Origin of the sequence: Kitasatospora sp. NPDC052868 (assembly GCF_044547105.1) — a bacterium.
Lineage (GTDB): Bacteria > Actinomycetota > Actinomycetes > Streptomycetales > Streptomycetaceae > Kitasatospora.
This window is the reverse complement of record NZ_JBITZW010000013.1, coordinates 3,026-115,584: the sequence shown is the minus strand read 5'-3', so window position 1 is coordinate 115,584 and position 112,559 is coordinate 3,026. Positions and strand designations below refer to the sequence as shown.

The window sequence follows — 112,559 nt, the reverse complement described above, 5'->3', positions numbered from 1 at the left end:
CGGTAGCGCTCGGCGTACCGCCGTACCGCCTCGGCCACCGCCCCGGGCGCGTCCCGGACGACGGCCACCCCCTCCAGCGTCGACCAGCGCGCACCCTCCACCTGGCAGACCGCCACCCGCATCCCCTCGGGCCCGGCGGCCAGCACGTTGCGAACCTTCCGGCTGGTCCGGCTGCTGATCACCCGCGCGATCCCGGCCTCCGCCTGGAACGTCACCCCCACCGGCACCACGTGCGGCGAACCGTCCGGGCGCAGCGTGGTCAGCGTGGAGATGTGCCGCTCCCGCCAGAAGGCGAGGAAGGCGTCGTCGAGTGCGCGCGGATCATGGGCCATGCCCGCGATCGTACGACGCCCGGCCCGGTGCTGCGGGCACCGGGCCGGGCGGTGGGTACGGACGGCGTCAGTGCCCGCGGGCGATCCACTCCGGCAGGGCCGGGGCCTCGGCGGCGATGGTGGTCGGGTCGCCGTGGCCGGTGCGGACCGCAGTCTCCGGGGGGAGCGAGAGCAGGCGGTCGCGGATCGAGTCGATGATGGTCGGGAAGTGCGAGAACGACCGGCCGGTGGCACCCGGGCCCCCGTGGAAGAGGGTGTCGCCGGTGAAGACCGTGCCGAGCTCCGGCGCGTACAGGCAGACCGCGCCCGGCGCGTGGCCGGGCGTGTGCAGCACGGTCAGCGCGGTGCCGGCCACCTCGATCCGCTGCCCGTCGGCGAGTTCGCCGTCCGGCAGGCGGTCGGGGTGAGTGAGCTTCCACAGCGGCAGGTCGTCCGGGTGCAGCAGGATCGGCGCACCGGTGCGCTCGGCGAGCGCGGGGGCGGCGTCGATGTGGTCGTTGTGCGCGTGGGTGGAGACGATCGCCAGCAGTCGGCGCCCGCCGAGCGCGGCCTCGATCGCGTCGGCGTCGTGCGCCGCGTCGATCACCACGGCCTCGGCGTCGTCGCCGACGATCCAGACGTTGTTCTCCACCTCCCAGCTGCCGCCGTCGAGTTCGAAGGTGCCGGCGGTGACGAGCCGGTCGATCCGTGCGGTGCTCACAGGACGACCACCGAACGGAGCACGTCGCCCTGGTGCATGCGCTCGAACGCCTGCTCCACCGCGTCGAGTTCGATGGTCTCGGTGACGAACGCGCCGAGGTCCAGGCGGCCCTGGAGGTAGAGGTCGATCAGCATCGGGAAGTCCCGCGAGGGCAGGCAGTCGCCGTACCAGGAGGACTTCAGCGCACCACCGCGGCCGAACACGTCCAGCAGCGGCAGCTCCAGCGTCATCTCCGGGGTCGGCACGCCGACCAGCACGACCGTACCGGCCAGGTCCCGCGCGTAGAACGCCTGCTTGTACGTCTCCGGGCGGCCGACCGCCTCGACCACCACGTCCGCGCCGTGGCCGCCGGTCAGCTCGCGGATCGCCTCGACCGGGTCGGTGGTACGGGAGTTGACGGTGTGGGTGGCGCCCAGCGTGCGGGCGGTCTCCAGCTTGCGGTCGTCGATGTCCACCGCGATGATCGTCCCCGCGCCGGCCAGCCGCGAGCCCATCACGGCCGCGCCGCCGACTCCGCCGCAGCCGATCACCGCGACCGAGTCGCCCCGGCCGACGTTGCCGGTGTTGATCGCGGCGCCGATGCCCGCCATCACTCCGCAGCCCAGCAGTCCGGCCACGGCCGGCGCGGCGGCCGGGTCCACCTTGGTGCACTGCCCGGCCGCGACCAGGGTCTTCTCGGCGAACGCGCCGATGCCCAGGGCCGGCGACAGCTCGGTGCCGTCCAGCAGCGTCATCTTCTGCTTGGCGTTGTGGGTGTTGAAGCAGTACTGCGCCCGGCCGCGCCGACAGGCCCGGCACTGGCCGCACACCGCACGCCAGTTGAGGATGACGAAGTCCCCCGGCTCGACCTCGGTGACACCCTCGCCGACCGACTCCACGATGCCCGAGGCCTCATGGCCCAGCAGGAAGGGGAACTCGTCGTTGATGCCGCCCTCGCGATAGTGCAGGTCGGTGTGGCAGACGCCGCAGGCCTGGATCCGCACCACCGTCTCGCCGGGCCCCGGGTCGGGCACGACGATCGTCGCCACCTCCACGGGCGCGCCCTTGGCGCGCGCGATGACTGCCTTGACCTGCTGGGACATCCGAAATCCACCTCCGTCGGCCGGTGCGACCAAAAGCACCGGCGTGACCTGCTCGACCTGCTCCACGGCTTACCCGGGCAGCCTAGCGCCCGGGGTGCCCCGTGCCCGGCGAACGGCCCGGGTGATCCGGCTCACCGGCCCTCCGATGACCGCCGACCGGGGGGCGCGCGCCCGGCACTGAGCGCCTGTCATCGTGCCCCGACCGCATCGCCGATGGCTCAAAGTGCCGCTGACTGCACGCCCGTCGCCCACGTACGGTCGTATCGGGCCCCACCCCGTCCCCCGAGCATCCACGCCCGCGCACCTCCCCCGGATCCACCCCCCGCCGGGCCGCCCAGAGCGGCCCACCGCCTGGAGTCTGGAGTACGGATGTCCGCCGAGAACAGTGCCACCGGTGCCGGTCCTGGCACCACCGACGCGCCCCTGATCCCGCTGCACTGCCTGCGCCACCTCGAACCCGGCCCGCCGCGGCTGGCCGCGCTCCCCACCGGGACCCCGGTCTGGCTGGTCAGCCGGCACACCGACGTCCGGCAGGTGCTCACCGACCCGCGTCTGGGCCGGGCCGCGCTGTACGCCCCGGACGCGCCGCCGCTCGCGCTCACCCCCAACATCCTGGACGACCCGCAGAGCCTGCTGAACCTCGACGGCACCGACCACCAGCGGCTGCGCCGCACCGTGCAGCGGGCGTTCACCCCGCGCGCGATCGCCCGCTGGCGCCCGTGGGTGGCCTCGGTGATCGAGGGCCTGCTGGACGAGCTGATCGACCACGGCTCCGCCGTCGACATCGTCTCCGCCTACACCCGCCCGCTGCCGGTCGCCGTGATCAGCCGGCTGATGGGCCTGGACGGGCTCGACGGCAAGCGGCTCGCGCACTGGAGCGACCACGCGCTCTCCGCCACCGCGTACTCCGCCGAGGCGATCCGGACGGCGATGGGCGAGTTCGCCGCCTTCGGTGCCGAGGTGATCGCCGAGCGCCGCGCCGCCCCCGGCGAGGACCTGGTCAGCAGTCTGCTCACGGCCGCCGAGGAGAGCGGCGACATCACCGAACCCCAGCTGGTCTCGCTGGTCATCGGCCTGGTGGTGGCCGGGCACGAGACCACCATGACCACCCTCGGCAACGCCCTGGTCTACCTGCTCGGCGACGGCCGCGAGGCCTGGCACCGCCTCGCGGCGGACGAGCAGAGCGCGGCCGCCGCCACCGAGCAGCTGCTGCGCGCCGTCCCGCTCGGGGACTCCGACGTCCTCCCCGGTCTGCTGCGGCGCACCGTCGAGGACGTGGAGATCGGCGGTGTGGTCATCCCGAAGGGCGGTGTGGTCGCCGCCGACACCGGCACCGCCAACCACGACCCCGAGCTGTTCACCGGCGACCTGATCACCGAGCTGTTCTCGCCGCTCGCCGCGCCGATGTACACCTTCGGGGCGGGGCCGCACCACTGCCTGGGTGCCTGGCTGGCCCGGATGGAGCTCGAACTCGGCCTCCACCGGCTGGCCCGGCGGCTGCCCTCGCTGCGGCTCACCGAGCCGCCCGAGGGGATCGACTGGCGGCGCGGACTGCTCACCCGCAGCCCGAACACCCTTCAGGTCGCCTGGTGACGGCCACGGAGCACCCGGTGCCCCCGGGGGCTCCGGCGTCCGGACCGCTGGTGGTGGTCCGGGTGGACCGGGACCGCTGCGTCGGCTCCGGGATGTGCGTGCTGACCGCGCCCCGCTCCCTGGAGCTCGGTGCCGACGGCCTCGCCCACCCGCTGCGCGGCGGCGCCGGGGAGGAACCGACGGAGGAGCTGGCCGAGGCCGTCGACTTCTGCCCGGCCGAGGCGCTCGCCGTGCTCCCCGCGCGCGACGGCCGGCCGGCCGCACCCTCGGCCTGAGAACGGGTCGGGCCCTCCCGCATGGTGTGGGAGGGCCCGGCCCGGGCAGGAACCGCTGTACCGGGATGAGCCGCCGAACCGACAAGGGGGCACGCGATGGACCTGGTACTGCACTGCCGGTGGCGTGACGACGCCGACGGCGAATGGGTCTTCGGCGTCGGCCGGGAACCGGACGGGTCCGGCTCCGGCTGGCAGTTCCTGGCCGGGGCGCCCGGCTGGTCCGAGACCCTCCCCTTCGAGGACACCGAGCAGGTCGGCGCGTTCGCCCGGGCGCTCCTGGAGCTCGCGCACGACGAGGCCCCGCATGAACAACTCCCGCGCGAAGAGCTCCCGCCCGACGAACTCCTCCACGAGCCCGAGCCCTTCGAGCAGGAGTGGCAGCTCGCCCGGACGGAGAACGGCCGGACCCACTTCGCCACCCTCGCCGTCGGCCTGGACCCGCTCGACGACCACCGCCCCTACCTCGCCTACCAGTCGTACTACGCGGTCAGCCGGGCGACCGCCCTCGGCCTGGAACTGATCTACGAGGGCCTCCCCGTCGACCACCTCCGCGAGCAGGCCCGCACCCTCCTGACCACTCTCACCGGGCCGGACGACCGGGACGGCTAGGGTCGCCCCCGCCGGCTCGCCTGGCTACCCGGCGCACGGCGGGCGCGGTCCCCCGGACCGCACCCGCCGTGGTCCGCCGTGGTCCGCCGTTCAGGGCAGCGGCACCGGTCGGAGCAGCGCCGGGCCGACCGGCCCCCGGCCGGGCGCCGGCGGCTGCGTCTGCGTCTGCGTCTGCGGCGCGGCCGCCCGGGCGTCGACGGGGTCGGGCTCGCAGGTCAGGTCACGGGCGGGCAGCACCCCGGTGACCAGGAACCGGTTGGCCGCGGTGACGGCGCAGGACGGGGTGAACGGGTCGTAGGCGCCGTGGTTGCCGGTGTTGACGGTGACCAGCTGGGCCCGCTTGCCGAACGAGCCGCGCTGGCCGAGCGCGCCCGCGAGCGGGGTGGCCGGGTCCCGGGCGGTCTGCAGGAGCAGGACGTTGCGCGGCCCGCGGTCGGTGATCCTCACCGGCGGCTCGACCGGGTCCGGCCAGAACGCGCAGGGCAGGATGTTGGTGCCCATCCCGGCCAGCAGCGGGTACCGGGCCCGGTCGGCCGTCACCTCCCGCTGGTAGTGGCCGATGTCGCGCGGCGCACGGGCGTCCCCGCAGGCCACCGCGAACAGCGAGGCCGTCCCGTTGTCCTCGGGTATCCCGGGGACCACCGGGAAGCTCAGCCACTCGGGGGCCGGGCCGCCCTGGTCGAGAAAGCGCCACCAGGCGGCGATCTCGGGGAAGTAGAACGTGTGGTACGAGTACCCGTGGTAGACCGCGCGGAAAAGGTTGCCGTTGACCGGGCCCGCCTGCGGGTGGGTGACGGGGGTCCGGTCGAGGCGGGCGGCCAGGGCGAGGAAGTTCGCCCGGACCTCCGCGGGGGTGGCGCCGAGGTGCAGCTCGGACTCCCGCTCGACCGCCCAGTTCGCGAAGTCCCCGAAGCGCAGCTCGGTCGCCTGGTCCCAGAGCGCGAACTGCCCGTGCCAGACGGCCTTCGGGTCCACGTTGGAGTCGAGGATGATCCGGTCGCTGCGGTCCGGGAAGAGCTCGGTGTACACGGCGCCCAGGTAACTGCCGTAGGAGGCCGCGTTGTAGGAGAGCTTGCGTTCGCCGAGCGCGGCGCGGATCCGGTCCATGTCCCGCGCGGTGTTGGCGGTGGTGATGTGGCGCAGCACGTCGCCGCCGTGGGCCAGGCAGTCCCGGGCCAGGTCGCGGGCGAAGGTGACGTTCGCACCGATCGACCCGTCCGCGGCCGGGTAGGGCAGGACGCGCTCGTTGGGGAGGCTGGCCGCGGTGCGGCCGCAGGTGACGGGCGTGCTGTAGCCGACGCCGCGCGGGTCGAAGCTGACCAGGTCGTAGCGGTCCAGGACGTCCTGCGGGTAGTTGTGCACCCAGGCGCTCGGCAGGTTGAGGCTGAACCCGCCGGGGCCGCCGCCGTTGTGCAGCAGGATGCCGCGGCGCACCCCGGCCTTGGCGGTGGCCAGCCGGGAGACGGCGATCTCGATGGTCGGACCGGACGGCGCCCGGTAGTCCAGCGGCACGCGCAGCGTGGTGCAGCGCAGCCGCGGGTCGACGGGGCTTCCGTAGGGGTCGGGCGGGCACTCCCGCCAGGTCGGCGCGGGAGGCGGCGGTGCGGCCTGGGCCTGGGCCACCGAGGCGAGGGTGGCCGTGAGGGCCAACACCACCGTCCCGCAGAGGGCTTTGAGTGATCGGCTCAACATGGCCTAGACCATAGGAAGAAGGTAAAGGAAGAGTCATCCTCCCTGGGGGGTGGGGTAAAGCCCGGCCGACTCATCCGCTGGGGGTACGGACCGTCAGATCACCTAGGGGATAGCCGAGTTGTCGCCGGTCACCGGATCGGCTGACCCGAACTCCGAGGCCTGGCGGGGAGGTTGCCCGGCCAGGCCTCGACGGCGGTCGGCCGGAGGCCGACCGCCGGTTCACCGGGCCAGCGCCGCCCGGATCTCGCTCACCGGGTCGCCCTCGTGGTACGGGCGCTCGCTGGTCTCGACATGGTCCAGGAACTCCTGGTACCGCACGGCGTAGGACAGGTGGTAGAGCGGCTCCACCAGCTCCAGTGCGCGCTCCGGGTCCGAGCCGGGCGCGTGCCTGCGCCAGGCCTGCGCCCACACCTCGGCGATCTGCGCCCAGCGCTCCTCCGAGACGTACTGGCGCGGGCGCAGCCCGTCCAGGGCCGGGTGGCCGAAGCAGGAGTCGGCGTAGTCGACGACCACCGTGTTGCGGCCGTCGGAGCGCCAGTTGCCGGGGTGGAAGTCGCCGTGCACCAAGGTCTCGGGCAGGCCGCAGGCGGCGAGCTCCTCGACGAGCGCGGGCAGGCGGTCGGCGAGGGCCCTGGCGGCGGCGAGCTCCTCGGCGGTCAGCTCGGCGGTGGCCTCCGGCCGGTCGAGCAGGGTGCGTACCCGGCCGACCAGGGCGGCCGGGGTCCGGTCGGGCAGCCCGGCGGCCGCGGCCCGGCCGTCGGCGGCGAGCGCCGCCTGGGCGGCGACCAGCCGCGGCAGCACGTCGGCGACGGCCTCGGCGGACGGGCCCCAGCAGTCCTCGCCGGGGACGTGGTCTAGCAGCAGCCGGCCGCGCTCCGGGTCGGCGGCGAGGACCGCCGGGACGAGGGTGGGGTCGACCGTGCGGAGCAGGGCGATGACCTCGGACTCGCGGGCGTTGAACGCCGGGTTGATCGCCTTCAACCAGGCGTCGCCGCCGGGGGTGGTGAAGCGGAACAGCCCGGACAGGTTCCAGGTGCGGACCTGTTCGGCACGGCCGGCCGCCGGGCGGCCCGCCAGCCGCAGTGCCTGCTCCGCCCAGTCGAGTGCCTCGCGCAGTCCGGACGGCGTGGCCCAGCCGGCCCGCCGCTCGGCGGGGCCGAGCAGGGCGGCGGTCTCGGCCTGCGGCGGGCGCGGCTCCAACCCGGTGGGCCGCTCCAACGCCTCGGCGTGGTAGACCACGTGCCCTCCGTGGCCGCCCCCGCCCTCCGCCACCTCGGCCAGCCGGACCACCACCACCGGGACCCCGACCAGTGCCGTGACCTGTTCCACCACCGGCGCGGCGGACGACCACCAGCCCCCGGCCACCTCGAAGGGCCCGAGCGGCCCCAGATAGTCACCGCCGTGGGTGAGATGGACGCTGACCATCCGTTCGCTCGCTCGTTGCATGCGGGCAGGGTCCCTCATCCCACGGCGCGTGCGCGAATGGTTTTCCCCGACGGGGGCCGACCCGCCGCTCGGCACTCCGCAGCACGCTCAAGGTTCTGCTGACAGCGGCCGGAGCAGGCCGGATGCCGTCGGGGCGACCCACCCCGGCGGCGTCCACCGCGCCCGGCCCGCCCCTCAGCAGCCTCTGAAGCGCGTCGGCCAAGCCCTGTCCGGCGCCCTACGGAATGGCCACCCCCGCACCCGACACCCGGACCCGGGTGTCCTCCTCCCGCAGCTCGACCCGCAGCAGGCCGGGCCGGCCCAGGTCCTCCCCCTGGTGCAGGGTGAGCACCGCCGGCGCGACCACGGCGCCCCGCTCGCGCAGGTAGGCACCGAAGGCGGCGGCCGCCGCCCCCGTCGCCGGGTCCTCCACCACCCCGCCGACCGGGAACGGGTTCCGGACGTGGAACACGTGCTCGCTCTCGCGCCAGACCAGCTGGAGCGTGACCAGGTCGCGCGCCGTCATATAGGCGGCGAGACCGTCGAAGTCGTAGGCGAGCCGGGCCAGCCGGTCGCGGGTGGCGGCGGCCAGCACGAGGTGGCGGGCGCCCGCGTAGGCGATCCTCGGCGGCAGCGCGGCGTCCAGCTCCTGCGGCGACCAGTCGAGCAGGGCCAGCACCTCCGCGATGTCCGCCTCGGTCACCTCCTCGACGTGCGGCTCGACGCTGGTGAGGGTGGCGCGCAGCACGCCGTCCGAGCCCTTGTCCACCTCGATCGGCACCTCGCCCGCGCGGGTGGCGAAGCGGAACCGGCCGGGGCCGAGGCGCTCACCGAGCGCGACGGCGGAGGCCACGGTGGCGTGGCCGCAGAACGGAACCTCCGTCAGCGGGCTGAAGTACCGGACCGCGTAGGCGCCCTCGGCCGCCTCCGGTATCAGGAAGGCCGTCTCCGAGTAGCCGAGCTCGGCGGCGATGGCGAGCATCCGCTCGGCGGACAGCCCGGAGGCGTCCAGCACCACGCCTGCCGGGTTCCCGCCGGCGGGATCGGTGGCGAACGCGGCGTAGCGCAGGATGTCGGGGGAGGCGGTCACGGATACATCGTCACTGGTCATGCCCGGTCGAACGCAGGCCGTCCGCCTGTTGTTCCCTCGGCCCGCACACCCGTTGCGGCCCCACCCGTCGCACGCCCCCCACACGGTCCACACGCCCCCGCAAAGCCCCCCAGCGCCCCAGCGCCCCAGCCCGTCAAGCCCCCCTCAGCCCGTCGGGGCGAGCCCTGGCCGTGGCCACCAACCGGCACCGGCACCGGCACCGGCACCGGCAGCAGCCTCGGACTCCGGACCCGCCCCGACCCGCCCCGACCCGCCCCGCGGAGCCGGCGTCAGCCCGAGAACCCGGGGACCACCACGACCCCGTCCGCCCCCACCGACTGGTCCAGCACCAGCCGCGCGACCGCGATGTCCAGCGAACCGAGCCCGAACGGCGAGTAGACCGCCAGCCGCTCCCGGTCTGGCTTCACCCGGCCCTGGAGGTAGTCGCCGACGTTGCGGACCTCCTCGCGCCGCACCAGGCCGCCGGCCACCGCCAGTGCCAGCGAGGTCCGCTCGCGCAGCGCGTGCCCGACCTCGTCCACCACGTGCACGGCCCCGGCCATCGCGTCGGCGGTGAGGTCGCGCAGCGACATGTGGAGCACCACCGCGCCCGGCTTGAACCAGGAGGCGTCCGCCAGGTGCGGCAGCACCGCCGTGGTGGCGAGCAGCACCAGGTCGGCGTCCGCGACCGCCTCCCGGGTGGATTCGGCCGCCACCGCGCGGGCGGTGTGTCCGGCGATCCGCTCCGCGAAGCCCTCGGCCCTGGCCGGGTCGAGGTCGTGGACGGCGACCGAGTCGAACTCCCAGCCGTCGGCGGCCATGGTGCGGACCGTCGTCTCGGCGATGAAGCCCGTCCCGATCACGGCGAGCCGGCCGACCCGCCGCTCGCCGCCGTAGAGCGCCTGGGCGCCGACCGCCGCCGAGAGGGCCGTCCGGTGGGCGCTGATCAGGGCGCCCTCGATGACCGCGGTCGGAAAACCGGTGAGCAGGTCGTTGAGGACGATCAGGGCCGAGGCCCGGGGCAGGCCGAGGTCGAGGTTCCCGGGGAAGCTGGAGATCCACTTGATGCCCATGGCCGAACTCTCGCCGGGCACGTACGCGGGCAGGGCGATGATCCGCTCGCGGTGGGCCGGGTCGGGGTCGGGCCGCAGGAAGAGGCTGTCGGGGTTGACCAGCCGCCCCTCCGCGGCCTCGATGTAGACGTGTTCGACCACGGCCTTGGACTGCGGGAGCAGCCGGTCGAGCGCGGCCGCCACGACGGCCTGGGGTATCACGGTGAGCTGGTACGGGGAGGCCGTGCGGTCGGGCGTCGCGGTCACGTTGGGCTCCTTCAACTCAGCAGGAAAGCAGCAGGTAGGCAGCGGTAGGGACATCGGCGGAACAGCGGATACAAGGACGTCGTCAAGGCTCCGGTACAGGCCCACCCTCAGCGCAGCAGCGAGAACTTCCTGGTCAGCGGATCGACCTGCTCGCGCGGACCGAACAGCGCGATGCCGTAGTAGTCGAGGGCCTCCTCCGCGGTGGACTTCATCCGGTCCAGCTGGTCGGCGTAGTCCCCGCCGGTCATCTCGCCGGTGAAGTCGGTGCAGAGCAGCCCGGCGGCGTGCGCCTCCTCGCGCAGCCGGCGCAGCCAGGCGGGCCGGCCCTCCAGGACCACCAGCGAGAGCCCGGAGATCGGCGTGTGCTGTCCGCCGTCCCCGTCGGTGAAGGTCAGGAAGGACATGTCGGCGACCAGTTCGGGCCGCTCGGCTGCGGCCTTGGCGACCAGGCCGAGGCACAGGTGGGAGGCGGCGTTGGTGGCGACGCCCGGCGCCAGCTTGGCCTTGAGGGCGACGACGAACTTGTGGTCGGTGGCGACGGCGTCGGGCTCGACCACACCGCTCGGCAGCTCGGTCATGGTGGCACCTTTCTCAGGGGGTTGACGATGGATCGGTCGGAACGGAAGGGGTCAGCGGTCGGCCGGGAAGCGGTGGAAGCTCTCGACGCTCACCGGGTTGATGCGGTAGCCGGGCCGCCCCTGGATGACGGTGTCCGGGTCGAGGGTGAACTCGGTGGCCGCGCCGAAGCGTTCCTGTGCGGCTCCGCGGAAGCGGCGCACGCTCTGGGCGAGCGCGGCCGTGGTCCGCCCGGTACGGCTGGACAGTTCGGCGGCGGACAGCAACGGCACCTCCCGCCCCTCGGCGACGGACCCGGCGAACTCCTCGCCGAGCACCTGCAGGATATCGACCAGCGGCTCCGGGGTCTGCTCGTACACGGTGATCCCCTCGATGGACAACAGCCTTCCGTAGAGGGCGACTTCCACCTGGACGGAGTTCTCCCGGCGGCGGGCCGCCCGCTCGGCCACCAGAGCCGGCACGGTGTGCAGCTCCCGCAGGCCCGCGTAGTGGGCGAGCAGTCGCTGGGCGCCCTCGGAGCTGGTGTCGGGGGTCTCGCCGTTGAGCTGGAGGTAGGTGACGGCGGTGCGCAGCAGCTCGGGGATCTCCGGTCGCAGCTCCCGGGTGTAGCGGCTGATCCACTCCACCGTGGCGGTGGTGCCGTGGAGTTCGGCGTGGATGATGGCCGCGTCGAGCAGCGCGATGTCGGCCTGCTTGGTGAGGCCGGCCCGGGTGAGCCGGTCGTGCAGGTCGACGGCGGTGTCGATCAGGGTGGGCGAGGTGGGCCGCACCCGGCCGGAGCGCAGCATCCGGTGCCAGCGGGCGTAGCCGGTGAGTTGGGCGCCCCAGCGGCCGGGCGCGCCGGCCAGCCGGTCGGCGAGGTGCTGGAAGATGTGCGGGTACGGGGAGTCGGGGAAGCTGGTCCAGCCGAAGGAGAAGAGGTCCAGGGCCGCCTCGAAGTCCCGCTGGGAGCGGTAGCGGGCGGCGGAGAGCAGCAGTTCGCTGACCCTCGCGTATCGGCGCAGTATCGCCCGGTCGGCCTCGGTGAGGGCGGTGGGCTGCAGGGTGACGGATTCGACGAAGGTGCTGTAGTCGCCGCTCTGGACGTCGCCGAGCTGGAACACCGGCGGGCCGTCCCCGGTGACGGGGTAGTCGGCGAGCACCTCCTCGACGTACCGGCCCTGCTCCTGGAACACCCCTGCCGCGTCGCCCTCCTGACCCTGCATCAGGTGGACGATGACCAGGTCGGTGAAGAGCCAGGCCGCGTCGGCGTGGTAGAGGTACGCGCGGTAGCGGGCGAGCGAGTCGTCGAACAGGGGCGCGGCGAGGTCGGCCCGGCCGTCCGCCGCCGTCTCCAGCCCCCGTCTCCAGCGGGTGAAGGAGGTGGTGGCGAACGGCTCGGCGCCGTCCGTGAAGCCGAGCTCGGCCGCGAGTCGGGCGAGCGCGGCCGGGAAGACCGAGGAGGGGAAGGCGGGCCACCCCTGGCTGAGGTGGTCCGCCAGCTCGACGAGCGTACGGGGGCAGCGCTCGTCCACCGCCCGGTCCAACAGGACGATCATCTCGGTGAACCGCGGGATGATCCGCCCGGTGTACAGGAACGACCCCTCCTCGTAGCTGCGGGCCACCGCGACCAGCCCGGCGGCGTCCGATGCACCGCCGTCGAGCCGGGCGCAGAGGGCGGCCAGCAGCAGGGTTCGCGCCACGGCGTGCTCGCCGGACTGGAGGAGCTGTGCGCCGGTCATACGGCGCATCCCCTCCGGGTCCGGGCGCGGTCCACCGTCGACGTAGCACTCCAGCGCTCGTTGGATATCGGACAGTTCGGGCATTCGTGCTTCCTCATCGGCTGGTCCGGCGTCCTCCCACGGGGAGGTCACAGACCATGTCTACCGCACGGTGGCGGCCGTTCGTGTCCGGTGGACGCCCGGCAGGTCGGCCGGTTGACCGATGGATTCGAGCCACTCGTCGTTGTAGATGGTGCTCTGGTACTTCTCCCCGCCGTCCGCGCAGACGCACAGCGGTTCGGCCGTCTCCGGGTGGTCCGCCAGGTAGCGCACGCAGGCGGCGAGCACCGCTCCGGACGAGCCGCCGAGGTGGATGCCGGACTCCTGCAGGACGAGCCGGCAGTAGTAGGCGGCCTCGGCGATACTCGCGTACGCGACCTGGTCGATCATGTCCGGCTCCAGGAACGAGGACCGGCGGCTGGCGCCGATCCCGGACAGGTGCCGGGTGCCGGGCGGTCCACCGACCGCGACCGATCCGTTGATGTCCACGGCCACCAGGCGGGTGCGCGGACTGTGCTCCCGGAAGTGCTGCGCGAGCCCGGCGAAGGTGCCGCCGGTGGAGATCGCCGCGAACAGCGCGTCGGGCGGCTCGGGCAGTTGGCCGAGGATCTCGGGGCCGGTCATGGTGCGGTGGATCTCCGGGTTGCGCGGGTTCTCGTACTGGTTGGCCCACACGTACCGGTCGTCGGTGGCGACCAGTTCGCGGACGGCCGCCAGCCGGGAGAGCAGGTAGCCGCCCGCCGGGTCGGGCCGGTCGACCGTGATGACGGTCGCGCCCAACTCGGCGAGCCGTTGGCGGCACTCGGCCGTGATCATCGGATCGACCACGGCCGAGAACCCCACGCCCAGGTAGCGGGCCATGCTCGCGAGCGCCACCCCGAGGTTGCCGGAGGTGGACTCCAGCAGCTCCACCCCCGGGCGCAGCAGCCCGTCCTCGGCGAGGCCGCGCACCAGGCCGTACGCGGTGCGCCCCTTGACCGAGCCGGTCAGGTTCTGCCCCTCCAGCTTGAGGTGGATCCTGCGGGGCCGGCCGAGGACGTCGATGGTGACCGTCCGGATCGGTGTGAGGCCCAGCAGGGTCTCGAAGCGTTCGAGGTGTTGCCGGAAGAACATGGCGGGTGTGCTCCCATCGCGTTCCATCAGCAGGTTCCGCGTTCCATCAGCGGGTTCCGCGTTTCATCAGCAGGTCCGCGGGGGGCCGGTCAGTCGCGCGGGGTGGCGTAGACGACCCAGTTGTCGTGCGTGTGCGGGTAGGGACGGAAGTCGCCGTGCGGCGGGTCGTCCCAGGAGATCCGGTCGAGGTCGATGATCTCCCACTTCTCGAAGAGCCCGCGGATGTCCTCCTCCTCGTAGTAGCGGAAGAGGGTGTCCTTGTAGGCGAAGGTGTGCCGGGCTATCTCCTCGCCCTCGCCGTAGGTGCCGTCCTGGGTGGTGAAGGCGTTGGTGACGAAGAGCCCGCCCGGGGTGACGATGCGGCGGGCCTCGGTGACGAGGTCGGTCGGGTCCTGGACCTGGCCGAACACGTCGAAGCAGGTGACGGCGTCGACGGAGCCGTCGATCAGCGGGAGCCCGGTGGCGTCGGCGCGCAGCAGGAAGGAACGCTGCTTGATGACGCGCCGGGCGTGGGCGAGGCCGGTCGGGGCGATGTCGACGCCGAGGGCGGTGAACCCGGCGTCGGCGAGGGCGGCGAGGTTGCGGCCGTCCCCGCAGCCGAGGTCGACCACCGTCTTGACCTCTCGCGCCTTGAGGGCGGCGACCGCGGCCGGGATGACCGGGATCGGATCCTCCTGCCAGAGGGGGCCTTCGCTCTGCTCCTGGTAGGCCTTCTCCCAGCCGTACTGGAGCTCGCCGTAGGTCACTGAAGTTGTCATCTTGACTCCTTGAGTTGACATCTGTGTAGCATCTTATGCACTCGACTTGACATGTAAACCTCCGTCTCAACATCTGAGCCGGAGCAGCCGAGCGCGGAAACGGGGTACGGCCATGGCGACGGGGACCGAACAGCACAACGACACTGGTCCGGCCCGGGACAGACCGGCGATCCTGCGGGCCGCCGCCGGAATCGCGCTGGCGGTCGGCGCGTACGGACTCTCCTACGGAGCGCTCGCCGTGGCGGCGGGCCTGACGGTCTGGCAGGCCCAGGCGCTCTCACTCCTGCTGTACGGCGGCTCCTCCCAGCTGGCGCTGGTCGGGGTGCTCGCCTCGGGCGGCACGGGCGCCTCGGCGACCGCGACCGCCGCACTGCTGGGCGTCCGGAACCTGTTCTACGGGGTCGGCCTGGCCCGGCAGTTGCGCCCCAGCCGCAGCGAACTGCTGCCGATGGCACACCTGTTGAGCGACGAGAGCGCGGCGATGGCGGCCGGACAGCCGGAGCGCGGCCGGGCCCGACTGGCCTACTGGGCCACCGGGGCCGCGGTGTTCGCCTGCTGGAACCTCGCCACGCTGATCGGCGCGCTGGCCGGATCACTGCTGGACGACCCGAAGACGCTGGGCCTGGACGCGGCGTCCTCGGCCGCGTTCCTGGCCCTGGTCGCACCGCGGCTGCGGACCGCCGCGGACCGCACGCTGTTCCTCACCGCCGGCGCGGTGGCGGTCGGCTGCTCACTGGTCGCGGGCTCCGGTCTGCCCGTCGTGGTGGCCGGCCTGACCTCGTTCGGCGCCCTGCTCATCCGCACCGCTCCTCCGTCCGCACCCGAACCCGAAGCCCAACCCGAAGCCCAACCCTCTGCCGCACCCCCGCCGGACACCGGCTCCGACGAGCGGGCCGACCGCGGCGACGAGCACCGCTCCGACCCCACCCACACACCCGGCGCACGCACGGCCGGTCCTGCCCACGCGCCCGGCGCACACACGCCCGACCCCGCCCGCACACCCGACCCCGTGCCCGAAGGCCGAGGAGAACACCGATGAGCTGGATCTGGATCGCCGTCGCCGCCGGGGCCTGCCTGGTCCTGAAAGTCACCGGCCTGCTCGTACCGGCCCGCGTCCTGGAGAACCCGGCGGTGGCCAGGGTCTCGCAGGCGATGCCGATCGCCCTGCTGGCGGCGCTGATCGCGGTGCAGACCTTCGTCAGCGGCCACCGGGTCGACGTGGACGCCCGGGTCGCGGGACTCCTGACGGCCGGGGTCGCCCTGCGTCTGCGCGCCCCCTTCCTGGTCGTCGTCCTCTCCGCGGCCGCCACCACGGCGGCCCTGCGCTGGTTCGACCTGGCCGGATGACCGGGTGCCGGGCCCCTCCGGCGGCTCCATCGTGGGTCAGGTGCTGACGCCGTGTCAATCATGCCTGGATGTCCGGCATATGAGACACGGGCGAGGGGGTCTGGCGCCCGCCGCTCCCGGCGACGCAAGATGCGAAAGGGACTCCGGTCCCCCTGTGCGGCGCTTGTCCCGAGTGCCCGCCGGCCCGGCCGAACGGCCGGAACACGACCCTCCCACCCGCCGCCGCCGATGGGATCCGGTCTGCCCGGAAACGCCCGCACCCCGCGATTCCGGGTAATCCCCGAATATCCGGAGGGCCTTGCGCCCGGGGCCGTTCGGCAGACATTCTGAAAACGGCGGCGAGAGCAATTCCCCAGCCGGTGAACCGGGCTGGGCCGAACCGTACCGAGCTCGTCCGCACTGATCCGCACCATCCGGAAGAAATCGACCGGGAGCAGCCGTGCGCGAAATCGACATGTTCACCCCTGGGCCGGCGCGAATCCCGATCGGCGTCCGCCTGGCCTCCGTCTCCACCGTCCTGCACCACCGCTCGCCGGAGTTCCGCGAACTCTACGGGCGCATCCACGAGGGCCTGCGGGGCCTCTTCCGCACCTCCGGCGACGTGCTGATGCTGCCCTCCTCGGGCAGCGGCGCCCTGGAGGCGGTGGTGGTCAACACCGTCTCCCCCGGCGACCGGGTGCTGGTCCTGGCGGCCGGCAAGTACGGGCGCCGGTGGGCCGAGCTGTGCCGGACCCACCAGGCCGAGGTCCGGCTGCACGAGGTGCCCGACGGCGCGACCTTCGACCCGGAGGCCGTCCGCCGCGAACTGGCCGCCCACCGGCCGCGGCACCTCTTCCTCACCCACTGCGAAACCTCCACCGGTGTCGCCCACGACGTGGCCGGGCTCGCCGAGCTCGGCCGCCGGGCCGGGGCGACGGTCGTGGTCGACTCGATGACCACGATCGGCGTGGAGCCGTTCCTCCAGGACGCCTGGGGGGTCGACTTCGCGGTGACGGCCTCGCACAAGGGCCTGATGAGTCCGCCGGGCGCGGCCTTCGTCTCGGTCGGCAAGCAGGCCTGGCACCGGGTGCGGCCCACCCTGGGCTACTCGTACTGGAACTTCCGGCACCTGCGGGAGAGCGCGCTCGACCGCACGGTGCCCAACACCCCGCCGGTCGCGGCACTGCTCGCGGTCGCCGCCGGCCTCGACCTGATCGAGGCCGAGGGGCTCGAGAACGTCTGGGAGCGGCACGCCCGGTGCGCCGCGGTCTGCCGGACCGGGCTCGCCGCGCTCGGCCTCGAACCCTTCCCCCGGGCCCCGCAGGCGGCCGCGCTCTCGGTGGCCCTGCTGCCCGAGGACCGGCGGGCCGAGCGACTGGTCGAGCAGCTGCCGGAGCGCTTCGGCCTGCGGATCGCGGCCGGTCAGGGCGGGCTCAAGGGCCGCATCCTGCGGGTCGGCCACATCGGCGCCGTCGCCCCGCTGGACCTGCTGCCGGTCCTCACCGCCCTCGAACTCCTGATGCTGGAACGCGGACTCGCCGAGGAGCCCGGCCGCGCGGCCGCCGCGATGGCCGCCGAGCTCTGGCAGCGGACGGCCCCCGCCGGCGCCGACCGCCGGGCCGTCGCCACCGCCGGCTGACCCTCCGCCCTCCCCTCCCCCTTTCACTCCCTCACCCCTGGAGCAGTCGCATGCTGAGCGAGAGCACGCGCCGTTTCACCGGCGCGTTCACCACCCTGCTGACCCCCTTCACCTCCGACGGCGAGCTGGACGAGCCGACCCTGCGCAGGCTGGTCGACTTCCAGATCGACAACGGCGTCACCCGGCTCGCCCCGAACGGCGTGACCGGCGAGGCCGCCGCGCTCACCGACCGCGAGAAGGTCCGGATCACCGAGATCGTGGTCGAGCAGTCCGCCGGCCGGGCCCTGGTCGTCCCCGACATGGGAACCGAGAGCCTGGCCCGCACGCTGGAGCTGGCCAAGGAGGCCGAGCGGATCGGCGCCGACGCGGTGCTGGCCTTCACCCCCTACCTCGACCCGCCCACCGAGCGCGGCCTGGTCGCCTACTACGGGATCGTCGCCGACGCCCTCTCCGTGCCGCTGCTGATGCACAACCTGCCGGGCCGCACCACCGTCGACATCGCCCCCGAGTCGGTCAGCGAGCTGGCCCGGCACCCCAACATCGTCGGCATCAAGGAGGGCAACCAGGACCTCGTCCGGCTGCGCCGGGTGCTTCACCTCGTCCGGGACGCCGACTTCGCCGTGCTGTCCGGCAACGACTTCACCGCGCTGCCCACGCTGCTGCTCGGCGGCCACGGCCATGTCTCGGTGGCCGCGAACGTGATGCCCCGGCAGAGCCGGTCGATCGTGGAGGCGGCGCTCGCCGGCGATTTCCTGACCGCCCGCGACCTCTACCTGAAGTTCGCCGAGTTCTACCGCGCCGTCTATTTCGCGACGAATCCGATCGCCCTGAAGAAGGCGTTCTCGATCGCCCATTTCGAGGTCGGCGACCCGCGCATTCCGCTGACCCCGCTGTCGGCCGACCGGATTCCCGAGCTGGAGTCGATCATGAAGGACTGCGAGCTGCTCTGATCCACCGCCCCGACCGGTGGTCCCGAACAATTCACCAGGGAAAGGAACCAGCCGATGGAACCGATGATCGACGTGGCCGCGATCACCGAAGCCGTCTACGGCGGAGACGTGGTGCGCTCGCTGCTGTTCGCGGCGGCGGAGCAGCCCGAGAACCGGGTCGTGCGGGTCGCGATGGCCAGCGCCGAGCCCGGCAAGGGCGGTCAGCTGCACCACCACCCGGAGACCGACGAGATCTACTTCATCATCGCGGGCCGGGCCCGGCTCCACCTCAACGGCGAGCAGTTCGACCTCGTCCCGGACAACTGCGTCCGGATCCCGCGCGGTTCCACCCACCGGATCGCCTCGGTGGGCACCGAGCGGCTGCGCTACCTCGCCTTCCACGTCGGCGCGGCGGACAACGACCGCCCGGTCGCCCACGTCCAGGCCCCCGCCGCCGTGGCCACCACGGCCGCCACGGCCACCGGGTCGGCCGACCGGGCACCCGCCGACGCCGCGGCCCCGAAGGCCCGGTAGCGCCCGTGGACATCGTCATCGTCGGTGCGGGCAAGGCCGGTTCACTGCACTACCGGGCCTACTCCCGACTGGCCCGCGCGGGCCGCCTGGACCTGCGCCGGATCCACTTCATCGACCACACCGGCCGACCCGGCGCCGAGCTGGAGCGGCTGCTGCGCGCGGACGGCCTGAACCCGCCGATCGCCACCGACCGGACCGGCGCGGCACTGCCCGCACCGGAGCACACCGTGGTGGACCTCTGCCTGCCCAGCCGCAGCCTGGCCCCCGCGCTGATCGAGTGGTGGCACGCCGGATACCGCCGCTTCCTGCTGGAGAAGCCCTTCCTGGTCACGCCCGAACTGCGGGCCGAGGTAGCCGAGGTGTTCGCCGACTCGCACATCGTGCTGGTCCGCAACTACCTGCACTCCCGGGTGCACGGAGCCGTCCGCGAGCTGATCGACCGCTACGACCTGGACCCGGTGCTCTGCGTCACCGACTTCTCCAAGGACCGCCGGGCCGACAACCACCGCGGCCGCGGCGCCTCCGGCCTCTCCTCCCCGACCGTCTACGAGGTGGAGCTGCCGCACCAGTTGTACATCGGAGCCGACCTGATCGGCGCACCCCAGGCGATCGAGCACGTCGAGGACCTCGACCAGGACGCGGTGGGCGGGGCCGGGCCGCTGCGGCTCGGCGAGGGCGTGATCGTCGGACGGGCCGAGCGCGGCGCCGCCTTCATCCACTACTCCAACCTCCAGCACCCGACCATCGTCCGCAGCCTGGACCTGCTCTGCCGCGAACGGCTCTCCGTGCACGCCACCTACGCACCGATCTGCGAGGAGCTCACCGCCATCAAGGCCGGGGTGTTCCTCTGCAAGGGCGACACGGTGCTGGCGAAGAGCCTGTTCACCGAGGACGACAACATGCTGGCGATGATCTCGGACGCGCACACCGCGCTGACCGCCCCGCGGCCGACCGCGCGGGCGGACCTCGCCGAGGTGCTGCGCAACTCCGAGCTGATCCACGCCGCGATCGCCGACCCGGCGCGCGCGGCCACCCCGGGCGTCCGGCCCGCCCGCGGGGACGTGCTCCAGGAGTGGGTGGTCGACTCCTTCCGGCTGGGCCTGCCCTCCGGCGCCGGCCGGGCGTTCCTGGGCTTCCTCGACCAGCGCCGCCGGGCCCGGATGGCCGGGCAACTACCGGCGCTGGACCCTGCGTTCGAGACCGGCCCGGGCCCGCGCGGCCTGGCCAGAGCGGTGGCGTGATGGCGATCCAGACCGAGGCCCTACTCCATGTCGCCCTGGTCACCGACCAGTTGGAACGGATGGAGGCGTTCTACCAGGACGTCTTCGGCGCCCGGACACTCAAGCGGCTGGACCTCGACTCCGAGCGGTTCGCCGCCGGGGTCGGCGTCCCCGGCGCCACCGCGGTCACCGTGCACCTGCTGGTGCCGGGCGCGGAGGTGGTGCTGGAGCTGACCCGGTACCGGGCGGTCCAGCCGGCCGCACCCGGCGCACCCGCGAACGCCGCCGGCTGGCGGCACATCGCCTTCCGGGTGCCCGACCTGGCCGCCGCCGCCAAGGAGCTGGCCGACCGCGGGGTGCCCGTGGTCGGCGAGGGCCCGGTGGTGGTCGACCGGCCCGCCGCCGCGGCCGGCACCGGCTTCCTGTACCTGCGCGACCCCGACGGCAACATCGTCGAACTCATCCAGCCGCCCGCACCGGCCCCCACCCCCGAAGGAGACCAGGCATGAGGATCGGACCGATCGAACGCACCACCGCCGACGGGTTCCTGGAGCTCTCCGCCCAGGTGACCGGCGCGGACGGCGGCGCCGCGGACCGGCTCTGGTACCGCATACCCGAGCAGTTCGCCGACCGGCTGGCCGACACCGCGGACACCTTCCTGCTCGCGGCGCTGTTCGCGGCGATCCGCCGGGGCGAGAGCCTGCACTCCGAAGGCCCGGTCTCGGCAAGCCTGTTGGAGAACCTGGAGGAGTTCCAGGCCGCCTGGGCCCAGTGGCGACCCGACCGGTACACCCCGATCGCGCTCTCCGCCGACCAGGAGGTCGCCGACCCGGACACCCCGGACGACCGCTCGGCGATCCAGACCTTCTCCGGCGGGGTGGACAGCGCCTTCACCACCGTGCGCCACACCAAGAAGAGCGCCGGGCGCGCCTCCCTCGAGCTCGCCGCCGCCGTGATGGTGCACGGCTTCGACATCCCGCTCACCGACGGCGAGGCGTACTGGTCGCTGCACCGGCGCAGCGTGCCGCTGCTGGCCTCGGTCGGCGTCGACCTGATCCCGGTCGCCACCAACTTCCGCTCCCTGTGGCACAGCGACCTCAACGACTGGGAGGACGCCTTCGGCACCGGCATGGTCTCGGTGCTCAGCCTGTTCGCCGGCCGCTACCGGCACGGGCTGATCGCCAGCTCGGAGCCGTACGGCTCGCTGGTGCTGCCCTGGGGTTCCAACCCGATGACCGACTGGATGCTCTCCAGCGGCCGGCTGCGGATCCACCACGACGCGGGAGGCGTTGACCGCAGCGACAAGGTCGAAGGCCTGTCGCGGCTCTGGCCGCAGGGCGCGGACAACCTGCGGGTCTGCTGGCAGGGCGAGCGCAAGGACGCCAACTGCGGCCGCTGCGAGAAGTGCATCCGCACCATCCTCAACTTCAAGGTGGCCGGCCGTCCGCTGCCCGCCGCCTTCCAGCGGGATGTGACGCCGGATCAGATCGGCAGCCTGCGCGGCCTGTCCGAGGCTCACATCAACCCGCTGCGGCAGATCCTCGCCACCGCCCGGCGAAACGGCCTCAAGGAGGACTGGACGGTGGCGCTGGAGGCCTGCATCGCCAGCAACGAGGACGAGTTGGCCCGCGGCGTGCGCTACGAGGGCGGCTTCCCGCAGCTGGCCTCCGCCGGCACGGCCGGCTGAGGGGCGCGGCGATGTACGCGGTGGTGGCCCGCTTCGACGTCCGGCCCGGGCACGAGGCGCAGTTCGACGCGCTGGCGGCCTGGCGGATCGGCGAGGCCGCGCACGAGCCCGGCCTGGTCGGCTACGCCGTGCACCGGATCGACGGCGAGCCGCAGGCCCGGGTGTTCTACGAGGTCTACCGCGACCACGCGGCGTTCCTGGAGCACCGGGCGACCGTCGAGACCAAGCGGTTCGGCGCCGAGCACGTCCCGTACGTGACCGGGCCGCCGCGGATCGAGCTCCTGGAGGTGCTGCACTCCGCCGCCGGACTCGCCCGCTGACCCCCGGGCCCGTTCCCCCCCCTCCACCCCCTCTGGCCGTCAACCCCCTTGTACGGAAGGCACACCCATGACCGATCCCGCCCCGGCCGGCACCTTCCGGCCGCACCACACCGCGATCACCGTCGGCGACCTGGAGGCCTCCAAGGCCTTCTACGGCTACTTCGGCTTCCGGCTGATCGCCGAGTGGGTCAAGCACGACAAGTCGCTGACCATCACCCACCTCCAGCTCGACGAGGGCTGGGTGCTGGAGCTGTTCCACTACCGCAACGACGACGGCGCCGAGCCGCCGGTCTTCACCGTCGGCAACAACCTGCCGGAGACCGGGGTCAAGCACTTCGGCTTCACCGTGGACGACCTGGCCGCCACCCGTGCGGCGGTGGTCGCGGCCGGCATCGGCGAGGTCACCGAGATCGCCCGGGGCCGCACCCTGGTCGACTACTTCTTCGTCCGCGACCCGGACGGGATGTACGTCGAGGTGGTGAACGACTCCCGCGACACCGACTGGCGCCGACCGCTGCTGCTGACCGACGGCGGCTGACCGACCGCGGCCGCCGAGGTCCTGTCCGGCCGGACAGGGCCCCGCCGCCGCCACGACGCGGGCGGGCGCGCTTCCCCCGGCGCGCCCGCCCGCTCCTCCCCCTGTCACCGAGCCCTGTCACCGAGCCCTGCCACCGAGCCCTGCCACCTCGCCCGTTCAGCACGAGAGGCCCCGCGATGCCCGTCTCCTCCCAGATGGTGCCCATCGGCACGCCCGCGCCCGACTTCGCCCTGCCCGCCGTCACCGGCGGCACCGTCCGGCGCGACGACCTGGTACCCGCCGACGCCCTGCTGGTCGCCTTCCTCTCCAACCACTGCCCGTTCGTCCGGCACATCGAGCCCGCGCTCACCGCGCTCGCCGAGGAGTTCCCGCAACTCGCCGTGGTCGCCGTGTGCAGCAACGACACCGACATCGCCCCGGACGACGACGCCGTCGGCCTGAAGGCCCAACTCGGCCGCACCGGCTGGACGTTCCCGTACCTGATCGACACCGCTCAGGATGTCGCCCGGGCCTACGGGGCGGCCTGCACCCCGGACTTCTTCCTCTACGACGCCGAACTCCGGCTCGCCTACCGGGGAGCCGTGGACGACTCCCGCCCCGGCAACGGCGAGCCCGTGGACGGCGCCCGGATGCGGGCCGCCGTGACCGCCGTGCTGGCCGGCCGCGCCGTCCCCGAGCCGCACCGCGCCTCGATCGGCTGCTCGATCAAGTGGACCGAGCCCGAGGACGACTGACCCTCCCCCCTGCCCGACCGCGCCACCCTGTCCACCCCGGCAGCCCGCGCGTGCGGGCCCAAATGGAGGAGTGAGCCATGGCCGTCAACGCGCCCGCCGTGAACGGGCCCGCCCTGATCGCGATGCGGATGAACCGCCTGCCGCTGACCCGTACGCACCGCCGGCTGGTCCTGACCGTGGGCCTCGCCATGTTCTTCGACATGTACGAGATCTTCATGTCCGGCGTCCTCGGCGCCGTGATGAAGCAGCGGTACCACCTGGACCGCACCGAGGTCTCGGCGGTGCTGGCCTCCGTGTTCGTCGGCATGTTCATCGGGGTGCTGGCCGTCGGCCGGCTCTCCGACCGGCTCGGGCGGCGGCGGGCGCTGCTGCTGGGGGTGTGTGTCTACACGGTGTTCTCCGCCGTGGGGGCGCTCACCGACGGCGTGCCCCAGCTGATCGCCGCCCGGCTGCTGGCGGGCCTGGGCATCGGGCCGGTGCTGCCGCTGGCCGACGCCTATCTGAGCGACCTGCTCCCGGCACGGGCCCGCGGCCGCTGGACGGCCTGGGCGTACACCGTCGCCTTCTTCGGCGTGCCCGCCGTCGGCCTCACCGCCCGCTGGCTGGTGCCGCTGAAGCCGCTCGGGGTGGACGGCTGGCGCTGGCTGTTCCTGATCGGCTCGGTCGGCGGACTGATCGTGCTGGCCCTGCGCCGCCATCTGGTGGAGTCCCCGCGCTGGCTCGCCTCGGTCGGCCGCACCGCCGAGGCGGACGAGGTGCTGCGCCGCCTGGAGGGCGAGGCGGGCGTCACCGGGGCCGACTCCGCCGCCGAGGTACTGGACCGCCTCAGGGCGGAGGCCGGTACCGCCGACTCCGGCGCACGCGTCCCGGCCCCCGCGAAGGGCGGCGCACCAACGACGAACGGCGGACCGGCAACGATCGGCGGACTCGCCAAGGGCGGCGAGCCCGTCCAGGCCGAGGCCCGCAGACGCCTGGAACCGGTCCACCGCAAGCGGGTCGCGATGATGGCGGTGTTCCACCTGCTCCAGGCCTTCGGCGGCTACGGCTTCGGCACCATCGCGCCACTGGTGCTCGCCACCAAGGGCTACTCGATCGTCAGTTCGCTGCTCTTCAGCGCGCTGACCTTCGCCGGCTACCCGCTCGGCTCGCTGATCTCGATCCCGCTGATCGAGCGCGTCGAGCGCAAGTTCCTGATCGTCGGTGCCGCCCTCGGCATGGCCGTCTCCGGCCTCGCCTTCGGCCATGCCTCCGGCGCACCGGCGATCATCGCGGCCGGGGTCTGCTACACCGCCGTGAGCAACGTCTTCTCCAACGGCTACCACGTCTACCAGGCGGAGATCTTCCCGACCACCCACCGGGTCGCGGCCGTCGCCGCCACCTACTCGCTCTCCCGGATCGCCACCGCCGCGATGCCCTTCCTGATGGTGCCGCTGCTGGAGCGCTCCGGTGCCGACGTGCTGTTCGCGGTGGTGGCCGCGACCCTGGTGGCGATCGCGCTGGACATCGGCCTGCTCGGGCCGCGGGTCAACGGGCAGACCCTGGAGGACGTCAACGAGGCGCTGGCCGCACGGTCCGGGCCGACCCCGCCCTCCCCGCCCGCACCGGCGGCCGGCGCGGGCGGGGAGGCGGAGGAGGAGTCCGGGCCTCGGCACCCGGACCGTTCGGTCGGACCGGTCAGTCCCGGAAGCCCCGGTTCACAGCCGACACCAGGGCCTTCAACGAGGCGGTGACGATGCTGGAGTCGATCCCGACGCCCCAGAACGCCCGGCCGTCCACCGCGCACTCCACATAGGCGGCCGCCCGCGCGTCACCGCCGGCGGACAGCGCGTGCTCGGCGTAGTCGTGCACCCGGACGTCGATGCCGAGGTCGGCGAGCCCGGCGACGAAGGCGTCGATCGGGCCGTTGCCCGCGGCCTCCAGCCGCCGTTCGGCGCCGTCCAGCCGCAGGTCCACCACGAGGGCGTCCTTCTCGTCCACCACGGCCGAGGTCCGGTGGGCGAGCAGCGCCATCCGGCCCCACTCCTTGGCCCCGGCCGCCAGCGGTCCCGCCTCCGGCGAGCCGGCCGGCAGGTACTCCTCGACGAAGATCGCCCAGAGCTCGGCCGGGGTGACCTCGCCGCCGGACTCGTCGGTGCGCGCCTGCACCGCCCGGGAGAACTCGATCTGCAGCCCGCGCGGCAGGTCCAACTGGTGCTCGGTGCGCATCAGGTGGGCCACCCCGCCCTTGCCGGACTGCGAGTTGACCCGGATCACCGCCTCGTAGGAGCGGCCGACGTCCTTCGGGTCGATCGGCAGGTACGGCACCGCCCAGGCCGCCTGGTCGACCTCGACGCCGGCCGCGGCGGCGTCCTGGCCGAGGTGGTGGAAGCCCTTCTTGATGGCGTCCTGGTGCGAACCGGAGAAGGCGGTGTAGACCAGCGAGCCGCCGTAGGGGTGGCGCTGGTGGACCGGCAGCTGGTTGCAGAACTCGACGGTGTCGCGGATCCGGTCGATGTCCGAGAAGTCGATCATCGGGTCGACGCCCTGGCTGAACAGGTTCAGCCCGAGCGTCACCAGGCAGACGTTGCCGGTCCGCTCACCGTTGCCGAACAGACAGCCCTCGATCCGGTCCGCGCCCGCCAGGTAGCCGAGTTCGGCGGCCGCGACGGCCGTGCCCCGGTCGTTGTGCGGGTGGACGGAGAGCACCACCGCGTCGCGGAAGGCCAGGTTGCGGTGCATCCACTCGATGGAGTCCGCGTACACGTTGGGCGTGGCCATCTCCACCGTGGCCGGCAGGTTGACGATGGTCCGACGGTCCGGGGTCGGCTGCCAGACCTCGTTCACGGCGTTGCAGATCTCCACCGCGAACTCCAGCTCGGTGCCGCTGTAGGACTCCGGCGAGTACTGCAGCCGCACCCCGGTGTCGGTCATCCGCTCGGCCAGGTCGGCGCAGACCCGGGCGCCGTGCAGGGCGATGCCGGCGATCTGCGGACGGTCCATGCCGAAGACGACCCGGCGCTGGAGCGTGGAGGTCGAGTTGTAGAGGTGCACGATCGCCCGGCCGGCGCCGCGGACGGCCTCGAAGGTCCGCTCGATCAGCTCGGTCCGGCAGGGGGTGAGCACCTGGATCGCCACGTCGTCCGGGATCAGGTCCTGCTCGATCAGCTGGCGGCAGAAGTCGAAGTCGGTCTGGCTGGCGGACGGGAAGCCCACCTCGATCTCCTTGTAGCCCATGGCGACCAGCAGTTCGAACATCCGCAGCTTGCGGCCCGGTCCCATCGGGTCGATCAGTGCCTGGTTGCCGTCCCGCAGATCCACCGCGCACCACTGCGGGGCCCGGGTGATGGACCTGCCGGGCCACGTGCGGTCCGGCAGGTCGATCACCTGGAAGGGGCGGTAGCGCTGGAACGGCATGCCCGAGGGCAGTTGGAGCGGGAAGTCGGGCCGGGCGTACTGCTGCGCGTCGGTGTTCATCGGGTTCGTCCTCCTGGGCTGTTCAGGTCTTGCGGCCGGCCGCACGGGCCTCTGCACACCGCGACGAGCCGGCCGACCGTTACGGGTGCTCGTCGCGGCGGCTAAGAAGGAGGGTGGGACGCGTGGAGGGACGCGTGGCGGGATCGCGCATGGCGCCTCACCATACCGGCGACGATCCCGTCGTGCGCGCGCCATCCAGCATGAGGACAAACCGAACGGTTGTTTGACGATCAGTCAGTCTGACGCGACGTCATCTCGGCTTTGCGGATCGCCCGCCCGTCCGGCCCTCCCGCCGCGCGGCCAGCCCGAAACCGACCAGCAGCGCGATCAGCAGCACCACGCCCGCGTCCACCAGCGCGCCCAGCCGCACCCCGCTCAGCAGCGAGAGCTCGAACGACTCCCCGGCGTCCTGCCGTTGGGACAGCCGGTACGAACAGACCGCACTCAGCACCGGCGTGCCGATCGTGATCCCGATCTGCTGCGCGCTGGTGATCAGCCCGCCCGCCAGCCCCTGCATGTCGTCCGGCAGCCCGGCGGTCGCGTTCACCCCGTACGAGACCACCGCCGACATGTGGCCCACCGAGGCCAGCAGCAGCGCCGCCAGCGGCACCCAGGCCGAGGCGTCCGCCCGGACCAGGGCGAGCAGGGCGAACGTCCCCACCGCCTGCACCGCGAGGCCGCCGGTCAGCACCGTCCTCGCCCCGAGCCGACCGATCAGCCGCGAGGCGCCCATGCCGGTGGCCACCAGGACGATGCCCTGCGCACCGAAGAACAGCCCGGTGGAGAGCGCCGACAGGTGGAGCACCTGCTGGAGGTAGAGGGTGAGCAGGAAGATCAGCGAGCTCATCATCGCGAAGGTGGTCAGCCCGCCCAGGTTGCCGAACGCCACCCCGCGCAGCCGCAGCATGGCCAGCGAGACCAGCGGCTGCGGTGCCCGCCGCTCCACCAGGACGAACGCGGCCAGCAGCAGCACGCCGACCAGCAGCGCACCCGCCACCACCACCTTGTTCGGGTGCTCCCCGGAGGCGGTGGAGGCGCCGTAGATCAGCGCGAGCAGCCCGCCGGTGACGGTCATCGCGCCGGGCAGGTCCAGCCGGGCGGTCCGCTCCGACCGGCCCGGCTCGGCGATCAGCCGCATCGCCGCGACCGCCACCAGGGCGCCGGCGACGGCCAGCAGACCCATCGTCGAACGCCAGCCGAGCCCCTCGGTCATGCTGCCGCCGAGCACCATGCCGACGGTGTACCCCAGCGACAGCAGCGCGCCGTTGACGGCCAGCGCACGGTTGCGCAGCGGGCCCTCGGGGAAGATCGTGGTGAGCAGCGACATCCCGACCGGCACCACCACGGCCGCGCCGAGCCCCTGCAGGGCGCGGGCGGCGAGGAAGGAGCCGGGGTTCCAGCCGAGCGTGGCCAGCACCGAGGCGGCGGTGAACAGCGCCACGCCGCCGAGGAACAGCCGGCGCCGGCCGTAGATGTCGGCGGCCCGGCCGAAGAACAGCAGGAAGCCGCCGGAGGGCAGGGCGAAGGCCGTCACCGCCCACTGGAGGTCGCTCGGCGCCATGCCGAGGTCCTTGCCGAGCTTGGGCAGGGCGACGTTCAGGATCGAGAAGTCCAGCGCGATGATGAACTGGGCGCCGCAGAGCACCGCGAGGGTGAGCGCGGCGCGGGCGCCCAGCCGCCCGTCGTCCGCCGCGTGCGCCGCCCGCGGGCCGGCGGACTGTTCACTGGTTGTGGTCATGGCGACCAGCCTGGCCGGACGTACCCGCCCGTGGGGAGCCCCTGTCTATCCTGGTGGTCGCACCACCAGGCGGTGAGGAGAGCAGTCGTGGATGTCCAGCAGCCCGGCCGGCGGCCGGAGTTACGTGAGTTCCTGATCAGCCGCCGGGCCCGGGTCAGCCCGGCCGGGGCCGGGCTTCCGGCCGGCACCGACCGCCGCCGCACCCCCGGGCTGCGCCGCGAGGAGGTCGCGGTGCTGGCCGGGGTCAGCCCGTCCTGGTACCAGTGGCTGGAGCAGGGGCGGGACATCACCGTCTCGGGCGGGGTCCTCGACGCGGTCTCCCGGGTGCTGCGGCTGGACGACACCGAGCGGCGCCACCTGTACGGCCTGGCCGGCCTCAACCCGCCGCCGAGCAGCGCCCCGGTCGACACCGCGTACTGCGAGGAGCTGCAGCGGCTGATCGACTCCTGGGCCCCGAACCCGGCCGCCATCCTCGACCGGTCCTGGAACTACGTGGCGCACAACGCCACCGCCCGGCTCGCGCTCAACATCGGCCAGGCGGACCGCAACTGCCTGGTGGCCTTCTTCCGCGACCGCGCCTACCGGGCCGGCAGCGGGCCGTGGGAGCGGGTGGCCCCGTCCGTGGTCGCCGCGTTCCGGGCCGCCGCCTCGGAGCACCCGGACAACCCGGGGTTCCGCGAGGTGGTCGACGAACTCTCCGCCACCAGCCCCGAGTTCAGAGCCCTCTGGGCCCGCCAGGACGTGGCGGCGGGCGGCGTCCTGGTGAAGGAGGTCGACCACCCGACGATCGGCCGGCTGAGCTTCGAGAGCAGCCAGCTCAAGCTGCCGGCCCGACCGGACCTCACCGTGGTGCTGTACAACCCGCTGCCGGGCACCGACACCGCCGAGAAGCTGGCCCACCTGGCGGCCGCGGTCTGAGGCCCGCGGCCCGAGCCCCCGCGGCCCGAGCCCCCGCGGCCGAAGGGGCGCTCCGGCGGCGCTGCGGCGGGGCGGGTCCCCCTGTCGGGCCAACCCGGGGTGCGGGCGGTGCCGGGGGCGCCGATGCTGGGCGGCGACGCGTGCCCGGCCCACGGCCGCCGGGCCGGCCTTAGGGAAGGACCCCCATGAGCTCCCTCGACTTCCAGGTCATCGACAGTCCCGACAGCTCGCTCAACAAGACCTCCGTGCTGGTGACCGGCCCGAACGAGGCCCTGCTGGTGGACGCCGGGTTCACCCGCTCCGACGGGCGGCGGCTGGCCGAGGCGGTCCGGGCCTCCGGCCGACGGCTGACCACCGTGTTCGTCAGCCACGGCGACCCGGACTTCTACTTCGGGGCGGAGGAGGTCCAGGACGCCTTCCCGCAGGCCCGCTTCGTCGCCACCCCCAGCACCGTCGAGCACATCCAGGAGTCCTACGAGGGCAAGCTGAAGGCCTGGGCGCACCTCGGCCCCGAACTGCCCACCCGGCTGGTCCTCCCCGAGGCCCTGCACGGCGACGAGATCGTCTTCGAGGGCCACCGCTTCGAGCTGCGCGGCGCGGACTTCCACCTCCCGGACCGGCACTACCTCTGGCAGCACCACCACGGGGCGATGCTCGGCGGCGTACTGCTCTTCGAGGGCCTGCACGTGTGGACGGCCGACACCGGCACCCAGCAGCAGCGCGCCGCCTGGATCGACCTGCTGGACGGCATGGAGGCGCTGGAGCCGCAGTTCGTGGTGGCCGGCCACCGCATCGCGGGCGCGCCGACCGACACCACCGCGATCACCCACACCCGCGACTACCTGCGGGCCTTCGAGACGGAGATCGGCAAGTCCGAGGACGCCGCCGGGGCGAAGGCCGCACTGGAGCGCCGCTACCCGGACCTCGGACTGAAGCTGGCGGTCGACCTCGGGACGAAGGTCGCCAAGGGCGAGCTGGTCTGGGGCTGAGCCGCGATGATCGAGATCCCGAGGTCCACCGCGTCGTTCGCCGAGTCCTCCGCCCCCGCCGACGTGGTCCGCCGCCAGTACCTGGCCTCGGCGCGCGGCGACCTGGCCGCGCTGCGGGCCACCCTGGCCGACGACGTCGAGTGGACCGAGATGGCCGGCTTCCCGCTGGCCGGCACCTACCGCACCCCCAAGGGCGTCACCGGCGGGGTGATGGAGCGGCTGGCCGCCGACTGGGACGGCTGGACTGCGCACGACGACCACTACGTGGTGGACGGCGAGAACGTGGTCGTGCTGGCCCGCTACACCGCCGTCCACAAGGCCACCGGCCGCCCGCTGGCCGTCCGGGTCGCCCACCACTTCACCGTGCGCGGCGCGCGGATCGTCCGCTTCGAGCAGTTCGTCGACACCGCGCTGGTCCGCGACGCGATGACGCCGTAGCGCACGGGGCAGAGTGGGGGCGCGGCCGGCACAGCGGGCTTGGCGCAAACCTGGCGCCCGCCCGCTTCACCCGTTCGGGGGAGCCTGCCGCGGCGCGCCTGGCGTGGTCTCGACAGGCCCGCCGGGCGGCGGCAGGCTGTCGGTGATTCCGGCCGGAGAGCGAGGAGTTCACCATGAGCACGGGCACATCCACGGACACCCCCGAAGGCGCCGACGGCCCCGGGGAGGAACGCCCGATCGTCATCGTCGGCGCCTCCCTCGGCGGTGCGAAGGCGGCCGAGGCCCTGCGCGAGGCCGGGTACCGGGGCGGCATCGTGCTGATCGGCGACGAGCACGAGCGCCCGTACGAGCGGCCGCCGCTCTCCAAGGGCTACCTGCTCGGCAAGACCCCGCGCGAGAAGATCTACGTCCACCCGCCGCAGTGGTACGGCGAGCAGGACGTCACCCTGCGGCTCGGCACCGCTGTCGCCTCCGTCGACCCGGCCGCGCACACCGTCACGCTCGCCGACGACGGGCGGATCGCGTACGCGAAGCTGCTGCTCACCACCGGCTCGGTACCGCGCCGGCTCCCGGTGCCCGGGGCGGACCAGGAAGGCGTGCTCTACCTGCGCCGGGTCGGGGACAGCGACCGGATCAAGGCCGCGGTGGAACGGCCCGGCGCCCGGATCGCGGTCATCGGCGCGGGCTGGATCGGCCTGGAGACGGCCGCGGCCGCCCGTACCGCGGGCGCCGAGGTCACCGTGCTGGAGGCGGCCGAGCTGCCGCTGCTGCGGGTCCTCGGCCGGGAGGTCGCCCAGGTCTTCGCCGACCTGCACCGGGAGCACGGCGTAGGCCTGCGGTTCGGCGCCAAGGTCGAGGAACTGGTCGGCGAGGGCGGCCGGGTGACCGGTGTCCGGCTCGCCGACGGCACGACGGTGGCGGCCGACGCGGTGGTCGTCGGCATCGGGATCGCCCCCGACACCGTGCTCGCCGAGACCGCCGGACTGGACGTCGAGAACGGCGTCCGGACGGACGAGCACCTGCGCACCTCCGACCCGGACATCTTCGCGGCGGGCGACGTCGCCAACGCCTTCCACCCGCTGTTCGACCGCCACATCCGGGTTGAGCACTGGGCCAACGCGCTCAACCAGCCGCAGACCGCCGCCCGCGCGATGCTCGGCCAGGACGCCGTGTACGACCGGGTTCCCTACTTCTTCACGGATCAGTTCGACCTGGGCATGGAGTACACCGGCTACGTGGAACCCGGCGGCTACGACCGGGTGGTCTTCCGGGGCGATCCGGCCACCCGGGAGTTCATCGCCTTCTGGCTCGCCGACGGCCGGGTGCTGGCCGGGATGAACGTCAACGTCTGGGACGTCACCGACCCGATCCGCGAACTGGTGCGCTCCGGCCGGGCGGTGGACCCGGACGCCCTCGCCGACCCGGCCGTCCCGCTGTCCGACCTCTGAGCCCGCGACACCCCGGCCGCGCCCGCACCATGGTCAACCGGCCGTCCTCCCGGGCATGGTGGTGCACACCATGCCCGGGGGACGGCCCCGGGGGCGGCCCGCCCGGCCGTCACCGGCGACAGGACGGCGGCCCGCGATGACCCGGCAGTTCGGCGACTACCAGAACGAGATCTACTTCGACGGGCTGTTCGGCGTCCTGCCGAAGTACCCGCTGGAGTTCGCCGGGTTGGAGGCCGCGGCGCTGGCGGCGCTCCCGCCGTCGATCCGCTCGTACGTGGCGGGCGGTGCGGGCGACGAACACACCCAGCGGGCCAACGTCACCGCGTTCCGGCGCTGGGGCCTGGTACCCCGGATGCTGGTCGGCGCCGCCCGACGGGACCTCTCGGTCCGGCTGTTCGGACTGGAGCTGCCCTCCCCGCTGTTCCTGGCACCGATCGGGGTGATCGGGCTCTGCGCGCAGGACGGCCACGGGGACCTCGCCACCGCCCGGGCCGCCGCCCGGACCGGCGTGCCGATGATCGCCTCCACCCTCACGGTCGACCCGATGGAGCAGGTGGCCGCCGAACTCGGGGACGTCCCGGGCCTGTTCCAGCTCTACACGCCCACCGACCGGGCGCTCGCCGAGAGTCTGGTGCACCGCGCCGAGGCGGCCGGCTTCCGCGGGATCGTGGTCACGCTGGACACCTGGGTCACCGGCTGGCGCCCGCGCGACCTGGCCGCCGGCAACTTCCCCCAGCTGCGCGGCCAGGCGCTGGCCAACTACACCTCCGACCCGGTGTTTCGCGCCCGGCTGGCCAAGGCCCCCGAGGAGGACCTCCAGGCCGCCGTGGCCGAGTGGGTCGGCCTCTTCGGCAACCCGCTGACCTGGGACGACCTCGCCTGGCTGCGCTCGATCACCCGGCTGCCGCTGATCCTCAAGGGCATCTGCCACCCCGAGGACGTCCGGCGCGCCCGGGACGGCGGCGTGGACGGCGTCTACTGCTCCAACCACGGCGGCCGCCAGGCCGATGGCGGACTCCCCGCCCTGGACGCACTGCCGGCCGTCGTCGAGGCCGCCGCCGGCCTGCCGGTGCTCTTCGACTCCGGCGTGCGGACCGGCGCCGACGTGGTCAAGGCCCTCGCGCTGGGCGCCGCCGCCGTCGGCATCGGCCGCCCGTACGCGTACGGCCTCGCCCTCGGCGGCGCCGACGGCGTCGTCCACGTCCTGCGCTCGCTGCTCGCCGAGGCCGACCTGATCATGGCGGTGGACGGCTACCCGACCCTGGCCGACCTGCGCGCCGAGGGCGCCCTGCGGCGGGTCTGAACACCCGCCGCGGGCCGGGCTCAGGCCGTGACGAGTGCGAGCACGAAGCCGTCGTAGCCCTTCTCCCCCACCGTCTGCACCGCAGTGGCCGTCAACCGCGGGTGGGCGGCGACGAGTTCGGTGAACCGGCGGACGCCCTGGACCCGCGGGTCGTCGCTGGCCGGGTCGGTGACGGCGCCGTCCCGGACGACGTTGTCACCGATGATCAGGCTGCCCGGCCTGGTCAGCCGCAGCGCCCAGTCCAGGTAGTCCGGGTTGGCGGGCTTGTCGGCGTCGATGAAGACCAGGTCGAACGGCCCGGCCTGCTCCTGCTCCAGCAGCGGCAGGGTGTCCAGCGCGCGGCCGGCCCGGACCTCCGCGACGTCCGTCAGGCCGGCCCGGGCGAGGTTGGCACCGGCGACGGCCGCGCAGCGCTCGTCGGCCTCCAGGGTGATCAGCCGCCCGCCCTCGGGCAGCGCGCGGGCGAGCCAGATGGTGCTGTAGCCGCCGAGGGTGCCGATCTCCAGGATCCGGCGGGCGCCGTGGACGCGGGCGAGCAGGTTGAGCAGCTTGCCCTGGTTGGGCGCCACCTGGTGCGGCGGGAGGCCGGCCGCCGCGCTGTCCTCGACAGCGGCCAGCAGGGCGGCGTCCTGCTCGACCAGCAGGTCGTTGAAGTAGTCGTCGACGGCGGTCCAGGTCTGCTGCGACATTGTGAGTTCCCTTTCGAGACCAAGTCAGTTCCGAAGAGAAACCTACTATGCCGTTCCGCGGGCGCGCCCACCACCCCCCGGTCACCCGCGACCCGGGCGCGGCGGGAGAACGCCGGGCCGCCCCAACGTCCCTGACGCCGGGGCGGTCCGCGCGTGCGCCGTCGGCCGGTCGCCAGGGCGTCACGTCAGCTGGCCGCGGGGGCGTCCCGCCGGTCGGGGGCGGGCAGTACCGCCGCCGGGCTGGGCTCGGACGCGATCGGACGCCAGGTGCAGGCCGCCAGTACGCCGGCGGCGAGCGCGAGTGCGCCGAGGACGGCCGTCGCCGCGGTGAGCCCGGCCGCGGCGCCGAGTCGGCCGGCCAGCGGGTAGGTGAGCAGCCAGCAGCCGTGCGAGAGGGAGAACTGGGCGGCGAAGACGGCGGGCAGGTCCGGCGCGGCCACCGAGTCCCGCAGGACCCGCCCGGTGGGGGTCAGGATGAGCGAGCCGGCCGCGCCGAAGGCCGCCCAGACCGCCAGCAGGGCGGGCCAGCGCCAAGCGGCCGGGCCCGCCCGGGTGATGGCGGCGAGGAGCGCGAACAGGGCGGCGACGGCGAACGCCGCCGGGAGCATCACCGCCCGGTCGGCCACCCGGTCCAGCACCCTCGGCAGCAGCAGGGCGACGGCCATGGAGCCCGCGCCGTAGGTGCCGAGCGCCAGCGCCACATCGCCGGCCGGGCGGTCCAGCCGGTCGCGGACGTACACCACGGTGTTGACGATCACCATGGCACCGGCGGCGGCGACCGCGAGGTCGAGGGCGAGCATGGCCCGCAGTCGCGGCACCGCCAGGAAGAGCCGGGTGCCGCGGGCGGCGCGGGTGAACACGCCGTCGGCGGCGAGGTGTTCGGCCGGTACCGCCCCGGGCAGGACGGCCGTGGCGACCAGCGCGGCGGAGCCGAGGAAGCCCGCGGCGGTGCCCCAGAACAGCCAGTGGTAGCCGACCAGGGTGAGCAGCGCGGCCGCGAGCAGCGGGCTGACCAGGCTCTCCGTGTCGTACGCCAGCCGGGAGAGGGACAGCGCCCGGGTGTAGTCGCGCTCCTTCGGCAGCACCTCGGGGATCACCGACTGGAACGCCGGAGTGAAGGCCGCCGAGGCGCACTGCAGGACGAACACCAGGCCGTAGACCTGCCAGATCTGGGTGACGAAGGGCAGGGCGAGCGCGGCGGCGAGCCGGGTGAGGTCCGAACCGACCATCAGACGGCGGCGCGGGATCCGGTGCGCCAGCGCGGTGACGATCGGGGCGATCCCGACATAAGCGGTCATTTTGATCGCCAGCGCGGTGCCCAGCACCGCTCCGGCGTCCGCGCCGGCGAGGTCGTAGGCGAGCAGTCCGAGGGCGACCGTCGCCAGTCCGGTGCCCACCAGGGCGAGGAGGTGCGCGGTGAACAGGTGCAGATAGGCGCGGTCGCGCAGGACGGACAGCATCGGGGGACCCCGCTCGGGCTCGACGCGGCAGGACGACGGATCCAGCATAGGACAACATGTACGTACGTGTGCACCTATTGCATGGACCGCCGCCCGGGAGCGAACGGTGGGCGGCGGATGAGGCGTCGGATGAAGCGGCAGCCGAGCAGGGCGGGTCAGTCGTGCGGGGGCAGCCCGCTGATCTGGTGGTCGGCGACGTTCAGCGCCTCGTTGACCAGGCGTCGGAGGTGGCCGTGGCGCAGCGCGTAGACGACATGGCGGCCGTCCTTGCGGGCGGTGACCAGCCCCGCCAGCCGGAGCTTGCCGAGGTGCTGGCTGACCGACGGCCGGGCGGCGCCGCACGCCTCGGTGAGCGTGGTCACATCGGCCTCGCCCTCGCCCAGCCGCTGCAACAGCGCCAACCGGGTGCGGTCGGCGAGCAGTGCGAGGATGCCGGCGGCGGTGTCCAGCCGCTCGGCGGCGTCGCGCTGTTGCACCTGATGTGCACCTGATAGCTGAAGGCTGCCGCTCATGGCCTCATCGTAGTGGGGCGGCACCGGCCCGGACCCCTCGCGGAGCGGCGGCCTCCCCCTACGAGGACGGGACGAGACGCCGCGGCGAGGGGCCCGGGCCGGGACGGTCAGCCGCGGGTCAGCACCAGGGACTGGACGGCGGGGAGCCTGCGCCAGTCGCTGGAGACGATGCTGGCGTGCGCGCGGGCCAGCTGCTCGGTGCGGCTGCGGGCCTGGTCGGCGGTCGGGTCGGTGGCGCTGATCGCCGGCGCGACGTTGTGGGCGTCGGTCAGCACCAGCAGGTAGTGCCGACTGTCGTACCAGGCCGTGTCGATCCCACCGCCGGTGTAGGTGGCGGCGTCGCCGTCGAAGAGCACGAACCACGGGCGGATCGCGGCCTCGCCGTACTTGCCGCGCGGGTCCCCGGCGGCGGCGCCGTGGACGGCGGGGAAGACCTCGGCGTCGCCGATCCGGCCGGCGGCGGCCAGGTCGCGCAGGTGCCGCCCGTACTCGACGTCGGTGTGCAGGGTGTCGAAGGGGTTGCCCTCCTCGACCGTGCCGGGGATCACATACAGCAGCACCCGCCCGGCCAGCGCCGCCCGGGACGGCCAGTTGCCGGCCTTGGCCGCCTCGTCGGCGGTCGGGTAGGAGCCGCCGCCGGGCTTGGCGAGCAGGTCGGCGGGGCGGAAGACGGCGGAGCCGAGGTGCCCGGCGATCAGCGAGTCGAGCTGGGCCGGGCCCATGCCGCGGTTGGCGGCGAAGCCGCCCTTGAGCTCCAGCTTGACCACCAGCGGGCCGGCGTCGGGGTGGGCGCCGAGCCAGACCCGGACGTCGTCCAGGCAGGTCTCCAGGTTCTTGTTGGCGCCGCCGGTGTAGAGCTGGGCGGGGGTGCTCGCGGTGACGCAGTTGTTGGCGTTGCCGAGCGGGTTGGAGTGGCTGACCTTCCACTCCTTGGTGATGGTGTCCGTCCAGGCGTCCAGCTCGATCATGCCGGTGCCGGTGTCGAGGCCCTGGGCGAGGTAGCCGAAGGCCGCCGGGTCGTAGGCGTTGTGCAGGCCGACGGTGGTGGCCGAGCCGAACGGCAGCTCGCCGGGTGCGGTCGCGGCGTCGGCCGACTGCACCGAGGTCAGGGCGGCGGCGGCGAGCAGACCGGCGGCGAGGGAGCCGGCGAAGGTGCGGCGTGCGTTCACGGGTGGCTGTCCCCTTGTCGGAGGTTCGATGGGCGGTCGTCCCGCCCGGGCAGAAGGATGGTGCGCCTGAGCATCCTTCAGGTGAAGGGGACACAACAAGAACGCGACGCATCATCGTAGACCGTCCGCGGACCCGCTCCGGGCCGGGGTACCGGCGGGCCGTTCGGGGGCGGCCTACTCCCCCGACAGCCGGGCTGCGGGGGCGGCCTGCTCCCCCGGCAGTCCGGCTGCGGCGGCGGCCTGTTCCCCCAGCAGCCGGGCCAGCGCCTCGGCGTAGGGCTGCGGGCGGCCGCGCCGGGCCAGCGCGATCCCGAAGTGGCGGGCCGGGCTCGGCGGCCGCACCGGCACCGCCCGCGTCCCGGCCAGTGCCGGCGCGAGCGCCACGTGCGGCACCAGCGAGACGCCGACGCCGGCCGCGACCAGCGAGCGGGCGAAGAAGTAGTCGGTGGTGGAGCCCGCCACCCGGAGTTCGAAGCCCGCCAGGGCCGCGTGCCGGTGCAGGAAGGCCTCGGTCTTCAGGCAGCCCAGCACCCAGCGCTCGTCGGCGAGTTCGGCCAGCTCAACGTCCTCCCGGCCGGCCAGCCGGTGCCCGTCCGGCAGCACCACCGAGAGCGGGTCGTCCATCAGCGGCGTCCAGTCCAGCCCGGAGCGGTCCCCCGGGAGCACCGGCAGCGGACCGTCGAAGTGGTAGGCGAGGGCGAGGTCGGCGGTGCCCTCGCGGACCATCGGCAGGCTGTCCTCGGGCTCCCGCTCCACGATCCGCAGCTCGACCTCCGGGTACTCGGCCGCGAACCGGGCCAGCGCCACCGGCAGCAGGTGCCGCCCACCGCTGGTGAAGGTGGCGAGGGTGAGCCGGGGCCGGGCCGCGCCGAGCCGGCCGATCCGCTCCTGGGCGTTCCGCAGTTCGGCCGAGATCGCGGTGGACGCCTCCACCAGCAGCCGCCCGGCCTCGGTCAGCCGCACCCCGCGGGTCGAGCGCTCCACCACCGTCGTGCCCAGACCCCGTTCCAGCGCCGCGACCTGCTGCGACACCGCGGAGGGGGTGAGCAGCAGGGCCGCCGCCGCCCGGTTGAAGCTCCCGTGCTCGGCGACCGCCTGGAGCACCCCGAGCCGTCGGACGTCGATCATCGCGCTCCCCCGGTCAACAGTTTCGCTGATGACCCGTTCAGTAAGTCGTTAGTTCCGGTGATGACCATACGACGACAGGGTGGGGGTCATGCAAAACGTCTGCGTCATCGGCGGAAGCCGCTACTTCGGCCTGCACCTGGTCACCCTGCTCCGCGACTCCGGTACCCGCGTCACCCTGGTCAACCGCGGCTCCGGGCCGCCCCCGCCCGGCGTCGACCACGTCCTGGCCGACCGGTCCGACGAGGCCGCGCTGACCGCCGCGCTCGGCGGCCGCACCTTCGACGCGGTCATCGACCAGGTGCTCTACACGCCCGCCCAGGCCGCCGTGGCCCGCCGGGTGTTCGCCCACCGCACCGACCGCTATGTGATGACCTCGACGATGGAGGTGTACGACCCGGCGACCTCACCGCTGGTGCGCACCGTCCCGGGCGTGCCGGTGGCCGAGCAGACCGTCGACCCGGCCCGCTGGCCGGTCGCCGCCGGCCTGCCCTGGCACGACCCGGACGCGCTCGGCCGGCACTTCGACGAGGCGACAACGTACGCGGAGGGCAAGCGGCAGGCCGAGGCGGTGCTCGCCCAGGACCCGCCGTTCTCCTGGGCGAGCGTGCGCAGCGCCCACGTCCTCGGCGGCGGCGAGCGGGACTTCACCGGCCGGCTGGCGCACTACACCGGGCTGATCGCGGCCGGCCGACCGGTCGCGGTGCACGAGCACCCGCAGCCGACCTCCTTCGTCCACCACGAGGAGATCGCCGCCGCCCTGGCCCTGGTCGCCGCCTCCGACGCCGTCGGACCGGTGAACGCCTGCTCCGCGGACCCGCTCGACGCGGTCGCGCTCGGCGGGCTGGTCGCCGAGCGACTCGGCACCACCGCGCGGTTCAGGCCGGCCGTCGGCGCGGACGCCTCGCCGTTCTCCTTCGACCGCTGGTACCCGATGGACGACCGGCGCGCCGTCGCCCTCGGCCTGCGGTTCTCCCGGACGGCCGACTGGCTCCCCGCGGCCGTCGACGAGGCCGCCGCCGCGGCCCGACGGGCGGCCTGAGATGACCTCCCCCCTCCCCAACCGGCCTCGAAAGGCGCTCTGAGATGACCCTCCCCCTCCCCACCCGGCTGCCGCAGCGGGCCGTCGGCGGTACCCCGGTCGGAGCGATCGGCCTCGGCGCGATGCCGCTCTCGGTCGAGGGCCGCCCCGACGAGGAGGCCGCGCTCGGCACCCTCCACGCCGCGCTCGACGCCGGTGTCACGCTGCTCGACACCGCCGACTCCTACCACTGGCACGCCGACGAGCACGGCCACAACGAACGCCTGGTGGCCCGCGCGCTGGCCGCCCGGCCGGCCGCCGACCGCGCGGCCGTGCTGGTCGCCACCAAGGGCGGCCGCGGCCGGCCCGGCGACGGCTCCTGGACGGTCGACGGCCGGCCCGAGCACCTCCGGCAGGCCTGCGAGGGATCGCTGCGCAGGCTCGGCGTCGAGCAGATCGACCTCTACCAGCTGCACAAGCCGGACCCGAAGGTGCCGTGGGCCGATTCGGTGGGCGCCCTGCGCGAGCTGCTGGACGCCGGGAAGATCCGCGCCGCGGGCGTCTCCAACGTCGACGAGGCGCAGATCCTGACCGCCCGGGAGATCCTCGGCGCCGGCCTGGTCGCGGTGCAGAACCGCTTCTCCCCGGCCGTCCGCACCGCCGAGCCGGAGCTGCGGCTCTGCGAACGCCTCGGCCTGGCCTTCCTGCCCTGGAGCCCGCTCGGCGGCCTGTCGCGCAGCGCCCTGGACGACCCCTCGGACACCGCCGCCGCCGGAACCGCCTTCCACCGGATCGCCGCCGAGCGCGGCGTGTCGCCCCAACAGGTCGGCCTGGCCTGGCTGCTGGCCCTGTCACCGGTCGTCGTACCGATCCCCGGCGCACGCCGCCCGGCCAGCATCCGGGACTCCGCCGCGGCCGCCGCGCTCACCCTCGACCCGACCGAACTCGCGGCGCTCTCCGTACCGTTCGCCTGACCGGCCTCGGGCCGCGCCGAGGCCGCCGCGGCTGCCCGGGCGATCGGGGCGGTCCTCGGGCCCGTTACCGCCGGCTCTGACACCCGCCACCGACCGCCGCACCGCTCAGCCGAGGCGGGCTCCGGCGATGGAGATCTCGTCGAGTCGCGCGATCGCATTGGAGGGAAGGTCGAGGGCGAAGCCTGCCAGGTTTCCGGCGAGTTGGCCGAGTGTCCGAGGGCCGATGACCACCGAGGTGACGCCCGGCCGCTGCCGCACCCAGGCGAGCGCCACGGCGGTCGGGGTGGAGTCCAGGGCTGCCGCGATCCCGGCGACCTCGTCGGCGACGTCCAGGTTGTGCCCGGTGAGCAGCTCCCCGGCCCAGGCCCGGGCCAGCGGCGAGGGGGAATTCAGCAGTCGGCCGATTCGCGACGTCCGGTCGGGCGCGGTGTCCCGCGTGTAGCGGCCGGTCAGGACGCCACCGCCCAGCGGGGACCAGACCAGGGCCCCGAGCCCGTGCCGTTCACAGGTCGGGAGGATCTCCGGTTCGATGCTCCGCTCCAACAGCGAGTACTGGCGCTGGAGGCTGACGAACCGTGTGCCGCTGCCGCGTTCGGCGGCCCACTGGGACTCCACGACCTGTGCGGCGGTGAAGTTGGAGCAGCCGACGTAGCGCACCTTGCCGGAGCGGACGAAGTCGTCGAGGGCGGCCATGGTCTCGTCGATCGGTGTGTCCGGATCCCACTGGTGACACTGGTAGAGGTCGATGTAGTCCGTGCCGAGCCGGCGCAGGCTGGCATCGAGGGCACGGATCAGGTGCACGCGGGACAGCCCCCTGTCATTGGCACCCGGCCCCTGCGGGAGGCACGCCTTGGTGGCGAGGACGACGGCGTCGCGTCGTCGTCTGACAGCCCGGCCGACGATCCGCTCGGACTCTCCGCCGGTGTAGGCGTCGGCGGTGTCGATGACGTTGTGCCCCGCGTCCAGGAAGGCATCGACGATGCGTCGGGCCTCCGCCTCGTCGCAGCTGCCGACACCCACCCCTCCGGACGGGCCGAAGTTCATGGTTCCCAGGCTTGCGCGGGAGACCTTCAGGCCCGAGTTGCCCAGTCGTGCGTATTCCATCTGCGGTGGCCCCCTGCTCGTCGGACGTGCCGGATGAACTCGATAGAATCGGATCACGCGTTCCGGTTGGAAGATACGGAACGACTGTTCCGAATGTCAACGAGTCAGATGTCAACGAGTCAGGGGAAGGCATGTCCGAGGAAGCCAAGCCGCTGCGCGCGGATGCCCGGCGCAACCGGGTGCGCGTTCTGGAGGCGGCCGAGGCCGTCCTGGCCCGCGACGGGGACGCCGCGTCGATGAGAGCCGTCGCGCAGGAGGCGGGCGTCGGCCTCGGCACGATCTACCGGCACTTCCCCACCCGGGAGGCGCTCTACGAAGCGATTCTCCTCGACCGGATGGAGCGCCTGACCGAACGCGCGGCGGCCTTGCGCCAGGCGGAGGACGCCGGTGCCGCGTTCTTCGGCTTCTTCACCGAGATCGTCGACAACGCAAGCCGGATGAAGGCCATGGCCGACGCCCTCGCCGACGCCGGGATCGACGTCAAGGCAGGCCTGTCGGAGTCCGGCGGCGCCGTGCGCTCCGCCGTCGAGGCGCTTCTGATCCGAGCCCAGCAGGCGGGCGCGGTGCGCAAGGACCTGCACATCCCCGAGGTGCTGGCCCTGCTCGGAGCCTCGTGCATGGCGGCGGAGCGCAACCGGTGGGAACCCGAGCTGCGGGACCGGGCTCTCGGAGTCGTGTTCGACGGCTGCCGTCCGCGCCGCTGACTCGGCCCGGTGTCGTCGGCGGGCCGGCGTCCCCGCCTACCGGCCCGAGTCCGTACGGCCGCCTCAAGGGCGCGGCACGCCCTTCGGATCGACTATGGGACAGCCCTCAGCAGCGCCCGCAGCCTGCCCGGCGGCAGGCCGGCCACCCGGCGGACCACATGGGTCATGTGCGCCTGGTCGGCGAAGCCCATCTCGTGGGCGAGCAGGCCGAGTTCGGCCTCGCCCTCGGTCAGCCGCTCCAGTACCCGGGTGACCCGCAGGCGGGCGGCGGACCGGGCCCGGCGTGGCGGCGGTCAGGCCCGGCAGCTGCCGGTGGCCCAGTCGACGGTGGCCGTGGCCTGGGAGTACTGCCACTCGGGGGCCAGCAGGTCGCGGTCCAGCTGGGCCGCGGCCGCCCGGTCCTCGACGATGTAGCCGAAGTCCTGGAGCCAGGCCGGGTAGAGGTTCTTCGAACCGATGTAGAAGGCCGAGCCGTCCACCGCGACCAGCTTGTGGTGCAGCGCGTAGGGGTGGCCGTCCGCCCAGGTCGCGGTCGGGGCCGCGCGGAAGGTGGCGAGCTGGAGGTTGCCGCACAGCGCCGCCGAGGCCTTCGCCGGGTCGCCGGTGAGGGCGGTCAGCCGGGCCCGCAGGACGTCGCTCACCTCGGAGAGGGACTTGATCTGCGAGTAGCCGCCGCTGCCGACGGCGCCGCGGTTGGCCGGGTCGCTGACCACGATGCGCACCTTGACGCCGGCCGCGAGCTTGGCGGCCAGCGCGTCGTACAGCCGGGCGTCGTAGCGGGGCAGCGGCGGGCAGGTGCCGTTCATGTCCTGCTGGGAGATCTCGATGTGGCTGCGGGCGCTCTGGACCAGGGCCCGCAGCGCGTTCTCCTCGGGGTTGACCGTCTCGTAGTTCCGGTCGGCGTTGGTGTTGTCGTGCAGGGTGAGCGGGCCGCAGCGGGTCTCGGAGGCGGCGGCGACCGGGCTCGGGCGGTAGGGCGAGGTGGGGTCCTCGGCCTTGATGCCGACGCCGAGGCCGCCGACGGCGAGGACCGGGACGGTGCCGGTGGCGGGCGGGGCGGCCGGGTTGAGCTCGCGTTCGATCGAGGGACGGCAGGCGCCGCCGTCGGAGGAGGCGAACCAGGCGTTGTCGAACAGGCCGGTGTTCTGGCAGGTCCAGGCCCACAGGGTGTCCAGGTAGCGGCCGGCCGAGCCGGCGGCCGGGCCGGTCAGTGCGAGGTCGACGTCCGAGACGGGGTGCGCGGTGTCGAGGTAGTCGTCCTTCCACCCGTTGATGCCGCCGGCGATGACGCTGCGGCCGTCGACCACCACCAGCTTGGAGTGGTTCCAGGAGAACGCGGTGCGCGAGGTGGTCATCGAGGCGACGTTGAGGGTGACCGAGCCCGCGGCGGGGCCGAGCCTGGCGAGCAGCTCGTCGCGGTAGCGGGACGGCAGGATGTTGGCGTTGTAGATCGGCGCGGCGCCGACCAGGATGCGCACCTGGAGCCGGTGGCCTGCGGCGGCCGAGGCCTTCAGCCCGGCCACCAGCGCGTCCTCGAAGCCGCCGTTGGGGAAGGGCGCGAGGGTGGAGACGTCGACGGTCCGGGTGGCGCCGGCGATGTCCGCCGTCATCCGGTCGAGCAGCGCGCGGGTGCCGGGCCGGTCGGTGCAGGCGGCGTCGCCCCAGCAGCCCGGGGTCTGCAGCAGCCAGCCGGCCCGGTCGCCGGCGGGGGTGTCGAGGCTGTTGCCCTCGGTGCGCTGCCAGACCGTGCCCTCCAGGCCCGGCGACACCTGGCGCAGGACGCTCTCGACCGCGTCGAGGTGCGGGGTCCCGTCGGTGCTCGCGCCGCCGGGACCGGTGGCCGGCGCGGGGTCCGCCTGTGCCGGGACGGCCGGGACGACGGCGAGCAGGGCGGAGGCGGCGGCGGTGGCCAGGGCGGACCGCAGGAGGCGGCCGGTACGGCGGGACCGGTGGAGGTGCACGTGATGTTCCTTCAGGAAGCGGCGGGTGGTTCACCCGTGGGACCCCCTGAGATTACCCAAAAGTAACATGACGTCTAATCGGGACATGACAACAGGCCAGCTGTCCGGATTCGCACCCGCCGTTCGACCCCCGCCTCCCGGCGGGGACGCCACCGCACGCGGCAGCGGCGGAGGGGGAGCGACCGCGGGCCGCTCCCCCTCCGCCGTGGCATCACGCCGACCGGGCCGGTGTCAGGCGACCGACGGGAAGATCTCGGCGTCGGGCCGCAGGAGCTGGCCGGACGCGGGCACCTTTCCGTCCACCAGGTACGAGGTGACCAGCGTGTTCAGCGCCTTGCTGCGGCCGATCGCGCAGTGCTCGATCGCGTCGACGCTGACCAGCACGGCGCTGCCCAGCTGCTGCTGCATGCGCTGGGCGAACTTGTACTGGGTGGCCGGGTCGTACAGGTTGCCGATCACCAGGACGGGGTTCGCCGTCGGGCGGTTCCACGGGCCGGAGTACCGCTCGGCGTCACGCGCCGGGGCCGGCCAGCTCGCGCACGCGGGCGCGTCGAAGGCCTGGTACCGGCCGAAGGTCGGCGACTCCCGCTCCCAGGCCTTCGCCACGTTCGCGAACACCCGGGTGTTCGACGGGTACGGCTTGTCCTGGCAGTTGACCCCGTAGTAGGAGTCGTCGGTGGTGTACGGGGTGTCGGCCGGGGCCTCCCGCAGCGCCGCCGGGACGGTCTGCGTCAGCACCTTCGCCGCGTCCACGGACGGCGCGGCCGCCAGCGAGGCGGTCCGCGGCTGGATCGCCTGGTCCAGCGCCTGGATCGACTTGGCGAGCGGCGCCAGCCGGCTCTGCGCGTAGAGGGCGTTGGCGACCTGGCTGGTGAAGCTGCTCAGGGTGACCTGCGAGCCGTCCGGCAGGGTGACCGGGCTGGTGCGCAGGTGGTCGCGGATCGCGTCGAACCTGGCCCGGGTGTCGCCCTCGCCGAAGGCGCAGCGCGGGGCGCCGGCCGCCTGGCAGCGCTTCAGGAACTCGTCCAGGGCGATCTCGAACCCGTCCGCACGCTGCCGGTCGTACTCCAGGCCGTTGTGCAGCCGCAGTTGCGGGTCGACGTTGCCGTCGATGATCAGCGCGCGCACCTTGTCGGGGTACATGCCCGCGTAGGTGGCGCCGATCAGCGTGCCGTAGGAGAACCCGGCGAAGTTGAGCTTGGCGTCACCGACGGCCCGGCGCATCCGGTCGAGGTCGCGGACGACGTTGATGGTCGACATGTGCTCGATCAGCGGGCCGGCGTTGCGGCTGCAGGCGTCGGTGTAGTCCTCGGTGGCGTCCAGCGTCTCGTCGACCTCCGCCCGGGTGACGGGCACGCCGGTCATCCGGCCGGTGATCGCGTCGGACTCCTCGGCGGTCTTGAAGCACTGGAGCGGGTTGCTCCGGGCGACCCCGCGCGGGTCGAAGCCGATCAGGTCGAAGCGGTCCTGCACCTGGGGGTCGAACCGGGCGGTGGTCGCCCACAGGTAGCCGCTGCCGCCCGGGCCACCGGGGTTGAGGAACAGCGAGCCGATCCGCTTGGCCGGGTCGCCTGCCCGGCGGCGCATCATGGCGATGCCGATCTTCTCGCCCTTGGGGTGGTCGTAGTCGAGCGGCACCGGGTAGACGGCGCAGTCGTAGATCTTCGGGTCCGGCTTGGAGGGGTCGGGGTTGCAGGGCGTCCAGTTGACCGGGTCGACCTTCTCCGCGGCGGCCGCGGCGGCCACCCCGGGCGCCTGGTCCGTCGGCGCAGCCGACACCGCGCCGGCGGTGCCGGCGACGAGTGCGAGGGCACAGGCGGCCGCTGCTGCAAGTGTGGATATGCGGGACAAGGAATCTCCTCCGTTTCTACAGAATCGGGCCCAGCCTGGCAGTCCACGATCAGCAGGGGAAGACCTGGTACGCACCGAAGATCCTTTGGCTGAATCCCGCGCCGGAAGCAGGATTTGGCGCGAATGGACCGAACCTGACGATAAATCGCCGCACGACTGGGGGTCCGGCTCTGCGCAGCACCGCAGGCGGCCCGGGCGACCGCCCGCGGTACGGCTGGCCGCCGGGCGCCAGTGAGCTGTCCGGTCCACCGAGGCGGGACACCTGGAAGCGACACAGCTGACGCTTGATCACCCGATGCAGCCTGCCTTGGGGCGCGGGCCCGCGGGACTTCGTTTCCGGGAAGCGATCTTCAGCCGGTATTGAGCACTCCTGACCAGCCGTACTCGTCGACACCCTCGTCCAAGCCGCCCCTCACCGGCGGAGTGTCGGGCCGCCCCGCTTCGGAGTTCAAGAGCCGGTGATGTGCTGGTCCCGCCCGGCCAAGTACACGCGGGAGTTGTCGCGGGCCTCCGCCTTCATGATGATCTGATGATTCCGGGTCTGCTCGCTGTCGGACAACACCGGAGCCAAGCGCTCGTCCAGCAGCAGCCGCAGTTCGCCAACGAGAGCGGGGTCCTCGCTGAGCAACTGCTGCAACCGCAGGCGCCAGGCACCCGCTAGAGCCTGCTCGGTGTCCTCTTCTCCCTGGTCCCGTGCAGCCAGTACCTGTGCGCGCACTGCCTCCAGGTCGGATCCGACCTCGTCGGCCTGCTCCGGGCGTCGGCTCCGCCACCACTCCACCACCGCGGCCCGGGCCTGCTGCCAGCCGTCGGTTGCCATCGCGCTCACCAGCGCGCTTCCTGCTGCCAGGACGACCGGATCCATCCCACCCCCACATCGACAAGACACTGCCGTAGGAACCGTAACCGGAACCGTCTCGAACTCGCTTCCCTTTGAACAAAGTTGCTGCGCTTCGCCACCACCAGATGATCGACGGTGCCGCTCAACGGACAGACCCTCGCGCCCCGTGGCGGGGCCATCCCTACGATGGCATCATGGGCGGCGTCGGATCCGGTGGGGGGAGCTGAGGTGGGCGCAATCGCCTTACGGGCGCACCAGGCTGTGCGGGACGAGCACGTCCTGGAACGGTGAGCGGCGCAGGGCGGCAGGAGCCTGAGGACGCCGCGGAGCGGCCGATTCTGATGAGCGCTGCGGCCGACAAGGACGCCAGGATCTTCCAATCCGGCCGTGACATGGTTGTGGCGGAGGCTGGCGACGTGCATCTGCACTACCTTGATGGCGTCCGCGAGAACCGGCGGGCCGCCGTGGACGCCGCCGTGGACTGTCCGTACCCGGGGCTGAAGCCGTTCGAGACGGGCGATGCCCGGTGGTTCTTCGGCAGGGACGACCTCGTCGCGCAGGTGCTGGCCGAGCTCGATTGCGATGCCGAGGGTCCACTCGTCATCGTCGCTCCCTCCGGGGCGGGGAAGTCCTCGCTGCTGCGGGCAGGGGTGCTGTCGGCGTTGGCGGCAGGCCGCCTGCCCGGTTCGGCCGGCTGGAGCCGGCTGCTGCTGACCCCCACCGAGCGGCCGGTCGACGAACTGACCGCCCGGCTGGAGCAGATCGTCGGAGTCGGTGCCGCAGAGGTCCGTCGTGCGAGCGGGGCGGGCCCGGACGCGGTTGCCTCCGCGCTGCGCGCATCGCTCGGCACCTCCCGCCTCCTGCTGGTCGTGGACCAGCTCGAAGAACTGTTCACCCTGTGTACCGACGAGCCGCAGCGGCACGCCTTCCTCGATCTTCTGGCCGCTCTGGCCGCCGGCCCGGAGCCGGTCGCCACTGTCGTCTGCGCGCTGCGGTCCGACTTCTACTCCCGGTGCGTGGCCTACTCCCCATTGCGGTCCGCGTTGCAGCACCGCCAGATCGTCCTCGGGCCGCTGACGCAGGAGAACCTCCGGGAGGCCGTCCTCTTCCCTGCCCGGGAGGTCGGACTCGTCCTGGAGCCCGGACTGGTAGAGCTGATGCTGGCCGACCTCGGGGAGGCGGGGCGGGAGGCCGGCCGGCTGCCGCTGCTGGCCCACGCCTTGCGGGCCGTCTGGCACCAGCGACAGGGCAACACCCTGACCGTCGGCGGGTACCGCACCACCGGCGGGATCGGCCAGGCCGTGGCAACCAGCGCCGAGCGGATCTACTCCGGCCTCGACCCGGCAGGGCAGGCGGCGGCCCAGGCCATGTTCCTGCGGCTGGTCCGAATCGGGGAGAGCACCGACGGAACGGAGGACACCCGTCGCAGGGTCGCCCGGTCCGACCTGCCTGCCGGCCTCGTCGGGGTCTTCACCACCGGCCGGCTGCTCACCGTGGAGCACGACGTCGTCACCATTGCACACGAGGCCCTCGTCCGTGCCTGGCCCCGGATGCGGACGTGGATCGAGTCCGATCGTGCCGACCGGCTCGTGCGCCAGGGCCTCGAAGAGGCCGCGGCGGCCTGGGAGCGCGACGGCCGGGATCCGGGCGTGCTCTACCGGGGAGAACGCCTGGCCGCGGCCCGGCGGGTGGCCCACGAGGCCGGTCCGATCGCCACTGCCTTCCTGACCGCCTCCGTGCACCGGGCCCGCCGAGCCGCCTCCCGCCGTAACCGGGTGATCGCGGTGCTGAGCGCTCTGGTCCTCGTCGCGGCCGCCGCCGCAGCGACCGCCGTACGGCAGAGCCTTACGGCCCGGTCGGAGCGCGACACCGCCGTGTTCCACCAGATCCTGGCCAAGGCGGACCACCTGAGGGGGACCGATCCGTCGCTGGCCGCCCAACTGGACCTGGCCGCCTACCGCATGCGCCAGGCGGACCCGGAGGCATACACCCGACTTGTCAACGATGCCTCGTCGACGTTGTCGACCCCCTTGGCCCACCGGAACCCGGTCGGCGAGGTGGTGCTCAGCCCGGACGGCCGGCTCCTGGCCGGTGTGGGGCTGCACGGTCTCCTGGAGCTGTGGGACACGACCGAACCGCGGCACCCCGCCTCCCGAACCGGGCTGCTGCCAGGGCTCGACACCGGCGTCCTGTCGGCCGCGTTCAGCCCGGACAGCAGGCTGCTGGCAGTGGGCAGCGACGGACACGTCCGGCTGTGGGACGTCACCGACCCCGCCCGCCCGAAGGCCGGGGCCACCCTGAGGACGAACGGAGGCGTCGACGCGATCGCCTTCAGCCCCGACGGCGGACGTCTGGCCGTGGGCGACGACAAGCAGGTCCGGGTCTGGGACCTGGCCGTCCCCTCGTCACCGGCCCCGCTCGGCGAGCCGCTCGGCCAGAGCGGCTTCGTCACCCGCCTGCGCTTCGGCCGGGACGGCAACGTCCTGGTCGTGGGCGTCCTGGCCACGAACCCGACGGACACCGCGGTCCGGGTGTGGGACCTGACCGGATTGGCCGCGTCCACCCCGCACCGCACGGCCTTGACGGTGGAGGGCCGGCCGACCGTGAGCTGGTTCGGCATGAGCCCCGACGGCAGGGAGGTCGCCGTGGCGGCCGGAGGCGGCACCGTCCACCGGTGGGACATCGGCAACCCAGCGGCTCCCGCACCCCTGGGGGAGCCGCTGCCCGGTCACGGCAACCTGCCGGCGTCCCTTGCCTACAGCCCTGACGGCCGCATTCTCGCCGTCGCAGGCGACGACGGCACCATCCGGCTGTGGGACGTCACCGAACGCGCGCGCCCCAAGCCCCTCGGCACACCTCTGCCGGGATCCTCCCCGACGTCCGGCCCCCTGCCCTCGGACCTGCTCGGCAACGGCTGTGAAATCGTCTTCAGCCCCGACAGCACCACACTTGCCGCGGCAGGCGGCGACGGAACGGTGCGCCTGTGGAACGTGGCCCTGCCCGAGCACATCACCCCCCTCGGCAACCCGCTCATCGGCCACGGTGACGCGGTCCACTCCCTGGCGTTCGGTCCGGACGGCACGACTCTGGCGACGGCAGGGATGGACAGCACGGTCCGGCTGTGGAGCCTGCCGGGGTCACGGCTGGTACAGCAGGGCGATCCCACGGGAGGCCTCTCGATCAGCTCCGACGGCGGACTCCTCGCCGTGCCCAGTGACGACGGCCCCTCGGGCATCCGGATACTGCGGACCACCCCGGCGGGCACCTTGGCCGGGACCGGGACCGACCACCGGTTCAAGGACGTGTGGCCAGCGGCGTTCAGCCCGGCCGGGCGGACGCTCGCGACCGCCACGACCGACCAGACCCTACGGCTGTGGGACCTACACGACCCGGCCTCGCCACAGGCAGTCGGAAGCACGACGACCGGACACCAGGACACAATCAATCAGATGATCTTCACCCCGGATGGGGGTGCACTCGTCACCAACGACCAGACGTCGGTACGACTGTGGAACGTCAAGGACCAGGCCCGTCCGACGGCACTGGGCACCCTCGTCGATCTCGCAGACCAGGCGGCACACGACTACGGCGTAGGCATCGGCCATCTGGCCCTCAGCGCCGACGGAGCCGTGCTCGCCGTCGAGACCCGCGAAGGCGCGGGGCAGACGAGCGTGCGCTTGTGGGACGTCCGCGATCCGGCCCGGCCACGTCCGGCCGGCACCCTGTCCGCCCCGCTGGGCACCATCGAATCGGGACCGCCCGTCTCCGTCACCTCCCTGGTCGTCGTCGGAACGACCGTCATCCTCGGTGACCAGGACGGGAGGCTTCACCTGTGGGACATCGGCGACCCGGCACGACCCCGGTCACGCGGCCCGGCCGTCAGCGCACACGCCGTCAAGGTGACCTCCCTGGCACTCGATCCGCAGGGCAGGACCCTGGCCACGAGCAGCGAGGACCACACCGTGCGCCTCTGGGACATCCGCGACCCCTCCCGCCTCCGGCCCCTTGGCACACCCCTGACGGGCCACGCGGGACCGGTGACCGCCCTGGCCTACAGCCCGGACGGCAGACACCTGGTGACCACGAGCCGTGACGGCACCGTCCAGCTCCGCGCGCTGAGCTCGGACGACCTGTCCCGCACCGTCTGTGCCACCACCTGGCAGGCCCTCACCCGCACCTCATGGGAGCGCCATCTGCCAGGTATCCCCTACAAACCTCCCTGCTGATCTTCGCCCCGACAGACGAGTGGGAGGCGGCCGTGCGTCTGCTCACCGTTTCCCGACATATCGCCAGGCCCTGCTCTCATGCCGGGCTCCACCGGCCCGGACCGAAACCGCGGCGACTCGCCGACGCCCTCATCCACGGCCTGCTGCAGCTGCGATCGGATCACGCTGACCGTCTCGCCCAGCTCCGCCCACGCTTGCGCCACATCGTCCTCCGAACCGTTCACGGTGTCGGGACTTCACCGTAGGACAACCGAGGCACCGTCAGGCGAACCCCCAAAGCCGCCCACCATGCCGACAGAAAGTCGGCCGAGTACATCCAGGCCCGGAGTCGCGGCAGCCTGCTCCTTCGCTCACATCCCGAGCATGGCATGCGGCCGGACCAATGCGGCCCGGTTCAGTGGTCCACCGGATGACCGGCCGGGCAGGGCCTAACCCGCCGGCCAGCCGTCCACCATCGTGAGGCTGCGGTGGTAGGGGCCGTCGGGGCCGGTGCTGCGGTAGTCCTCGACCGACCGTCCGGTGCGGACGGTGGTGTCGCCGTCGTGGCGGTGGGCGGACGGGCTCAACGTGTGGTCCACGGTGGAGCGTTCGACGATCCGGGCGCCGACGGCGGTGGTGGCCTCGCGGTGGTAGCCGAGGTCCATGGCCGTCCACTGGTCGCCGGCGCCCGCCGTGTCGCGGGCGACCCGGTAGTCCACGTCCAGCGGTGCGCCCTCGTGGACGGTGGCGGTGCGGCGCGGGCCGGCACCCGAGGTGACGGTGGTGCGGGTGAGGTCGGTGCGATTGTGCAGCGTCAGGTCGTTGCCCCCGTCCCGCAGTTGTTGCTCCGAACGGAACGTGAGGTCGTCGCGGACCTCGGTGGTGATCCGCCCGTGCGAGGTCTGCACCCAGCCGCGGGCCAGGTCGTGCCGGCCGGCGGTGACGCACCAGTCCGCGCTGCCGGCGCCCCGGTCGGTGAGGGCGGTACCGACCGCGGCCTCCGGGGCGACCCGGTGCTCGGTGAGCTGCCCGGTGGTGCGGGCGGCGCCGTGGTCGACCTCGGCGAAGAGGTTGACCTGGCCGGTCCAGACGTCGTTGCCCTGCGCCTCGGCGGCGTTGACGGTGATCCCCAGGGAGTGCGGGCGGCCGTCCAGCAGCAGCCCGACGTAGGGCGTGAGGTCCACCTGGTAGGCGGGCAGGTCGAAGGCGAAGATCCCCGGGGTGGGCCGCCAGAGCAGCGGGTCCCAGCCGCCGGTGTAGATCACCGGGTACGGCCACACCGCACCGGCCGTCCGCCCGTCGACGGTGAGCCGCAGCTCGCGGAACGGGCCCTTGCCGCAGGCCCCGAGGCCGGGGTTGGCGCGGACGAACTCGTCGGGCGCGGAGGCGTAGGCGAACTCCTCGCAGGCGCCGCCGCCGCGGGCGTACACCTCGGCGGTCAGCCGCTCCAGGTTCTGCGGGAGGGTGAGCTCCCGGGCGGCCGCGGGGGCGGCCTGGGTGAGCCCGAACGGACCGGTGGTGAGCAGCCGGTCGGCGGTGTGCGCGGCGGGCCACCGCGCGGACGCGGTGTAGAAGGTCAGGCTCGCGGAGATCCGGAAGACGCCGGTGTAGGTGGCGTCGGTGACGTTCGCCAGGTCGAAGGAGAACGGCTGCGGGCCGCCGGTGAGCAGCGGGGCGTAGCGGGTGACGTCCCGTTCGACGGCCCACTCGATGCCGTCCGCGGAGGGTTCGGGGGTGGAGGAGAGCATCACCTGCACGCCCCCGATCCGGACGGAGAACAGCCGGTCGAACTGGCGCCCCGCCACCTGCCCGTGCAGGTCCAGTACGACCGCGGACCACGGCCCGGCGCACTCGGCGGGCGGGGTGACGGTGGCGGTGTACGGAGTGTCGGGCGGGTTGCCGTAGCCGTCGCGGAACGGCTGGTCGTGCATCACCTCGGTCCGGCAGGAACGGGTGTCCGGCCGGTGGAGCGGCTTCACGGCCGTGACGGGGTCGTGGTAGTCGGTGCCGAAGTCGGCGTACGCGGGGCCGCCCACGGCCAGCCCGCCGGCGAGGGCGAGGACGAGGGCGGTCAGTACGGCGGCGGCCCGGCGGAGCCGGCCCGGGCCGTGCGGGCGGATAGAAGCTCGGCGGACCGAAGCTCGGCGGACCGGAGTTCGGCGGACCGGAGTTCGATGCATCGGAGCTCGGTGGATCGGCAGGTGAACGGCCAACGGGGTCTCCTCGGACCGGACGGGCGACCCGGGCATCCTCCCGGTCCTGGCATGACACCGTCAAGCATCGGGCCCGCCCCGCCCTGAACCGTCGACCCCTTACCGTCGATCCTTTACCGGCGACCCTTTACCGGCGACCTTGCCGGCGGCCTCAGACCGCCGACGGCACCGCGTGCGCCTCGGCGGCCTCCGGTGCGAACCGGGCGCGGTCCCGCTCCGCCCACCGGACCGCCGGACCCATCGCGCAGCCGGCCGCCAGGAAGAGCCCGCCGAGCAGCAGCCAGCCGGGCGCCCCCCAGTCCAGCAGCAGCGTCGTGAGCAGCAGCGGCCCCAGGGTGCGCGCCACCGCCACACCCGTACCGAAGAAGCCCTGGTACTGGCCGGTCTGGTGGGCCGGGGCCAGGTCGAAGGCGACCTGCCAGGAGCCCGCGGACTGCTTCATCTCGCCGGCCACCTGGAGCGTCGCGGCCACCACCAGGAGCGCCGCCATGCCCCACAGCGGGAGGTCCGCGGCCGACAGCGCGAACACCGCACAGGAGGCGAGCAGCAGCACACCGGCGTCGCGCACCGCCCGGGAGGCGGAGCGCAGTCCGCTGACACCGCGGGCCGCCCTGACCTGGAAGGCCATCACGGCACCGGTGTTGAGTACGAACAGCGCCGAGCCCAGCCAGCCGAGCTCGCTCGACCGGGCCGCGATCCACAACGGGATCACCAGGCTGAGGAGCGGCATCCGCAGCAGCAGCACCGTGTTGACCAGCGCCACGACGGCATACCGCCGGTCCGACAGGACCGCGAGCCTCGGCCCGCCGCCGCTCTGCCCGGCGGCCGGCGCGACCTCGGGCAGCCGAAGCAGGATCAGGCCGCAGGCCAGGAACCCCAGCGCGTCGACCGCGAAGACGACCAGGAACCCGCCCCTCGTCCCGATGCTCAGCGCGATGCCGCCGAGGGCCGCGCCGAGCGCCAGGCCCGCGTTGAGGGTCGACTGCAGCCGGGCCAGCACCTCCGTACGCTCCGACGGCGCGACGAGTCCGCCGATCAGCGCCTGACGGGCGGCCGTGAGCCCCGACTGCGCGGTGGCGTACAGGCAGACGGCGATCAGGAACGGCCCGAAGGAGCGGACCACCAGGAAGGTGGCGACGGCCGCGGCGGTCGCGAACGCCAGCAGCACCGCCGTGCCGCGCGGCCCGCGCCGGTCGGCGAGATGGCCGAGCGGCACCCCCGCCAGCGAACCCACGGCCCAGGCCACCGCGAGCGCGACACCGAGCCGCGTCGCCGACATGCCCACGATGTGGGTGAAGTACAGCGCCGAGCAGGTGTAGTAGGCACCGTCACCGACGGCGCTGATCAACTGGGCGACGACCAGGGTCCGCTGTGGTCCGGCAGGCGGGACAAGGCGCATGGGCACGGCACTCCTGGCTGAGGCGGCCCCCCGGGCCGCTCGTTCACTCGACTCCGCCCAGACTAGGCGTCAAGTGGACCAGCGGACAGGGCCAGTCACAACTCCTGACAGTGGGCCACTTCACTCCCCCGGACATACGGATCCGGCGGCGACGCCCAGGTCCGACGGGGCCTCAGCAGAGGAACCTGTGGGACGCGTTCTGGTTCTTCAACCGCGGCTTGAGATTGGCCCAAGTTCCCCGAGTGATTATCTGGTACGCATAGCTTCCGTCGTAGTTCGAGTTGTAGTAGATCGCGACATCGCAACCGCTCTCGTTGAGCACGGATGCCGCATTGTTCCATACGCGATCCCCGGCACCACTGCAAAGCGGCCCATCCCCGTGCGCCTGCGCACTGCAGACGAATTCCGCGCCACCAGGCTGACCCTCGACCGGGAATCCATAATGCGGGACATCGAAGTTCACGTCGAACACCGCTCCCGCGACATTCGAGTTGTAATAGAGGCAGATCTCGCCCTGGTCGCACCAGCCGTCCAGGTTCTCCTGATAAAGCGGCTGCGCCTGCGCCGCACTCGAAACGGCCACATTCGCACCGGTCAACAAAAGCGTCACAACCCCGACGGTTGCCATTCGCCTCAACATGCTCGTCCCCTCGCATTCACAAAACCGCCGACCCGCGGACCGGGGCACACCGACGACAAGCAGGCACGGCTACACCGCCGCCCCACTCCAAGGCCCCGGATCCACCGCCGCATGAGCCTACAAGAAATTGCCGCACCATAGCAGGCCCAGGTCCCAAGCCGGTCGGCGAGATGACCGAGCGGCACACCCCCCGGCGAACTCACGGCCCGGACCACGGCGAGCGCGACACCGAGCCGCGTCGCCGACATGCCCACGATGTGGGTGAAGTACCGCGCCGGTCAGGTGCAGTAGGCACCGTTACCGACGACACCGATCAACTGGGCGACGACCGGGGTCCGCCATGGTCCGGCGGGCGGGACAACACTCCTGGACACGGCAGTCCCGGCCGAGGCGGCCCCTGGCCGCTCGTTCACTCGACTCCGCCCGGACCAGGCGTCAAGTGGACCAGCGGACAGGGCCAGTCACAGCTCGCGGCAGTGGGCTACTTCAGCCACTTCACTCCCCGGGACCTACGGATCCGGCGGCCGCACCCAGGTCCGACGGGCCTCAGCACATGAACTTGTGAGACGCGTTCTGGTTCTTCAACGTGGAGTTGAGGTTGGCCCAGCTCCCCCTCTTGATCACCTGGTACGCGTAGCTCGCGTTGTAGTTCGAGTTGTAGAAGATCGCGACATCGCAATTGCTCTCGTTGAGCACGGCCGCCGCATTGTTCCAGACGGTCTGCCCGGCACCGCTGCAGAGCGAGCCGTCCCCGTGCGCCTGCTTGCTGCAGACGAATTGCGCCCCACCGGGCTGACCGGGGACCGGGAACCCGTAGTTCGAGACGTTGAAGTTCACATCGAACACCGCACCCGCGATGTTCGAGTTGTAATAGAGGCAGATCTCGCCCTGGTCGCACCAGCCGTCCAGGTTCGCCTGGTAAGGCGGCTGCGCCTGCGCCGCACTCGAAACGGCCACATTCGCACCGGTCAACAAAAGCGTTGCAGCCCCGACGGTTGCCATTCGCCTCAACATGTTCGTCCTCTCGCATTCACAAAATCTGCCGATCCTCGGACCGGGGCGCACCGACGGCAAGCGGGCACGGCTATAGCGCCGCCCCGCTCCAAGGCCCATGATCCACTGCCGCATGAGCCTACAAGAAATTGCCGCACCATTGCGGGCCCAGGTCCCGCCCCCACCCGAAACTGCCCAAAAGACCATGAAATGCCGCATAGGACCGGCATCCTCCGGCCCGCTGCGGCAGCCTTTTCGGCGACAATTTCCCCGCGGCGCGGCCCTCGCTACTCCTCCGGGTCGGCGGGCGGGGGCGGCCACCGAAATTCGCCCGTACCCAGAGCAACCGTCAACCGCAACCGCATCGGGCCCTCGCCGCGGCGGGACAGCACGACCAGCTCGTCGATCGGCGCCGAGGTGGAACCCAGCCGCGCGGCGCACTCGGCGGCGAGCCCTCGCGGGTCACGCGTCCGCCCCAGCGAAAGGTGCGGGGTGAAACCGCCGGCCCGGCCCCGGCAGCGGGGGAAGCGCTCGACCAGTGCGTCGTACAGCGCCGCCCAGGGCGCCGGGCCGTCGGCCGCGGGATCGAGCCAGACGGTGGCGTCGTGCCGGTGCCGGAAGCTGCGCACGCCCCGCAGGCGGGCGGTGAACGGCGCTCGCGAGGCCGCCGCGGCGGCCAGCAGCGGCGCGGCCGGGCCGAGCTCGGACTCGGGGACGAAGCCGAACAGCAGGTTCACGTGCGGGGGCCAGCGGCGGATCTGCGGGTCGTACTCCTGCCGGATCCCCTGGATCACCGGCCACAGCCCGGCCGGCGGGAGCCAGGCCACCGCCGTCCGGGGCGTCGGGGCGGCGTCCAGCACGCCCGGGAGGTCGCAGGGGCCTGGGAGGTCGCAGGGGCCCGGGGGGCCGTCGTTCGGATGGGCGTCCACCCCTCCATGGTCCCGCTCCATGGTCTCGCTCCATGGTCCCGCGCGTCGGCCTCCCCCGCGTCGGCCGCCTCCGTCAGCCGGCGTCGCGGGACCGGGCCCGCTGCCAGGGCGCGGGGTGCGTGAAGTGCACGTCGTAGCGCTCCTGTTCGGCGAGCAGGCCGTCGAGGGTGTCCCGCCCGGCCGCGATCCGCCCGAGGTGGCGGAAGTAGCCGAAGCGCTCGACCGCGGGCGACATCACCACCAGCAGGTCGGCCGTACTGCCCCGCGCCGCACCGAACGCGTGCGGCAGTCCGGGCGGCACGACCAGCAGATCGCCCGTGGTGGCGGTGGTCAGGCGGTCGCCGAGCAGGAACTCCGCCACCCCGCCCAGCACGTAGAACAGCTCGGAGGAGAGCGCGTGGTAGTGCGGCCTGGCGCCGTCGGCGCCCTCCGTCAGGGTCAGGCGGTTCGCACCGAACGCGCTGCCGTCGCCCTCGCCGCCACCACCGTCGACGAGCAGGTGGAAGGCGCTGCCCGCGGCCAGCGCGACGAGCTCGGCGCCCGCCGCGCGGACGACTGCGGCCTCCCCGGGGCCGGGGTCGGGGCGGATCGAGGGGGCGGTGTCAGGGGCGGAGTGGGACGGCATCGGTAGTTCCTCAGGTGGTAGATGGCCAGGCGGGTCGGCAGGTAGCCGGGCCGGCGATCACACCGCCCGGCGGCCGGGACCCATTCGACCGCGGGAATACCGCCCGAACCAGCACCGGTTGGCGATGGCACCGATCACCGATCGCGATGGATCGGCACGGCAGCGCACCCGCCCCACCCGGCGGGTCCCGCGCATCGGCGGCGAAGGGGGTGCGGTGGAGCTGCGGCAGCTGGCCTACCTGGTGGCGGTGGCCGAGGAGGGCGGGTTCGGCCGCGCCGCCGAGCGGCTGAGCATCGTCCAGTCCGCGGTCAGCCAGCAGGTCCAGCGGCTGGAGCGCGAGCTCGGGCTGGTCCTCTTCGACCGCTCGTCCCGGCAGGTCCGGCTGACGGCCGCCGGGGAGCGCCTGCTGCCCGAGGCCCGCGCCGTCCTCGCCGCGGCGGAGCAGACCCGCCGGGTGGCCGCCGAGATCACCGCCGGCGCGGAGGGCGTGCTGCGGCTGGGCGCCGTCCACGGCCCCGGGGACCGGCTCTACCGCGTACTGGCCGAGCTGGCCGGACTCGCCCCGCGGCTGCGGGTCCGGCTCACCCGGGCCGCCCCGACGCAGCGCCTGGCGCAGGTCCGCTCCGGCGCGCTCGACGCCGCCTTCGTCCGCGGCCCGGCCGCCGTCCCCGGCCTGGACCTGCTCCCGCTGTGGAGCGACCCGCTGTACGCCGCGCTGCCCACCGCCCACCCGCTCGCCGGACCAGACGACGGCGCCCCGCTGCGCCTGGCCCAACTCGCCGATCTCCCGTTGCGGTTGGCTCCCCACGCCGACAACCCGCCGTTCCACGGGCTGGTCACCGCGGCCTGGCACGCGGCGGGCCTGGCCCCGCCACCGCCCGGGCCCCCGTTCACCACCCTGCGCGAGACCCTCACCGAGATCGCGGACGACCCCCCGTCGTGGACGGTGTTCTACCAGGTCTCCGATCTGCCCCCGGTCCCCCGCGTCGCCTACCGTCCCCTCGCCGACCTCGCCGTCACCACCTCCCTCGCCGTCCGCAGCGGCCCGCCGCCGCCCGCCGTGCGCCGACTCCTCCAGGCCCTGCACCTCGTGAACTCCCCGACACCGGGAAGGACTTGACCACACCGAAAGTCACCACGCGGGCACACGGTGCAACCTTCCGCACGCACGGCAGCGCAACGGCAACGCGGCGGGGGCGGGCCGCCTCGTCGCGCGCCCCCCACCGTCCGTACCCGCCCCATCCGCGCCTCGTCCGGCGCCCCGACGGCGCACGCACCATGTTTCGAGCACCTGCCCGATCGCGCGCGAACGGGCCATGTTGACCCGTCAGTAGAGCCCTCCTATGCTCAACCGCGTTCGCGATCCGGCACCGGGGCCGGGGGCCGCCCAGGCCCGCCCGGCCGGAGCCGCCATCGGGTCGAAGGGCTTCTCCCATCAGCACCTCCATCGCACCCGGCGCCGACGCGCCGGAAACCGCCGCACGGGACACCGCCGCCCGGGACACCAGCGCGCCGGCACCCGCCGCGCGGGACTCCGCCGATCCCGCCGCGGCCGGCGCACCCACCGGCCGCCGCCGCTTCCTCACCTACCTGCTCGCCGCCCCGACCCTCACCGTCGGCGCCCGGCTCGGCCTCGACGCCGTCGCACCCGCCACCGCCGCCGCCCAGCCGACCGCCGTACGCGCCGAAGCAGCCGCCGCCGCACCGCAGTTGCTCGGCCTGCCCGGCATTCCCGACATCGTCGACCTCGGCGACGCGCTGATCCTCGCCGGGCTGCCCACCGCACACCTGCTGGTCCTGGAGATCACCACCGCCGGCCGGGCCGCGCTGTACCTCCCGCGCCTGGAGGTCGGCCAGGGCCTCACCACCACCATCGCGATGCTGGTCGCCGACGAACTCGACGCCCGCCTCACCGACGTCGACGTCCCGCTCTCCGACGGCCGCCCGGACCTGCTGTTCAACCAGCTCACCGGCGCCTCCAACTCGGTGCGCTCGCTGTACGACCCGGTCCGTGCCGCGGCCGCCGCCGCCCGCGCCCGGCTGGTCACCGCCGCAGCCCGCCGCTGGGGGCTGCCCGCCGACACCCTGCGCACCGCCGACTCGGCCGTCCTCGCCCCGGACGGCCGGCGGGCCGGCTACGGCGAACTCGCCGAGGCGGCCGCCGCCATCGCCGTCCCGGCCGTGCCGAGCACCCCCAAGACCCCTGACCAGCTGCGGCTGGTGGGCCGCCCGACCGGTCGGATCGACGCCCGCGACATCGTCACCGGCCGCGCCAAGTACGCCGGCGATCTGGCCGTCCCGGGCGCCGTCCCGACCGTGGTCGCCCGCCCGACCACCATCAACGGCACCCTCAAGTCGCTGGACGCCTCCGCCGCCCGCGCCATGCCCGGCGTGCTCGGCGTGGTCCGGATCCCCAGCGGTGTCGCGGTTCTCGCCGAGACCTTCGACCAGGCGTTGAAGGCCCGCGACGCACTGCAGACCTCGTGGAACCCCGGCCCGGTGGCCGCCCTCTCCGACGCCGACATCCGCCGCCAACTGCGCGCCAGCCACCTGCCGTTCCTGGTACCGCCGCTGCTCACCCAGTACGTGGACGGCGAGTTCGACTTCGCCTTCGTCAACCACGCGCCGATGGAGGTGCTGACGGCCGTCGCCGACGTCCGGCCGAACCGCGCCGAGATCTGGTTCGCCTCGCAGACCCCGATCGTCGCCCAGCAGGCCATCGCCGCCGAACTGGGCCTGCCCCAGGGCGCCGTGACCGTCCACGTGGTGCGCGGCGGCGGCTCGTTCGGACGCCGGCTGTTCTTCGACGCGGCGCTGGAGGCCGCGCAGATCTCCCGGGCGGCGGGCCGACCGGTCAAGCTGATGTGGACGCGCAACGACGACATGCGCCACGGCCGGATGCGCCCCGCCAGCCACCACCGGGTCCGCGCCACCTTCGCGCTCGGCCAGGTGCTCAGCTACGAGCACCGGGCCGCCACCGTGCAGACCGACTTCCGGCACGGGCTCGGCGAGGCGCTCACCGCCGCCGGATTCAGCCTGTCGGTGGCCGGGATCAGCCTCGCCCAAGCCTTCTTCCTGCTCAGCGAGAAGAACCCGTACAACGTCGGCATCGTCACCCAGTTGCTCTCCGAGCTGCCGCTGGAGATGCACACCGGCAGCTGGCGCTCGGTGTACTCGGGCACCGTCCGGGTCGCCGACGAGATCATGATGGACGAGATCGCCCGCCGCCTCGGCCAGGACCCGGTCGCCTTCCGCCGGGCCCGGATCCGCGACACCGGGGGCCGGGCCGTCCTGGACAAGGTCGCCCAGGCCGGCCGGTGGGGCCGACCGATGCCCGCCGGACAGGCCCAGGGCATCGGGTACCACGACGAGAACGGGGGCCGCACCGCCTACCTGGTCGAACTCGACGCCAGCGACCCCGCGCAGCCGCGCGTCACCAAGGCCGTGATCGCCGCCGACCTGGGCCGGGTGATCAACCCGCGCGGTCTGGAGGCCCAGCTGACCGGCGCGCTGATCGACGGCATCTCGGTGATCCTCCAGGCCGGCAACCACATCGACCACGGCGCCGTCCGCGAGGGCAGTTTCGCCGACTTCCGGTACGCCCACCAGCGCCACAGCCCTCCCTCGGTCGAGATCCACCTCATGCCGCCGAGCGGACCTCCCGGCGGCGCGGGGGAGTTGGGCGTCCCGGCGGCCTCGGCCGCGGTCGCCAACGCCTATGCACGGGCGACCGGCACCAGCCCCCGCTCCTTCCCGATCGACTTCTGACGTCGAACCCCCGGACCCGGCACCCGGGCCCCGCACCCCAACCGACACCCCCGAAGGGCCCCGCCTCACCATGCCCAGCCACACCTTCGTCCTCAACGGGCAACCGGTCACCGTCGAGGCCCCGGACGACATGCCGCTGCTCTGGGTCCTGCGCGACAAGCTAGGCGTCACCGGCCCCAAGTACGGCTGCGGGGTAGGCGTCTGCCGCGCCTGCACCAGCCATCTGGACGGCGAGGAGTTCCAGCCCTGTACCCGGGCCGTCAAGGACTGCGCCGACCGCCGGGTCACCACCATCGAGGGCCTGGCCGACGGCGAGACGCTGCACCCCGTCCAGGAGGCCTGGCTGGAGTGCGACGTCGCCCAGTGCGGCTTCTGCCAGCCCGGCCAGATCATGACGGCGGTCGCCCTGCTGCGCCGCACCCCGGCCCCCACCGACGCGGACATCGACCAGATCCAGAACATCTGCCGCTGCGGCACCTACCCCCGGATCCGCGAGGCGATCAAGAAGGCGGCCGCCCGGGGGGCCGTCCCGGGCGCGCCCGCGTAGCGCCCCGCCGGGAGCCCGGACACCGGCTGCCGGCGTCGGGCCCCGGTGGGGCGCGGCTCGCGGCGGCTCAGACCGCGGCGGTCACGAGGATCTCGACGAGCACCTCGGGTCGGTAGAGCCGGGCCTCCACGGTCGCGCGGGCGGGCGTGGCCCCGGCGGGCACCCAGGCGTCCCAGGCGAGGTTCATCTCCGCGAAGTCGCCGATGTCCGCGAGGAAGATCTCCGCACGGAGCACCTTGCTCTTGTCGCTGCCGACCTCCGCCAGCAGCCGGTCGACGGCGGCCAGCACCTGCCGGGTCTGCCCCTCGACGTCCAGGTCGATGTCCGTGGCCACCTGGCCCGCCAGGTAAACGGTGCCGTTGTGCACCACGGCCTCGCTCATGCGCTCGCCCGAACCGAACCGCTGGATCATGGGGGTCCTCCTGTAGATCGTCAAGGAGCGCCGATGGTAGCGGCGGCGCCGCACCGCCGTCGGCCGCGTCCACAGGATGGCCTCCGGCCCTGCACCCCTACCGGCAGGCCGCAGCAGGCCTGCCGTCCGATCCGGACCCGGGCAGCCGGTACCCGCCCTGGTCAGATTGGTCCAGTCCACCTAAAGGTTGTCCCGTAACTGGTCTTCGACAGCACGGGAGTGGCTGGCCGGGTTCCCTTTGGGGAGACGGTGGCCTCGGTTCACCCCTGTGACCGGACGACACGACAGCGGGTAGCAGCCCTCCTCCCGACCACCTGCAGACCCCCTGACCTGCGGAGATGAGCAGGGACCCTGTTATTGTGCGCCAATGTCAACGATCAAACAGTTCCAAGTGGCCTTCGACTGCGCGGAGCCTGTGCGCCTCGCCGCCTTCTGGTGCGAGGTGCTGGGGTACGTCATGCCGGCGGTCCCGGAGGGCTTCGCCACGTGGGAGGAGTGCTTCCGCTCGCTGCCGCCCGAGGATGCGATCTACTTCGCGTGCACTGATCCCTCGGGTGTGGCTCCGCGCCTGCTCTTCCAGCGGGTTCCCGAAGGCAAGGTCGTCAAGAACCGGGTGCATCTCGATGTGCGGGCCGGTGTCGGGCTCGTGGGCGAGGAGCGCCTGGCCACACTCGAGGCCGAATGCGCACGGTTGATGGCGCTCGGCGCGAAGCACGTGCTGACGCAGCGTGCGGATGGCGTCAATGAGTCGTGCATCACGATGCAGGACATCGAGGGCAACGAGTTCTGCCTCGCCTGATTTCTCCTGCGAGACCGCGAGGTGGGGAGCGTCTCCCGGGAACCTTTCAGGTCCCGCATACGGCGGGAGTCATCCCGTGAGGGCGAGGTTGTGCAGGCGGGCAACGCCGTGCATCGCGTGGCGCACACCGTCGCCTCTCAGGCGGCAGTCGCGCAGGATCTTCCAAGTCTTCATCCGGGCGAAGGCGTGCTCGACGCGGGCGCGAACCCGTTTGTGGTCGTGGTTGTGTTCGGCCTGCCAGTCAGTCAGTTCGCCGCCTCTGGGGCGGCGGTGCGGGATGACGAGGCCGGTTCCGGGGTAGCCGCCGTCGGCGATCGTGGTTGTTCGGCCGACGGCGGCCTTGGCCCCGGATTCCTCCCATGCCCTGCAGTCGTTGCGGTTGCCGGGCAGGGGTCGGCCCACCACCACGACCAGGCGGGTGTCGGCGTCGATGACCACCCGGTGGTTCGTCGAGTAGCGATAGTTCTTCGACTGCTCGGCGACCTGGTGGTCGCGGGTGGGTACCAGCGTCCCGTCCACGATCAGCACCGCGTCCTTGGCGAATCGCCTACGCGGGGCAAGCGCGAGTCTGGGGCCGAGATGGTCGATGACGCGATCGGCGGTGGACTTCGACACTCCGAAGAGCGGCGCGAGTTGGCGCAAAGTCAAGTTGGTGTGCCAGTAAGCGGCCACCAATAGCACCCGGTCTTCCAGGGACAGCTTCCAGGGTCGGCCTCGGCCCGGCGCGTCTCCGCCTTCGCGGCGCAGCTGCCTCATCAACTTGCCGAAGGCGCGCGGGCTTAGCCCGGCGAACGGGGCTATCCAGGACGGCTCAGACGCCGTGATCACACCAGCCACGGCCGTGATCATCCCACGGCCAGATCACTTACGGGACGGCCCTTAGGGTGACGATCCGCCAGGAAAGCCGACCCCAGGAGTGGATGACGATGATCACGCGCCGGTCACTGCTGGCACTCGCGGGGCTGGGCGGCGCCGCGCTCACCCTGCCCGCCGCACCCGCCTGGGCCTCCCCCGCCGCACCCGCCTGGGCCACCGCCGCAGCCTCCCCCGCCCGGCCACGCGTGATCGACATGCCGGCGCCCACCCTCCAGCGCCCGGTCGGCACGGTCTCGCTGCATTTGGTCGACCGCGCCCGCCAGGACCCGTTCGCCCCCGCACCCGGCCCGCGCGAGCTCATGGTCCAGCTCTGGTACCCGGCCCTCGGTACCGCCGGCCGCGCCCGCGCGCCCTACACCACCCCGCGGGTGGCCGCCGCCATCGACGCCACCCTGCCGCTGGACCCGGGCACGATCGCCGCCGTCCGCCCGACCGCCCGCACCGGTGCGCCCGCCGCACCCGGCGCCCTGCCGCTCCTACTGCTGGGGCACGGCCGCAAGGGCGGCCGCAGCAACTGCACCGCGCTGGCCGAGGAGCTGGCCGCCCACGGCTACCTGGTCGCGGCGATCGACCACACCTACGACGCGGCCGCCGTGGAGTTCCCCGACGGCCGCCTGGTGCACAGCGCACTGCTCGACGACCCGGCGGACTGGGACGCCGCCGACCGCAAGGAGGTCGCCGCGCGAGTCGACGATATCCGCTTCGTGGCAACGGAGTTGACCGAACACCGGGCCGACGCTCACTCCGGCCTGCCCACCGCCGACCCCCGGCGGATCGGCGTCCTGGGCCACTCGATGGGCGGCGCGGCCGCCGCCGAGGCCGTCCGCCAGGACGACCGGTTCGCGGCCGGACTCGACCTGGACGGGGGCCTGTTCGGCTCGCCGGTACCCGAACTCGGTCTGGACCGGCCCTTCCTGCTGCTCACCGCACTCCCCGACCACGAAACCTGGCGGCACTGGCGCGACCACCAGCACGCCTGGGGAAGGCAGTTGAGGATGCGCGACGCCGGCCACCTCAGCTTCACCGACCTCCCGCACACCGCGGCCCCCGGCAACCTGGCCGGCCACATCCCGGCCGACGCGTACACCGCCCTGCTCGGCACGATCACCCCGACCCGGGCCACCGAGCTGACCCGCGCCTACACCCGTAGCTACTTCGACCACGTCCTGCGCGGCCGCCCGGCCCCGCTGCTGAACAGCCCCTCGCCCCGCTTCCCCGAAATCGAGCTCCACTGGAGCCGTGACCGCTAGAAGTAGCCACCACCCTTGTGGCGCAAAGGCAGGAGCAGGAAGTCGGCGGGGCCGACTTCCTGCTCCTTGCCCGGCGACGGGGTTCGCCGCCGGGCCCCACTCACCTCACGGGCGGGTCTGCTGCCCGGCGGCCTGCCGGTCAGTGCCACGCCGGGTCACGGCCGAAGAAGGCCGCCAGCCGGTCATAGGGCGAGGCGCCCTCCGGGACGGACACCTCGGGGCCGAAGGCGTGGTTCTCCTCCTCCGCCCCCCGGTACTCGGGGCTGAGCGCGCCACGGCCCCAGGCGAGCGAGGCGAGCGCCGCCTCGTGGTCGAGTCCACCGGTGGACTGGCCGGTGGCCCGCGCCAAGTCCCAGCCGTGGACGGCGAATTCGGCGATCTGCTGGTCCACGGGGAAGCGGGCGGGCAGCGTGCCGCCGCCGGGGAGCTCGATGACCCCGCCCAGGTCGCCGGCCGCCCGCCAGGCGGCGACCAGCTCCTCGGCACCGGCCTCGAAGCGGTGCAGCCAGTCGTCCTCCACGTCCTCGAAGGGCTGCGTCCAGTCGGGGTTGCCGCCGGTCGCCCGGAGGGTGAACTGCTTCAGGTCGAACAGCAGATGGCTGATCAGCCGGCCCACGTCCCAGGACCGGCAGGGCGTCGGGTGGGTGGCCAGCTCGACGCCCGTGCCGTCGATCAGCCCGGCGGTCTGGGCGAGCACCCGGGCGAGCAGCTCGATCGGGTCTTCTGCGGCGGTCATGGTGCACCTCTCGGGTTCCGGGGCACGGCATCGGACCGGCCGATCGTAAGCACGGCCACCGGCGACCGGCCCGGCGCAACACCGCCGGGCCGGTCCGAGCGTCACCTCCGGGCCGTCCGAGGGTGCCTCCGGAAGCACCCTAGGACGGCCCGGGAACCCTCAGACGGCCAGGGAACCCGCGGTCGGCCCGGGAGCCCACAGACGGAGCACCCGCGCCCGCAAGCCCCGGCCGCCGCCGGGTCAGGCCGCGAGCCCGCCGTCCACCGCGATCACCGCCCCCGAGATGTAGCGGCCGTCCTCGCCCGCGAGGTGGGCGACGGTGGCGGCGACGTCCGCACCCCGGCCGAAGTCGCCGAGGGCGGTCAGGCTGCGCTGGAAGTCCGCCCCCGGACCGTCCGCCGGGTTGGTGTCGGTGTCGATCGGGCCGGGGTTGACCACGTTGGCGGTGATCCCGCGCGGGCCCAGCTCGCGGGCCAGCGCCTTGGTGAGCCCGACCATCGCGGCCTTGCTGGTCCCGTAGAGCGTGACTCCCGGGAAGGCCACGCGCGTGGCGACACAGCTGCCGATGGTGATGATCCGCCCGCCCTCGGTCAGATGCCCGGAGGCCGCCTGCGCGTAGAGGAACGGCGCCCGGACATTGACCTCCAGCACGCGGTCCACATCCTCCAGGCCGAGCTCCCCGATCGGGCCGAGCACCCCGATCCCCGCGTTGTTCACCAGGATGTCGAGCCGCCCGAAGCGCTCGGCCACCGCCTCCACCACGGCCCGGACCTCCTGCGGGTCGGCACTGTCCGCCCGCACCGCCCAGCCGCGCCGGCCCATCGCCGTGATCTTGGCGGCAACCGCCTCGGCCCGCTCCGTGCTCCCCTGGTAGGTCAGCGCCACATCGGCGCCCTCCTCGGCCAGCCGCAGCGCCACCGCCTCCCCGATGCCCCGGCTGCCACCGGTCACCAGCGCCACCCTGCCGTCGAGCCGCGCCATCGTCGAGATCGCCATAGCAGAACTCCCCGTCCTGATCGTCGTGTTCGTCATTCCCGTCGCGCCTGTCGCGCTCTCGGGCATGACTCGATCCTCGGCCTTCGCGGCTTCCCGGTCCGGCGGTATTCGGACGTCGCGTTCAATCTTCAACAACCGTCGGCCGGCCGCCGACGGGCAGGCACCCCGACGCGCCGAGCGGCCACCCCCGGACAGGGGTGGCCGCTCGGGCACAGGAGCCGGCTTGGCGTCAGACACTCAGGGTCTGACCCGGGAAGATGAGGTCCGGGTTGCCGCCGATCTGCTTGGCGTTCTTGGCGTGCAGGCTCGCGGTGTCGGTACCGAACTTCGCCGCGATGTCGCTCAGGGTGTCGCCGCTCTTGACGGTGTAGCCGCCGCCGGCCGTGTTCGTACCGGTGGCGGCGGGCTTGGACGGCTTCGCGGCGGACTTCGCGGCGGGCTTCGCGACGTCCTGCGACTTCACGGACTGCGACTTCGCGGACTGCGACTTCGACGGCTGCGAGTTCCGCTCCTTCGCCTTCGGAGCCGCGGTCTTGGTCTGCTGCGGGGCCTTGGGCGCGACGGCCTTGGCCGACGGGCCCTCGTCCGAGGTGTCGACGGCCGCCGGGGCGCCACCCTTGGTCAGACCGGCCTTGACGGAGCAGACCGGCCAGGCGCCGGGGCCCTGCGAGGCGAGGACCTTCTCGGCGACGGAGATCTGCTGCGCCTTGGTCGCCTGGTTGGCCTGCGACGCGTACGCGGTCCCGCCGTACGCGGCCCAGGTGGACGGGGTGAACTGCAGTCCGCCGTAGAACCCGTTGCCGGTGTTGATGGCCCAGTTGCCACCGCTCTCGCACTGGGCGACGGCGTCCCAGGTGGAGACGGACGCGGCGGAGGCCGAGGTGGCCGTGACGAGGCCGGCCACCGGCAGGGCCGCGACAGCGGCGCCCGCCACAACAGCCATCCGAACGCGGTTGCGCTTGGTGACGGTGGAGGTGGTGGCAGCGGCGGTCTCGTTACGGAAGGTCATGAGGTTCCTCTCGACAGCCCCGGGCGGGCATGCGGAACCAGACCCTCGAAGGGTCCTCGCGCTCACCTCACTCGACGGGCGGCCGAGCACGTGTCGGACGTGCCGTGCCGCCGCGGTCACCCTCGCTCGCCAACGGCCTGTTCGAGCCGGTCGCGTCGGCGGGCACGGCCCTCGCGCCGGGGGTCAGTCGGCGGGCTGTGCGTCGGGGGTGAACCCGGGTGGTGCTCGTTGCACCGCCAATGAAGCTACGGGCCCTCCCCGGCGGCTTCAAGCAATTCTTGGACGCCGCTGGTCAGTTGACTGTTACCGGCGGTATCGATCAAGAAATCCTGTCCAGAATGACCACTTTTGACCACATTTACATGATCAAAGAGCACCTCTTCGTGCTTGCGCTCACATCTGTCCACCTGTGAAGCCGCCCACACCATCCACGTACAGCGACCATCAACCCACCCACCGTCACCGCCGAGTCCGGAGTTCCCGGTTCCGCGCGGCCGCCGGGTGGCACTCACCACAGTCGTCACTCACCGTGGCCACGCCATCCGCACGGCGTAGTACACGACCAGTCCGTATCCGGCGCAGTAGGTCAGCCTGCGCGCCCGGGGCGAGAGCCGTGCGCCCACCGACACCCCCACCACCGCCAACAGTTGCTGCCACGTCAGCGAGGCCGCCAGGACACCGAGGACGAACGCCGCGCCGCCCGCCCAGCCGGCCGGCCCGCCACCGCCCGTGACCAGGGCCGCGAAGTACAGCACCGTCGCCGGGTTCACCAGGGTCAGCCCGGCGAACCGCAGAAAGGTCCCCGCGGCCCCGCCCTCCTCCGCACGCCCACCGCCACCCCCGCGCCCGGCACTCCCGTCGCCCGCACTCCCGTCGCCCGCTCGCCCACCGTCCGCCACAGCCACGGGCACCGGCACCGGCACCGGCACCGGCACCGGCACCGACACCACCGGCCGCCGCAGCCCCGCCAGCCCCCGGACCGCCACCACCCCCAGCACCACCGCGGAACCCGCCCGCGCCCACGCCTCCCACCCCTCCAGCGCCTGTGCCAACCGGGCCCCGAACGCCGTCGCCAGCCCCGCGTACACCATGTCGACCAGTGCCACGGCGGACGCCGCGCTCACCGCCGACCGCCACCCGCGCTGCCCCTCCTCCAACAGCAGCACCCCGACCGCACCCAGCGGCACGGCCACCCCCAACCCCGCCAACACACCCGACGCCGTCGCCCCGACCAGAGAATCCATGTCCGCCACCGTGGCCGACCGGCCCGAAAACCACCGGCCCTTTTCCGGTCCTCACCGCGATAATCGCGGCATGGACGACCTCGACAGAGAGATCCTCGGCGAACTCCGCGCGGATGCGCGGATCTCCTACCGCGACCTCGGCGCCCGGGTGGGCCTGAGTGCCAACGCCGCCGCCGACCGGGTCCGACGGCTGCTCCGCACCGGGGTGATCCGGGGCTTCACCACCCTGGTCGACCCGGCCGCCGAGGCTGGCCGCCCCGGCCTGACGGTGTTCATCGACGTCCGGCTGCGCCCGGAGACGGACAGCGACGCCTTCGAGGCGCTGGTCCTGCGGCTGCCCGGCATCACCGAGGCCGCCCACGTCACCGGGGAGTACGACTACCTGCTGCGCGCCCGCGCCACCGACGCCGCCGCGCTCGACCAGCTGCTGCGCCGGCTCAAGCACGAGGCGGGCGTCGCCGTCTCCAGCACCCGCCTCGCCCTGCGGACGGCCTCCCGCTGACGCCGCGCCGCACCCGACCGGGCCTCGGCACCCGGACCAGGCCCTCAGGCCCTCAGGCCCTCAGGCCCCCGCGTCCAACCCCGCGTCCCGGGCCAGCAGCGCCGCCTGCACCCGGTTGTCGCACCCCAGCTTGGCCAGGATCCGGCTCACGTACGTCTTCACCGTCGCCTCGCTCATATGGATCCGGGCCCCCGCATCCGCGTTCGACAGCCCCTCCCCCAGCAGCGCCAGCACCTCCAGCTCGCGCCCGGTCAGCACCTCCAGCCGCCGTCGGGCCGCCGTACCGCGGGCGGCCACCCGGTCGGTCCGGGCGCCCGCCAGACTGTCCACGATGTGCCGGGTGGCGGCGGGCGACAGGAAGGCGTGCCCGGTGGCGGCCGCCCGCACGGCCTGGATCAGCTCGTTGGGCGCGGTGTCCTTCAGCAGGAACCCGGCGCCGCCCTCGGTGACGGCACGCAGCACGTTGTCCCGCTCCCCGAAGGTGGTCAGGATCAGCGCCCGCGCGCCGGGCGCGGCCCGGGGCAGTTCAGCGAGCGCGGTCAGCCCGTCCATGACCGGCATCTGGATGTCCAACAGCACCACGTCCACCCGGTGGGACCGGGCCAGTTCCAGCGCCTCCCGGCCGTCGGCGGCCTCGGCGACCACGTCGATGTCGTCGGCGGAGGACAGGATCATCCTGATCCCGGCCCGGATGAGCGGCTCGTCGTCGGCGACGAGGACTCGGATCACTACTGGTCACCCCTTGAACGGTGCTGCTGGCAGCGCTGCTGGGCACCATCCTCACATCCCCGCCGGTCAGGAATCCGCCGGGAACTGTCTCTTCTCGACCAGCACACCGTCCTTGAAGCAGAACCGGACCACCTCGTCCCGGCCCCAGTGGTCGGTCGACTCGGCGGCGAGGAACAGCCGGCACGTGGCGCCCGGCGGCGGCGTCGGGCCGCTCTTCTCGAAGTCCCTGGTGAAGAAGTCGTTGCCGACCGGGAGCCGGCGCTGCACCTCCGCCTCGGGGTCGCCCTCCCGGACGGACTCGGCCACCGCCTTCGGCACGGTCGCCTCCTCGGTGCCCCGGACGAAGGACACCACGCCCCACACCAGCAGTCCGACGGTGGTGACCAGCACGATCAGCCCGCCGATCGCACAGCCGATCGCCGGGCTGCGGCGGCGCTTCCCGGTGTCCAGGCCGCCGGTCGCCGGCAGGGCGTCCATCTCCCAGGGCTCCGCCTCCGCGCCCCCGGCGCCTCCGGAGGTGCCGTCCGCCGAGCCCTCGAAGGGCAGGACCGCGGCGATCCGGAACCCCTCCTCGGGGGTCGGCCCGGCGTGCACCATTCCACCGACCAGCCGGGCCCGCTCGCGCAGCCCGGTCAGGCCCTGCCCACCGCTGACCGCCGCCGCGCCGCCCGCCCGGGCGCCGACCGGCTCGGGCGCCCGCGGATTGGCGACCTCCACCACCAGCGCGTCCGGTTCGTAGCGCAGCGCGACACCGATCGGTGCGCCGGGGGCGTGCTTGTGCGCGTTGGTGAGCGCCTCCTGGACGATCCGGTACGCGGCGTGGCCGACGGCGGCGGCCAGCGGGCGGTGCTCGCCCTCCAACGCGTAGGAGACCTCCGTGCCGGCAGATCGCGAGGACTCCACCAGCTTCTCGATCTCGGTCACACCGCCCGTCCGGGCACCGCCCGCGGCCGGACCGGCTCCAGGCCCGCCCGGCCCGCCCGGCGCGGCCGCCGGGCCGGTCGACTCGTCGTGCAGCACCCCGACGACCTCGCGTAGCTCGCGCATCGCGGTGACGGCGGCCAGCCGCAGCACCCCGACCGCCTCCCGCTGCCGGTCGCCCAGCGTCCGGTCGACCTCCAGGGCACCGGAGTGGACGGCGATCAGGGCGAGCTGGTGGCCCAGGCTGTCGTGCATGTCCTGGGCGATCCGGTGCCGCTCACGCAGCCGCGCCTGGTGCGCAACCATGGTGCGCTCGCGCAGCAGCTGCTCGTTGCGTTCGCGCAGCGCGTCCAGCAGCGCCCTGCGCTGGGCCCGGTAGCGGCCGCCGAGCGCGGGCAGCACGGCGAGCACCAGGAACGCGCCCAGCGAGAGCCCGGCCAGGAGCTTGATCGGTGCCGAGCCGGCCTCCTTGAGCACCCCGGTGGCCGTCGTCAGCAGGAACCCGCCGGTCAGCGCACCGAGCAGCACGCCGACCCTGGTCACCCTGGCCCCGGCCGACCAGCCCGCGCAGATCAGCAGCACCAGCGGCCCGGCGGCCCAGCCCGCGGCGGCGGCCGCGAGCACCAGCACGGTCGCGGGCAGGCCCCGGCGGAGCAGGAAGAGCACGGCGACCACGGGGCCGACGGCGAAGCAGAGGCCGGAGTCGTCGGCGATCTCGAGCAGCGTCGAGATCCCGCCCAGCACCAGCGCGCCGCCGACCTCGCGCACGGTCGTCCAGGGCCGCCACGGCCCGGGCAGCGCCGTCCGTACCGCCCTTGACCAGGCCCTCGCCATCGCGTCCACCCGGCGAGGTTAACGGCCCCGCACCTCCGCCCGCCTCCACCCTTCGTCGCGACCGGCCCCGACGAAAGTAGCGGCAACGGGCCCGACGAAAGTCACAGCGACCGGCAGCCGGCCGATGGCAGCCAAGGCGCACGCGGCGGGCCCTCACCCGAACGCGGTGAGCAGCAGCGCCACGTCGTCCACCCGGTGGGTGGACCCGACCTCGCGCAGCAGCCGTTCGGCGAGCCGGTCCAGCGCCTCGTCGGCCGGGTCGCCCGCCCCGATGCCGTGGGCGAGCGCGGCGCACAGCCGGTCGACGCCCAGGTCGATGTCCACGGACGGGTCCTCCACCAGCCCGTCCGTGTAGAGGGCGAGCACCGAGCCCTTGGCCAGCTGGAGCTCGCTGACCGGGTAGTCGGCCCGGTGGTCGACGCCGAGCAGCGGGCCGCCGGCCACGTAGAGCGCCTCGGTGCGCCCGTCGGGGTGGCGCAGCACCGGTGGGAGGTGCCCGGCCCGGGCGATCCGGGCGGTGCCGTCGGCGGGGGTGAGCCGGACCAGGCAGCAGCTGGCGAGCAGTCCCGGGTCGAGGTCGAGCAGCAGCTGGTTGGTGCGGGCGAGCACCTCGTCCGGCCGGTGCCCGCTGGCGGCGAAGGCGCGCACCGCGCTGCGCAGCTGGCCCATGGTGGCGGCGGCACCGACGCTGTGGCCCTCGACGTCGCCGATCACCAGGGTGAGGTGGCGGCCGGTGATGATGGCGTCGTACCAGTCGCCGCCGATCTCCATGCCCTGGGTGCCGGGCAGGTAGCGGGCGGCGATCCGGATGCCGTCCAGGTGCGGCAGCCGGTGCGGCAGCAGGGCCTGCTGGAGGCCGCGGGCGAGGGCGAACTCGGCGTCGTAGAGCCGGGCGCGTTCCAGGGCCTGGGCGATGAAGCCACCGAGGGCGGTGAGCAGGCCGCGGTCCTCGTGGGTGAACGGGTGGGCCTCGTCGAAGCCGATGATGCAGCTGCCGACGGGGTGGCCGGAGGCGATCAGCGGCAGGAAGGCCCAGGCGCGCATCTCGTCCAGGGCGATGCCGGGGTAGGTGGCGGCGAGCTGGTGGACGGACTCGAAGAAGATCGGCGTGCCGGTGCTGAGCGCCTCGGCGCCGGGGACGCGGGCGCCGATCGGGGTGCCCTCGAAGCGGTCGAGGAAGCCCTCGGGGTAGCCGGTCTGGGAGACCAGGTGGAGGCGCTTGTCGCGGACGGCGTAGATGGCGAGCTCCTGGCCGCCGAAGGCCGGCAGGATCTGGTCGGCGACGGCCCGGCAGACCTCCCGGACGGTGACGGCCTCGCTGAGCGCGCTGGCGAGCTGCAGCAGGTGGTACATCGCGCCGACGCTGGTGCGGGCGCCGGGCGGGGGTTCGGCCGGTGTCTCGACCACGCCGGCGGGCGGTTCGGCGGCGACGACCCGGCCGGTGACGCCGTGCGCGTCGGGGTAGAGCGAGAACGCGAGCCAGGCGTCCGGCGGGCGGGCGGCGAGGAAGGCGGTGGGCTGCTGGGAGAGCATGGCGGCGCGGTAGCGGTTCTCGTAGACCGGGTCGGAGAGCCAGGGCAGCACGTCCCAGGGGTGGTGGCCGATCAGGTCCTCGCGGCGGGCGTGCAGCAGCAGCTCGACGCTGCGGTTGGCGTAGGTGATCCGGCCGTCCGGGTCGAGCGAGAAGACGCCGTCGCGCAGCCGTTCGACGGCGGCCGCGGCGGCGGTGCCGGTCCGGGTGTCGAGGACGGCGCCGACCAGCCGGGTGCTCGCGTTCGGTCCCTCGGGGACCCTGCCCCACAGCTCGACGGGGTACGGGTTCCCCTGGTGGTCGAGCGCCCGGACCCGGGTGGCCAGCATCCGGCCCTCGTTCAGGGCGGCGCGGGCGGCGGCCCGGAACTCGGGCAGGTCGCCGGGGGCGATCCGGGTGGTCAGGGTGGCCGCCCGCCCGTCGAACCCGGCCGGGTCGAGGCCGAAGATCTCGCAGAACTGGTCGTCGACGGAGAGCGCCCCGGTGGCCACGTTCCAGTCGAACAGCCCGACCCGGGTGGTGGGCTCGGTCGACGGGGTCAGCTCCACCACGGCCGTGTCGCCGTTCGGCTCGACCAGGTGGCCGTCCTCCTCCAGGCCCGCCAGTCCGGCGCCGAGCCGGTTGGCCACCGTCCGCAGGTGGCGCCGCGCGCCGTCCGGTACGCCTTCGTCGGAGGCCGCCCAGAGCACGCTGATCACGCCGTAGGTCTCCTCGCCGGCCTTGACCGGCACGCAGGCGGAGGCGAAGTCGTAGGGCATGCCGACGGCGAGCTGGGGGAAGCGCCGCATGGTGTCCTCGGTGTCCGCCAGCGTGATCGTCCGCCCGCTGCGGTAGCTCACCGCCGCGGGCAGCGGCCCGGCCGCGGCGACCCGCCGGAACGCGCTGATGATCGACAGGGGCACGCCCGCGATGGTGCAGAGCACCAGTGACTTCCGGTCGCGCGACCGCAGGTAGACCATCCCGCCGTACGCATCGGTGACGGCGAGCGACTTTCGGACGGCGGTCGCGAGCAGCGCGTCCCGCTCGTGGGCCGCCCTGGCGGCGGCATCGTGCCCCCGGGGGCGGTTCGCGTCGGGTCGCGCCGCCCGGGCCCCGCCGGTCAGGTGCGGACCGAACCGGTCCGCCGGCACACCCTGGCGCATCCTCTCTTGCTACGCCCGGGTCAAGGGACTGTCAAGGCGAGTCGTCCCGGTTTGCGCCACCATGGACACCGTGCAGCCCACCACCGTGGTCAATCTCAAGGGTCACCGCGACGATCCGGGCTTCGCGGACGTCGTCTACGTCGGCCGCCCGATGCACCGCGGCGGCTGGCGGCTGGCCGGCTCCCCGCTGTACTGCCCGTTCCGTCCGGGGCCGGACCTCACGCGCGCGCAGATGCTCGTCCGCTACCGCGCGCACCTGCTCGCCCGTCCGGAGCTGCTGGCGCTCGTCCCGGCCCTTCGCGGCCACCGCCTCGGTTGCTGGTGCGCCCCGCTCCCCTGCCACGCCGACGTCCTCGCCGAGCTCGCCGAGCACGGCCCCGGCGGCTGACGGACCGGCCCCCAGCTGCTCGGATATCCTCCGTCGGACAGAGCAGCGCACCGGCTGCCACCGGGGGAAGTGGGATCGAACATGCAGTCGGCACCGTCCGAGCGTTCCGCAGAGCAGGTGCCCGAGGAGCCGGGTACCGGGTGGCAGTGGGACGGCGAGGGGGGCGACGGGACCGCCGGGAGCGGCGATGTCGTCTCCGGGGGCGGGGAGCCCGACGGGCCCCGGCTGAGCCGGCGGCGGCTGCTGGCCGGGGCCGGGGCGCTGGCCGCGGGCGGCGCCGTCTGGGCGTTCAGCCGGTCCGCCGGGGGCTGGTCGACGCCTGCGCCGCCCAGGCCGGCCCCGACCCGGCTCGCCGGACCGGAGCCGCTCTGGACGTACCGGGGGCCCGAGGCGATGACGCCCGAGCGGCTGACCGACCGGCCCGGTCTGCCGCTCTTCCTCTCCCGCGGCGGGCTGCAGGTGCTCGATCCGGCCTCCGGCGCCCGGCTGCGCACGCTCGCCTTCCCCGCGCCCGGCAAGGACTGGCCCAGCGACCTCGAACTGCCGGCCGCCCGGGTGGTGGTCGGCGCCGACCGGGTGTTCACCGCCTCCCGCGGCCACCTCGACAGCCGCCACCTGAGCGACTCCGCCGCCGACTGGAGCCTCCCGCTGCCCGAGCCGCTGGACGGCACCGTCGACCTGTTCGGCTGCGACGGCACGACCCTGTACGGGCGCAGCTGGGCCGCGCCGACCAACAGCGACCGGATCAACGCCACCCTGTTCGCCCTGCGGATCGAGGACCGGAGCCTGCGCTGGTCGCGTCCGGCCGAGGACGTGGACGTTCCGCTCGCCACCTCCACCGACCGGCTCCCGGCCCGGGCCTCGGAGAACGGCACGACCCGGCTGGTCCTGCTGGACGCCGCGAACGGCCACCGGCTGTGGACGGTCCAGGCCGACGAGAACCTGCGCTGGGCGGCCGCCGACCGGGAGCACGTCTACGCCCCCGACGGACAGTTCGGTCTGCGGGCGCTGCGCCTGGCCGACGGCACCGCACACTGGTCGGTGCTGCCCGGCCCGTCCGAGGAGTGGCGCTGCCTGCCGCCGGTGAGCGACGGCGCCCGCGTCTACGTGCCGCGCGACAACGGCCTGATCACCGCACACGACGCGGCGACCGGCGCCCGGCTCTGGTCCCACCGGGTCCCGTTCCGGCTGGACCGCCGCAGCCGACCGCTGCTGGCCGGGCCAGCCCTGTACGTCCCCGGCCCCGCCGCCGCGGGGATCTGCGCCCTCGACGCCGGCAGCGGCACGGAGCTGTGGACGTTCCGCGACTCCGGCCCCGGTGTCGACGTCTGGACCCTCTCCGCCGACGCCGCACACCTCTACGCGGGCCACGACGACACCCTGCACGCCCTCCCGCTCGCGTGACCGCCCGGGAGCCGGGGCAGGATGGGCCGATGCAGGTACGCCCGATCTCGCCCGAACGGCTGACCGAACTCCTCGCCGATCGCATCACCGCCCTGCCCGACTCCGGGCGGCGGTGGCTGCGGGTCGCCGTGGACGGCGCCGCCGCCACCCGGCCCGACCTCCTCGCCGACGCCCTGGTGGAGCCGCTGCGGCTGCGCGGCCGACCGGCCCTGCGGGTCTCCGCGCGGGACTTCCTGCGGCCCGCCTCGGTCCGGCTGGAGTACGGCCGACAGGACGCGGACGCCTTCCACGACCTCTGGTTGGACGACAACGCCCTGCTGCGCGAGGTGCTCGACCCGCTGGAGCCCGGCGGCAGCGGAAGCGTCCTGCCCTCGCTGCGCGACCCGGCGACGGACCGCTCGACCCGGGTGCCGCACGCGGTGCTGCCGCCGGGCGGTGTGCTGCTGCTGGACGGCGCGCTGCTGCTCGGCCGCTGGCTGCCGCTGGAGCTGACCGTCCACCTGGCCCTCACCCCCGGCGCGCTGGCCCGCCGCACCCCGTCCGAGGAGCAGTGGACGCTGCCGGCCTTCGCCCGCTACGAGGCCGAGACCGCCCCCGCCGAGGCGGCCGATCTCACCGTCCGGGTGGACGACCCGCGGCACCCGGCCCTGGTCGAGCGCCGCTGACCGGCCGGGCCTCGGGCGCCGGGCCGCGCTGGCAGGACGGACACCAGTACGCCACCCGGTCCCGCGGCGGCTCCAGGTGGCCCGCCGTCAGCACCGAGGTGCCGCACCGCTGGCAGGGCCGCCCCGCGCGCCCGTAGACCCAGTTCCGGTGCCCGGGCCGGGTGTCACCGGTGGTGACGTGCCCCGAGCGCAGCCGGTTGGCGTCGAGCAGTTGCCGGGCGCGGTCCACCAGCCGTTCCGGGCGGGGCAGTTCGCCGACCGGGGTCCACGGCGTGAGGCCCGCGAGGAAGCACAGCTCGTTGGCGTAGATGTTGCCGATCCCGGCCAGGTTGCGCTGGTCGAGCAGGGCCTCGGCGAGCGGGCGGCCGGGGCGGGCGAGCAGCCGGCGCAGCGCCTCGGCCGGATCCCAGTCGGGCCCGAGCAGGTCGGGTCCGAGGTGTCCGACGACGCGCTGCTCGTCGGCGGTGCGCAGCAGTTCCACGACCGGCAGCCGGTAGCCGACGGCGGTGCTCCGCTCGGTGCCGAGGACGGCCCGGATCTGCCAGGCGGGCCCGCCGGCCCAGCGTTCGCCGGGGCGGTAGACCTCCCAGCGGCCGTCCATCCGCAGATGGGTGTGGAGGGTGAGGCCGCCCTCGAGGCGGGTCAGCAGGTGCTTTCCGCGCGGGGCCACCTCCAGGACCCGCCGTCCGGCGAGGTGGGCGGTGGCGTGGGCGGGCACCCGCAGGTCGGCGGTGGTCAGCAGTCGGCCGGCCAGGGCCTCGTGCAGTCGGGCCGCCACGCGGTGGACGGAGTCGCCTTCTGGCATGTCTCCATCCTGCCCCCGCGCGGCGGTCCGGCGCAGTCCCGGGGTGCGTCCTCAAGCCCCCGCCGAGCCCCCGCCAGGCCCCCGCCGGTCACCCGTCGGCCGGCTCCTTGACGTCCCGGACGACCACGACCGGGCAGGGCGCGTGCTCGGTGAGGTGCCGGCTGACGGAGCCGAGCAGCGCGCCGGTGAACCCGCCGAGGCCCCGGCTGCCGACCACGACCAGCGAGGCGCCCTGGGCGGCGTCCAGCAGGGCCTTCGCGGCGTTGCCGGGCAGCACGGCCTCGGTGATCTTGACGCCCGGATCGTCCCCGACGACGCCCCGGACGGTCTCGGAGAGCGTCCGGCCGGCCAGCTCCTCCGGGTTGAAGCCCTCGGCCGGGGGCACGGTCAGCCCGGCCCAGCCGTAGAAGGCGGGGTACTCCCAGGCCGCGATCGCGTGGACCGCGCCGCCGGTCAGCCGCGCGTAGTCGACCGCCCAGCGCAGCGCCTGCTCCGAGGCGGGCGATCCGTCCACGCCGACGACGATCCGGGGGTTCGCGCTGTTGCCCATGCCACTGCTCCTTGCCCTTGCACACCGAGGTCTGTCCTGACACCCCAAACATAGATGGAATAGGACATACACCCGGCAAATGCCGCGCTGGAGGGGGCTGCTGGGCTTGCAACCGTGAGCCGTGGCGCTCGGGGGCCTTCCGCCTCCGGCCGCCACGGCCCGGGTACCACTGGTTCTGACGGGTGCGCGGACCCGATCGCCCGCGCACCCGTCAGGGCTTCGGTGCGGCCGGGCCCGTCAGGCCCGGTAGGCGGCCCAGGAGTTGGCCATCCGGGCCACCTGGCCCGGGGTGAACTGCGTCATGCAGGAGTCGTAGGTGTAGTCCATGAAGTTGTGGATCGGGTCGATGCCGGTCGCGCTGCAGGTGTCGCGGCCGGTGGGGCACTGGTAGGCGGCGCTCTGCTCGGCGGGCGTGTCGGAGACGTAGTCCCCCTGGCCGCCGCAGCCGCCCTGGAAGGTGTGGTACAGCCCCAGCCAGTGGCCGACCTCGTGGGTGACGGTGTCGCCCTCGTTGTAGTTGGTGGCCGATCCCCCGGGGAAGGAGGAGTCGAGGATGACCACGCCGTCGTCGCTCGGGTTCGACCGGTAGGAGCTCGGGAAGGTCGCCCAGCCGAGCAGCGACTGGCCGAGCTTGGCGGTGTAGAGGTTGAGGGCGTTGGCGCCGCCCTTGCGCAGCGAGCTCTTCATCGAGCGCTCGGCCGAGGAGCCGGGGGTGATGCCGTTGTACCAGGACGAGTTGTCGGTGTAGTCGGTGCCGACCAGCTGGAACTGGAACTGGCTCGCGGTGTTGCCGGCGCCCTGGCCGCTGTACGCGGCGTTGAGGACCGAGATCTGCTTGCTGATGGTCGTGGCGCTGAGCTTGCCGGTCGTCCCGGAGTGGACCACGTGGACGTAGACCGGGATGGTCGTGGCGGCGGCCAGCGCACCGGGGGCGATCAGCGCGTTGCCCTTGGGCGACTGGCCGAGCTGGGCGACCTTGGCCGCGAGGTCCGCCTCCATGACCTTGGCCTGGGCCGCGGAGACGGCGTTGGGCTCCTGGACGTCCGGGGTTCCGGCGGGCTTGCGGGCCCCGGCGTCCTGGCCCTCCCCGCCGACGCACTGGGTGGCGGCCGGGGCCTGGGCGGTCGTCGTGGTGGAGAACGCCGAGGGGGCGGCGAACTGCGTGAGCCCGAGGGCTGCGACGAGGGCGGCGGCGCTGAGGAATCTGCTGGGGACACGCGAGGGGACGCGGGCAGAACGACGCATCTGCGCTCCTGAAGGGGAGTTGTGGGGGCGGCGACCGCAAGCAGCCGCCGAGCCGAGGGTACGCAGGGCTGCGTGTACGCGTCAGATCTGTTCCGGCCTGAAAATTCTGACGACAAATCGGACATAACCCGGAAGCACACACGGCCGTATCGGCCGCAGGTGGAGCATTTTCCGTGCCACCACATCACCGGGGCGCTCCCGGGCTGTCCGAAAGTTGACACTCCGTCCGTCCAGGCAGCCCCGCACCGACCCGCCGAGACTACGACGCGACGAAGACGATCTCCCGTAGGGCACGCGCAGCGGCCCGGTCGAGTACCACGGCCGACGCACACCCGGCCGGCGGCGCCCCCGTCCCCGCCAGCCGTCGGCGCAGCCGCCCGGCGGCCTCCCGGTGCCGCGCGAAGGCGTACGCGGAGACCGCCTGACCCCGGGTGTGCTGGCCCTCACGGGCCTCGGCGGCGGTGGCCTCCAGCAGGACGAGGTGCACCCGCCGCCCCTGTCGGCCGGCCGCCCTGGTCAGCCAGAACCGCACCCAGGGCAGCGCTCCGCAGTCGTGCACCGCGAGCGGGCCGCCGGCCAGCACCGCACGGCGCAGCCGCCGGTAGTGCGCGACCCGGACGAGCGGGCGGTAGACGAAGTACGGCAGCCACCCGGGCACCCGGGCGGCGAACTCCTCCCGCACCTGCTGGGAGTCGACCAGCCGGGCGCGGATGCACCGCCGCATCAGGGTGCTCTTGCCGCTGCCGGGCAGGCCGGAGACGACCAGCAGGTCGTCGGCGGAGTAGTGCAGGACGGCCGGCCCGCGCCCGCGCCGTCCGTCGTGCAGTCCGCGGGGGCGCAGCACCGGCTCGGCCGGACCGGCCGCGCCCCGGCACCCGGATCTGGGCACGGGCACCCGCCCCGGCGGCGCGGGCCGCTCGGCCCCCGGCTGCCCGGCCCCGGACCGCTCCGCTCCCGCCTGCTCCACTCCCGACCGTTCCGCCCCGGACGACCTCGTCTCCACCACCGGCACTCCCCCTGACTCCCCGGCTTCCGCCTCCGAAGGAGTCTTCCCCTTCAAGAGAGAGTAAAGACTAGTGGTCAGCCCCGGTGCGGCCGAGCCCCTTCACCGTCCGCTCACAGGACCGCGCCGTCCCCTTACCTGGGGGCGGCGCGGTCGGCGGGCCGTCAGCCCAGCTGCGGGGCGACCCGGGAGGCGATCAGCTCCAGGTGGTCCAGGTCCTGCAGGTCGAGGATCTGCAGATAGACCCGCCGGGTGCCGATCCCGGCGTAGCGCCCGATGGCCTCCACCACCTCGTCGGGGGTGCCGGCCAGGCCGTTGGCCCTGAGCTCGTCGGCGTCCCGGCCGATCGCGGCGGCCCGGCGGGCCACCTCGGCGTCGTCCCGGCCCACACAGGCGACCAGCGCGTTGGAGTACACCAGCTCGTCGGCCTGCCGCCCGGCCCGCTCGACGGCCGCGCGGACCCGGCCGAACTGGGCGGCGCTCTCCTCGACGGAGACGAAGGGCAGGTTGAACTCGTCCGCGAAACGGGCGGCCAGCGCCGGGGTGCGGGTCGGGCCCCTGCCGCCGATCAGGACGGGGATCCGGTCCTGGACGGGCTTGGGCAGCGCGGGCGAGTCGGTCAGCGTGTAGTAGCGGCCGGCGAAGTCGAAGGTGTCGCCGAGCTTGGTGTTCCACAGCCCGGTGACGATGGCCAGCTGCTCCTCCAGCCGCCCGAACCGCTCCTTCGGGAACGGGATGCCGTAGGCGTTGTGCTCGTCCTCGAACCAGCCGGCCCCGAGGCCGAACTCGACCCGGCCGCCGCTCATCGCGTCGACCTGGGCGACCTGGATGGCGAGGACGCCGGGGAGCCGGAAGGTCGCGGCGGTCATCAGGGTGCCGAGGCGGATGGTGCTGGTGTCCCGGGCCAGGCCGGCCAGGGTGATCCAGGCGTCCGTCGGCCCGGGCAGGCCGGCCCGGACGGCGGCGGCCGGGTCGGCGCCCCGGTCACCACCCATCCGCAGGTAGTGGTCGGATCGGAAGAAGGCGCTGAAGGTGCCGAGCTCCTCGGCGGTCCGTGCCACCCGCAGCAGCGTCTCGTAGTCGGCGCCCTGCTGCGGCTCGGTGAAGATGCGAAGATCCATGCGCCACATTCTGGTACGGAGCACCCCATGATCCCCGTGGTTTCGCGGATCCCGCCGGAGCGGGGGAGGGCGGCCGGGGTGGCCAAGGTCTCAGCACGGAAGCGCAACGGCCTGCCGTACCGGCGCCGCCGCTCCCCTACCGTGGACGGATGTTCGCCACGCCCGACGAGTCCCACCGGGGCTCCCCCCACGAGCCGGCCGGCTGTCCGCTGCCGGGGATCGCCGCCGCCTTCGGCCCCCGGCTGGCCGAGTTCGCCTTCGAACCCGGCCTGGTCGCCGCGGTCGACCAGCACGCCGCCCAGGTGCGCGAGCTGCTGTACGCGCAGGGGCCCGACCTGCTGCCGCTGCCGCTGGACCGCGCGGAGCTCTCGGACTACGCCGTCGGCTTCCTCGCCGCACTCGCCGAGATCGGCTGGCGGGAGCCGGCGGGGTACGACTTCGCGGTGTACCGGCTGACGGCGATCTGCTGGCTGCTCCGCGAGCAGGAGCGCCCGGCCGCCTGACCCGCCCCGCCTGACCCGCCCCACGGGAGCCGCCCCGGGCCGAACCGGTCGGGCGGGCATTGATCCGCCCGGGTGAACCTGCGCGGGCGGGCCGGCGCGTACAGTGGCGGTCCACAGGGCGGACGGCGGCGGGACGGTTCAGGTGAACGCGGACGGTACGGGCAACTCGGCGGCGGGCCACCGGGCACTGGTCTGGCGCGAGCTGCCGGAGCGGCCGTCGGCGGCCGTGCTGGTGCTGCACGGCGGCGAGGAGCACAGCCTCTCCCGGCCCGGCCCGGTCAACCTGCCCGGTCTGCGGATGTCCGGCTTCGTCCGCGCGCTGCGCCGGGAGACCGCCGGGGCGGGCGTGGCGATCGGCACCGTCCGCTACCGCCACCGGGGCTGGAACGGCGAGCGGGCCGACGCCGCCCGGGACGCCCGCGCCGCCCTGGGCGACCTCGCCGAGGAGCTGGGCCACATCCCGACGGTGCTGGTCGGCCACTCGATGGGCGGCCGCGCGGCGCTGCGCGCGGCGGGCCACCCGAACGTCACCGGCGTGATCGCCCTCGCACCCTGGTGCCCGCCGGAGGACCCGTGCGAGCAGCTCGCCGACCGTGACGTGCTGATGCTGCACGGCGACCGCGACAAGATCACCGCACCGGCCGACACCCGCGGCTTCGCCGCCCGCGGCCGGGCCGCCGGCGCGCGGGTCTGCGGCTACACCGTGACGGGCAGCGGTCACGCCCTGATGCAGCGGGTCGGCGACTGGCACCGTGCCACCGCCCGGCTCTCCTCCGGTCTGCTCGGCCTGCGCGAGCTCCCCGCCGAGGTCGCCGCCGCCCTCGCGCTCCCCGTCGGCGACACCGGGGCGCTCGACCTGCCGCTGCCCGTCCAGCCGCGGACGGCGCCGCCCCGCACCCCGGCCCGCCCGCTCCCCACCGACGCCTGAGCCGCCGTTGATCCGGGGGCCTGCGGATCAACGCCCTCCGCGTCAGGGGGTGTAGAGGCCGGCCTTGGCCGTGCTCCAGGAGCCGCCCTTCACGGAGTACACGGTGAGCTGCCGGTTGGTGGTGTCCCCGTACTCGTCGAAGGCGACCCTTCCGGTCACGCCGTCGAAGGCCACCCGGGCCAGTGACTGGAGGACCTTGCCGCGGGCGTCGGAGGGAAGCGTGCCGCCGTTGGCGTTCACCACCGCCCGGACCGCCTCGATGACCGCCCAGGTCGCGTCGTACGCGTAGCCGCCGTTCACCCCGGCCTCCTCCGGGTACGCGGCCGCCCGGTAGTCCGACAGGAAGGCCTTGGCACTGGCCAGTTCCTCCGGCGGGGTGCCGACGGAACTGGCCAGGTCGCCCTCGGCCTTGCTGTTGGCGCGGATGAACTCGGGCGCGTAGAGGCCGTCGCCGCCCATCAGGGGAACGGTCACGCCCGCCTGCTTGAGCTGCTGGGACAACGCCGCCCCGGCCGGGTACTCGCCGCCGAAGTACACGGCGTCGGGCCCGGCGGCCTTGACCGTCGTGACGACCTGCGAGAAGTCGCGGTCGTCGGGGTTCACGTGGGCCGACCCCAGGACCGTGCCGCCGAGCCTGCCGAACTCCTTGCTGAAGCCTGCGGCCAGGCCGGTGCCGTAGCTCTTGCCGTCGTCGATGACGAACGGCCGGCTCTTCCTAGCGTCCGTGTAGAGGTACCGGGCGGCGAACGGCCCCTGGATGTCGTCCGTGGTGACGGTGCGGAAGTACGACGGATGCTGGCGGGACTTGGCACCCGTGGCCCAGCCGGCCCCCTGGGTCAGCATCGGGTTGGTGTTGGCCGGCGAGACGTCGGCCAGATTGGCCTGGTCGAACACGGTCAGCATGGACTGGGCGACGCTGGAGTTGAGCGGCCCGACCACGCCGAGCACCTTGGCGTCCGCCACCAGCCGGGTGGCGTTCTGCTGACCCGTGGCGGGCTGCGCCTGGTCGTCCAGGGCCTTCAGCTCGAAGGTGACGCCGGGTACCCGGTGGGTCCGGTTGGCGGTCTTCACCGCCAGGTCGGCGGAGTTCCTGATGCCGAGGCCGAGCGCCGACAGGCTGCCGGTGAGCGGCGCGTCCAGGCCGATCACCACGGTGGTGGCGGGCACCGCGTCGCCCCCGGCCGCTCCGGCTGCTCCGGCCGACGTGGCCGGCGCCGGCAGGGCCCCTCCCTCCGCCTTGCCCCCGTTGCCGGGGGAGTCGCCACGCGTCAGGGACCAGGCCACGACGCCGCTGACGGCGAGCGTGGCCAGCGCCACGCCCACCACCGCGGCCCGCCGGGCGCCGGACGGCCGCCGGGGCGGGCGCCCGGCGGCCGGGTCCTCGGGCGGGCGGTAGGTCACCGGCGGGTAGGAGTCGGTGCGATCGGCCCACGGGGACGGCGTGGAGGGCAGCGACGGCGCCGACGGAGGGGTCGGCGTACCGGCGTACGGAGGGGCGGACGGCACCGAACCGGGCGGCGCGGCCTCGTACGGCAGCGGCCGCCACCCCGGCGACCCGGCGTCGGCCCCCGCGCTCGGCGGCGCGGTCGGCGGTGAGGCAGGCGGTACGGCCGGCGGCGCGGTCGGCGGCGCGGTCGGCGGCGGCGTCGGCGCGGCGATCTCCGTCGGCGTCCGCGGCACCGGCGACGGCCCGGAGACGCCGGCACCCGAACCGCCCGGCGAGCCGCCCGAACCGCCCGACGAACCGCCGAGCACCGCCGCGATCAGCTCGGCGGCCCCCGCGACGCCCACCCGCTGCGCCGGGTCCTTGACGAGCAGCGCGTCCAGGACCGGCCCCAGCGCACCGGCCGCGGTGGGCGGGCGGTGCGGCCGGGTGAAGACCGCGATCGCGAGCGCGTGCAGCCCCTCGACGTCGAACGGCGGCCGTCCCTCGACCGCGTGGTACAGCGTGGCACCGAGCGCCCACAGGTCGTTGGCCGGAGTGGGCCGTCTGCCCTCCAGCTGCTCCGGCGGCATGTACTGCGGGGTGCCGATGACGATCCCGCTGCGGCTGAGCCGGGTGGTGGCATCGGCGAGGTGGGCGATGCCGAAGTCGGTGAGGACGACCCGGTCCTTGGTCAGCAGGACGTTGTCCGGCTTGATGTCCCGGTGGACGATCCCCGCCGCGTGCGCCTCCCCGAGGGCCCCGAGCATCGCGGCACCGATCTCGGCGACCCGCCGGACGGGCAGCCGCCCCTGCTCGCGGATCGCGGCGGCGAGCGACTGGCCGCGGACGAACTCCATCACGATGACGGGGGCGCCGTGGTGCTCGACCACGTCGTGGATGGTGATGATGCCGGGGTGGTTCAGCGTCACCGCCGCGCGGGCCTCGCTCATGAAGCGCTTGAGCAGGGTGTCGCGCTCCGCCTCCTCCAGCCCAGGGGGGAAGAGGATCTCCTTGACCGCCACCTCGCGACCGAAGAGGTGCTGGTCGGTGCCGCGCCAGACGCGGCCCATGCCGCCCTGCCCGATCCGCTCGACCAACTGGTAGCGCCCGGCGATGAGGTCCGCGTTGTCCTGGGTCACGCGCCATACTCTAGGGGCCGCGACACGCTCCGCGGGCGGGATTCGACTCCCCGACGATCAGCCCTCCCCCCTTGCCCCGTCAGGGATGTGACGCAACCTCAGCCACACTCCCCCGCTCGTGATCCACTCCCGCACCACGGCCCGCGGAAGGCCCGGACCGGAGGCGGCCGTCCTGACGATCGGCCGCCGCGCGCCGGCCGCGCCCCCTCGGCGCCCGCCCCCGCCGGACCGGCCCGCACCCGCCGGGCGTCGCGCCCGCCCTCGCCGGGTGCCACGATGAAGTCCGGGCATCTCCTGCGATCGGAGGCGGTCATGGGCCGCGACTACCACTTCCACCGCGAACACGCCGGCTGCTCGGTCACCGTCGGGGTCTACCTGGGCACGGCCCGGCGGCTGGAGCTCCTGGTGGACGGCAAGGAGGTGGCGGCCGTTCGCGTCCACGGCCACCACGCCGGGGTGGAGTCGCTGACCACCGTCCTGCCGACCGACCCGCCACGGCCCGTCGAGGTCCTGGTGAGCCTCCCCGGCGCCATCCGGGGGGAGCCCGCCGGCACCCTGGTCGACGGCGAAACCCGGCTCCCGATGCCCGAACAGAAGGTGGCCCACCGGTCCCGGCCCACCGAGGTCTCCTGGTACCAGTAGCAACGCCGGCGCAGGAGCGCTACGGGGTGGCGGCAGGGACCGGGGTGAGCCGGAGCGTGAGCACGTAGGACACCACGACGGCGACGATCACCACCGGCATCACGGTGAGGCCGTCGGCCCCCAGGAGCAGCGTGGCGAGCATGACCGAGGTCATCGGGAGCTTCAGCATCGCCACGCACATCGCGCCGATGCCCATCGCGAACCCGGCCGTCACCCCCAGCCCGGGCAGGTGGGCGAGGGCCAGCCCGCCCGCCGCCCCGACGAACATCGCGGGGAAGACGGGGCCGCCGCGGAACGCCGCGAGCGAGGCGGAGTAGGCGAGCGCCTTGCAGGCCACGAGTGCCAGCAGGGCGCCCACCGAGTACCCGGCCTGCGCCGACAGCAGCGGGTTCAGCGCGTCCTGGCCCGAGTACAGCACCCCGGAGGCGTCGTAGCCGGTCCCTTCGGCGTACAGCAGCGCGAACACGCCGACCACCGCGCCCGCCAGCACGGTGGCCGGCACCCGCCGCCGCTCGACCCGCGGTTGCAGGTAGAGGGCGAGCCGGTGGATCCCGGTGCCGACGAAGGCCGCCGCCACGCCGATCACGAGCGCCCAGCCGAAGTCGGCGAGGTCGGGCCGCTCCGCCTGCGGCACCTGCTGCAGGGCCAGCGCGTACGTCCCGAGGCCGGTCCACGACCCCAGGCCCGTGAAGATCAGCGAGCCGACCCCCGCCGCGAGCAGTCCGGGCACCAGGACCAGCCCGAGCATCACCCCGCCGAGGCCGGACGCCTCCATCAGGAGGAACGCCCCGATCAGCGGGGATCCGAGCAGCGCGCTGATGGCGGCGAAGCTGCCCGCGGCGCCCACCACGGCGGTCGGCTCCGCCGGGAGGTCCCGCTTGACCAGGCGGACGGCGCCGACGGCCAGCCCGCTGCCCAGGGCGATGAGCGGCCCCTCGGGCCCGAGGACGACGCCGAGGCCCAGCGAGACGATCGCCGCGACCGCGATGCCCGGCAGGTCGATCACCCTGGTCGGCCCGCTGGTCACCAGCCCCTCGGCCGGCTTGTGGCCGCCGATGCCCGGGAGGTGCTTGATGCTCAGGCCGACCAGGAGTCCGGCGACGGCGAGCAGCGGCACCGGCCACCAGGAGGGCGTCCCGTGGAAGCCCAGCGCCTTGGGCAGGTCCGTGTAGGTCAGCGACTGGAGTTCGGAGACGAGGGCGAGGAATCCGTAGGCCGCCGCCGAGATCGGGATCCCGAACAGCGCTGCCATCAGGAGCAGCCCGGCGTACCCGCGGGTGCGGACGAGCGCGAAGGGATCCTTGGGGGCCGTCCCGGGCTGTCCGACGTGCTCGGCCGACATGCTCTTCCCCACTCCTCAGCACTGGACTCTGTCCGGAACGCGGGCGCCCGAGGGCATTCAGGCCGTGATATCACGCGGCGGCGGCGACTCCCGGCAGCGCCGGTCCCGTCCGGGGGGCGGCGGCCGGATTGTCACCCCTACGGCCCAGTGCCCGGACGCGCGAACCAGGCGGTCGCCGGGGCGGTGTACGACACCCTGATCCGGTTCATGCGCGCCGCCGGGCGCACAGGCCCGGTCCGGTCCGGTCGGCCCGGCCGGACCGGGGCGCTACGACCCTTCGGCGCGCCCGTGGCGCAGGCCGACGCGGCGCCAGATCTCCCGCTGGCAGCGGAGCGCGGCGGTGCCTACCACGATCAACACCACGGCGACGACCTCGTCGGTGAGGTCCGGCGGGCTCACCGCCCGGACATGGATCATGTCCATCCTGAACCTCCAGGGGTTCTGACGCCCGTTCACGGCTCCCGGCCCCGGATCGGACCGGCCCGGCGGACGCGCGGGCGGCCCACTTCAGTAACACCATTCGGCAACCCGGCCCGGCTCACCCGGGCCGGGCGGGGCGGGGCGCGTACCGACTCCGGGTGCGTACCGACTCCGGGCGCGCGCGTCCCCCGGTTGGCGGATAGTGGATGGGCAGGGATCTTTCTGAGATTGGACCCTCATGGACCGATACCCCCCCATCGCCGACCACGGTCTGGTGGGCGACCTGCAGACCTCCGCACTGGTTTCCTCACAGGGCGTGGTCGACTGGTTCGCCTCTCCTCGGTTCGACTCCCCGAGTATCTTCGCCGCGCTGCTCGACCACGACCGCGGCGGCTACTTCCGGTTGTCGCCCGCCGACGCGGAGACCTCCTGCAAACAGCTCTACTACCCCGACACCGCCGTCCTGGTGACCCGCTTCATGTCCACCGACGGCGTCGGCGAGGTGCTCGACTGGATGCCGCCGCACCACTCCCGCACGGCCAGTGACCGCCACACCCTGATGCGGGCGGTCCGCACGGTGCGCGGAACGGTCCGCTTCGACCTGGAGTGCCGGCCCCGGTTCGACTACGGCCGGGCCACCCACGGACTCGACGTGCAGGACCACGAGGCCGTCTTCCGGGCCCCCGGGGTCACCGCGTACCTCCAGACCACCTTTCCGATGGAGCGCGACGGCAACGACGTGCGCGGCTCCTTCACCCTGAACGTCGGCCAGGAGGCCGCAGCCGTGCTCACCGTCTGCGACGCCGACGGGCCGCCCCCGCCGCCGCCCACCGCCGACGGGGTCACCGCACAGCTGTGGGAGACCGCCGGGTTCTGGCAGTCCTGGGTGCACGGCTCCAACTACCGCGGCCGCTGGCCCGACATGGTCAACCGCTCCGCCATCACGCTGAAGCTGCTCACCTACGCCCCCACCGGCGCCCCGGTCGCCGCCGCCACGATGGGCCTGCCCGAGCAGGTCGGCGGCGAGCGCAACTGGGACTACCGGTACACCTGGGTGCGCGACGGCTCGCTCTCCGTGCGGGCCCTGCTCGACCTCGGGTTCGTGGAGGAGGCGACGGACTTCACGCACTGGCTCGGCGACCGTCTGCGCGACTCGGCGGGCAAGGGCGGCGAACCGCTGCAGATCATGTACCGGGTCGACGGGGAGCCGCTGCTGAGCGAGGAGGTCCTCGGCCACCTGGAGGGGTACCGCGGGTCCGCCCCCGTGCGGCTCGGCAACGCCGCCGCCGACCAGTTGCAACTGGACATCTACGGCGAGGCGCTCTACGCCCTCTCTGAGGGGCGCGAGATCGCGACCCAGGCCGGCTACCGGGGCTGGAAGATACTGTCCAGGAACCTCGACTGGCTGGCCGACTCCTGGGACCGGCCCGACGAGGGCATCTGGGAGACCCGCGGGGGGCGCAAGGACTTCACCTACAGCCGGGTGATGTGCTGGGCCGCCTTCGACCGCGGCCTGCGGCTGGCCGCCGACTTCCGCCGGCCCGCCAACACCGAGCTCTGGACGAAGGCCCGCGACACCGTCCTGGAACAGGTCATGGAGCACGGCTGGAACGATGAGATACAGGCCTACGTCCAGCACTACGGCGGGGATCCGGTCCTGGACGCCTCGCTGCTGCTGATGCCCCGGGTCGGCTTCGTCTCGCCCCGGGACCCGTCCTGGCTGTCCACGCTGGACGCGATGGACCGCACCCTGGTGTCCGACAGCCTCGTCTACCGTTACGACCCGGCGGCCTCGCCGGACGGACTGCGCGGCTCCGAGGGCACCTTCAGCCTCTGCACCTTCCTCTACGTGGACGCGCTGGCCCGGGCCGGCCGACTGCGCCCCGCCCGGTACACCTTCGAGAAGATGCACACCTACGCCAACCACGTCGGGCTCTTCGCCGAGGAGATCGGCCCCACCGGCGAGCAACTCGGCAACTTCCCACAGGCGTTCACCCACCTGTCGCTGATCACCGCCGCCGGGACCCTGGACGAGGCCCTTGACCGGCAACGCTGAGCCGGCCCGGGGTCCGGCTCCGGCCCGCCCCGGCGTGCACCGCGCACCGGCCCGTCAACAGCACCAGAGCCGGGCCGAGTTCAGGGCCCTCTACGAGCGGCTGTGCGGGCTGGCGGTGGATCCCGGCGGCGGGCGGGGCGCCCTGGCGGCCCTCACCCCGGAGACGGTGCGCGACGCGGCGGCCGAGGTCCGCTCGGGCCGGACGGTCACCCTCTCCTCCCCGGTGGAGACCGGGACCGCCCCCGACAACCCCCACCCGGCCGACCACCGCTTGACCAGCCCCCCGGAGGCGGCGGCCGACGGCAGCGGACTCCACTTCGCCACCGACCGGTTCGGCATGAACGTGCACGGCGACGCCGACAGCCACCTCGACGCGCTCTGCCACGTCGTCTACGACGGCACGCTGCACGGCGGCGTCCCGGCGGCGACCGTCACCGCGGACGGCGCCACCGCGCTCTCCGTCGAAGCGGCCGGGAACGGCATCGTCGGCCGCGGCGTCCTGCTGGACATCCCCCGGCTGCGCGGGGTGCGCTGGCTGGAACCGGGCGACCACGTCACCGCCGACGACCTGGCCGCCGCCGAGGCCGCCCAGCACGTCCGGGTCCGCGCCGGCGACCTCCTCCTCGTCCGGGTCGGACACCGCCGCCGACGGGTCGAGACGGGCCCCTGGGACGCTGCGCGCAGCCGGGCCGGACTCCACCCCGCCGCCATGGAGTTCCTCGCCGAGCGCCGGGTGGCCGTCCTCGGCGGCGACGGCAACAACGACACCGCCCCGAGCGCCACCGACGGCGTGGCCTTCCCGGTGCACGTGCTCGGCGTCCACGCCCTCGGGCTCCACCTCCTCGACTACCTCCAGTTCGAGGACCTGGTGCCGCTCTGCGCACAGGAGGGCCGGTGGTCCTTCCTCTGCGTGGTCGCGCCGCTGCGGCTCCCCCTGGCCACCGGCTCGCCCGTCAACCCGATCGCGATCCTGTGACCGTCACACCCGGCAGACACCCTGCCCCGACGACACGGAGGCGGCCGACATGGCCGACACCCAGCAGCACTACGACGTCATCATCATCGGCACCGGCGCGGGCGGCGGCACCCTCGCCCACCGGCTGGCCCCCACCGGCAAGCGCATCCTGCTCCTCGAACGCGGCGGCTACCTCCCCCGGGAGCGGGACAACTGGGAGTCGACCGCGGTCTTCGTCAAGGGCAAGTACCGGGCGCCCGAGTTCTGGTACGACAGGAACGGCGACCCGTTCCCGCCCGAGGTCAACTACTACGTCGGCGGGAACACCAAGTTCTACGGCGCCGCGCTGTTCCGGCTGCGCCCCGAGGACTTCGGCGAGATCCGCCACCACAGCGGCCTCTCCCCCGCGTGGCCGATCCGCTACGAGGACCTGGAGCCGTACTACACCCAGGCCGAGCACCTCTACCTGGTGCACGGACGGCACGGGGAGGACCCGGGCGAGGGGCCGGCCAGCGCCCAGTACGCCTACCCCCCGGTGCAGCACGAGCCGCGGATCCAGCAGCTCAGCGACGACCTGGAGAAGCAGGGGCTGCACCCGTTCCACCTGCCCATCGGCGTGAACCTCACCCAGGACGAGCAGGGCCGCGCGACCCACGACAGCGTCTGCATCCGCTGCAACCGGGTGGACGGCTTCCCCTGCCTGGTGCGCGGCAAGGCGGACGCCCAGGTGGTCTGCGTCGAGCCCGCACTGCGGCACCCGAACGTCCGGCTGGTCACCGGCGCCGACGTCCGCACGCTGGAGACGGACCCGACCGGGCGCAGCGTCACCGGCGTGGTCGCCGAGCTCACGGACGGGACGACCGCCACCTTCCGCTCCGACATCGTCGTGGTGGCCTGCGGGGCGGTGAACTCGGCGGTGCTGCTGCTGCGTTCGGCCAACGACCGGCACCCGAACGGGCTGGCCAACAGTTCCGACACCGTCGGCCGGCACTACATGCGGCACAACAACCTCGCCCTGATGGCGGTGTCGAAGGAGCCGAACGACACGCAGTTCCAGAAGACCCTCGCGATGAACGACTGGTACCTGGGCGCGGACGACTGGGAGTTCCCGCTCGGCGGGATCCAGATGCTGGGCAAGTCCGACGCGGACCAGATCCAGGGCGAGGCGCCGCGCTGGGCCGGACTGGCCTCCCCGGACGTGCCGTTCGAGGTGCTGGCCCACCACGCGGTGGACTTCTGGCTGTGCGGCGAGGACCTCCCGCAGCCGGACAACCGCGTCACCCTGGACGCGGACGGCGGGATCCACCTGGCCCTGGACGAGAAGAACAACATCGCGGGCCTGCGGCGGCTCCAGCACAAACTGCAGCACATGCTCGGGAGGTTGGGCATGCATCCGCACCACCTCCTGCCGCACAGCCTCTACCTGCACAAGGGGATGCCGATCGGCGCCACCGCGCACCAGGCGGGCACCGTACGCTTCGGCAGTGACCCGAAGAGCGCGGCGCTCGACGTGAACTGCAAGGCCCACGACCTGGACAACCTGTACGTGGTGGACACGAGCTTCTTCCCGAGCATCGGCGCGGTCAATCCCTCGCTGACCGCCATCGCCAACGCGCTGCGGGTCGGCGACCACATCGCGGAGCGGATCCGCTGACCGGCCACCCGGCAGACCCGGCAGGCCCGGCAGGCACCGGCGGCCGCGGCCGGGTCACCCAGCCGGCCACCCGGCGTCCGGGCTCAGCAGGACGGCGATGTCCCCGGCACCCGGCGTGGGGCTGCCCGTCTCGGTGACCGGGTCGAGCCGCCCGTCCGGGCGCACCAGGAACAGCAGCTCGTGATCCGGCCGCAGCCCGGCGTCCACCGGGTGCGCCACGATCCGCGCCCCGCCGTCGTACCGACGGACCAGCTCCGGTCTGGTCAGGCCCGCCGCGAAGAGCGCCTCGCCGCCCACGTACGGCGCCACCACGCCCTGGCTGCGGGCCGAAGGACCGAGGCGCATCACCGGCCCCTCGACGTTCTCGCTCAGGGTCACCGAGGCGAGCGCGTTGAAGTCGTCCTCCTCGGTGAGCAGCAGCACCCCGGTGATCCCCTCCAGCTCCGCGCCCGCGCCGGTGGCCGCCGCGACCAGTTCACCCGGTGCCAGCTTCAGGCCCGCCGCCTCGATCCGGGCGCGCTGGTCGTCGGCGCCCGCCCACATCAGGACGTCCAGTCCGGCCGAGCGCAGCGCGCGCCCGAGGTCGACCGCCCAAGGGTCGCCGCCGACCAGCAGCGGCCTGGACCGCGCGGGGCGCAGCACGTCGAGCCGCCGGGCGACCGGGAAGGCGGTCAGGCCGTACAGCATGACGGTGGCGACGATCACCAGGAAGGTCGCGGGCAGGATCCGGTCGGCGCCGCCGATGCCGTCCTTGACCAGGGTGACCGAGAACGTGGAGGCGGTGGCCGCGGCGACGATGCCGCGCGGCGCCATCCATCCGATGAACCACCGCTCCCCGCCCCACACATCGGTGCGCGCGGTGGCGAGGAGCGCCACCAGCGGCCGGACCACCAGGACGAGCAGGGCGACCAGCGCGAGGGTCGGGAACACCACCGGCCGCAGGGACTGCGGGGTGACGGTGGCCGAGATGGACACGAACAGCACGCCGATGATCAGCGAGACCAGGGTCTCGAAGAAGGGCCGGCGGGCCGGGATGTCCAGGCCCGGCAGGTTGGCCAGGGCCATCCCCATCACGACCGCGGCGATCAGACCGGTGTCGTCGCGGATGATGTCGCAGGCGGCCGCGATGCCCACCACGGCGGCGAACTGCACTGTGGTGCCCAGCACTTCGTGCAGCCTCAGGTGGTGGAGCAGCAGCCACAGCACGGCGGCGCCGACCGCGCCGCCGGCCGCGCCGACCGCCGCGCTGACCCAGAACTGGCCGATCTGGCTGCCGACGCCCTCCTGCTGGGCGGCGACGACGCCGTGGAACACGAAGGCGCCCAGGATGCCGCCGACCGGGTCGATCAGGGCGCCCTCCCAGAAGAGGATCCGCTGCAGCCGCTCGGTCGGGCGGACGAAGTGGAGCAGCGGACCCACCACGGTCGGACCCGAGACGACGAGGATCGCTCCCAGCATCACCGCCGCCGACATCGACAGGCCGAGGACCGGAACGGCGAACAGTGCCGCCGACACCCCGGTGATCAGTGTGCCGAGGACGATGAGCCGGACCACGATGCGGCGGTTGTGGCCGAGGAGCCGCTTGAGGTCCAGTTCGAGGCCGGCGTCGTAGAGGATCACCGCGACCGCCAGCGAGACCAGCGGGGAGAAGGCGGGGCCCAGCAGCTGTTCGGGGTCGACGTCGTCCGTGAGCGCGCCGGCGGTGAATCCGGCCGGCAGCAGGATGAGCAGCGCCGGGATCCGCAGCCGGCTCGCCAGCAGCTGGGAGCCGACGGCCAGGACCACGATCAGTCCCACGCCGGTCAGCACCTGGTTCGGCGTCACGGTGGTGCCTCCTGGGGGTCGGTACTACCCGGCGGGGCGCCCGCGGGGCGGCGGGGTCGTCACCGGGCGACGTCCTCGTCGGAGAGCGGCTCCAGCACCCCGTGGGTGTCGAGGCGATACAGCACGACGAGCGCGGGGCCGATCAGCAGCAGGGAGACGCCCGCGACGATGAGCATCCACTGGAGCGGCGCGCTCGCCCCCGCGGCCTGCTGGACGGTCAGCGAGGTGGGCACCAGGTACGGCCGCTGGGCGACTCCCCAGGCGGCGACCACCAGGGCCACGGCGGCCACCGAGGAGTAGCGCGCCCACCCGGCGGCCCGGCCCGCGACCAGCCAGGCCGTGACCACCGCGGCCGCCGCGGCGAGCAGGAGGAGCAGCAGCCCGATCCCGTGGGTGAGCCCGTGGTGCACGTACGAGGCGTGCGGGTCGGTCACGACCAACGCGAGCACGCCCGTGACCAGCAGGGCCGCGGTGCCGATCCAGGCCCGCAGCCGGAAGTAGCCGATCAGGTCGCGGGCCCCGAAGCGGCGGGCGTCCGCGGTGAGGAACACCGCGCCGAGGAAGGCGGTGGCGGCGACGGCCCCCAGCCCCGCCATGATCGAGGTGGTGTTGGCCCAGGCGTCCGCCGAGGCCGTGGTGCCGGGGGCGACCCGCCCGGAGGCCACGCCGCCGATGACGGCGCCCAGGAAGAACGGCGTGAGCAGCGAGGACACCGCGAACACGGCGCCGTAGACGCGGCGGGCGGCCAGTCTGCGGGTGGGCTTGCGCAGCGCGAACCCGGCGCCGCGCAGGACCATCCCGATGGCGGCCAGGGCCAGTGGGAGCCAGAGCGCGGTGAACACCGTCTGGAAGAACACCGGGAAGCCGGTCCACATCAGGATCAGGACGAAGATCAGCCAGACGTTGTTGACCTCCCAGACCGGTGCCATGGCGTGGTCGATCAGCCAGCGGGGGCGCTTGCCGCGCTCGGCACCGCCGGCCAGCAGGTCCCAGAACCCGGCGCCGTAGTCGACCCCGCCGCCGCAGGCGTAGGCGGCGATCGCGGCCAGCAGGATCCAGGAGACGATGTCCGCGGTCACAGCTCGCTCCCGGGTGCGCGGTGGGTGCCCGGGGCGTTGGAGGCCGGTTCCGGGCGCGGACCGTAGGGGGTGTCCGTCTCGGGTCCCTCGGCCAGGGCGCGGCCGGGCCCGGAGTCGGCGAGCCGCCAGCGGGTGCGCATCTTCAGGACGACGACGAGGAACGCGCCGAACACGAGGACGTACACCGTGACGACGACCCCGAACATGGTCCACAGCGAGGCGGCGGCGGTGGGGGTAACGGCCTCGGAGACCCGCATGTTCTGGTAGACGATCCACGGCTGGCGGCCCACCTCGGTGGTGATCCAGCCGCACTCCACAGTGAGCAGGCTGGCCGCACCGGCCACCGCGGCGCACCGGAAGAACCACCGGGAGCGCGGCAGGTCGCGGCGGCGCAGCCAGCACCAGCCGTACCAGAGCGCGAGCAGGATCAGCAGGCTGCCGATGGTGACCATGATGTCGAAGGCCCAGTGCGCGATCGTGGCCTGGGTGACGGTCGGACGGTCCGAGGCGGGTACCGAGGTCAGCCCGGTGACCTGGGTGCTGGGGGTGAACCCGGCCAGGATGGAGTCCAGTTGGGGGATCTTCAGACCGCCCTTGATGGTCCCGTCCTCCTGCAGGCGGCCGAACAGGTACTCCGGCACGTGCGTGTCGGTGTCCCAGACGAGCTCCGTGGCGGCGAACTTGACGGGCTGCTTGTGGAAGACCGCCCGGGCGATGGCGTCGCCGAGCACGAACTGCACGGGGGTGAGGATCGCCGCGGCCGTGAACGGCACGGTGAAGCCGAGGCGGTGGTAGCGGTCCCGGCGGCCGCGCAGCCACCCCACCGCGTAGACGCCGGCCACCACGTAGCCCGCGGTCAGGAACATCGCGACGACGAAGTGCCAGTACTGCGGGCCGAACATCGGTGTGAAGACGGCCTGTTGGACCTTGACGTCGATGGGCCTGCCGTCGGCGTCGAGGGTGAAGCCCTGAGGGGTGTTCATCCAGGAGTTCGCGGCGATGATGCCGAACGCGCCGAGCAGCGCGGCCAGCGGCAGCGGTACGCCGAGCCAGAAGTGCGTCCACGGCTTCAGCCTGCGCCAGCCGTAGAGGTAGATCGCGATCAGGATCGCCTCGAGGAAGAACGCCCAGGCCTCCACGCCGAAGCCGAGGCCGAAGACGTCCCCCCACCGGCCCATCATGCCCGGCCAGAGCAGCCCGAACTCGAAGGAGAGCACGGTGCCGGTGACGATGCCGACCGCGAACTGAACGGCCATCACGGCGGACCAGCGCCGGGCCAGCAGCAGTGCGGTCGGGTCGCCCTTGCGCAGCCCGCGGTGGTGCATCACCAGGGTCACAAACGGCAGGGCCACCCCCAGCGGCACCAGCAGGATGTGGGAGGCCAGGGTGAACGCCATCAGCTCCCGGGCGGGGAGCAGCTGGGCGGGTGTGTCGGCCAGCAGCCGGGCCCCGCCCAGCGGCCCGGACAGCTGGTGAGCCAGCTGGTGCGTGAGGTGGTGTGCCAGGTGGTGGGACACTCCGCGATCAGCCTCCGGTGGCGAAGCCGGGGAAGAGGGTCATCCCGCCGTCGACGTAGAGGGTGGTGCCGACGACGTAGTCCATCAGGTCGGAGGCCAGGACGGTCACCGCGTTCGCGATGTCCTCGGGGTCGCCGACCCGGCGGTAGGGGATCAGCCGAAGGAGGTCCGCCTCGGCCTCGGGGGTGTCCCAGGCGCTGCGGTTGATGGGGGTGCGGATCGCACCCGGGGCGACGGCGTTCACCCGGATCCCCTTCGGGGCGAGCTCCTGGGCGAGGGTCTCCATCAGCATCAGGACGCCGCCCTTGGAGGCGGCGTAGTTCACGTGGCCCGACCACGGGATGATCTGGTGGACCGAGCTCATGCAGACGATCTTCCCGGCCGAGCGGGACACCTCGGGCACCACGCCCCGGCGGAGGAACTCCTTCGCGGCCTCCCGGGCGCACAGGAACTGGCCGGTGAGGTTGACGTCCAGTACCTTCTGCCACTGGGCGAGGGTCATGTCCGCGATGGCGGCGTCCCGCTGCAGCCCGGCGTTGGCCACCATGATGTCGATGGTGCCGAACTCCTCGACCATCCGGTCGACCATCGCGACGACCTGGTCCTCCTGGGACACGTCCGCCTCGTGGGCGTAGGCCCGCACGCCGAAGGACGTGATCTCCCGGACCACCTCCTCGGCCGCCTCGGGGCCGAAGACGTAGTTGACCACCACGTCGGCGCCCGCGCGGCCCAGGCCGATCGCGGTCGCCTTCCCGATCCCGGAGTTCGCCCCGGTCACCAGGGCCTTCTGTCCACGGAGGATCGGCGGCACCGGCCGGCGTCCCTCATCCGCTGCTGAGCTCACTGCTGTCTCCCGTCGTTGGCCGCAGGCCGGCACGGGGGACCACGATTCCCGGCCGGGCCCGCGCCACGGGGAGCGGCTCGCCCGGCGGGCGCGGTCTGTCCCCCCGACGGCCTAGCGGGAACCGGGCTACCGGCTGCCGGCCACCACCACGTTCTCCAGCGCTTCCCCGGCGAGGAAGCGCTCCAGCTGGGTGCGGATCAGGCGCAGGGCCCGGGGCAGGAACGCGGAGCTGTTGCCGCCCACATGAGGGGTGATCAGCGTGTTGGGGGCGTGCCACAGCGGGTGCCCGGCGGGCAGCGGCTCCGGGTCCGTGACGTCGAGGGCCGCGCCGAGCCGTCCGCTCCGCAGCTCCGCCAGCAGGGCGTCCGTGTCCACCACGGCGCCCCGCGCCACGTTCACCAGCAGGGCGCCGTCCTTCATGGCGGCCAGGAAGCCGGCGTCGACCAGCCCGCGGGTCCGTGCGGTCAGCGGGACGGTCAGCACCACCACGTCGGCGCGGGGGATCAGCGCGGGGAGGTCCGCGAGGGCGTGCACCGGCCCGCGCGGGGCCGGGCGGGCGCTGCGGGCCACCCGCAGCACCTCGCACTCGAACGGCACCAGGCGCTCCTCCACGGCCGCGCCGATCGAGCCGTAGCCGACGACCAGCACCGTCCGGTCGGCGAGCGAGGGGAAGAACCCGTCCTGCCAGACCTCGGCGTCCTGCGCGCGCACCAGGCCGGGGAGACCGCGCAACGCGGAGAGGACGAGGGTGAGCGCGAGCTCGGCCGTGCTCGCGTCGTGGACACCCTTCGCATTGCAGAGCGTCACCCCGTCCGGCAGGAAGGGCAGCAGGTCGTCGACGCCCGCCGACAGGCTCTGCACCACCCGCAGCCGCGGCATCCGGGCGAGCAGCGGCACCGCGACCGAGGTGTACGTGTAGGGGATGACCAGGAGCTCCACCTCGCGCAGCAGCCGCTCGGACGGCTCGCCGCCCCGGCCGTCCCAGAGCGCCACGGGCAGCTCCGGGGAGCCGGCGGACCCGGGGGAGGACGGAGACGGGGGCAGGCCGCCGATCCGCGCGGGCGAGTAGGGCAGCAGGATCCTGGCCGGGGGCCGGCCGGTGTCGGCGTCTGTCGGGCTCATGGAGGGATCTCAGCAGCGATCGGCGCCGGCGGCAATCCCCCGACGCTCCCGGGACGACGGGCCGGACGCGCCCCGCCACCCGGCTCCCCGGCTCCCCGGCTCCCCGGCTCCCCGGCCGGAGCCAATCGGGTAGTCGTGGCGGCCCCCCGTGCCCGGACCGCCCGTTCCACCGACCCGCCGGGCATGATCTCCAGGACGGGGCGAGGCGGCCGAGGCCGGGGAGAGGCACTGTGCGGAGATCCGGACCGGCACCGACGGTCGTGGTGGTCATGGGCGTCGCCGCCTCGGGCAAGACCACCCTGGGGCACCTGCTCGCCCAGCGCCGCGACGTGCCGTTCGTGGAGGGCGACGACTTCCACCCGGCGGCGAACATCGCCAAGATGACGGCCGGGCGCGCCCTCGACGACGCCGACCGCGAACCCTGGCTGCGCGGCCTGACCGACTGGATCCGGGCCACCACCCGCGCCCACCGGGGTGCGGTGCTCTCCTGCTCGGCCCTGAAGCGGGAGTACCGCGACGAGCTCCGGACGGCCGGGCCGGGCGTCTGGTTCCTCCACCTGGCCCTCGACCGGGAGACCGCCCGCGTCCGGATCTCCCACCGGGCCGGGCACTTCATGCCCGCCCGGCTACTGGACTCCCAGTACGACACCCTGGAACCGCTGCAACCGGACGAGCCCGGACTGACCGTCGACGCCACCGCCGACACCGCGGCCGACCTCGCCCTGGCCGAGGCCGCCATCGCCCGCTTCGAGGCGGCGGCGCAGCAGTCCTGACGGTCCGTCGATGCTGCCTCCCGACGGCCCCGACCGGCAAGATCGAAGCATTTTCATTTCAAACCCTCTCATGGGCAACGTTCACCCCATCGGGTGCAGGCAGCACGCTAGGACGCCTCCAATCGGTCCACCCGCCCTACCGTTGATCAGCGAGCGACCAGGGGGCTCGGGGTACGGCACCCCCTCCTGCTGCGCCCAGGCGACGAACCGCCATGACCTGCAGTCCTTCACAGAGGGAGGCCCTTCCATGTCCGTGGACACCGGACCGGAGAACACCGCGGAGCCGTCGGCGGTTCGGTCATGAGCAACACCGCCCTGGACCGGATCCTCGGCGGCCCCAGCGGCCTGGGCACCACGGGCCTGCACCTCGCACCGCGCGCGGCCAAGCCCAAGCCCGGCGACCCCATCCCGGGTCTGTACCACCACCCCGTGCCCGATCCCGACCCGGAGCGCTCGGCGGAGGTCGGCCTGCGGGTCAAGGAGTGGGCGCTGGAGGAGGTCGAGCTGTACCCGCCGGAGCTGGAGGACCAGTTCGACGGCTTCTCGGTGGGCAAGTACATGGTGGTCTGCCATCCCGACGCCCCCGACGTCGACCGTCTGATGCTCGCGGCCCGGCTGATGGTCGCCGAGAACGCCGTCGACGACTACTACTGCGAGGACCACGGCGGCTCGCCCGTCGGCCTCGGCGGGCGCCTGCTGCTGGCCCACACGGCGCTGGACCCGCTGCACACCGCACCGGAGTACCAGCCGGTCTGGGAGGAGTCGCTCCTCTCGGACGCCCCCCGGCGCGCCTACCGCTCGGCGATGGACTACTTCACCCGCGCGGCCAGCCCCTCCCAGACCGACCGGTTCCGGCACGACATGGCCCGGCTGCACCTGGGGTACCTCGCCGAGGCGGCCTGGACGGAGACGGAGCACGTCCCCGCGGTGTGGGAGTACCTGGCGATGCGCCAGTTCAACAACTTCCGCCCCTGTCCGACCATCACGGACACCGTCGGCGGCTACGAACTGCCCGCCGACCTCCACTCGGTGCCCGCCCTCCAGCGGGTGATCGCGCTCGCCTCCAACGCCACGACCATCGTCAACGACCTCTACTCGTACACCAAGGAACTCGCAGGCCCGGGACGGCACATGAACCTGCCCGTGGTGATCGCCGAACACGAGGACCGCACCACCCGCGACGCCTATCTGAAGGCGGTCGAGGTCCACAACGAGCTCATGCACGAGTTCGAGGCCGAGGCGGCCGCGCTGGCCGCCGCCTGTCCGACCCCCGTCCTGGTGCGCTTCCTGCGCGGCGTGGCCGCGTGGGTCGACGGCAACCACTACTGGCACCAGCACAACACCTACCGATACAGCCTGCCCGACTTCTGGTAACCAAGGAGCCATCCATGACCACAACTGACCTGCCCGCCGTGACCACCGCTGCCACCGTTCCCGGACCGGCAACGCCCTACCAGAACGACATCGCCCAGTACTGGAACCACGAGGCCCGGCCCGTGAACCTGCGCCTGGGCGACGTGGACGGCCTCTACCACCACCACTACGGCATCGGGGACGTCGACCACGCCTCGCTGGGCGACCCCGGCGACAGCGAGCGCGAGAAGAAGGTGATCACCGAGCTGCACCGGCTGGAGTCCGCCCAGGCCGACGTGCTCCTGGACAACCTGGGCGCCATCCCGCGCGATGCCACCCTGGTCGACGCCGGCTGCGGCCGCGGCGGCTCCATGGTGATGGCCCACCAGCGCTTCGGCTGCAAGGTCGAGGGCGTCACCCTGTCGGCCAAGCAGGCCGAGTTCGGCAACCGGCGCGCCCGGGAGCTCGGCATCGACGGCTCGGTCCGCTCCCGCGTCTGCAACATGCTCGACACGCCCTTCGGGACGGGCGAGGTGGCGGCCTCCTGGAACAACGAGTCCAGCATGTACGTCGACCTGCACGACCTCTTCGCCGAGCACTCCCGGATGCTCGCCGTCGGCGGCCGCTACGTGACCATCACCGGCTGCTGGAACCCGGTCTACGGGCAGCCCTCGAAGTGGGTGTCCCAGATCAACGCGCACTTCGAGTGCAACATCCACTCCCGCCGGGAGTACCTGCGGGCGATGGCGGACAACCGCCTGGTGCCGCAGGCCGTCATCGACCTGACGCCCGACACCCTGCCCTACTGGGAGCTGCGCGCCACCTCCTCCCTCGTCACGGGCATCGAGGAGGCGTTCATCTCCTCCTACAAGGACGGCTCCTTCCAGTACGTCCTGATCGCGGCCGACCGCGTCTGACCGCGTCCGACCCGGCCCTGTCGCGGGGCTGCGCCGTACCGGCCGCAGCCCCGCGGCAGTCGCGGTCCTACCGTCAGGTCAGTCGCACAGCGCTGCCACCTGCGCCTTCACCAGGCCCTTGCTCCGCGGGACGGGCGCCTGGTGCTTCAGGTCGGCCCCGAGGTCGAAGACGTTGACGGCGAGGACCAGCTGTCGCTCGCCGTCGGCGGTGGTGAGCGCGACGCTGGTGTAGCCCGGTCCGCCGCCGTCGGTCTCCCAGACGTCGACCGAGTCGGAGTCCGGCTCCGAGCCGCACGGCACGTCCATCCTCTGCACGCCGAGTCCGTACGCCGGTTCGTCCGGGAACTCCACCGTGGTGAGCAGTTCGCGCTGCTGGGCGGGCCGCAGCAGCTTGCCGGTGAACAGCGCCCGGTGGAAGCGGGCCAGGTCGTCGACCGTGGAGACCATGGCACCGGCGGTCCAGTCGTACGACGGGCTGAACCGGGTGACGTCCTGTCCCTTGAGGTCGTAACCGTGCAGGTGGGGGCCGTGGATCTCGGGGTCGGTGACCGGGAAGGAGGTGTCCTTCAGGCCGAGCGGGGCGAGGATCCGCCGCTGGATCTCGGCGAGTGCGCTGTGGTGGGTGACCGCCTCGATCACCAGACCGGCGAGCAGGTAGTTGGTGTTGGAGTACGACCAGCCGCCGCCGGGCGCGAACAGCGGCTTGTGCCGAACGGCGCGGGCGATCACCTCCCGCGGGGTGTAGACGTGGTCCCACTCGTGGCGCTCCAGGTAGGGAGCGAAGAACTCCGGCTCGGTCGTGGGGTCGTAGATGCCCGAGGTGTGGTTGAGCAGCTGCCGGACGGTGATGGCCCGGCCGTCGTTGCCGGCTCCCTGGACCACGCCGGGCAGCCACTTCTCCACGTTGTCGTCCAGCGAGAGCCGTCCCTCGCCCTCGAGCTGCAGGAGCACCGTCGACACGAACGACTTGGTGTTGCTGGCGATCCGGAACCGCTGGTCCGGCCGGGCCCGCTCGCCGGTCGCCGTGTTCGCGAGACCGGCCGCAATCCGCGACTCCGCCTCGCCGCGCCTGGCGTACGCCACGGCTCCCGGGAACCCGTCCGCGACCATCTGCTCGATGCCCTCGCGAAGGCCGGCGGGCGGCGGTCCCGGCACCCGTTGCGCCACCGCCGTCGCCGGGAGGAATCCCGACACCGCCACCGCGCACAATCCCGCGCACAGTGCTGCGATCCCCGTACGTGCCCTCATCGCTCTCTCCTTGGTTCTGTTGTCCGTCCCCCGTTGATGATCATCCTGCCCGGCCGTCGCACCGGCCCCCCATCCTGCTGACGCCCGGGTTGGTGCGGGGGCTATCCCCATCCCCCCGCCCTCGCCGGCGAGCTGACCCCTCCTCTGTTACGGCTGACGGTGGGCCAGGTACGGGTTGACGGTCGGGACGGCGGGGCTGGGATAGTGGGCGGGTGCGTGTCGGCCTGCTTGGAGCTCTGGTGCTGGACAGCGGCGGCGGCCCGGTGCCGGTGGGCGGGCCCCGGCTGCGGGCCCTGCTGGCACGGCTGGCGCTGGACGCCGGACGGGCCGTACGGGCCGAGGAGTTGGCGCGGGCGCTGTGGGGCGAGGAGACGGCGCCGGGCGACCGGGCGAACGCGTTGCAGTCGCTGGTGTCCCGGCTGCGGCGGGTGCTGGGCGATCCGGCGCTGCTCGGCTCGGATCCGGGCGGGTACCGGCTCGCGGTCGAGGCGGACGCGGTGGACGTCGTCCGGTTCGAGCGGTTGGCCCGCTCGGGCCGGCTTCTGCTCGCGCAGGACCGGCCCGCCGAGGCCGCCGCCGCCCTGCGGGAGGCGCTGGGCCTGTGGCGCGGCGGCGCGCTGGCGGACGTCCGGGAGGCGCCGTTCGCCGAGGCCGAGGCCGCCCGGCTGGAGCGGGCCCGGTTGGCCGCCCTGGAGGACCGGATCGAGGCCGACCTCGTGCTCGGCGCCGAGCCCGGTCTGGTCGCCGAACTGGAGTCGCTGACCGCGCAACACCCGCTGCACGAACGGCTGCACGCCCAGTTGGTCCGAGCCCTGGCCGCCGGCGGCCGGGGCGCCGAGGCGCTGGCCGTCTACCAGCGGCTGCGCGGCCGGCTGTCCGAGGACTTCGGCAGCGACCCGGGGCCACAGCTGCAGGCGGCCCACCTCGCCGTGCTGCGCGGCGAGATCCCCGGGCCGCGGCCCGACCGCTCGAAGGTGCGCGGCAACCTGGACGCGCCGCTGACCAGCTTCGTGGGCCGGGAAGAGGACGTCCGCCGGGTGCTCGGACTGCTCGACACGGCCCGGCTGGTCACCCTGGTCGGGCCCGGGGGCTCCGGCAAGACCCGGCTGGCCGTCACCGCCGGCCGGCGGCTCACCCCGGCCGGCGGGGTGTGGTTCGCCGCCCTGGCCCCGGTCGGCGCGGACGACGTGCCCCGCGCGGTACTCGACGTGCTGCGGATGCGGGAGGCCGCTCCGCCCGGGCGCCGCGGCCCCGGCGGCGAGGACGCCGTGGACCGGCTGGTCGAGGCGCTGGGGGACGACGAGCTGGTCCTGGTCCTGGACAACTGCGAGCACGTGGTCGAGGCCGCCGCGCGGCTGGCCGAGGCGCTGCTGCGCCGGTGCCCCCGGCTGCGGGTGCTGGCCACCGGCCGGGAGCCGCTGCGGATCGACGGTGAGACCCTGCACCCGGTGCTCCCGCTCGAGCTGCCCGCACCGGGCGCGCCGGACCGGCAGGCCCGCGCCTGTGCGGCGGTCCGGCTGTTCCACGACCGGGCCGCCGCGGTGCGTCCCGGTTTCACCGCGGACGGCGACGCGCTGGCGGCCGCGGTCGAGATCTGCCGGCGCCTGGACGGCCTGCCGCTGGCGATCGAACTGGCCGCGGCGCGGCTGCGCACGCTGCCGATCGAGGTGGTCAGGGCCCGGCTGGACGACCGGTTCCGGCTGCTCACCGGGGGAAGTCGCACCGCGCTGCCCCGGCACCGGACCCTGCGGGCCGTGGCGGCCTGGAGCTGGGAGCTGCTGGACGACGAGGAGCGGGTACTCCTGGAACGGCTGGCGGTGGTCCCCGGCGGCTTCACCGAGGACGCGGCGCAGGCTGTCGGCGAGCCCGACCTCCAGGCCCCCGACGTCCGGGCCCCCGACGTCCGGGCCCCCGACGTCCGGGCCCCCGACGTCCGGGCCCCCGACGTCCGGGTCCCCGACGTCCGGGAGGTCTTGGCGGCCCTGGTCGACAAGTCCCTGCTGCACCCCGTCCGGGCCGCCGACCCGGGTGAGCCGCGCTACCGGATGCTGGAGACCATCCGGGAGTACGGCCTGGAGCAGCTCGCCCTGCGCACGGAGGCCGACGCCGTCCGCGGGCGGTACGTCGGGTTCCTGCTCGACCTGGCCGAGCGCGCCGATCCCCTTCTACGCACCGGCGGCCAACTGCGCTGGCTGGCCCGGCTGTCGGCCGAGCGGGACAACCTGGCGGCCGCGATCCGCTGGGCGGTCGAGGCGGGGGACGCCGACACGGCGGTCCGCTTCGGTGCCGCGCTGGGCTGGTTCTGGTCCCTGCGGGGCAACCCTCCGGAGTCGCTGGACCTGCTCGGGAGAGTGCTGGAGGTGCCCGGGCCGGCCGACCCGGCGGCCCGGACGCTGGTGGTCGTGGCCCACGCTCTCGGCACCGCGGAGGTCGGTACGCCGCAGCAGGCGGAGGCCGCCGTCGGCCGGATCGGGCGGGCGGTGGCGGGCGTCGATCCCACCCTCCACCCCCTGCTGGAGCTGGCCCGGTTGGCCATCGCGGTCACCGCCCCGGCGGCCGGGGACCGGGGCGGCGGCGAACCCGACAGCCGGGACCGGGACCACCCGGACGACGGACGGCGCGGTCCCTGGAGCCGGTCGTTCGGGCTGGCGGTCCGGGGCCGGCTGGCCATGCACGCCGGTGACCTCTCCCTCGCCGGCGACCTGCTCTCCCGCGCGCTGACCGGCTTCGAGGAGCTCGGGGAGCGGTGGGGCCTGGCGACCACGCTGGGCGCCCTCGGGTCGCTCCGACGGCGCTCCGGCGACCCGGCCGCCGCCCTGGCGATGAACGAGCGGGCCACCCGCTGCTTCCGGGAGCTCGGCATGCGGGAGTACACGGTCGAGAACGACGTGGAGGCCGCGCTGATCCATGCCCAGACCGGGGACGAGGCCGCCGGACGGCGGCGCCTGGAGGGCCTGCTCGACCAGGTCGCGCAGAGCGGGTCGGCGGAGCTGTGGGCCCTGGTACGCCTGGGCCTGGCCCGCCTGGAGTGGCGGGCCGGGCGCCCGGGGCCGGCCCGTGAACACGCCCGGATCGCACTGGCCGAGGCACCCGCAGACCAGGCGCCGCCCTCGCATCTGACCGCCCTGCTGCTGGGCGTGCTCGCCCAGGTGGACGCGGCCGACGGGCTCCCCGACGACGCGGTGCGCCGGCTCGACCACCCGGCGGTGCGCCTGGTGCTGACCTGGGACTCCCCGGTCGCGGCCGGGCTCGCGGTCGTGGCCGCCGAGGTCGCGTTGGCCCGCGACCGGCCGGCCGGCGCCGCCCGGCTGCTCGGCGCGGCCGCCGCCCTGCGCGGCGCCGGCGAGCCCGGCGACGCCGACGTGCAGCGGATCGCCCGGCGGGCCGCCACCGCCCTGGGGGAGCCCGGGTTCGCGGCGGCCCACGCCGAGGGCGCCGAGCTGACCCGGGGCGAGGCCAGAGACCTGGTCTCCGCGAGCCTCACCGTGCCCGACTCCCCCTCTCCCGACTCCCCCTCTCCCGACTCTCCCGTGCCCGACTCCCCCGCAGGCGGCTCGCTCAGCCCGTGCCGGTAGCGCCCGCGGCGCTCGGGACGGCCTTGCCGAACATGGTGCAGATCACCGCGGTCTTGAGCGCCTGGTCGGCCGCCAGGATCCCCTCGTCGGCCTCGAACTCGTACACGAACTCGGTCGGGACGAGCACGGTGGCGGTGCGCCGGCCGGTGACGTCGGTGATGTTGCTGCTGGAGTACCCGGTGATCCCGCCGTCATGGGCCCAGATCGTCCCGCAGGGCGTGGAACCGGTCTCGATGCCCAGGCCGGAGCCGGGCCCGTTCACCGGGTTCTCCGGGTCCATCGGGACGGTCGTGCGCATCTGTGCGAGCTGGGCCGCGGGCAGCAGCCGGCCGGACATCAGTGCGGTGAGGAAGCGCGCCCAGTCCTGCGCGGTGGACACCACCGCCCCGGCGGCCCCGCCCCAGCCCGGGTCGTTGCCGGAGACGTCCACCCGGCCGTCGTGCTGCGGCCCGGCGACCGCCCTGTACTCGGCGGGTACGCCCGTCGGCATGTGGGCCTGGTCCGGCTCGTACCCGCGGGCGTGCCGGCCGCGCCAGGTCGAGTCCGTGGCGAGATAGGTGTGCCGCAGGCCCAGCGGCCGGGCGATCCGGTCGCGGAGCAGGTCGGCCGCGCTCTGCCCGGTGACCTGTTCGAGGACGGCGCCGACCGCGGCGTAGTTCGTGTTGCTGTACGACCACCGCGTGCCCGGCGCGAACAGCGGCTCGTGCCGGACCCCCAGGGCGAGCAGGTCCAGCGAGGTCCACCGCCGCGGGTCCGTGCCGAGGATCGAGGCCAGCAGGCCGCTGTCCCCGGTGTAGTCGAACAGGCCGCTGGTGTGGTTCAACAGCATCCGCAGCGTGATCGCCCCGCCGTTCGGGACCTTCCCCGGCAGCCACCGCTCCACCGGGTCGTCCAGGTCGAGCCTGTGCTCGGCCGCCAGCATCAGCACCAGCACGGCCATCATGGTCTTGGTGTTGGAGCCCATCCGGAACTCGTCCCCCACCGCGAGCCGGCCGTCCCGCTCGGCCCAGGGGGCCTGCTCGACCACCTCCACCGGCAGCCCCCGCCCGTCGTCCACCCGGACGATCACACCCGGCGCCCCGGCGGCCACCAACGCCTTTGCCAGCCTCGCCAGTTGGGCCCGCTGGGCCTCGACGCCGTCCACGGCCGCCGCTGGCGCGGTCCGCGCGGCCGCCGTCGCCGGAGCGGGGGCCGCGATCGCGACCGCCGCCAGTGCGACGGCCAGACCGGAGGCCGTGACCGCCGCCGGCGCCCCCCGCAGGCGGCGCGGGGGGCGCACCGGGCGATCCGGTGAAGCAGCGTGGTGGGGCAGTGACTGGGGCATGGAACCGTTCCTCTGCGCTCGGGCCGATCGGGACGACCTCAGCCTCCGCCCCACCGCTGGCAACCCGCGCACAGCGCGCTGTCAGCCCGCGCACCGCCCCGGCCCGAACGGGAGAAGAACACGCCCGAGCCGCCACGCAACGGACCGGGCGTCAGGCCAGCGCCTTGGACCGCCAGTAGCCGAACTCCTGCAGCGGCTCGCCCTCGAGCACCCACGGCCAGGCGGTGGCCGTGTCGCCGATCAGGTCGAACGCGGCGGCGCTCTCGCGCGGCCGGCCGGCCTGGACGAGGGCGAAGGCCAGCAGGTTGAGGTCGGCGCGGGCGGCCGCGTGCCGCAGATGGCCGGGGCGGGGCCACTCGGCCAGGGCCGCGTCCAGTGCCCGCGCGGCCCGGCTGTTGGTCCACTGACGGCGCACCAGCAGCCCTTCGACCCCGCCCTTGGCGGCGACCCTGGCGTGTTCGTCGACCAGCGCGGTCAGCTCCACCGCGACGGCCGGCGCGGTCGACGGGACGGAGGTCCGGACGGTGTCGACGAACTCCAGCTGCCTGCCGCGCGAGCCGCACTCCTCCGGCGACAGGTACCGCAGCATCTGCAGATGCGCCTCACGGTTCCAGGGGTCGCGCTCGACCACCTCGTTCCAGACCGCGAACAGCTCGCGCGAGTCGGCGCGCATCAGACGCAGGATCCCGAGCAGCACCACCCAGGGGGCGGGGTCCTCGGGGACGACACCGGTGGCGCGGTAGCAGTGGTCGGCGGCGGCCCGGGCGTCCTCCATCCGCCCCGCGTACCGGCCGCGGATCAGCTCGACCCAGGCCTCGAAGACCATCGCGTCGGCGCTGTTCGGGCGGCGCAACCGCCAGGAGCGCGCGAGCCCGGAGGGCGCGGCGGCCTCGGCGAGCACGGCGAGGCGGTGCCCACGGCGGTCCCAGTCCGTACCGGCCTGCTGGACCAGCCGCTCGACCTGGTCGACCTGAATCGCGCCCTGCCCGGGAATCCCGAGGGAATTCAGCTGTCGCCGCACACGACCGAGGTCGACGTCGTCGAGTTCCGGCAGCAGGCGTGGACCGGAGGCACGAAATCTTCGAAGGATCGACACGCGCCGCAGCCTAGGCCCCCGCTGGAATGCAGGACAGACCTCGGCAGTGAATTGTTATTTCCGGCCCCTCCGGTGACCGCCCGGCCCCGTACAGCGACCGGACACCGCGGGTGACCGGCGGAAACGAACCGGTGACGGCGCCGGTCGGTGACGTCGGTCGATGGCGGGGGGGGCGAAGCCTGCGGAACATGCGGACGCATCACGGATTTCCGGCCGCCGTGGCGGCTCCCTTCGCATACCCCGGAAATTCCGTCACGCACGGACGGAGGGGGGAGTGCCGCTCGGTCGAATCCGAGATCCGGGAGTCCGCTGCGCCGAATTCCGCCGAGGTGTCGGTCTTTCGAAAGATCTGGCACTGCGTCAGGACCGGGCTCCCCCGCCACGGCTCTCCCTCGCCGTCCGGCCGTTCAGCTGTGGTTGACGATGACGGAGATGCCCCAGCCGATCGCGGCGAGGACCGCGGCGAAGCACAGTCCGGCCACCGCGTAGCCGACCGGCCCGGCGGTCGGCCGCCCGGCCACGGCCCCGCCCGCCCGCGGCGGCGGGTTGAGGGTGCGCAGCCCGACGGCGAACAGGGCCGGCAGTCCGGCGCCGGTGAGCAGACCCACCACGAGGATCTTCCACAGCGCGTTCAGGTTGATCCAGGAGTTCACCAGGGCCTCCGCGAATTGTCAGGCACGGCCTAGGCCGCCTTGCTCGTTTCCGGGGCGGGGATCACCGAGCCGGTCCATGCGGCGTTGACGTTCTCCGGCGTGACGGCCGCACGGCGGGAGGCGAGGAAGAACGCGGCCGCGGCGAGGAGCAGCACGATGAAGATCACCACGACGCCGATGGTCCCGCCGATGCCGTGCGCGGCCCAGTAGGCCGCGGCGCCGACCATCGCGGAGGCCGGCAGGGTGAACAGCCAGGCCACCGCCATCCGGCGGGCGGTGCGCCAGCGTACGACGGCGCCCCGCTTCCCGACGCCCGAGCCCAGGATCGACCCGGTGGCCACATGGGTGGTGGAGAGCGAGTAGCCGAAGTCGGTGGAGCAGAGGATCACCGCGGCCGAGGCCGACTCGCTGGCCATCCCCTGCGCCGAGTCGATCTCCACCAGCCCCTTGCCCAAGGCCCGGATGACCCGCCAGCCGCCGATGTAGGTGCCCAGCGCGATCGCCACCGCGCAGGAGGCGATCACCCAGGTCGGGGACTTGGCGCCGGCGTGCAGGGTGCCGTTGGCGATCAGGGCGAGCGTGATGACGCCCATGGTCTTCTGCGCGTCGTTGGTGCCGTGGGCGAGCGAGACCATGGAGGCCGAACCGACCTGGCCGAGCCGGAAGCCGTGCCCGCGGGGGCCGTCCGGCACGTCGCGGGTGAGGCGGTGGACGAGGTAGATGCCGACCGCGGCGACCGTGCCGGCGATGAACGGGGACAGTGTGGCGGGCACGATCACCTTGGAGACCAGGCCCTGCCATTTGATGGCGGAGGCGCCGGCCGCCGCCATCGTGGCCCCGACCACGCCGCCGATGAGGGCGTGCGAGGAGCTGGAGGGAATGCCGAGGTACCAGGTGGCCAGGTTCCACAGGATGCTCCCGGCCAGACCGGCGAAGACCACGGTCAGGGTCACGACGCCGCTGTCGACCAGGCCGTTGGCGATGGTCGCGGCGACGGCGGTCGACAGGAACGCGCCGACCAGGTTGAGTACCGCCGAGACGGCGACGGCGACCCGCGGACGGAGCGCCTCGGTGACGATCGAGGTCGCCATGGCGTTTCCGGTGTCATGGAATCCATTGGTGAAGTCGAAACCCAGCGCGGTGGCGACCACCAGCACCAGGACCGCGTTGTTGCCGGTCACGGGCCAGAACCTAACCCGCCGATATGCCCGACCGGTTGTACGGTGAGGCGGCGCGCCGGGTCTGCGCGATCATTCACCCGCCCAGGCGATCGCTGCCGGAGGGCCGCCGCGACCTGCGGGAAAGGGGGGTTGGCGCCGGCATTCGGGGGCAGACGGGCGCCCATGACCGAACGAGCGAACTCCTCCCCCGCCGTCCCCGGCGGCACGATCACCCGGCCCGCACCGCGGGACCCGTCGCCGCCGCCGTTGCTGCCCGACCCGCCGGCGCCGCCCGGATCGCCGCTGCCGCCCCCGGAACCGCCCCGGCCCGACCGGGAGGGCGCGCCCGAGCCGGAGCCGCCGGGCCCGGCCGACCCGCAGCCGCCGGAGCCGCCCGACTGACCCTCAACCGGACATGCCGGGGGGCCGCCACCCACCCCGTGCCGCCCCCCGACGGCCCCCCCCCCGCCCGGCAGCCCCACCCCCGCCAGCGCCGGCCCCCCGCCCCCGCGCGCCGGGGCGGCGGCCCCCCCCGGCCCGCCCGCCGGGGCCCGGCTCAGATTGATCGGCGGCCCACCG

The 112,559-nt window shown here is 73.7% G+C and carries 100 protein-coding genes and 1 pseudogene (1 of these 101 cut by a window edge); 45 read left to right on the top strand and 56 right to left on the bottom strand.

The window, feature by feature from the left end; all coding sequences use genetic code 11:
* The 3 genes from ACIGZJ_RS22805 to ACIGZJ_RS22795 form a co-directional block, all read right to left on the bottom strand.
* A protein-coding gene (locus ACIGZJ_RS22805) for a pyridoxamine 5'-phosphate oxidase family protein (RefSeq protein ID WP_396458934.1) crosses the window boundary here: on the bottom strand, positions 1–332 show its 5' portion. 70 nt of this gene lie to the left of the window's left edge; the window shows 332 of its 402 coding nt (coding positions 1–332); it begins with the start codon at positions 330–332; its stop codon lies beyond the left edge, outside the window.
* Between the two features lie 67 nt (positions 333–399).
* On the bottom strand, positions 400–1,032 hold the full coding sequence (locus ACIGZJ_RS22800) for an MBL fold metallo-hydrolase (protein ID WP_396458933.1): 633 nt from the start codon (positions 1,030–1,032) through the stop codon (positions 400–402).
* Positions 1,029–2,114: an S-(hydroxymethyl)mycothiol dehydrogenase gene (locus ACIGZJ_RS22795; RefSeq protein WP_392939182.1), complete on the bottom strand. Its 1,086-nt coding sequence runs from the start codon at positions 2,112–2,114 to the stop codon at positions 1,029–1,031. Before ACIGZJ_RS22795 ends, ACIGZJ_RS22800 begins: the two co-directional genes overlap by 4 nt.
* Before the next feature lie 369 nt (positions 2,115–2,483).
* Between ACIGZJ_RS22795 and ACIGZJ_RS22790 the strand changes: the two genes are divergently transcribed.
* From ACIGZJ_RS22790 to ACIGZJ_RS22780, 3 genes are all read left to right on the top strand, one after another.
* Positions 2,484–3,707, top strand: a complete 1,224-nt coding sequence (locus tag ACIGZJ_RS22790) for a cytochrome P450 (protein WP_396458932.1) — start codon at positions 2,484–2,486, stop codon at positions 3,705–3,707.
* Positions 3,704–3,982: a ferredoxin gene (locus ACIGZJ_RS22785; RefSeq protein ID WP_396458931.1), complete on the top strand. Its 279-nt coding sequence runs from the start codon at positions 3,704–3,706 to the stop codon at positions 3,980–3,982. The genes ACIGZJ_RS22790 and ACIGZJ_RS22785 overlap by 4 nt, the downstream gene beginning before the upstream one ends.
* A gap of 96 nt (positions 3,983–4,078) precedes the next feature.
* The gene (locus tag ACIGZJ_RS22780) at positions 4,079–4,591 is read left to right on the top strand and encodes a hypothetical protein (RefSeq protein WP_396458930.1); all 513 of its coding nucleotides are present in this window, start codon (positions 4,079–4,081) and stop codon (positions 4,589–4,591) included.
* A gap of 90 nt (positions 4,592–4,681) precedes the next feature.
* Here the strand turns inward: ACIGZJ_RS22780 and ACIGZJ_RS22775 are convergent, their stop codons facing one another.
* The 8 genes from ACIGZJ_RS22775 to ACIGZJ_RS22740 form a co-directional block, all read right to left on the bottom strand.
* Positions 4,682–6,283 carry an alpha/beta hydrolase gene (locus ACIGZJ_RS22775; protein ID WP_396458929.1) on the bottom strand — a complete coding sequence of 534 codons (1,602 nt, stop codon included), beginning with the start codon at positions 6,281–6,283 and terminating at the stop codon, positions 4,682–4,684.
* Between the two features lie 219 nt (positions 6,284–6,502).
* Positions 6,503–7,729 (bottom strand): phosphotransferase, encoded by a 1,227-nt coding sequence (locus tag ACIGZJ_RS22770; protein ID WP_396458928.1) that lies wholly within the window; start codon positions 7,727–7,729, stop codon positions 6,503–6,505.
* 217 nt (positions 7,730–7,946) lie between these two features.
* A complete protein-coding gene (locus tag ACIGZJ_RS22765; protein ID WP_396458927.1) occupies positions 7,947–8,819 on the bottom strand; it encodes a PhzF family phenazine biosynthesis protein in 873 nt (290 codons plus the stop codon).
* A 269-nt stretch (positions 8,820–9,088) separates the two neighbouring features.
* Positions 9,089–10,117, bottom strand: coding sequence for an NAD(P)-binding domain-containing protein (locus ACIGZJ_RS22760; RefSeq protein ID WP_396458926.1), 1,029 nt, complete (start codon positions 10,115–10,117; stop codon positions 9,089–9,091).
* 107 nt (positions 10,118–10,224) lie between these two features.
* Positions 10,225–10,695, bottom strand: a complete 471-nt coding sequence (locus tag ACIGZJ_RS22755) for a DUF2000 domain-containing protein (protein ID WP_396458925.1) — start codon at positions 10,693–10,695, stop codon at positions 10,225–10,227.
* A gap of 51 nt (positions 10,696–10,746) precedes the next feature.
* Positions 10,747–12,498, bottom strand: a complete 1,752-nt coding sequence (locus ACIGZJ_RS22750; protein WP_396458924.1) for a hypothetical protein — start codon at positions 12,496–12,498, stop codon at positions 10,747–10,749.
* A gap of 57 nt (positions 12,499–12,555) precedes the next feature.
* Entirely contained in the window at positions 12,556–13,566 is a 1,011-nt protein-coding gene (locus ACIGZJ_RS22745; RefSeq protein WP_392939158.1) for a pyridoxal-phosphate dependent enzyme, read from the bottom strand.
* Between the two features lie 89 nt (positions 13,567–13,655).
* Complete coding sequence (locus tag ACIGZJ_RS22740; RefSeq protein ID WP_387949275.1) at positions 13,656–14,324, bottom strand: class I SAM-dependent methyltransferase; 669 nt, start codon at positions 14,322–14,324, stop codon at positions 13,656–13,658.
* A 112-nt stretch (positions 14,325–14,436) separates the two neighbouring features.
* Here ACIGZJ_RS22740 and ACIGZJ_RS22735 point away from each other — a divergent pair, with 112 nt between their 5' ends.
* From ACIGZJ_RS22735 to ACIGZJ_RS22680, 12 genes are all read left to right on the top strand, one after another.
* Entirely contained in the window at positions 14,437–15,363 is a 927-nt protein-coding gene (locus ACIGZJ_RS22735; RefSeq protein WP_396458923.1) for an AzlC family ABC transporter permease, read from the top strand.
* Positions 15,360–15,671: an AzlD domain-containing protein gene (locus ACIGZJ_RS22730; protein ID WP_396458922.1), complete on the top strand. Its 312-nt coding sequence runs from the start codon at positions 15,360–15,362 to the stop codon at positions 15,669–15,671. Before ACIGZJ_RS22735 ends, ACIGZJ_RS22730 begins: the two co-directional genes overlap by 4 nt.
* A 439-nt stretch (positions 15,672–16,110) precedes the next feature.
* Positions 16,111–17,289: a pyridoxal-phosphate-dependent aminotransferase family protein gene (locus tag ACIGZJ_RS22725; RefSeq protein WP_396458921.1), complete on the top strand. Its 1,179-nt coding sequence runs from the start codon at positions 16,111–16,113 to the stop codon at positions 17,287–17,289.
* Between the two features lie 50 nt (positions 17,290–17,339).
* On the top strand, positions 17,340–18,239 hold the full coding sequence (dapA, locus tag ACIGZJ_RS22720) for a 4-hydroxy-tetrahydrodipicolinate synthase (RefSeq protein ID WP_396458920.1): 900 nt from the start codon (positions 17,340–17,342) through the stop codon (positions 18,237–18,239).
* Positions 18,240–18,293: 54 nt separating this feature from the next.
* Complete coding sequence (locus ACIGZJ_RS22715; RefSeq protein WP_396458919.1) at positions 18,294–18,752, top strand: cupin domain-containing protein; 459 nt, start codon at positions 18,294–18,296, stop codon at positions 18,750–18,752.
* 5 nt (positions 18,753–18,757) lie between these two features.
* Entirely contained in the window at positions 18,758–19,993 is a 1,236-nt protein-coding gene (locus ACIGZJ_RS22710; protein ID WP_396458918.1) for a hypothetical protein, read from the top strand.
* Complete coding sequence (locus ACIGZJ_RS22705; protein WP_396458917.1) at positions 19,993–20,481, top strand: VOC family protein; 489 nt, start codon at positions 19,993–19,995, stop codon at positions 20,479–20,481. The genes ACIGZJ_RS22710 and ACIGZJ_RS22705 overlap by 1 nt, the downstream gene beginning before the upstream one ends.
* Complete coding sequence (locus ACIGZJ_RS22700; protein WP_396458916.1) at positions 20,478–21,659, top strand: hypothetical protein; 1,182 nt, start codon at positions 20,478–20,480, stop codon at positions 21,657–21,659. The genes ACIGZJ_RS22705 and ACIGZJ_RS22700 overlap by 4 nt, the downstream gene beginning before the upstream one ends.
* An 11-nt stretch (positions 21,660–21,670) precedes the next feature.
* On the top strand, positions 21,671–21,979 hold the full coding sequence (locus ACIGZJ_RS22695) for a putative quinol monooxygenase (protein WP_392939143.1): 309 nt from the start codon (positions 21,671–21,673) through the stop codon (positions 21,977–21,979).
* Between the two features lie 67 nt (positions 21,980–22,046).
* On the top strand, positions 22,047–22,517 hold the full coding sequence (locus tag ACIGZJ_RS22690; protein WP_396458915.1) for a VOC family protein: 471 nt from the start codon (positions 22,047–22,049) through the stop codon (positions 22,515–22,517).
* Positions 22,518–22,693: 176 nt separating this feature from the next.
* Positions 22,694–23,251, top strand: a complete 558-nt coding sequence (locus ACIGZJ_RS22685; RefSeq protein ID WP_396458914.1) for a thioredoxin family protein — start codon at positions 22,694–22,696, stop codon at positions 23,249–23,251.
* A gap of 77 nt (positions 23,252–23,328) precedes the next feature.
* Positions 23,329–24,981: an MFS transporter gene (locus ACIGZJ_RS22680; RefSeq protein ID WP_396458913.1), complete on the top strand. Its 1,653-nt coding sequence runs from the start codon at positions 23,329–23,331 to the stop codon at positions 24,979–24,981.
* Here ACIGZJ_RS22680 and leuA read toward each other — a convergent pair.
* On the bottom strand, positions 24,926–26,704 hold the full coding sequence (leuA, locus tag ACIGZJ_RS22675; protein WP_396458912.1) for a 2-isopropylmalate synthase: 1,779 nt from the start codon (positions 26,702–26,704) through the stop codon (positions 24,926–24,928). The two genes, ACIGZJ_RS22680 and leuA, sit on opposite strands and share 56 nt — an antisense overlap.
* A gap of 250 nt (positions 26,705–26,954) precedes the next feature.
* On the bottom strand, positions 26,955–28,442 hold the full coding sequence (locus ACIGZJ_RS22670) for an MFS transporter (protein WP_396458911.1): 1,488 nt from the start codon (positions 28,440–28,442) through the stop codon (positions 26,955–26,957).
* 87 nt (positions 28,443–28,529) lie between these two features.
* On the opposite strand from ACIGZJ_RS22670, the gene ACIGZJ_RS22665 reads away from it, so the two are divergent.
* The 5 genes from ACIGZJ_RS22665 to ACIGZJ_RS22645 all read left to right on the top strand — a co-directional run bounded on the left by ACIGZJ_RS22665 (position 28,530) and on the right by ACIGZJ_RS22645 (position 33,538).
* Entirely contained in the window at positions 28,530–29,360 is an 831-nt protein-coding gene (locus tag ACIGZJ_RS22665; RefSeq protein WP_392939134.1) for a helix-turn-helix transcriptional regulator, read from the top strand.
* 185 nt (positions 29,361–29,545) lie between these two features.
* Complete coding sequence (locus tag ACIGZJ_RS22660) at positions 29,546–30,349, top strand: MBL fold metallo-hydrolase (RefSeq protein WP_396458910.1); 804 nt, start codon at positions 29,546–29,548, stop codon at positions 30,347–30,349.
* A gap of 6 nt (positions 30,350–30,355) precedes the next feature.
* Positions 30,356–30,787: a nuclear transport factor 2 family protein gene (locus tag ACIGZJ_RS22655; RefSeq protein WP_387949290.1), complete on the top strand. Its 432-nt coding sequence runs from the start codon at positions 30,356–30,358 to the stop codon at positions 30,785–30,787.
* A gap of 173 nt (positions 30,788–30,960) precedes the next feature.
* Positions 30,961–32,235: an NAD(P)/FAD-dependent oxidoreductase gene (locus tag ACIGZJ_RS22650; protein WP_396458909.1), complete on the top strand. Its 1,275-nt coding sequence runs from the start codon at positions 30,961–30,963 to the stop codon at positions 32,233–32,235.
* 136 nt (positions 32,236–32,371) lie between these two features.
* On the top strand, positions 32,372–33,538 hold the full coding sequence (locus ACIGZJ_RS22645; protein WP_396458908.1) for an alpha-hydroxy-acid oxidizing protein: 1,167 nt from the start codon (positions 32,372–32,374) through the stop codon (positions 33,536–33,538).
* 20 nt (positions 33,539–33,558) lie between these two features.
* Here the strand turns inward: ACIGZJ_RS22645 and ACIGZJ_RS22640 are convergent, their stop codons facing one another.
* The 5 genes from ACIGZJ_RS22640 to ACIGZJ_RS22620 form a co-directional block, all read right to left on the bottom strand.
* A complete protein-coding gene (locus ACIGZJ_RS22640; RefSeq protein ID WP_396458907.1) occupies positions 33,559–34,227 on the bottom strand; it encodes an O-methyltransferase in 669 nt (222 codons plus the stop codon).
* A 185-nt stretch (positions 34,228–34,412) separates the two neighbouring features.
* Positions 34,413–35,687 carry an MFS transporter gene (locus ACIGZJ_RS22635; protein ID WP_396459028.1) on the bottom strand — a complete coding sequence of 425 codons (1,275 nt, stop codon included), beginning with the start codon at positions 35,685–35,687 and terminating at the stop codon, positions 34,413–34,415.
* Positions 35,688–35,842: 155 nt separating this feature from the next.
* A complete protein-coding gene (locus ACIGZJ_RS22630) occupies positions 35,843–36,199 on the bottom strand; it encodes an ArsR/SmtB family transcription factor (protein ID WP_392939125.1) in 357 nt (118 codons plus the stop codon).
* 107 nt (positions 36,200–36,306) lie between these two features.
* Entirely contained in the window at positions 36,307–37,368 is a 1,062-nt protein-coding gene (locus tag ACIGZJ_RS22625; protein WP_396458906.1) for a phosphatidylinositol-specific phospholipase C domain-containing protein, read from the bottom strand.
* 174 nt (positions 37,369–37,542) lie between these two features.
* Positions 37,543–38,496, bottom strand: a complete 954-nt coding sequence (locus ACIGZJ_RS22620) for a LysR family transcriptional regulator (RefSeq protein WP_396458905.1) — start codon at positions 38,494–38,496, stop codon at positions 37,543–37,545.
* An 88-nt stretch (positions 38,497–38,584) separates the two neighbouring features.
* Here ACIGZJ_RS22620 and ACIGZJ_RS22615 point away from each other — a divergent pair, with 88 nt between their 5' ends.
* Entirely contained in the window at positions 38,585–39,535 is a 951-nt protein-coding gene (locus ACIGZJ_RS22615) for a reductase (RefSeq protein ID WP_396458904.1), read from the top strand.
* A gap of 44 nt (positions 39,536–39,579) precedes the next feature.
* Positions 39,580–40,488, top strand: a complete 909-nt coding sequence (locus ACIGZJ_RS22610) for an aldo/keto reductase (protein ID WP_396458903.1) — start codon at positions 39,580–39,582, stop codon at positions 40,486–40,488.
* A gap of 105 nt (positions 40,489–40,593) precedes the next feature.
* On the opposite strand, the gene ACIGZJ_RS22605 is transcribed toward ACIGZJ_RS22610, so the two are convergent.
* Positions 40,594–41,592, bottom strand: coding sequence for an aldo/keto reductase (locus ACIGZJ_RS22605; RefSeq protein ID WP_396458902.1), 999 nt, complete (start codon positions 41,590–41,592; stop codon positions 40,594–40,596).
* Between the two features lie 131 nt (positions 41,593–41,723).
* Here ACIGZJ_RS22605 and ACIGZJ_RS22600 point away from each other — a divergent pair, with 131 nt between their 5' ends.
* Positions 41,724–42,296 carry a TetR/AcrR family transcriptional regulator gene (locus ACIGZJ_RS22600; protein WP_396458901.1) on the top strand — a complete coding sequence of 191 codons (573 nt, stop codon included), beginning with the start codon at positions 41,724–41,726 and terminating at the stop codon, positions 42,294–42,296.
* 92 nt (positions 42,297–42,388) lie between these two features.
* Here ACIGZJ_RS22600 and ACIGZJ_RS22595 read toward each other — a convergent pair whose 3' ends face one another.
* The 4 genes from ACIGZJ_RS22595 to ACIGZJ_RS22580 form a co-directional block, all read right to left on the bottom strand.
* A complete protein-coding gene (locus tag ACIGZJ_RS22595) occupies positions 42,389–42,556 on the bottom strand; it encodes a hypothetical protein (RefSeq protein WP_396459027.1) in 168 nt (55 codons plus the stop codon).
* A 33-nt stretch (positions 42,557–42,589) separates the two neighbouring features.
* A complete protein-coding gene (locus tag ACIGZJ_RS22590; protein ID WP_396458900.1) occupies positions 42,590–44,257 on the bottom strand; it encodes a phospholipase D-like domain-containing protein in 1,668 nt (555 codons plus the stop codon).
* Positions 44,258–44,488: 231 nt separating this feature from the next.
* Positions 44,489–46,108, bottom strand: a complete 1,620-nt coding sequence (locus tag ACIGZJ_RS22585) for an alpha/beta fold hydrolase (RefSeq protein ID WP_396458899.1) — start codon at positions 46,106–46,108, stop codon at positions 44,489–44,491.
* 448 nt (positions 46,109–46,556) lie between these two features.
* Complete coding sequence (locus ACIGZJ_RS22580) at positions 46,557–46,973, bottom strand: hypothetical protein (RefSeq protein ID WP_396458898.1); 417 nt, start codon at positions 46,971–46,973, stop codon at positions 46,557–46,559.
* 392 nt (positions 46,974–47,365) lie between these two features.
* Between ACIGZJ_RS22580 and ACIGZJ_RS22575 the strand changes: the two genes are divergently transcribed.
* Positions 47,366–51,175: a hypothetical protein gene (locus ACIGZJ_RS22575; protein WP_396458897.1), complete on the top strand. Its 3,810-nt coding sequence runs from the start codon at positions 47,366–47,368 to the stop codon at positions 51,173–51,175.
* Between the two features lie 428 nt (positions 51,176–51,603).
* On the opposite strand, the gene ACIGZJ_RS22570 is transcribed toward ACIGZJ_RS22575, so the two are convergent.
* The 6 genes from ACIGZJ_RS22570 to ACIGZJ_RS22545 form a co-directional block, all read right to left on the bottom strand.
* The gene (locus tag ACIGZJ_RS22570; RefSeq protein ID WP_396458896.1) at positions 51,604–53,190 is read right to left on the bottom strand and encodes a peptide-N4-asparagine amidase; all 1,587 of its coding nucleotides are present in this window, start codon (positions 53,188–53,190) and stop codon (positions 51,604–51,606) included.
* Positions 53,191–53,518: 328 nt separating this feature from the next.
* Complete coding sequence (locus ACIGZJ_RS22565; RefSeq protein ID WP_396458895.1) at positions 53,519–54,766, bottom strand: MFS transporter; 1,248 nt, start codon at positions 54,764–54,766, stop codon at positions 53,519–53,521.
* 172 nt (positions 54,767–54,938) lie between these two features.
* Positions 54,939–55,394, bottom strand: a complete 456-nt coding sequence (locus tag ACIGZJ_RS22560) for a peptidase inhibitor family I36 protein (RefSeq protein ID WP_396458894.1) — start codon at positions 55,392–55,394, stop codon at positions 54,939–54,941.
* A gap of 558 nt (positions 55,395–55,952) precedes the next feature.
* Positions 55,953–56,408, bottom strand: coding sequence for a peptidase inhibitor family I36 protein (locus tag ACIGZJ_RS22555; protein ID WP_396458893.1), 456 nt, complete (start codon positions 56,406–56,408; stop codon positions 55,953–55,955).
* Positions 56,409–56,686: 278 nt separating this feature from the next.
* Positions 56,687–57,349 (bottom strand): 2'-5' RNA ligase family protein, encoded by a 663-nt coding sequence (locus tag ACIGZJ_RS22550; RefSeq protein ID WP_396458892.1) that lies wholly within the window; start codon positions 57,347–57,349, stop codon positions 56,687–56,689.
* A 52-nt stretch (positions 57,350–57,401) separates the two neighbouring features.
* A complete protein-coding gene (locus ACIGZJ_RS22545; protein WP_396458891.1) occupies positions 57,402–57,953 on the bottom strand; it encodes a cupin domain-containing protein in 552 nt (183 codons plus the stop codon).
* A 214-nt stretch (positions 57,954–58,167) separates the two neighbouring features.
* Between ACIGZJ_RS22545 and ACIGZJ_RS22540 the strand changes: the two genes are divergently transcribed.
* The 3 genes from ACIGZJ_RS22540 (at position 58,168) to ACIGZJ_RS22530 (ending at position 62,268) form a co-directional block, all read left to right on the top strand.
* On the top strand, positions 58,168–59,073 hold the full coding sequence (locus ACIGZJ_RS22540) for a LysR family transcriptional regulator (protein WP_396458890.1): 906 nt from the start codon (positions 58,168–58,170) through the stop codon (positions 59,071–59,073).
* A 590-nt stretch (positions 59,074–59,663) separates the two neighbouring features.
* On the top strand, positions 59,664–61,721 hold the full coding sequence (locus ACIGZJ_RS22535; RefSeq protein ID WP_396458889.1) for a xanthine dehydrogenase family protein molybdopterin-binding subunit: 2,058 nt from the start codon (positions 59,664–59,666) through the stop codon (positions 61,719–61,721).
* Positions 61,722–61,791: 70 nt separating this feature from the next.
* A complete protein-coding gene (locus ACIGZJ_RS22530) occupies positions 61,792–62,268 on the top strand; it encodes a (2Fe-2S)-binding protein (RefSeq protein WP_392939096.1) in 477 nt (158 codons plus the stop codon).
* 67 nt (positions 62,269–62,335) lie between these two features.
* On the opposite strand, the gene ACIGZJ_RS22525 is transcribed toward ACIGZJ_RS22530, so the two are convergent.
* Complete coding sequence (locus ACIGZJ_RS22525) at positions 62,336–62,680, bottom strand: RidA family protein (RefSeq protein ID WP_396458888.1); 345 nt, start codon at positions 62,678–62,680, stop codon at positions 62,336–62,338.
* Between the two features lie 367 nt (positions 62,681–63,047).
* Here ACIGZJ_RS22525 and ACIGZJ_RS22520 point away from each other — a divergent pair, with 367 nt between their 5' ends.
* The gene (locus ACIGZJ_RS22520) at positions 63,048–63,479 is read left to right on the top strand and encodes a VOC family protein (protein WP_371648428.1); all 432 of its coding nucleotides are present in this window, start codon (positions 63,048–63,050) and stop codon (positions 63,477–63,479) included.
* Between the two features lie 69 nt (positions 63,480–63,548).
* On the opposite strand, the gene ACIGZJ_RS22515 is transcribed toward ACIGZJ_RS22520, so the two are convergent.
* Complete coding sequence (locus tag ACIGZJ_RS22515) at positions 63,549–64,316, bottom strand: transposase (RefSeq protein WP_396458887.1); 768 nt, start codon at positions 64,314–64,316, stop codon at positions 63,549–63,551.
* 83 nt (positions 64,317–64,399) lie between these two features.
* Between ACIGZJ_RS22515 and ACIGZJ_RS22510 the strand changes: the two genes are divergently transcribed.
* A complete protein-coding gene (locus ACIGZJ_RS22510; RefSeq protein ID WP_396458886.1) occupies positions 64,400–65,605 on the top strand; it encodes an alpha/beta hydrolase in 1,206 nt (401 codons plus the stop codon).
* A 139-nt stretch (positions 65,606–65,744) separates the two neighbouring features.
* Here the strand turns inward: ACIGZJ_RS22510 and ACIGZJ_RS22505 are convergent, their stop codons facing one another.
* The 3 genes from ACIGZJ_RS22505 to ACIGZJ_RS22495 all read right to left on the bottom strand — a co-directional run bounded on the left by ACIGZJ_RS22505 (position 65,745) and on the right by ACIGZJ_RS22495 (position 68,346).
* Complete coding sequence (locus ACIGZJ_RS22505; RefSeq protein ID WP_396458885.1) at positions 65,745–66,341, bottom strand: TIGR03086 family metal-binding protein; 597 nt, start codon at positions 66,339–66,341, stop codon at positions 65,745–65,747.
* A gap of 240 nt (positions 66,342–66,581) precedes the next feature.
* On the bottom strand, positions 66,582–67,337 hold the full coding sequence (locus tag ACIGZJ_RS22500; RefSeq protein WP_396458884.1) for an SDR family NAD(P)-dependent oxidoreductase: 756 nt from the start codon (positions 67,335–67,337) through the stop codon (positions 66,582–66,584).
* A 229-nt stretch (positions 67,338–67,566) separates the two neighbouring features.
* A complete protein-coding gene (locus ACIGZJ_RS22495) occupies positions 67,567–68,346 on the bottom strand; it encodes a transglycosylase family protein (RefSeq protein ID WP_396458883.1) in 780 nt (259 codons plus the stop codon).
* Between the two features lie 218 nt (positions 68,347–68,564).
* Between ACIGZJ_RS22495 and ACIGZJ_RS22490 the strand changes: the two genes are divergently transcribed.
* A complete protein-coding gene (locus ACIGZJ_RS22490; RefSeq protein WP_392939084.1) occupies positions 68,565–68,759 on the top strand; it encodes a hypothetical protein in 195 nt (64 codons plus the stop codon).
* Between the two features lie 111 nt (positions 68,760–68,870).
* On the opposite strand, the gene ACIGZJ_RS22485 is transcribed toward ACIGZJ_RS22490, so the two are convergent.
* Positions 68,871–69,590 carry a LysE family transporter gene (locus ACIGZJ_RS22485; RefSeq protein WP_396458882.1) on the bottom strand — a complete coding sequence of 240 codons (720 nt, stop codon included), beginning with the start codon at positions 69,588–69,590 and terminating at the stop codon, positions 68,871–68,873.
* A gap of 70 nt (positions 69,591–69,660) precedes the next feature.
* Here ACIGZJ_RS22485 and ACIGZJ_RS22480 point away from each other — a divergent pair, with 70 nt between their 5' ends.
* Positions 69,661–70,092: an Lrp/AsnC family transcriptional regulator gene (locus tag ACIGZJ_RS22480; RefSeq protein WP_396458881.1), complete on the top strand. Its 432-nt coding sequence runs from the start codon at positions 69,661–69,663 to the stop codon at positions 70,090–70,092.
* 60 nt (positions 70,093–70,152) lie between these two features.
* Here ACIGZJ_RS22480 and ACIGZJ_RS22475 read toward each other — a convergent pair whose 3' ends face one another.
* The 3 genes from ACIGZJ_RS22475 to ACIGZJ_RS22465 form a co-directional block, all read right to left on the bottom strand.
* The gene (locus ACIGZJ_RS22475; RefSeq protein WP_396458880.1) at positions 70,153–70,821 is read right to left on the bottom strand and encodes a response regulator; all 669 of its coding nucleotides are present in this window, start codon (positions 70,819–70,821) and stop codon (positions 70,153–70,155) included.
* Between the two features lie 66 nt (positions 70,822–70,887).
* The gene (locus ACIGZJ_RS22470) at positions 70,888–72,576 is read right to left on the bottom strand and encodes a sensor histidine kinase (RefSeq protein WP_396459026.1); all 1,689 of its coding nucleotides are present in this window, start codon (positions 72,574–72,576) and stop codon (positions 70,888–70,890) included.
* Between the two features lie 153 nt (positions 72,577–72,729).
* Positions 72,730–75,249, bottom strand: a complete 2,520-nt coding sequence (locus ACIGZJ_RS22465; RefSeq protein ID WP_396458879.1) for a SpoIIE family protein phosphatase — start codon at positions 75,247–75,249, stop codon at positions 72,730–72,732.
* Positions 75,250–75,319: 70 nt separating this feature from the next.
* On the opposite strand from ACIGZJ_RS22465, the gene ACIGZJ_RS22460 reads away from it, so the two are divergent.
* From ACIGZJ_RS22460 to ACIGZJ_RS22450, 3 genes are all read left to right on the top strand, one after another.
* Positions 75,320–75,637, top strand: coding sequence for a DUF4326 domain-containing protein (locus tag ACIGZJ_RS22460; protein WP_396458878.1), 318 nt, complete (start codon positions 75,320–75,322; stop codon positions 75,635–75,637).
* Positions 75,638–75,718: 81 nt separating this feature from the next.
* The gene (locus ACIGZJ_RS22455; protein WP_396458877.1) at positions 75,719–77,041 is read left to right on the top strand and encodes a PQQ-binding-like beta-propeller repeat protein; all 1,323 of its coding nucleotides are present in this window, start codon (positions 75,719–75,721) and stop codon (positions 77,039–77,041) included.
* Between the two features lie 29 nt (positions 77,042–77,070).
* Positions 77,071–77,706: a uridine kinase gene (locus ACIGZJ_RS22450; protein WP_396458876.1), complete on the top strand. Its 636-nt coding sequence runs from the start codon at positions 77,071–77,073 to the stop codon at positions 77,704–77,706.
* Here the strand turns inward: ACIGZJ_RS22450 and ACIGZJ_RS22445 are convergent.
* The 5 genes from ACIGZJ_RS22445 to ACIGZJ_RS22425 form a co-directional block, all read right to left on the bottom strand.
* Positions 77,654–78,511, bottom strand: coding sequence for a DNA-formamidopyrimidine glycosylase family protein (locus ACIGZJ_RS22445; protein ID WP_396458875.1), 858 nt, complete (start codon positions 78,509–78,511; stop codon positions 77,654–77,656). The two genes, ACIGZJ_RS22450 and ACIGZJ_RS22445, sit on opposite strands and share 53 nt — an antisense overlap.
* Before the next feature lie 88 nt (positions 78,512–78,599).
* Positions 78,600–79,061, bottom strand: coding sequence for a universal stress protein (locus ACIGZJ_RS22440; protein ID WP_396458874.1), 462 nt, complete (start codon positions 79,059–79,061; stop codon positions 78,600–78,602).
* A gap of 237 nt (positions 79,062–79,298) precedes the next feature.
* Positions 79,299–80,306 (bottom strand): zinc metalloprotease, encoded by a 1,008-nt coding sequence (locus tag ACIGZJ_RS22435; protein WP_396458873.1) that lies wholly within the window; start codon positions 80,304–80,306, stop codon positions 79,299–79,301.
* Positions 80,307–80,565: 259 nt separating this feature from the next.
* Positions 80,566–81,195, bottom strand: coding sequence for an AAA family ATPase (locus ACIGZJ_RS22430; RefSeq protein ID WP_396458872.1), 630 nt, complete (start codon positions 81,193–81,195; stop codon positions 80,566–80,568).
* 278 nt (positions 81,196–81,473) lie between these two features.
* Complete coding sequence (locus ACIGZJ_RS22425; protein WP_396458871.1) at positions 81,474–82,430, bottom strand: LLM class F420-dependent oxidoreductase; 957 nt, start codon at positions 82,428–82,430, stop codon at positions 81,474–81,476.
* A 149-nt stretch (positions 82,431–82,579) separates the two neighbouring features.
* Here ACIGZJ_RS22425 and ACIGZJ_RS22420 point away from each other — a divergent pair, with 149 nt between their 5' ends.
* Positions 82,580–82,933, top strand: coding sequence for a DUF6401 family natural product biosynthesis protein (locus ACIGZJ_RS22420; RefSeq protein ID WP_396458870.1), 354 nt, complete (start codon positions 82,580–82,582; stop codon positions 82,931–82,933).
* A 142-nt stretch (positions 82,934–83,075) separates the two neighbouring features.
* On the top strand, positions 83,076–83,861 hold the full coding sequence (locus tag ACIGZJ_RS22415; protein WP_396458869.1) for an alpha/beta hydrolase: 786 nt from the start codon (positions 83,076–83,078) through the stop codon (positions 83,859–83,861).
* A gap of 42 nt (positions 83,862–83,903) precedes the next feature.
* Here ACIGZJ_RS22415 and ACIGZJ_RS22410 read toward each other — a convergent pair whose 3' ends face one another.
* On the bottom strand, positions 83,904–86,426 hold the full coding sequence (locus tag ACIGZJ_RS22410; RefSeq protein ID WP_396458868.1) for an ABC transporter substrate-binding protein: 2,523 nt from the start codon (positions 86,424–86,426) through the stop codon (positions 83,904–83,906).
* A 312-nt stretch (positions 86,427–86,738) separates the two neighbouring features.
* Between ACIGZJ_RS22410 and ACIGZJ_RS22405 the strand changes: the two genes are divergently transcribed.
* The gene (locus tag ACIGZJ_RS22405; protein ID WP_396458867.1) at positions 86,739–87,068 is read left to right on the top strand and encodes a hypothetical protein; all 330 of its coding nucleotides are present in this window, start codon (positions 86,739–86,741) and stop codon (positions 87,066–87,068) included.
* Between the two features lie 19 nt (positions 87,069–87,087).
* On the opposite strand, the gene ACIGZJ_RS22400 is transcribed toward ACIGZJ_RS22405, so the two are convergent.
* Together ACIGZJ_RS22400 and ACIGZJ_RS22395 are read right to left on the bottom strand one after the other, a co-directional pair.
* On the bottom strand, positions 87,088–88,410 hold the full coding sequence (locus ACIGZJ_RS22400) for a chloride channel protein (RefSeq protein ID WP_396458866.1): 1,323 nt from the start codon (positions 88,408–88,410) through the stop codon (positions 87,088–87,090).
* A 267-nt stretch (positions 88,411–88,677) separates the two neighbouring features.
* Positions 88,678–88,833 (bottom strand): hypothetical protein, encoded by a 156-nt coding sequence (locus tag ACIGZJ_RS22395; RefSeq protein ID WP_396458865.1) that lies wholly within the window; start codon positions 88,831–88,833, stop codon positions 88,678–88,680.
* A gap of 235 nt (positions 88,834–89,068) precedes the next feature.
* Between ACIGZJ_RS22395 and ACIGZJ_RS22390 the strand changes: the two genes are divergently transcribed.
* Genes ACIGZJ_RS22390 through ACIGZJ_RS22380 form a run of 3 tightly spaced genes read left to right on the top strand, consistent with a single transcriptional unit; the run spans position 89,069 to position 93,495 of the window.
* Entirely contained in the window at positions 89,069–90,886 is a 1,818-nt protein-coding gene (locus ACIGZJ_RS22390) for a glycoside hydrolase family 15 protein (RefSeq protein WP_396458864.1), read from the top strand.
* Positions 90,887–90,920: 34 nt separating this feature from the next.
* The gene (locus ACIGZJ_RS22385) at positions 90,921–91,862 is read left to right on the top strand and encodes a cyclase family protein (RefSeq protein ID WP_396459025.1); all 942 of its coding nucleotides are present in this window, start codon (positions 90,921–90,923) and stop codon (positions 91,860–91,862) included.
* 49 nt (positions 91,863–91,911) lie between these two features.
* On the top strand, positions 91,912–93,495 hold the full coding sequence (locus tag ACIGZJ_RS22380) for a GMC oxidoreductase (protein WP_396458863.1): 1,584 nt from the start codon (positions 91,912–91,914) through the stop codon (positions 93,493–93,495).
* A gap of 54 nt (positions 93,496–93,549) precedes the next feature.
* On the opposite strand, the gene ACIGZJ_RS22375 is transcribed toward ACIGZJ_RS22380, so the two are convergent.
* The 5 genes from ACIGZJ_RS22375 to ACIGZJ_RS22355 all read right to left on the bottom strand — a co-directional run bounded on the left by ACIGZJ_RS22375 (position 93,550) and on the right by ACIGZJ_RS22355 (position 99,881).
* Positions 93,550–95,319: a cation:proton antiporter gene (locus tag ACIGZJ_RS22375; protein ID WP_396458862.1), complete on the bottom strand. Its 1,770-nt coding sequence runs from the start codon at positions 95,317–95,319 to the stop codon at positions 93,550–93,552.
* A gap of 59 nt (positions 95,320–95,378) precedes the next feature.
* Positions 95,379–96,398, bottom strand: a complete 1,020-nt coding sequence (locus tag ACIGZJ_RS22370) for a cytochrome d ubiquinol oxidase subunit II (protein WP_396458861.1) — start codon at positions 96,396–96,398, stop codon at positions 95,379–95,381.
* Positions 96,395–97,795, bottom strand: coding sequence for a cytochrome ubiquinol oxidase subunit I (locus tag ACIGZJ_RS22365; protein ID WP_396459024.1), 1,401 nt, complete (start codon positions 97,793–97,795; stop codon positions 96,395–96,397). The genes ACIGZJ_RS22370 and ACIGZJ_RS22365 overlap by 4 nt, the downstream gene beginning before the upstream one ends.
* A gap of 127 nt (positions 97,796–97,922) precedes the next feature.
* Positions 97,923–98,717, bottom strand: a complete 795-nt coding sequence (locus ACIGZJ_RS22360) for an SDR family oxidoreductase (RefSeq protein WP_396459023.1) — start codon at positions 98,715–98,717, stop codon at positions 97,923–97,925.
* A gap of 168 nt (positions 98,718–98,885) precedes the next feature.
* Complete coding sequence (locus ACIGZJ_RS22355) at positions 98,886–99,881, bottom strand: 2-hydroxyacid dehydrogenase (protein WP_396458860.1); 996 nt, start codon at positions 99,879–99,881, stop codon at positions 98,886–98,888.
* 269 nt (positions 99,882–100,150) lie between these two features.
* Here ACIGZJ_RS22355 and ACIGZJ_RS22350 point away from each other — a divergent pair, with 269 nt between their 5' ends.
* From ACIGZJ_RS22350 to ACIGZJ_RS22340, 3 genes and pseudogenes are all read left to right on the top strand, one after another.
* Complete coding sequence (locus tag ACIGZJ_RS22350; protein ID WP_392939345.1) at positions 100,151–100,654, top strand: gluconokinase; 504 nt, start codon at positions 100,151–100,153, stop codon at positions 100,652–100,654.
* A gap of 327 nt (positions 100,655–100,981) precedes the next feature.
* A pseudogene (locus ACIGZJ_RS22345) lies at positions 100,982–102,028 on the top strand (family 2 encapsulin nanocompartment cargo protein terpene cyclase); the annotation flags it as partial.
* A 14-nt stretch (positions 102,029–102,042) separates the two neighbouring features.
* On the top strand, positions 102,043–102,924 hold the full coding sequence (locus ACIGZJ_RS22340; protein ID WP_396458859.1) for a geranyl diphosphate 2-C-methyltransferase: 882 nt from the start codon (positions 102,043–102,045) through the stop codon (positions 102,922–102,924).
* 78 nt (positions 102,925–103,002) lie between these two features.
* Here ACIGZJ_RS22340 and ACIGZJ_RS22335 read toward each other — a convergent pair whose 3' ends face one another.
* Positions 103,003–104,172: a serine hydrolase domain-containing protein gene (locus ACIGZJ_RS22335; protein WP_396458858.1), complete on the bottom strand. Its 1,170-nt coding sequence runs from the start codon at positions 104,170–104,172 to the stop codon at positions 103,003–103,005.
* 212 nt (positions 104,173–104,384) lie between these two features.
* Between ACIGZJ_RS22335 and ACIGZJ_RS22330 the strand changes: the two genes are divergently transcribed.
* Positions 104,385–107,747 (top strand): BTAD domain-containing putative transcriptional regulator, encoded by a 3,363-nt coding sequence (locus ACIGZJ_RS22330; RefSeq protein WP_396458857.1) that lies wholly within the window; start codon positions 104,385–104,387, stop codon positions 107,745–107,747.
* On the opposite strand, the gene ACIGZJ_RS22325 is transcribed toward ACIGZJ_RS22330, so the two are convergent.
* The 4 genes from ACIGZJ_RS22325 to ACIGZJ_RS22310 form a co-directional block, all read right to left on the bottom strand.
* Positions 107,731–109,026, bottom strand: a complete 1,296-nt coding sequence (locus ACIGZJ_RS22325) for a serine hydrolase domain-containing protein (RefSeq protein ID WP_396458856.1) — start codon at positions 109,024–109,026, stop codon at positions 107,731–107,733. The genes ACIGZJ_RS22330 and ACIGZJ_RS22325 overlap by 17 nt on opposite strands.
* A 196-nt stretch (positions 109,027–109,222) precedes the next feature.
* Complete coding sequence (locus tag ACIGZJ_RS22320) at positions 109,223–110,167, bottom strand: hypothetical protein (RefSeq protein ID WP_396458855.1); 945 nt, start codon at positions 110,165–110,167, stop codon at positions 109,223–109,225.
* A 407-nt stretch (positions 110,168–110,574) separates the two neighbouring features.
* Positions 110,575–110,820, bottom strand: coding sequence for a hypothetical protein (locus ACIGZJ_RS22315; protein WP_396458854.1), 246 nt, complete (start codon positions 110,818–110,820; stop codon positions 110,575–110,577).
* 29 nt (positions 110,821–110,849) lie between these two features.
* Complete coding sequence (locus tag ACIGZJ_RS22310; protein ID WP_396458853.1) at positions 110,850–112,001, bottom strand: anion permease; 1,152 nt, start codon at positions 111,999–112,001, stop codon at positions 110,850–110,852.
* 162 nt (positions 112,002–112,163) lie between these two features.
* Between ACIGZJ_RS22310 and ACIGZJ_RS22305 the strand changes: the two genes are divergently transcribed.
* On the top strand, positions 112,164–112,382 hold the full coding sequence (locus ACIGZJ_RS22305; RefSeq protein WP_396458852.1) for a hypothetical protein: 219 nt from the start codon (positions 112,164–112,166) through the stop codon (positions 112,380–112,382).
* Positions 112,383–112,559 lie beyond the last annotated feature (177 nt).

Bases quoted from the DNA above. Each gene is read 5' to 3' on its own strand.
- ACIGZJ_RS22565 (WP_396458895.1), bottom strand. From the start codon at position 54,766: ATGCGCCTTGTCCCGCCTGCCGGACCACAGCGGACCCTGGTCGTCGCC.
- ACIGZJ_RS22365 (WP_396459024.1), bottom strand. From the start codon at position 97,795: ATGGCGTTCACCCTGGCCTCCCACATCCTGCTGGTGCCGCTGGGGGTG.
- ACIGZJ_RS22510 (WP_396458886.1), top strand. From the start codon at position 64,400: ATGACGATGATCACGCGCCGGTCACTGCTGGCACTCGCGGGGCTGGGC.
- ACIGZJ_RS22445 (WP_396458875.1), bottom strand. From the start codon at position 78,511: ATGCCAGAAGGCGACTCCGTCCACCGCGTGGCGGCCCGACTGCACGAG.
- ACIGZJ_RS22780 (WP_396458930.1), top strand. From the start codon at position 4,079: ATGGACCTGGTACTGCACTGCCGGTGGCGTGACGACGCCGACGGCGAA.
- ACIGZJ_RS22770 (WP_396458928.1), bottom strand. From the start codon at position 7,729: ATGCAACGAGCGAGCGAACGGATGGTCAGCGTCCATCTCACCCACGGC.
- ACIGZJ_RS22440 (WP_396458874.1), bottom strand. From the start codon at position 79,061: ATGGGCAACAGCGCGAACCCCCGGATCGTCGTCGGCGTGGACGGATCG.
- ACIGZJ_RS22700 (WP_396458916.1), top strand. From the start codon at position 20,478: ATGAGGATCGGACCGATCGAACGCACCACCGCCGACGGGTTCCTGGAG.
- ACIGZJ_RS22470 (WP_396459026.1), bottom strand. From the start codon at position 72,576: ATGGCGAGGGCCTGGTCAAGGGCGGTACGGACGGCGCTGCCCGGGCCG.
- ACIGZJ_RS22555 (WP_396458893.1), bottom strand. From the start codon at position 56,408: ATGGCAACCGTCGGGGCTGCAACGCTTTTGTTGACCGGTGCGAATGTG.
- ACIGZJ_RS22495 (WP_396458883.1), bottom strand. From the start codon at position 68,346: ATGACCTTCCGTAACGAGACCGCCGCTGCCACCACCTCCACCGTCACC.
- ACIGZJ_RS22645 (WP_396458908.1), top strand. From the start codon at position 32,372: ATGACCCGGCAGTTCGGCGACTACCAGAACGAGATCTACTTCGACGGG.
- ACIGZJ_RS22450 (WP_396458876.1), top strand. From the start codon at position 77,071: ATGCAGGTACGCCCGATCTCGCCCGAACGGCTGACCGAACTCCTCGCC.
- ACIGZJ_RS22435 (WP_396458873.1), bottom strand. From the start codon at position 80,306: ATGCGTCGTTCTGCCCGCGTCCCCTCGCGTGTCCCCAGCAGATTCCTC.
- ACIGZJ_RS22605 (WP_396458902.1), bottom strand. From the start codon at position 41,592: ATGGAATACGCACGACTGGGCAACTCGGGCCTGAAGGTCTCCCGCGCA.
- ACIGZJ_RS22305 (WP_396458852.1), top strand. From the start codon at position 112,164: ATGACCGAACGAGCGAACTCCTCCCCCGCCGTCCCCGGCGGCACGATC.
- ACIGZJ_RS22505 (WP_396458885.1), bottom strand. From the start codon at position 66,341: ATGACCGCCGCAGAAGACCCGATCGAGCTGCTCGCCCGGGTGCTCGCC.
- ACIGZJ_RS22455 (WP_396458877.1), top strand. From the start codon at position 75,719: ATGCAGTCGGCACCGTCCGAGCGTTCCGCAGAGCAGGTGCCCGAGGAG.
- ACIGZJ_RS22600 (WP_396458901.1), top strand. From the start codon at position 41,724: ATGTCCGAGGAAGCCAAGCCGCTGCGCGCGGATGCCCGGCGCAACCGG.
- ACIGZJ_RS22690 (WP_396458915.1), top strand. From the start codon at position 22,047: ATGACCGATCCCGCCCCGGCCGGCACCTTCCGGCCGCACCACACCGCG.
- ACIGZJ_RS22790 (WP_396458932.1), top strand. From the start codon at position 2,484: ATGTCCGCCGAGAACAGTGCCACCGGTGCCGGTCCTGGCACCACCGAC.
- ACIGZJ_RS22730 (WP_396458922.1), top strand. From the start codon at position 15,360: ATGAGCTGGATCTGGATCGCCGTCGCCGCCGGGGCCTGCCTGGTCCTG.
- ACIGZJ_RS22465 (WP_396458879.1), bottom strand. From the start codon at position 75,249: ATGCGCCAGGGTGTGCCGGCGGACCGGTTCGGTCCGCACCTGACCGGC.
- ACIGZJ_RS22525 (WP_396458888.1), bottom strand. From the start codon at position 62,680: ATGATCCAGCGGTTCGGTTCGGGCGAGCGCATGAGCGAGGCCGTGGTG.
- ACIGZJ_RS22740 (WP_387949275.1), bottom strand. From the start codon at position 14,324: ATGACAACTTCAGTGACCTACGGCGAGCTCCAGTACGGCTGGGAGAAG.
- ACIGZJ_RS22355 (WP_396458860.1), bottom strand. From the start codon at position 99,881: ATGAGCCCGACAGACGCCGACACCGGCCGGCCCCCGGCCAGGATCCTG.
- ACIGZJ_RS22545 (WP_396458891.1), bottom strand. From the start codon at position 57,953: ATGCCGTCCCACTCCGCCCCTGACACCGCCCCCTCGATCCGCCCCGAC.
- ACIGZJ_RS22670 (WP_396458911.1), bottom strand. From the start codon at position 28,442: ATGACCACAACCAGTGAACAGTCCGCCGGCCCGCGGGCGGCGCACGCG.
- ACIGZJ_RS22425 (WP_396458871.1), bottom strand. From the start codon at position 82,430: ATGGATCTTCGCATCTTCACCGAGCCGCAGCAGGGCGCCGACTACGAG.
- dapA (WP_396458920.1), top strand. From the start codon at position 17,340: ATGCTGAGCGAGAGCACGCGCCGTTTCACCGGCGCGTTCACCACCCTG.
- ACIGZJ_RS22335 (WP_396458858.1), bottom strand. From the start codon at position 104,172: ATGAGGGCACGTACGGGGATCGCAGCACTGTGCGCGGGATTGTGCGCG.
- ACIGZJ_RS22500 (WP_396458884.1), bottom strand. From the start codon at position 67,337: ATGGCGATCTCGACGATGGCGCGGCTCGACGGCAGGGTGGCGCTGGTG.
- ACIGZJ_RS22405 (WP_396458867.1), top strand. From the start codon at position 86,739: ATGGGCCGCGACTACCACTTCCACCGCGAACACGCCGGCTGCTCGGTC.
- ACIGZJ_RS22695 (WP_392939143.1), top strand. From the start codon at position 21,671: ATGTACGCGGTGGTGGCCCGCTTCGACGTCCGGCCCGGGCACGAGGCG.
- ACIGZJ_RS22685 (WP_396458914.1), top strand. From the start codon at position 22,694: ATGCCCGTCTCCTCCCAGATGGTGCCCATCGGCACGCCCGCGCCCGAC.
- ACIGZJ_RS22350 (WP_392939345.1), top strand. From the start codon at position 100,151: ATGGGCGTCGCCGCCTCGGGCAAGACCACCCTGGGGCACCTGCTCGCC.
- ACIGZJ_RS22705 (WP_396458917.1), top strand. From the start codon at position 19,993: ATGGCGATCCAGACCGAGGCCCTACTCCATGTCGCCCTGGTCACCGAC.
- ACIGZJ_RS22750 (WP_396458924.1), bottom strand. From the start codon at position 12,498: ATGCCCGAACTGTCCGATATCCAACGAGCGCTGGAGTGCTACGTCGAC.
- ACIGZJ_RS22630 (WP_392939125.1), bottom strand. From the start codon at position 36,199: ATGAGCGGCAGCCTTCAGCTATCAGGTGCACATCAGGTGCAACAGCGC.
- ACIGZJ_RS22340 (WP_396458859.1), top strand. From the start codon at position 102,043: ATGACCACAACTGACCTGCCCGCCGTGACCACCGCTGCCACCGTTCCC.
- leuA (WP_396458912.1), bottom strand. From the start codon at position 26,704: ATGAACACCGACGCGCAGCAGTACGCCCGGCCCGACTTCCCGCTCCAA.
- ACIGZJ_RS22635 (WP_396459028.1), bottom strand. From the start codon at position 35,687: ATGCTGTCCGTCCTGCGCGACCGCGCCTATCTGCACCTGTTCACCGCG.
- ACIGZJ_RS22390 (WP_396458864.1), top strand. From the start codon at position 89,069: ATGGACCGATACCCCCCCATCGCCGACCACGGTCTGGTGGGCGACCTG.
- ACIGZJ_RS22765 (WP_396458927.1), bottom strand. From the start codon at position 8,819: ATGACCAGTGACGATGTATCCGTGACCGCCTCCCCCGACATCCTGCGC.
- ACIGZJ_RS22610 (WP_396458903.1), top strand. From the start codon at position 39,580: ATGACCCTCCCCCTCCCCACCCGGCTGCCGCAGCGGGCCGTCGGCGGT.
- ACIGZJ_RS22735 (WP_396458923.1), top strand. From the start codon at position 14,437: ATGGCGACGGGGACCGAACAGCACAACGACACTGGTCCGGCCCGGGAC.
- ACIGZJ_RS22560 (WP_396458894.1), bottom strand. From the start codon at position 55,394: ATGGCAACCGTCGGGGTTGTGACGCTTTTGTTGACCGGTGCGAATGTG.
- ACIGZJ_RS22615 (WP_396458904.1), top strand. From the start codon at position 38,585: ATGCAAAACGTCTGCGTCATCGGCGGAAGCCGCTACTTCGGCCTGCAC.
- ACIGZJ_RS22420 (WP_396458870.1), top strand. From the start codon at position 82,580: ATGTTCGCCACGCCCGACGAGTCCCACCGGGGCTCCCCCCACGAGCCG.
- ACIGZJ_RS22400 (WP_396458866.1), bottom strand. From the start codon at position 88,410: ATGTCGGCCGAGCACGTCGGACAGCCCGGGACGGCCCCCAAGGATCCC.
- ACIGZJ_RS22380 (WP_396458863.1), top strand. From the start codon at position 91,912: ATGGCCGACACCCAGCAGCACTACGACGTCATCATCATCGGCACCGGC.
- ACIGZJ_RS22620 (WP_396458905.1), bottom strand. From the start codon at position 38,496: ATGATCGACGTCCGACGGCTCGGGGTGCTCCAGGCGGTCGCCGAGCAC.
- ACIGZJ_RS22530 (WP_392939096.1), top strand. From the start codon at position 61,792: ATGCCCAGCCACACCTTCGTCCTCAACGGGCAACCGGTCACCGTCGAG.
- ACIGZJ_RS22775 (WP_396458929.1), bottom strand. From the start codon at position 6,283: ATGTTGAGCCGATCACTCAAAGCCCTCTGCGGGACGGTGGTGTTGGCC.
- ACIGZJ_RS22580 (WP_396458898.1), bottom strand. From the start codon at position 46,973: ATGGATCCGGTCGTCCTGGCAGCAGGAAGCGCGCTGGTGAGCGCGATG.
- ACIGZJ_RS22520 (WP_371648428.1), top strand. From the start codon at position 63,048: ATGTCAACGATCAAACAGTTCCAAGTGGCCTTCGACTGCGCGGAGCCT.
- ACIGZJ_RS22480 (WP_396458881.1), top strand. From the start codon at position 69,661: ATGGACGACCTCGACAGAGAGATCCTCGGCGAACTCCGCGCGGATGCG.
- ACIGZJ_RS22660 (WP_396458910.1), top strand. From the start codon at position 29,546: ATGAGCTCCCTCGACTTCCAGGTCATCGACAGTCCCGACAGCTCGCTC.
- ACIGZJ_RS22715 (WP_396458919.1), top strand. From the start codon at position 18,294: ATGGAACCGATGATCGACGTGGCCGCGATCACCGAAGCCGTCTACGGC.
- ACIGZJ_RS22655 (WP_387949290.1), top strand. From the start codon at position 30,356: ATGATCGAGATCCCGAGGTCCACCGCGTCGTTCGCCGAGTCCTCCGCC.
- ACIGZJ_RS22550 (WP_396458892.1), bottom strand. From the start codon at position 57,349: ATGGAGCGGGACCATGGAGGGGTGGACGCCCATCCGAACGACGGCCCC.
- ACIGZJ_RS22745 (WP_392939158.1), bottom strand. From the start codon at position 13,566: ATGTTCTTCCGGCAACACCTCGAACGCTTCGAGACCCTGCTGGGCCTC.
- ACIGZJ_RS22640 (WP_396458907.1), bottom strand. From the start codon at position 34,227: ATGTCGCAGCAGACCTGGACCGCCGTCGACGACTACTTCAACGACCTG.
- ACIGZJ_RS22485 (WP_396458882.1), bottom strand. From the start codon at position 69,590: ATGGATTCTCTGGTCGGGGCGACGGCGTCGGGTGTGTTGGCGGGGTTG.
- ACIGZJ_RS22395 (WP_396458865.1), bottom strand. From the start codon at position 88,833: ATGGACATGATCCATGTCCGGGCGGTGAGCCCGCCGGACCTCACCGAC.
- ACIGZJ_RS22680 (WP_396458913.1), top strand. From the start codon at position 23,329: ATGGCCGTCAACGCGCCCGCCGTGAACGGGCCCGCCCTGATCGCGATG.
- ACIGZJ_RS22650 (WP_396458909.1), top strand. From the start codon at position 30,961: ATGAGCACGGGCACATCCACGGACACCCCCGAAGGCGCCGACGGCCCC.
- ACIGZJ_RS22795 (WP_392939182.1), bottom strand. From the start codon at position 2,114: ATGTCCCAGCAGGTCAAGGCAGTCATCGCGCGCGCCAAGGGCGCGCCC.
- ACIGZJ_RS22755 (WP_396458925.1), bottom strand. From the start codon at position 10,695: ATGACCGAGCTGCCGAGCGGTGTGGTCGAGCCCGACGCCGTCGCCACC.